This is a genomic window from Brenneria sp. hezel4-2-4 (genome assembly GCF_013155275.1).
In the GTDB taxonomy this organism is placed as follows: Bacteria; Pseudomonadota; Gammaproteobacteria; order Enterobacterales; family Enterobacteriaceae; genus Brenneria.
This window is the reverse complement of the sequence record NZ_JABJXS010000004.1, coordinates 173,014-288,356: the sequence shown is the minus strand read 5'-3', so window position 1 is coordinate 288,356 and position 115,343 is coordinate 173,014. Positions and strand designations below refer to the sequence as shown.

Genomic DNA, 115,343 nt, shown 5'->3' with positions numbered 1-115,343 from the left:
CAGCGGGTTTGTATCGCCAGAGCCATTGCCGGCAAACCTGATTTTATGGTGCTGGATGAAGCGGTCAGCGCGCTGGATGTGACCGTGCAGGTGCAGATCCTTGATTTGCTGTCGGACTTGCGCCGTCAGTTGGGTCTGACCTATCTGTTTATCAGTCACGATCTGACCGCGATTACTTATCTGTGCCAGCGGGTAATTTTTCTTCAGCAGGGCAATATCATTGAACGGGTCGATGATATTGCGACGCTGGGGCAGGTGCGGCACCCTTATGCGCGCAACCTTTTACAGGCGGTGATGGCGTTTTAATGCGCCTCCGCCGGTGAAACCGTCTGGATCAATCCTGCTCTTTGCGGCGCCTCTCTCGCCCTGCCGCCGATCTCGTCGCTGAATATGGCGTAACACACAGCCTTAATGTATAGTGCGATTTTCATACTAAGAATAATCCTAAAAATTCAGCAGGGAACTGACGCCATGAAATTACAAACACGCATCGTTCTGTTATGCGGAACAACATTACTGGGGTTAATTGTACTGTCAGCGGTTGCATTAAACACGCTGTACCAATCTATGATGACGGAGCGTACCGGCCAGCTTTCGACGCTGGTAGAGCTCGCCCATGCCGCCGCACAAAAAGCCTACGATCTTGAAAAGACCGGTCAGTTATCGTCTGAAGCGGCGCAAAGTGAAGCCAAACGCGCCATCAGCAGTTTTCATCAGGGCGATCGCTATTTCTTCGTGCGCGGTTTCACCAATGACATTAATTATGTCCATCCCAACCCCAAACGCGTGGGCATCGTCGATGCCAACGGCGGCAAAGAGGCCGGAGAACGCTATCGTGGAGCGCTGGAGGGCAAGACAATCGGTACGGTGATCGCCAACGGCACGCGTCCGGGAACTCAGGATCCGGTTGAGAAGCTGTATGCCGTTATCAAATTCGAGCCTTGGGACTGGACCATCGGCTATGGCGACTACATTGACGATATTCAGCAGGCTTTCTGGCGTAACGCGGGTATCCTGCTGTCCATCGGCGTCGTATTGCTGCTGATTATTTCGGCGTTGGCATGGAATATGTTGCGTACGCTGTTGCGCCAGTTGGGCGGCGAGCCGCAGTACGCGGTGGATGTGGTCAGGCAAATCGCCGACGGCAATCTGGTGGTCGACGTGCAGACGCGCGCCGGGGACCAGACCAGCATTCTGTATGCTATCCGCATCATGCGCGACAATCTTTCACATCTGGTGAGTCAGGTGCGCGGGAGCACTAACTCAATCGCTACCGCTTCGGCGCAAATCGCTTCCGGCAACGAAGATCTGTCATCGCGCACCGAGTCGCAGGCCAGCGCGCTGGAGCAAACGGCCGCCGCGATGGAGGAATTGACCGCTACCGTTCAGCAGAACGCCGAAAATGCGCGGCATGCCAATGAACTGGCGGTGTCCGCCTCGGATGTGGCCGTACGCGGCGGATCGGTGGTTAAACAGGTGGTCGACACCATGGATTCCATTGATGTTTCTTCACGCAAGATCGTGGATATCACCGGCGTTATCAACGGCATTGCGTTTCAGACCAACATTCTCGCGTTGAACGCGGCGGTGGAAGCGGCCCGTGCCGGCGAACAAGGCCGGGGTTTTGCCGTGGTGGCGAGTGAAGTCCGTACTCTGGCGCAGCGTTCCGCATCGGCGGCGAAAGAGATCAAAAACCTGATTGATGATTCGGTATCCAAAGTCGGCGAAGGCACGGAGCTGGTGAAGCGCGCCGGCGATACCATGAGCGAGATCGTCGAGAGCGTACAGCGGGTGACTGCAATGGTGGGCGAGATCAGCTCGGCCAGCTCAGAACAGAGTTCGGGGATTGAGCAGGTCAACCTGGCGGTATCTCAGATGGATCAGAGCACGGAGCAGAATGCGGCGCTGGTGCAAGAAGCGCTGGCGGCGGCGAAGTCGCTGAGCGATCAGGCTCAGGAACTGTCTCGCACGGTGGATAAGTTCCACGTCAACGAATCCGCCGGCTATCTGCCCGCGTCGGTATAGCCGCGTTGCCGGTTGGCTGATGGCAGGCGTTTGGCGTTCGCCAAACGCCTGCTGAACACCCCTCTGATTGGTCGGCAAGCCAACGTCGGGGGCGGCTGTTATCAAGCGCGTTTCCAACTCGTCAGTCGTCCGGCTAGTTCACCGTCGACAGCAGCAGCCGCGTATAAGGGTGCTGCGGTTGGCTGAATATCTGCTCGACATCGCCGGTTTCCACGATTTCACCGTCTTTCATCACCGCAATGCGGTGGCTCATATGTTGCACCACGCCGAGATCGTGGGAGATAAACAGCATGGAAAGCTGCAACTGACGTTGTAGCGCCACCAGCAGATCCAATACTTGCGCCTGGGTGGTGACGTCCAGCGCGGAAACCGGTTCGTCACAGATCAGCAGGTCTGGCTCGGAGGCCAGCGCTTGGGCGATCGAGACCCGCTGCCGCTGGCCGCCGGAAAGCGCCGTCGGCCGTCGCGACAGCAGATCCGGCGTCAGCCCGACTAACGTCAGCAGCGTCAGGATGCGCTGTTGCCGATCCGCCTGGCTGAGATCGCGGCGTAATCGCAGCGGCTGCCGGAGGATTTGCGCCACGGTAAATTGCGGATCGAACGAGCCGAGCGGATCCTGGGTGATGGTCTGAATACGGGCGCGCAGCGGGCGGCGTTCATGTTCCGGCAAGGCGCTCCAGGGGCGCTCCGCCAGCCGTACCTCGCCGCGATCCGGTTTTTGCAAGGCCAGAATAATTTTCCCCAGCGTGGTTTTTCCCGAGCCGGACTCGCCGACAATACCCAACGTTTCCCCACGTTTCACTTCCAGCGATACCCGGTTGACGGCATCCATACGGCTGCCGTCGGGGCGGGTAAAGGCAACGGATACCTGATCCACGTGCAGAGCGGTGTCGGATAGCGTTTCGCCATGGGAGGCGGCGACCGATGACAAAACGCCGGCAGGAAGATCGTGGAGCGGATTTTCACCCGCCAGCCAGTCGCCGCGCGTTGCCGCGGTCGGGATCGCCGCCAGCAAACGGCGGGTATAAGGATGTTTCGGTGCGGAAAGCACCTGACCGACCGTGCCGGATTCGACCAGCGATCCGTTTTGCATCACCATCACGCGGTCGGCCACCTGCGAGACCACCGCCAGATCGTGAGTGATCAGCAGCACGCCGTGACCGGCCCGCGCCAGTGCGGTAAACACCTTTAGCACCTGCTGCTGTACCGTGGCGTCCAGCGCCGTGGTGGGTTCATCGGCAATCAGCAATTGAGGGCCGCCGGCCAGAGCGGAAGCGATAAGCGCCCGCTGGCGTAAGCCGCCGGAGAGTTCATGCGGATACTGGGCGGCTCGGTTAGCCGGGTCGGGGATCCCTGCCTGCTCCAGCAGCGCCGCGACCCGTCCGGCAATCTCCGTGCGCGGCAGCAAGCGGTGGGTGAGGATCGGTTCGGCCACTTCCTGCCCGATCTTGCGTAACGGATCGAGCGATACCAGCGCATCCTGCAAAATAAAGCCAATCTCGCGGCCGCGGATATGCCGCCAGTCGCGATCGGTCAGGTAACGCAGGTCGCAGCGGCTGCCGTCATGGCGCAGCAGATCGAGGGCCGTGGCGCGAACGTCGGCATGTTCCCCCGCCAGCCCGACCAGCGACCGGGCGGTGACCGATTTCCCTGAGCCTGATTCGCCGACCAGCGCCAGTATTTCACCGGCGTTAACCTGAAAACTGAGGTTTTTTACCGACTCCACCGGCCCTTGTCCGCCGCCGGGGAACGTCACGCTTAGCTCCCGTACGTTCAGCAGCGGTTGTCCGGCGGGCGCGGTAAGGTGATGACTCATGATGCCCCGCCTTTTGCCAGAATGGTTTGTAAACGTCGTCCCAATAGCGTGATGGCGATAACGGAAAGCGCCACCACCGTCGCCGGGAACAGACTGACCCACGGCGCGATATCCAGGAAATTACGGCCGTCGGCCAGTAACGCGCCCCATTCGGCGGTGGGAGGAACCACGCCTAATCCAAGGAAACTCAACGCGGACGCGGACAGCACCGCGTGTCCGACGCCGATAGTGGCGACGATCAGCAACGGTCGCAGCGTGTTGGGAATGATATGCCGTACGACGATGTACAGCGGGCGCTCTCCCAGCGCGATGGCGTGTTCCACGTAACCCGAAAGCCGCACCTGAAGCACCTGCGATCTTACCAGCCGCGCATAGCCCGCAATCCCGGCCAGACCGACCGCCAGCAGCGTGTTTTCCGGGCCTCGCCCCAACACGGCGATCACCAGCAGCGCCAACAGCAGGTCGGGAAAGGCCAGCATGATATCCAGCAGACGCACCAGCGTCTGGCGCACCGGCGTGGGTGCCAGCACCGACAGCGTGCCGAACAGCACGCCGCCCAGACAGGCGATCAACATGGCGCCGACGCCGATGCTCAGCGACAGCGAGGTGCCGTGGATCACCCGGGCAAAGATATCCCGTCCCAGCGTATCGGTGCCGAACCAGTGAGCGCCGCTCGGCGGTTGCAGAACCGCGCCAAGATCCATTTCATCGGCGGCACGGCTGGTAAACAGCGACGGGAAAAATACCGCCAGCACCAGCAGAAAGACCATCGCCGCCGGCAACAGCGTCGCCGGGGAAAGCCAGGGGTTGCGATAGCTCGGGTGACGGCGTGTGCGCGGTAGTATCATAGATTCACTGCTCATGGGCGTTCGCCTTCTTGCGCAAACGGGGATCGACAATCAGGTATAAAGCATCCACCAACAGGTTAATCAACACAAACAGCAGCGCGGACAGCATGACCACGCCGAGCACCAGCGGCATATCGCGGGTTCCAATCGCTTGCAGCGTAATCTGTCCGATGCCGGCGCGTCCGAATACCGTTTCGGTGAGTACCGATCCGCCCAGCACGCTGGCCAGCAGCGTACCGGTCAGCGTTGACGCCGCCAGCGTCGCATGGCGCAGCGCGTGGCGGACTCTAAGCCGGGTTTCGCTGACGCCGCGGGTGCGCACCGTCAGGGCAAACGGCTGGGACAGGGCTTCTTCCAGCCCGTCGCGCAGCACCTGACTGAGAAGCGCCGCAATCGGCAGGCTGAGGGTGATGATCGGCAGCACCAGTGAGATCGGACCGTCATTGCCGGTGACCGGGAACCATTGCAGATGAAAGCTGAAGATGCTCAGCAGAACAATCCCGATCCAGTATACCGGCGTGCTGAGCAGCGTCAGCTCCAGCCAGGAGACCAGACGCCGCAGTTGATGGTAGCGCCCGGCGGTGATCAGCGCGCTGGTAATAGCCAGCGCCAGCGCCAGCGTTAGTCCGCCGAGCGCTAGCGGCAGCGTTTCGCGCATGGCGTCATGGATGACCGACAGCACCGGTTGCCGATATTGGTAGCTGATGCCGAAATCACCCTGCAACGCCTGGGCGCAATAACGCAGGTACTGCATCCACAGCGGCTGGTCGAGGCCGAATTGCCGGGTCAGCGCCGCCCGATAGGCGTCGTCCACCACGTTGTCGCCGCCGCTGAGAATCGCGATGGGATCGCCGGGGATCAGTTTAACGGCGATAAACGTCAATGTGGCCGCGCCCCAGAGCACAGCCAGAATGGTTAACAGACGTTTGCCGATCCCCGCCAGATTAGCGTTTAATCCAGGCATCATAGAAGTTCGGTTTAGCATTGGTCGCCCAGTTTATTCCCTGTACCTGCTTCGACAAACCAAGCTGGTAAGCCGGAATATAGACCGGGAGGACATAGGCTTGATCGATAACTTCATGCTGAATATCGGTATAGAGTTGTTTACGCTCGGCGTCGCCGGCGCCCACCGCTTTTCTCAGCTTTTCATCCAGTGCGCTGATGCGCGTGAAATTGTTGCCGTTAGGCGGCGCATAGGCGGAGTCAAACACCGTGCGCAGGATATCGGGTTCGGCGCGGACGAAAAAGTTGGAGGCGATATCGTATTCATTGGCATTGGTTCGGCTGGTAAACCCGCCGGCATCAACCGGATCGAGTTGCAGATCAAATCCGGCCTGCTTGACTTGATACTGAATCGCCTGGAACAGCGTTACGTCGGCGGCCTCAACGTTTGTCGTGGCATAAACGAACGTGACCGTCAGGCGTTTGCCGTCCTTAAGGCGATAGCCCGCGCTGTCTCTGCTGTTCCAGCCTGCGCTGTCCAGTAGTTGGTTGGCTTTTTGCAAATCAAATCCCCAGCGTGATTTCACCGTGGGATCGTAATAAAGCGTTGCCGGGCCGACAACGTTATCCGCCGCTTTCAGCGTGCCGAAAAAGGAGACTTTCACCGCCGTCGCGGTATCCGCCGCGTTCTGGAACGCCTGGCGAACCTTGACGTCCTGGAAAGGCCCTTTCGTCGTGTTCAGGTAGAGCACGCGGTTGACGCCCGGGTTTTCATAGGTGAGCACGTCCAGACGCGGATTCTTTTTCACCGCGGGGTAATTGGCCGGCGGAACGGCGTCAATCGCCTGAATCTGGCCGCTGGTCAACGCGCCCAACCTGACGGAGGCTTCCGGCAGATATTTAAAGGTAATGCCGTCCAGATAAGCCGGGCCGGTGTGTTTGGCATAACCCGGCCCCCAGTTATAATCCGCGCGTTTGCTCAGCTTGCTGCCGCTGCCTTTGACAAAGGAGTCCAGAATAAACGGCCCGGATCCCACTACCGTATTGCTGGTGTTCGGCGTGTTCTTCAGGTAGGTCGGCGACTGGATGCCCAGATACGGCAGGCTCAGTCCTTGCAACAGCGGTGCGAACGAAGAGGAGTAATGGATCACTACCGTGTAGTCGTCGGGCGTGGTGATCTTGTCGATCGGCCCTAACAGCGATTTGGCATAGCTGGAGGTGGTTTTCGGATCGAGAATGCGCTCAAGATTATATTTCACCGCTTCGGCATCCAGTTTGGTGCCGTCGCTGAAGGTCACATCCTTGCGCAGATGGAAAGTGTATTCGGTATTGTCGTCGTTGATTTCCCAGCGCTCCGCCAGCCAGGGGGTAAAACGGTTGTCCTCCGCCTGGCCGACCAGCGAGTCCACCACGTTGCGGGCGATCAGCGCCGTCACGCCGTAGGCGGTAATGTGCGGATCAATGATGGGGGTGTCGCTGCCCAGCCCGACATTCAGTATGCCGCCCTGAACCGGTTTTTCCGTGTCGTCTGCGCTCCATGCGCTGGGGTTTAGGGTGAAAAGCAGTGAGAAAGCGCCTGCGGTGAGGAGTTTAGCCGTCGGAAATCGGCGTTGCTGATGATTTTTTTCCATTCCCTGAGTCCTTGAAATTTTACATTAGCCCATCTTATGTTGCTGTAAATGTAGGGAGGCGGAGGAACGGTGTAAAAGTACAAAAAATACTTTTTAATGCCAAAAAAGTATATAACGGAAGAAAGCGTGCCTGCCGGAAGTGTGTGGAAAGCAGAGCGATTCAGGCCGGAAGAAAAAACGGCCGCCTGTTGTTGAGGCGGCCGGTGTCGTATGAAGAGATGAAATTAGCGGGTCGCTTCGGAAAGCGGCACTTCAGCATCCGGCGCATGGGTGATGCGGTTGCGCAGGTCGCGGCGCACGATTTCCACCAGCCAGAAGCAGAACATGTGGCCGAACAGTTCAGAGAAATGCTCCGCAAACGGCTGATCCCACGGCGCCGGAACGGTGCCGAACAGCGGCAGCAGGAAAACGTGGAATACGACGTGGAGAACCAGGCCGTAAAACGCACCCTGCCAGAGTTTGATTTTGGGATTGAACTCAGCGACGACGCAATACAGCACGGCAAAAGTAATGGAAAAACCAAAGTGCATGATAAAGCTCATGATTGGTCTTGCGTTGCCATTATACAGGTAGGTAATGTGCGACATTTCATAAGACATGCCGAGCTGTTGTAATAATTCCTGCGGCGGGTTAGTCATGTCTCGCAGCGGCGTTCTTGGCGGAAAAGGAATTTCCCAGCCGAACTTGGCAAGTGCGCAAACGAGGCCGGCAATTATCCCGACGAGCAGCGCTATCAGGATTTTTTCCTTTGTGGTTCGTAACTGCATACTATTCTCCCTAAATAACCTGGTAACAGGTTTAATTCCGTGCAAAATCGCGCGCGGAATCAAATCCAGTCAAACATTTTGTTGTTAAATTAACCACATAACTGATTGAAAGCGATCAAGAACCCATCCACATAGTGCAGTGTTATCTATCGGGGTAGGTTCTTATTCGGCAGGGATAATACACCTATCAATAAATATGATCGATTTTATATTGATAGCAGGAAAAGCGTAATGTGAAAATAATGATGCCGGCTAGAGGAACAATGGTTATTTATTATTTCTAAATGTATATTTATGTAAATCCGTTTTTTTGAAATCAGCGGTTATCAGGCGATTTTATAAATATTATAACGAATTAAAATAATAACTATGCTATGTAAATTAAATAAGTATATGCGCTACGTTATTGCAATGAATAGAACATACTGACGCATCAGCGATCGTTCGGTCGACGTTCTGCGAGCGTAATAGACTCTATCGATCAGACGATAAAATAACCGTGCGTCGGTTCACCTATTTCGAATCACTGATTAAAGTCGGCTAATATTTTGTCAAACAGGTTATTTTGTTCATCCTCTTGGTTCAAAGGAAAAACAGTCATGTCGCAAACCGTTCACAACAATCGCCGCATCGTATTGGCGCAGCGTCCGCATGGCGCGCCTGTGCAGGATAATTTCCGTTTGGAGCAGCAGCCGATTCCAGAGGTAAAAACAGGGGAAGTGCTGCTGCGCACGGTTTTTCTGTCGCTCGATCCTTATATGCGCGGACGCATGAGCGACGCGCCGTCGTATGCCAAACCGGTTGAGCTGGGAGAGGTGATGGTCGGGGCGACCATCAGCAGGGTGGCGGCCTCGAAACACCCGGATTATCACGTCGGTGACTGGGTGCAGGCCTACAGCGGCTGGCAGGACTATGCCGTTTCCGACGGTCGCGGATTAACCAATCTGGGGCCGACGCCCAAAAATCCCTCTTATGCGCTGGGCGTGCTGGGGATGCCGGGCTTCACCGCCTATATGGGGCTGATGGACATCGGCCAACCCAAGGCCGGGGAAACGGTGGTTGTCGCGGCGGCGACAGGGCCGGTCGGGGCGACGGTCGGGCAAATCGGCAAGCTGAAAGGGTGTCGTGTGGTCGGGGTGGCCGGCGGCGAGGAAAAATGCCGCTATGCGCTTGAAACGCTGGGATTCGATACCTGTCTCGATCACCGTGCGGCGGATTTTGCCGAACAGTTGAAAAAAGCTTGCCCGCAGGGGATTGATATCTATTTTGAAAATGTCGGCGGCGCCGTATTTGATGCGGTGTTGCCGCTGCTGAATACCTCTGCGCGTATTCCGGTATGCGGATTGGTTTCCAATTATAACGCGACCGGCTTGCCTGACGGGCCGGATCGCCTGCCGTTGCTGGCGGGCACGATTTTGAAAAAACGTATCCGGATGCAGGGATTCATCGTTTTTGACGACTACGGCCCGCGGTTTGGTGAGTTCTGGCAAGCCGTAGAGCCGTGGGTGGCGCAAGGAAAGATCAAATACCGGGAACAGATCGTTGAAGGATTGGATAACGCTCCCGAGGCGTTTATCGGGCTGTTGCAGGGGCGCAACTTCGGCAAGCTGGTGGTGCGCGTAGGGCCGGATGCGTAAAGCTTTATCCATCGCCCGGTTCGCCCGCGGATGAGCCGGGAAAAACGGTGGAGACGGGAGATCTGAAGGATTCGAGAATTGATTAACACCGCGCAGAGACTTTTCGCTATTATTGCTGGCTGTTTCACCTGCCTATGATGAGTTATGGAACGTTTTATTGAAAATATGATGTACACGTCGCGCTGGTTACTGGCCCCGATTTATCTGGGGTTGTCGCTTGGCCTGCTGGCGCTGATGCTTAAATTTTTCCAGGAAGTCTACCATGTCCTGCCGAATGTTTTTGCCATGGCGGAGTCCGATGTGGTGCTGACATTGCTGTCGCTGATCGATATGACGCTGGTGGGCGGGTTGCTGGTGATGGTGATGCTGTCCGGCTATGAGAACTTTGTGTCGGCATTGGATATCTCCAGCGGCCGGGAGAAGTTGAACTGGCTTGGCAAGATGGACTCCGGCTCACTGAAGAATAAAGTCGCCGCGTCGATCGTGGCGATCTCTTCTATCCATTTATTGCGCGTTTTTATGGATGCGCGCAATATTCCCGACAACAAGCTGATGTGGTATGTGATTATCCACCTGACATTCGTGTTGTCCGCTTTTGTCATGGGCTATCTGGATCGCGTGTCGCGTTACGAGAAAGCCAAGTAGTTACTTTCGCCGCCCGCCGTTTTGTTTGGCGGTGCGGGCTTACCTGCTTTCATCCAGCCAGTCCGGCAGATCGTTCAATCCCATCGCCTGACGCACCAGCGTGGGTTTAATGCCGGGCAGTTTATCCGCCAGCACCAGACCGACATCGCGCAACAGTTTTTTGGCCGGATTCTCGCCGTCAAACAGCTCGCGAAAACCCTGCATGCCGGCGAGCATTACGGCGGCGCTGTGCTTGCGTTTACGCTCGTAGCGCCTGAGATAGAGGTGCCGGCCAATATCTTTGCCCTGTGATTGCAGGCGCTTCAGCTCGGCAATCAGATCCGCCACGTCCATAAAACCGAGGTTGACGCCCTGACCCGCCAGAGGATGAATGGTGTGGGCGGCATCGCCAACCAGCACTAGCCGATGGGCGGCAAAACTCCGGGCGTAGCGCCCGGTCAGGGGAAAGGTTTGGCGTTCGCTTTCCAGTTCGCACAGCCCCAGACGCATATCGAACGCCATCGCCACCTGCTGATTAAATTCGCTTACCGGCAGCGACAGCATGGCCTGCGCCCGATCGGGCGGCAGCGACCAGACGATCGAACTGAGATGCGGATCGCTCAGCGGCAGAAAAGCCAGCATGCCGTCGCCGTGAAACACCTGGCGCGCGACCGAGTGGTGGGGCGACGCGCTGCGGACGGCGGCAACCAGCGCGTGATGGCCGTAATCCCAGAAGGTCAGGGGAATATCCGCATGTTGGCGCAGCCAGGAATGGGCGCCGTCCGCTCCGATAACCAGACGGGCGGTGAGCATGCTCTCGTCCTGTAGGGTGATGAAGGCTTCGTTTTCTCCCCAGGCAACCTGTTTTAAGGCGGCCGGCGTCAGCAACGTGATATCGCTTAACTGGGCGGCGCGTTGCCACAGCGCCTGCTGAATCACCGGGTTTTCGATGATATGCCCGAGGTGCGAAAAGCCAAATTCTTCGCCGCTGAAGCTGATTTTGCCAAAGCTGTCTTTATCCCAGACTTCCATGGCGTTATAGGGGCTGACGCGCTGTGCGGCCAGATTTTCCCACACCCCCAGATGACGCAGCAGGCATTCGCTGGCGGCATTGATGGCGGAGACCCGCAGCGCGTGTTCTGTGCCGGGCGCGCGCGGCGCCGGCGGCTGTTTTTCCAGCACCGCGACCCGCAGACCGCTGCCCTGTAAGCCGCAGGCTAACGCCAGACCCACCATGCCGCCTCCGGCAATAACCACGTCGAATGATTGCATTCAGCTCTCTTCCTGTTGTGTTGATCGGTGAACTTAACGTTCCACCCAGCCCAGCGTGCGGCGGGCAAATGCGTCGCGCAACTGCGGCAAATTATTCATGGCCATCAGACCCAGATTGCGGCCAATCTCCAACGAGGGATAGCGGTTGGCGAACAGCCTGACCAGCCCATCGGTGATCGCCACCGTCGCATGCTGGTCGGGCTGACGGCGCTGTTGGTAGCGGCTGAGTACCGGATAGCTGCCGGGGTCCTGCCGGTTTTTGGCGGCATCCACCACCGTTTCCGCCAGCGACATCACGTCCCGCAGCCCCAGATTAAAGCCCTGTCCGGCAATCGGGTGCAGCGTTTGCGCCGCATTGCCCACCAGCGCAAGACGATGATGGATATGCTCGCTGGCGGTTAGTAAGCGTAAAGGATAGCTGCGGCGTTCGCCAATATGGGTGAAAGCGCCTAAGCGCCAGCCGAACGCCGACTGTAACCGCCGGCGGAATTCGGCCTCACTCCAGCCATCGACCTGCGCTTGCCGGTTTTGCGCATGGCACCAGACCAGCGAACATCGTCCTTTGCTCATCGGCAACAGCGCCAGTGGGCCATGCGGCGTAAAGCGTTCGAACGCTCGGCCCCGATGCGCTTCCGATGTGGTGACGTTGGCGATGACCGCGATCTGATCATAGTCCTGCCGCCGCCATTGGATGCCGCAGGATTGAGCCAGCATGGAGTGCGAGCCGTCGGCGGCGACCAGCAGTTGCCCGGTCAGCGTCGCGCCGTTATCCAGCGTCAAGGTGGCGTCATGCCGAGTGCGGGCAACGGAAACCACGGTGGCCGGACAGTGCAGGCGAACGCCGGGGGCCTGTTGCAGCAGGGCGAATAACCGCTGTCCGGCTTCGTGCAGTTCGATCACCTGTCCCAATGCCGGCACACGATAGTCCGATGCTTGCAGATTCACAAAACCGGCATGACCGCGGTCGCTGACGTGTACGTGAGTTATCGACGTGGCGCAGCTCGCCAGCGCCTGCCAGATACCGACGGTTTCCAACTGCTGACAGGTGCCTTCCGCCAGCGCGATGGCTCTGGCGTCGAACCCCGGGTGCCGACGATCGCCCGGCGACTGCGCTTCAATCAGCTCAACCGGCACTTTTCCTTGCGACAGCGTGGATATCGCCAGCGCCAGCGTCGCGCCGGCCATGCCGCCGCCGACAATCATTACCGTCATTTTCTTGTCCTGATGATGGTTATCCCGCTTTTTTCTAAACGGTTCGCGCCGGCCATCATTGCCCGGCCGCGTTCGCCATTAACGCTTCAATGGCATCGGCGTCTTTCACTACGCCGGACGTCAGGTTTTCGTTGCCGTTTTCGGTGATCAGAATGTCATCTTCAATACGGATACCGATGCCCCGATATTGCTGAGGAACGCTGGCGTCAGGGGCAATGTACAAACCGGGTTCGACCGTGAGCACCATGCCGGGTTCGAGCGGACGGCCGCGATCCGTTGAACCGTAATCGCCAACATCATGCACGTCCAGCCCCAGCCAGTGGCTCAGTCCGTGCATAAAGAACTGACGATGGGCCTGTTCCGCCATCAACTGCTCCACTTCGCCTTTCATGATCCCAAGCCCCACCAGCCCGCTGACCATGACCCGCACCACTTCTTCATTCACTTCACGGATGCTGCGGCCCGGCGCGAACAGTTCCAGCGCCCTGAGTTGAGAACGCAGCACAATGTCGTAGATGGCGCGCTGCGGGGCGGTGAACTTGCCGTTCACCGGAAATGTCCGGGTAATATCCCCCGCGTAGCCGCGATACTCGCACCCGGCGTCAATCAGCACCAGATCGCCGTCGCGCATCTGCGATTCATTTTCGGTGTAGTGCAAAATGCAGGCATTATCGCCGCTGCCGACGATGGTGTTGTACGAGGGGTAGCGCGCGCCGTGACGGGTAAACTCATGGTGAATCTCGCCCTCAAGCTGGTACTCAAACATGCCGGGACGGCATTTCTCCATGGCGCGGATATGGGCCAGCGCGGTGATTTCGCCCGCGCGGCGCATAACGTCGATTTCCGCCTGAGATTTGAATAACCGCATTTCATGCACCCACGGACGCCAGTCCGTCAGCGTCGCGGGGGCGATGAATCCCTGACGGGAACCTTTACGCAGCCTGTCCAGCGCCGTGAACACCAGCCTGTCGGCATAGTCGTACTCGCCCTGGGCGTGGTAAATCACATCCAGACCGTTAAGCAGTAAATGCAACTGCGTGTCGATTTCGCCAAAAGGCAGCGCCCGATCGACGCCCAGTTTCGCCGGGGCGGCTTCCTGTCCGAGACGGCGTCCGAACCAGATTTCGGCGGTGAGATCGCGCACGCGGTTGAAAATCACGCTATGCTGATGTTTTTCATCGCTTTTAACCAGAAGCAACACGGCTTCGGGTTCGTTGAAACCGGTGAAGTACCAAAAGTCGCTGTTCTGACGGTAAGGATAATCACTGTCGGCGTTGCGCGTCGCTTCCGGCGCGGCAAAAATAATCGCCGCACTGGCGGGAGCCATTTTCTCCAGCAGTGTCTGACGACGGCGAAGCAATTCTTGTTGGTTCATCACCTGCTCCTGAAAATATTGCGTACTGTTCGCTATCCCACGGTCTGGTTTGGCGAGGGATTAGTGCAGCGTCGGTTTTTTCTGTTCCGGCGCCGCAATCGGCTGGCTCATAAATTCGTTATGGCACAAAATGGCGGAGACGCGCACATATTCGATCACTTCCTCAAGCGATTGTTCCAGCTCTTCCTGATCTTCATCCTCGTCATAACCGAGCTGGGCAATGTGGCGTAAATCGTCAATCGCTTCTTTCAGCTCGCCCTGTACTTTGTTCAGCTTCGGCTGCACCACGCCCAGACCCAGCAAAAAGTGGTTTACCCAGCCGGCCAACGCATCGGCCCGGTCAAAAACGGTCACCGATTCGCTATTGTCATCCGGCAGGAAAAGCTGAAACATGAAACCCTCATCTTCAAGCGTTTCACGTGTCACCTGATACAGGTGCTGAAGGGGCTGAGACAGCGTCTGCGGGAAGGCCATGCCCTCATTGGTCAGCTCGAATACCAGCGTTCTCCAGCTGTCGTCATGGTTGCCGCCACACAACATCCCGCTGATTAACCCGTGCATTTCCGCCGCGGTCAGCGCGATCTGTTGTTGGTGAAGTAGTGTGTCAAGGGCTGCATAGCCTGGAAACGTATTTTCTATAGACATGCGGATTCGTCATCGTTGGCAGGATTGGTTCGTGATATGCTACCACCAAGCTCTGGGGGTATACCAGAAAGGGCTTGTATCTTATATTTTGGATATATATAGTGACGCCCGCTTTAACTGGCCCGTGTCAGGCAGCGCAGGATTTATTCCAGGCGGGCGCGAAAACGAAATAAGTCAGGAAGGTGGTATGTCTGCACAACCCGTAGATATTCAGATTTTTGGCCGTTCGTTAAGAGTCAATTGTCCGCCGGAACAACAGGAAGCGTTGAATCAGGCTGCGGAAGATCTTAACCAGCGGTTGCAAGATCTTAAAGTTCGCACTAGAGTCACCAACACAGAGCAGCTGGTTTTCATCGCCGCGCTGAATGTGTGCCATGAACTGGCGCAGGAACGGGGTAAGACCCGCGACTATGCCGCCAACATGGAACAGCGGATTCGTATGCTGCAACAGACCATCGAACAGGCGCTGTTGGAGCAGGGGCGCATTACCGATCGTCAGGGCGCTCAGTTTGAGTAACCGCGAGTTTTAACAAAAGTTCGGTGTTTTTACGCGATAAGACGTGATAAGGTTTATCGCGAGTAACGAATAAAATTTCTCTGAGATGTTCGTCAGCGGGTCAGTCCCCTGAGCCGATATTTCAAACCAACAGAATGTAGTGCTCCGCGGTTGGTGAGCATGCTCGGTTCGTCCGAGAAGCCTTAAGACTGCGACGCTATGTTCACCTTGAACCAAGGGTTCAAGGGTTACAGCCTGCGGCGGCATCTCGGAGATTCCCTTTCTTTCATTTGTGATCAATCACGGCGATTACCTTCTCGTATGCAGCCGATTTCATCATCCACGCCATCGCTTTCTTCCGCTCAACTTCGTCAGCAAATCCGTCAGGACGTGCGGCAGCGCCGTCGTCAGCTTAGCGCCGAGCAACAGGCGCAGTTTGCGCAACAGGGCGCCGAGCGGGCCATCAAGCATCCGAAAATCCGGCAGGCCGACAGCGTGGCGGTATTTCTTGCCTTTGACGGCGAGCTGAACACGCAACCGTTGATCGATCTGCTGTGGCGGCAGGGCAAGCGGGTTTACCTGCCGGTATTGCACCCTTTCAGCGCCGGGCATTTGCTGTTTCTGCGTTATGCGCCGGATACGCGGCTGGTGGTCAATCGGCTGAAGATTTTAGAACCCCGGCTGGATGTGCGCCAGGTATTGCCGCTGCAACGGCTGGACGTGCTGTTGACGCCGCTGGTGGCGTTTGACAGCCAGGGGCAACGGCTGGGAATGGGTGGCGGTTTCTATGACCGCACCCTGCGGGACTGGCGGCGGTATGGGCCTTACCCGATTGGTCTGGCCCATGATTGCCAGCACGTAGAGGCGTTGCCTGTTGAGCGCTGGGATATCCCGCTGCCGGAAATCATCACCCCCTCGCGCTACTGGCGGTGGGAGGCGGAAGAGTGATTTTCCACCAGCGCCGGGTGCCTTTCGTGCCCCAACATCTGCTGCACCAGCTCAACGCAGCGCAGAAAACGCGTATCGTAGTCTGATTCCTCGACGTGGACATAGCGGATATCGTTTTCCTCCAGCATGGCCGTCAGCAGATTCTGGAATTCCATGCGTGCCGCTGAACTGCCGAGACTGCGCAATCCGTCGGCCACCCACGGCGTGTTGTTTTCCAGCAGAATAACCAGATCGAAGCGATACTCATCGATCAGCGCCTGCACGAACGGGTGTTCCCGGCCTTCATACTTTTTGCAGAACGCCTGTGTGGTAACAAAATCGGTGTCGATAAACGCCACTTTATTGGCGTATTTCACGGCAAAATCAATGTACTGCGCCTGACCCAGCGCGATTTTATCGTAGTCGGAATATTGCAGCGCCATTTCGTCGCCCCCCAGATGAGAGAACACGTAATCGCGGCCGTATTCCCAGGCGCTGGTGGTATTGAAGATATTCGCCAGCTTGTTGACCAGCGTGGATTTGCCGCTGGACTCGCCGCCGAGGATGGCGACGGTGCGCACAAAGAACGGTTTGACCTCTGTCGGAATGTATTCCCAATAGCGGAAAGGATCATGACGGATCTGCGAACCGCTGATGCTCATAAAGGAACGCTGGGGATCAACCAATACCGTCTCAATACCCAACTGCTCGCGGTACTGCGGGGCATCCTGTTCTTCACTGGTGTACACGAAATTGGGCTCGATGCTTTTCTCGCGCATAAAGGCCTTAATCCCTTTGCTCCACACGTCCCAGCCGTGCGGGTAGGGCTCCATGCCCTGTTCGTTAAAAGCATGGATACGGATATTTTTCTGATACTTGAAGGTTTGCAGCAGCCAGCGCAGCCGATCGCTGACCGTGGGCTGCTGCGACATGGAACTGTTCTCGAACAACAGACGATCGCGTGGTTCGTCGTAGCCCAGAATGACATGCAGTTCGTCCACTTGGCTGCATGCGCGCTGGATCAGATAGATATGGCCGGTATGCAGCGGATAGAATTTGCCGAAGACCACGCCAATCTTTTTTTCGTGTCGTGGGAATTCCAGCCCGAGGAAGCGGTGCAGGGCTTCAAGCTTCTGCGCGCTGGGGCTTTTGATTTTGGCATTCAGCAACTGGCTGAGATAGCCCTTGGTCATCTCTGTCGCATCAGCGACCTGCTGCAACGTGCATCCCTTTTGCCGGATGGCGGATTTCAGATAATCGAATGGCGACATAGTCCGACGCTCCAGTTTAGTGTGCTAAACAAAATAGCACAGAGCGGCGGGCTTTGGACTATTCGTATTTTTTTATTGGATTGTTCCTCTTATTACCACTTTCCCTATGATTGGGTGGTTTATTGAGCTTGCTGAACATTATCCTATTATCGATAATGACGATGATATTGATAAAACCTGGAACAGATTCAGCGCAAAAGCGGAATTGTTTTTCACCGGTATGCACGCGGAAAACTATCATTTGACACATCATCTCATGCCCAGTATTCCGTTCTGGAATTTGAAGAAGGCTCACGAAATAATGATGCAGGACATCGACTATAGAAAAAGAAACCAACGCATGGGCGGCATTTTCCTTTCTGCCAATAACAACGAATCATTGTGGAAAAAGATAATAAAGAACTTGGACGCGGTAAAAAATGACAGGAGCGGAAACCGTGAATACCAATAAGATTGCCGGGATCGTTTACGCGCTGTTAGCCGCTATTTTCAACGGAACCGTGGGCGTTTTGAGCGTCAAACTATTTCAGACAGGACTTTCACCAGCCCAGGTGGCGTTTTACAAATGCCTTATCGGGTTGGCTATCATCTTTGTCATTATCATGAGTTCCGCCAGAAGAGCCGCTCTGTTCCATTTCATAAAGTCACACTGGCATGTGGTGCTGATTTGTTCTTTCTTTGGCTTTTTTATGCTGTATCACTTCGAAACCAGTGCCTATTCGACGACGAACGTAGCCACCGTCGTATTCATGTTGTTTGGTACGGCGACCGTCTTTTCTTTTATGCTTTCGGCAATAGCTGAAAAGCGCTTATTTTCCTGGAAAGAAATCCAGGCCATAACCTTGTCCATCGTCGGACTGTACCTGATTTTTTCCGATGAAAGCGGCATCGAACTCTCTTTCACCGTCGGTCTCATCAATGCCATGCTCGCGGGTATCGGGTATGGTTTATTCCTGTTTCTGTCCAAAAAGCTGAAACTGGGCGCGGGGATGCCGCAGATGTGTACGCTGCTCCTGTTCGGCAGCATCTACCTCTATTTCCCGGTACATTCTTCCTCTTTGGCGGCCTCTGTCACGGTTGAAATGGCCGTCATGCTGCTCCTGCTGGCTATTTTGCCCACTATCGGCGGTTTCTGGTGCACGACCAAAGCGCTGACGCTGACGTCGAGCCAATCGGTGCAATTAATCGAGTTATCCGAGCCGGTTTTTGCCATTCTTTTCAGCGCCATTTTTTTAGGGCAGCTCTCCTCGCCCGTGCAATATATCGGTGGAGCGTTGATTTTCCTTGCCATCCTCCTGCATGAATTTTCCCCCTCACGGTTTTTGCTAAAAAAAGCGCGATACTAAAACCCGGCCAAACGGGATACCCCTTACCAGATTAACGAGTCAGGATGGCGAGTCGATTTATCACTTGATCCCCCCGGCGGAGCCGGGGGATATGGGATTCAGAGGTCGTTCAGGATATCCAGCGCGTCGGTCAGTTTTTTGACGCCGAAAACCTGCATATTGGCGGGCGGTTTTTTCGGCATATTGGCATGGGGAACGATGGCGCGTTTAAAACCATGCTTGGCCGCTTCCGCGATACGTTCCTGTCCGCTGGGCACCGGACGGATCTCCCCCGCCAGCCCGACTTCGCCAAACACCACCAGATCCTGCGGCAACGGGCGATCGCGCAGGCTGGAGACCAGCGACAGCAGCAACGCCAGATCGGCGCTGGTTTCGGTGACTTTGACGCCGCCCACCACGTTAACGAACACGTCCTGATCCGACATCTGCAAGCCGCCGTGACGATGCAGCACCGCCAGTAAAATGGCCAGCCGGTTTTGCTCCAGCCCGACCGCCACCCGGCGCGGGTTGGCCATCATCGATTGATCCACCAGCGCCTGAATCTCCACCAACAGCGGGCGTGTGCCTTCCCACACCACCATCACCGAACTGCCGGCGGTGATCTCATCGCCACGGCTGAGGAAGATGGCGGAAGGGTTGCTGATTTCACGCAGTCCCTGTTCGGTCATGGCAAATACGCCCAGCTCGTTGACGGCGCCAAAGCGGTTTTTATGGCTGCGCAGGGTGCGGAAACGGGAATCGGCATCGCCATCCAGCAACACGGAACAGTCAATACAGTGTTCCAGCACTTTCGGGCCGGCCAGCGAACCATCTTTGGTGACGTGACCGACCATGATAATGGCGACGCCGCGGGTTTTGGCAAAGCGGGTCAGATAGGCGGCGGTTTCACGCACTTGCGCCACACTGCCGGGTGAAGACTGAATATCGGCCAGATGCATCACCTGAATGGAGTCAATCACCATCAGCTTTGGCTGTTCCTGCTCGGCGATCAGGCAAATTTGTTCGATGCTGGTTTCAGACAGCATATTCAGGTTTTGCGCCGGCAAGCCGAGGCGATGGGCGCGCATCGCCACCTGCTGCAATGACTCTTCTCCGGTCACGTACAGGGTTTTCATCTGTTCGGACAGTTTGCACAGCGTTTGCAGCAGCAGGGTGCTTTTACCCGCGCCGGGGTTGCCGCCGATCAGGATCGCGCTGCCCGGCACCACGCCGCCGCCCAATACGCGGTCGAATTCCTGAAAACCGGTGGAGAAACGCGGCAACGCTTCCAGACTGATTTCCGACAGTTTTTGCACCCGGCTGATACCGGCGCTTTCACCGGCATAGCCTGTCAGACGCTCGGAACGTGAAGAGGCCGCCGCCGTCAGACGAACTTCGGTAATGGTGTTCCAGGCATGACAGGCGCTGCACTGTCCCTGCCAGCGCGGATAATCAGCTCCACATTCATTACATACAAAGGCGCGTTTGACTGCTTTTGCCACGGTTGACCTCGGTTGGATTAACGTTCTTCGTGTCTCATGCTGCCGCTGAGGATACACAGTACCCCGGTCAGATCCGCATGGCGGATTATCACGGCGGACTGCTCGTTGACTTTCGGTTTGGCATGATAGGCAATGCCCAAGCCAGCGGCTTTGATCATCAGCAGATCGTTGGCGCCGTCGCCGATGGCGACGGTCTGCTGTGGCGGAATGTCCAGTTTTTCCGCCAGTTCGCGCAGGGTGTTCGCTTTAAATTTCGCATCGATAATCGGGCCGATGACTTCGCCGGTCAGTTTACCGTCCCGCATACCCATTTCGTTGGCGACCGCGGCAACCAGGCCCAGTTCCTCACGCAGATGATCGGCGAAATAGGTAAATCCGCCGGAAGCGATGGCGATGTGCCAACCCGCCTGCTGAAGTTGAGCGACCATGTTGGTTAAGCCAGGCATCAGCGGCAAGGTTTTACGCACCTCATGCAGAATATTGGCGTCGGCGCCTTTTAGCGTGCCTACCCGCTGACGCAGGCTGGCCGCAAAATCCAGTTCGCCGCGCATCGCCCGTTCGGTGACTTCGGCAACCTGCTCGCCGGTTCCCGCCAGTTTGGCGATCTCATCAATGCACTCGATCTGAATCGCCGTGGAATCCATATCCATCACCAGCAGGCCGGGCGCGCGCAGGGTCGGCGCGTTACGCATCGGGCATACGTCCAGGCCCAGTTCATGCGCCAGCTTCTTGGCCCGCGGCGTCAGCGTGCCGGCCAGCCGCACCACCTGATAATCACCCACATTCCAGGCGCTGACAATCACCATTGCGGCCCCCAGTCTGCGCTGGTAGCGGGCAAGTAAATTTTTATCGAGGACGTCGCTGTATAATAACCAGCCGGTGTCGCCGGCGCGGTAATCGAGCGGCATCACTTCATCACCGCTCAGCGATAGCGGCAGTCCCGGCCAACAGTTAATCTCGTTCGGGAGATCACGATAGGTCAGACTATTCGACATGGGGCAGATCCTCTACTGGCGGTAATAATGTGGCCGGGCGCATCCTGTTCGGCGTGTGCATCCGTTTAGCCACAAAACATATCGGTCGGAAAACAGGGCAACAAGCTATCCTATCGTCGACGCTTCTGGCAACATAAAGTATCCAATTTGCGTAAGGATTATCATGGTTCGGGCACGGGTAAAATTTCGCCTACATCGCACAGCCATTGTGCTGATTTGCTTAGCTCTGCTGGTGATACTGATGCAGGGCGCTTCTTATTTTAGTCTGAGTCACCAGATGGCGCGCTCCGAACAGGTGGAAGAGCTGGCGCGCACCTTGACCAGCCAGGTTGCCTACAGCCTCTCTCCGCTGATGGAAAGCGCTGACGATAACAGCCTGAAAATCAATAATATCCTTAAGCAACTTACCGATCATAGCCGTATTCTGGATGCCGGCATTTATCAGCAGGATGGTTCGTTGATCGCCCGCGCCGGCGAGCAGGTTCAGCTCCGGGATCGGCTGGCATTGGATGGCAATCGGGTCGGCAGTTACTTTAACTATCAGTTGGTGCAGCCCATTGAGGGCAAAGACGGTCCGATCGGTTTTCTACGTATTACGCTCGATACGCACGTGCTGGAGACCGAAGCCAAGCAGGTGGACAACACCACCAATATTCTGCGCTTGATGATTCTGCTGTCGCTGGCGATCGGCATCATTCTAACCCGTACCCTGTTGCAGAACCGCCGCACCCGCTGGCAGCAGTCGCCCTATTTGCTGACCGCCAGTACGCCGGTGAAAGAAGATGATGGCGAGGATACGGAGAAGGAAAATCCGGGAAAACCCTGAGGTGAAACATCATGTACGTAGAATAGGCACGAAGACTTCTGGCATGATGATTAATTAAAATTTTACGGCAATTATGAAGAGTAAAGCATTGATGACGAGTCTCTTGCACGCCACCGACCTTACGCTTGCGTACGATAAAAAAATCATCGCCGAAGCATTGAGCGTCACCATTCCGGATAATCAATTCAGTGTGATTATCGGCCCTAATGCCTGCGGTAAATCCACGTTGCTGCGGGCGCTGTGCCGGTTATTGAAACCGCTGGCGGGAGAGGTGCTGCTGGATGGCAAAAACATTCATCATCTCCCCACTAAAGCGCTGGCCCGGCAAATCGGCCTGCTGCCGCAGCATGCCATCGTACCGGATAACATCACGGTGGCTGATCTGGTGGCGCGCGGGCGCTATCCGCATCAGAACCTGTTGAAACCGTGGAGCGCGGCGGATCAGGAAGCGGTAGAGCAGGCGATGCTCGCCACCAACGTCAGTTCACTGGCTGAGCGTAGCGTGGATGAACTATCTGGCGGTCAGCGCCAACGGGTATGGATAGCCATGGTGCTGGCGCAGCAGACCTCGCTGTTGCTGCTGGATGAGCCCACCACCTGGCTGGATATGGCGCATCAGATTGATCTGCTCGATCTGTTTCGCGATCTTCACCAGCAACATGACCGTACGCTGGTGGCGGTGCTGCACGATCTGAATCAGGCCTGTCGTTATGCCGACCATCTGATCGTTATGCAGGCCGGACGGCTTATGGCGCAAGGGAAACCTTCCGAGATCGTCAGCGCCGACCTGATCAGACAGGTGTTCGGCATGCCTTGCGTGATTATTGACGACCCGGTATCTCACACGCCGCTGATTGTGCCGTGTGGACGTTACCACCCGATCCCGGGTGTTGCTATCGCCTGACCGTTGCCGATAAGCCCACATCCCATATGCCTGCTCAGGCATTAAAAAACCAAAATTCCGCCGCTAATTAAAAAAATGCTAATGATAATAAATATCATTAGCATTTTGCATTTTTGCTGTGCTAAGGTTTTTTGGCAAAAAAATAGGGTTACATGGGATGATGTTAACAATATTGCGCAAAGGTTAATTATATGAAAATAAAGCATAAAAAAAGTTTTCATGCCTGCTTGCATATGGGATGGGTACTGGCAATAGTGCACCCAGTTCCGGGCATGGCGGCAGACACAACGGCCGGCTCACAGGGCGACACCATCACAGTGGTCGCCGGAACAACAAATGAATCGCCCACCGCGCCGCTTAAGGGAATGGTGGCGACCACCAGCCAGGCCGGCAGTAAAACCGCAACGCCATTGATAAAAACGCCGCAATCTATTTCCGTTGTCACCCGCGATCAGATGGATGCGCAGGATGTGTCCTCGGTTCCGCAGGCGTTGCGCTATTCCGCCGGGGTGATTTCTGAGTACCGCGGCAGTTCCAACCGTTATGATGAGGTGTTTATTCGCGGATTTTCCTATGTACCGCGATTTTTGGACGGTTTGAGTTTCGGCGGTTCGGCCGGGTCGCAAACCGGAGTGATTGAACCCTGGTTGCTGGAGCGGGTGGAAGTGGTCAGAGGCCCGGCGTCGGTGCTCTACGGCCAGGTCAATCCCGGCGGCCTGGTCAGTATGACCAGCAAACGTCCGACGGCCACCCCGATACGCAAAGTCCAGATCAAAGGCGGCAATAATGAGCTGGCCCAGGGGGCGTTTGACTTTGGCGGCGCATTGAATGATGACAATACCCTGCTGTATCGCCTCAACGGTCTGGCGCGCACCCAGAATAATCAGGTCAAGGATTACAAAGAGACGCGCTACGCGATTGCGCCGTCGCTGACCTGGTATCCCAATATCGATACCCGCTTCACGTTGCTGACCAGTTTCCAGAAAGATCCCGATGCCGGCTACCGCAACTTCCTGCCGTCGGTGGGTACGGTATTCGGCACCGAGCGGGGTTATATTCCCCGTGATTTTAATGTCAGCGATCCGTCCTTTAATCTGTCAGAGCGCGAGCAATCCGCTATTGGCTATGAGTTTGAACATAACTTCGGCGAGATATTTACTTTCAGGCAAAATGCGCGCTACGCCAATATCAATCAGAAATACAAATACTTTGTCTATGCAAACTCCGCCAGTACCTATGTGCTGAACCGACGCGCTCAGGTAGAAGAGCGTGATACCGATGAGTTTGTGCTGGATAATCAGTTACAGGCCCAGTTCGCCACCGGGGCGGTGGATCATCTGGTGTTGACCGGCCTTGACTATAAATGGAATAAGGATCGGCAGAAACTGTGGCGGGGCAGCAGTACCAGCTACCAAATTGATTGGTCCTCTCCCAGCTATGGTATATCAGTGGATGAGAGCACTCTGAGCAAGGCAACGGATGAGTTACAGACGCTGGATCAGTTCGGCGTCTACGCGCAGGATCAAATGGAATGGAATAACTGGAACCTGTTGCTGTCGGGGCGCTACGACTGGACGGAAGTACGCACCAACGACTATCTCGACAGCACTCAGATCCAGCAAAACGATAACAAGTTCACCGGCCGCGCGGCGTTGCTGTATGCCTTCGATAACGGCGTTTCGCCGTATATCAGCTACAGCACGTCGTTCGAACCCAACCTGCAAACCAACCGTGCGCCGGGCGCTGCGCCTTTTGATCCGACCACCGGCAAACAGGTGGAAGTCGGGGTCAAATATCAGCCGCCGGGCTGGAATACCTTGATGAGCCTGTCGCTCTACGATTTGCGCCAGCAGAACGTGTCCACCTATAACAGCAGCCTGGGCTGGTTTGAACAGATCGGCGAAATCCGCAATCAGGGACTGGAGGCGGAAGTGCATTCGGCATTGACCGAATCCATCAACCTGATCGCCTCCTATAGCTATATCGATTCCGAAACCGTCAAAACCACCGTGGCCGGTACGCAAGGTAAAACCCCGGCGCGTATTCCCTCGCATATGGCTTCACTGTGGGGGGAATATAATTTCCACTCCGGCGCGGCGAACGGTCTCGGTCTTGGTCTGGGCGCCAGATATATCGGCACCAGCCAGGGTAACGCCCAGAACACCTTTAAAGTTCCCGCCGCCGACTTATACGATGCGAAAGTCAGCTATGAACTGGGCGGTCTGACGCCATCGCTGAAAGGCGTGTCGGCGCAGATCAATCTGAATAATATGTTCGACAAAAAATATGTCGCCTCGTGTGCTTCCGCCACCGCCTGCTTCTACGGTATCGGGCGTACGGTTACCGCGACGGTGAATTATGAGTGGTAGCGCCTCTCATCACTGAACAGACCATGGCGATCGTTTCGGTCGCCATGGTGGTCAACCCTCTTTTACATCGCTGTTCCGGGTTATCACATCCAAGTTTCAGAGCAACCTGGGAGAACGCGATTAAATCGGCTCACGGCAGAGAGAGTAATTTCAATGAATCACTATGCTGAGCAACCCCCGATTCAATTGATGCTGCATCGGCATGATGCCGGCAGTGAGGCATGGTGGCGTGAATTGAGCGAGGGGGAGATACCGCGGTTGGAAAGACTTCCGACCGGCCATTACCGGGTTACTTTCTTTTGGCGCGATCCGCAAGGCAGCGAGCGCACATCCGTCACTCGCTATGTGTGGATAGATATTAATTGCGTTACCGACCACCATAAAATGTCGCCGGAGTCCATGGAACGTTTGCCGGGCACCGATGTCTGGCACTGGAGCACCATTCTGGCATCGGACTGGCGCGGCAGCTATTCCTTTATCCCCGCCGCCGACCATCAGCGTTTTAACCCGCCTGAGGGAGATAGCCGCAGCCAGCGTCTGGCGCAGCGGGAGTGGTGGTGCAAGACGCTGAACCGGGCGACGCACGATCCCCTCAACCGACACAGTTTCTGGCATGGCAGCCGTGGGCAATCCCTGTCGGGGTTGCATCTGCCCGATGCGCCGCCGCAACCGGCCTGGCGCGACTTTGATCTCGGCCTCGGCCGCCAGCCTCCGGCGGCGCGCTTGCAATCCTATCGCTGGCACAGCCAGCGCCTTGGCAACTCTCGCACCGTCTGGATTTTCACTACCGGTGACGCGCAGCCCGATAAGCGTCCATTGGCGATCCTGCTGGACGGCCAGTTCTGGGCATCCGGTATGCCCATATGGTCGGCGCTGATGAAACAGACGCAATCCGGGCAGTTGCCGCAAGCGGTTTATCTGCTGATCGATGCGATAGATAGCGCGCATCGGAGCAGGGAGTTGACCTGTAACGATCGGTTTTGGCTGGCGCTACAGGAAGAGCTGTTGCCGCAGATCGCCGACATGTGCGCCTATCAGGACGAGGCCGCCACCACCATCGTGGCCGGACAAAGCTATGGGGGGCTGGCGGCGCTGTTCGCCGGACTACACTGGCCGCAACGTTTCGGCTGCGTGCTGAGTCAATCCGGCTCCTTCTGGTGGCCGCGTCAGGATCTGATCCAGGCAACCGAAGCCGCAGACGGTGAATGCTGGTTGATTGAACAAATTAAACAGGGGCTGGGAAGTCGCGACACACTGAAAATCTTTATGGAGGCCGGACGGCGCGAGACGTTGATCCACCGGGTTAATCAACGCCTGTTCGAGGTATTGCGCCATACCCACCACCCTCTGTGTTACAGGGAGTTTACCGGCGGTCACGACGCCCTGTGCTGGCGGGGCGGACTCATTGACGGCCTGACGGCTCTTTGGTCGCCGGATTTCCCGCACTGGCAGGCCAACTCACCGGCGGGGCCAATCACCCCTATCAGACAGGAACCCTAACATGGAACAGCAAATACAAAATCCGTTCGATGATGAACGTTATTCTTTCCTGGTGCTAATGAATGATGAGGAGCAGTACAGCTTATGGCCGGATTTCAAGGCGATTCCGCCAGGCTGGCGAACCGTGCTGGGCCCCTTGCCGCGCGCGGAGTGCGTCGCCTGGCTTGAGGCCCACTGGACCGATATGCGGCCCGCCGGTCTGCGCAATGCGCAACAAGCCTCATAATTCACCAAGCCAGGAGATTTTAGCTCATGACCGATACATCCCTATCCCCGGATACCAGCACCGCGTTGCAAGTGTTGCCGATGGTGGCTGCGCAGCCTGGTATCTGGTTCGCCGATCAACTCTCGCCCTGGTCGAATACCTTCGCGGTGGCCCACTATGTCGACATCAACGGTGAACTGACGCCGGACCGTATGCTCGACGCGATCCGGCAGGGGCTGATGGAGGCCGATACCGTCAGGGCGCGTTTTGCCGAGCGGGATGGCGGGGTGGTGCAAATCCTGCCGGGGGCGGGGGACGACGGTAATTTACCCCATCCCGAATACATCGATCTCAGCCATGAGGCGGATGCGCCCGCCGCGGCGCTGGCAATGATGCGTCAGGATTTGGCCGGTAATCTGCGGGCCGGCGGCGATGAGGTACTGTACCGGCATATCCTGTTCCGCCTCAGCACCGCTCCGGCACGCTGGTTCTGGTATCAGCGTTATCATCATCTGATGGTCGACGGTTTCAGTTTTACCGCGCTGACCCGCAGGATTGCGCATATCTATCATGCTCTCTGTGACGGCGTTTCCGCCGGCCCGTCGCCGTTTACGCCTTTTTCCGCCGTGGTGCGGGAATATCTTGACGAGCGGCATGTCGCCGCCTGCGCGCGCGACAAAATTTTCTGGCTGGACAAATGTCGACAGTTGCCGCCGCCGGTCAGCCTCGCGGCGCAGCCGCTGTCCGATAGTCGCCCTTCACCGCATGTGTTGCGTTATTCGCTGCGTCTGGATGCCGACGATTTTGCGCAACTGACGGCACCCTCGCTGACCACGCGGCTAAGCGTCATGGAAATCGCCCTGGCCCTGACGGCGGTCTGGGTGGGGCGTCTGGGCGGCAGAACGGCCTATACGGCGGGATTCACCTTTATGCGCCGGATGGGGTCGCAAGCATTAAACGCCATCGGCCCGGTAGTGAATGTCCTGCCGGTGCCGATCTATGCCGATCCCGACGCGACGTTGTATGAGGTGGCGCGCGTCGTGGCGGCGGAGCTTAAGGCGGTACGGCGTCATCAGGCCTACGATGGCGAACAACTGTTGCGCGATCTCGGCCGTATCGGCGAAAGCCAGGGGATGATGGGCCCGACCTTTAATATCAAATTATTCGATTATCAGCTTGAGTTCCACGGCGTTAAGGCCATCACGCACCCGTTGGCATCGGGGCCGGTAAGCGACCTTGAGATCGACCTGTATATTGACGAGAACGGCGCGCTCAGCGTGGAGCTGTTGGCAAACCAGGCGCGTTACCAGCAGCAGCAACTGGCGGATTACGCCGCCTGTTTACCGCTGTTGCTGCGCCAGTTCGCCGGCAATGCCTCGTTAGCGGTCGGCGAAGCCAGCCTGCTGGATGAGACGGCGCGAGACCGGCTCTCTCGCTGGAGCGACGGCGGCGTAACCCGCTGCATTGAGCATGAAACCTCGGTGCTGGATGCCTTTCTGCGGCAATGCGCGCAGCAGCCGGAGGCGGTCGCTCTGCGTTGGAAAGACGAAAACATCAGCTATCGTCAACTGCGGCAACGGGCCTCGCGGTTGGCGCGTAGGTTGCTTGATGGAAAGCCGCAGTCTCCGGTGGCTATTCTACTGCCGCGCGGCCCCGAATGCGTGGTGGCGATGCTGGCGGTGATGATGGCCGGTCAGGTGATCATGGTATTGGATGCGGATTCTCCGCCGGAGCGGTTGGCGATGACGATCGCCGAGAGCCAGCCAGAGCGGTTGATAACTATTGAGGCCTGGCGTTCGCGCTTTGCCGCTTGTGCGACGATCCCCACGCTGTGCCTGGACAGCGAGTGTCTGACGGCAGTCAGAGATCTGCCGCCGGACGATGCCGAACGTGGGTTTTCGCTGCGCGGGGATCATCTGGCTTATATCATCTATACCTCAGGATCCACCGGTCGGCCGAAAGGGGTGATGAATACGCATGGCGCGCTGCTCAATCTGCTCAACGTCCACCGGGCCGGCGCGTTTGCGGCGGCGGCGAAGAGGTTGTCCGACCGGGGAGAGACCCGGCGATTGCATACCGGGCACAGCGCCGCCTGGGTGTTTGACGCCAGTTGGGATCCGCTGCTGGGGATGCTCGACGGCCAGATAATGGATCTGTTTGATGATGATACCCGCCGCGATGCGCTGGCGCTGGTAACGGCGATCCAACGTCAGCGCACCGACATTATTGAAGTGACGCCGTTGATGCTGACACAGATGCTGGCCGCGGGATTATTCGCGTCGGGCAGGCATCAGCCGCTGATGATCCTGCTGGGCGGCGAGGCGGTATCCCCTGCGCTGTGGCAGCAACTCAGGCAGCATCCGCAGGTGGCGGCGCGCAACTATTATGGCCCGACGGAGTGTACGGTCGACAGCGTGATTGCCGATCCGGCGGACGCCGCGGAGCCGGTCATCGGCCGGCCGGTGTCCGGCATGTGCGTCTGGGTGCTGGATGCCCGATTGCAGCCGACGCCGGTTGGCGCTATCGGTGAGCTTTATCTGGGCGGCGCCGGACTGGCGCGCGGTTATCTTGGCAGAGCGGGGTTGACCGCCGCGCGGTTTGTCGCCTCGCCGTTCGGCCAGGGCGAACGACTCTATCGTACCGGCGATCTGGTACGCTGGCGCGCTGACGGTCAGCTTGATTTCGTCGGCCGTATCGACCATCAGGTTAAGATCCGTGGCTATCGAATTGAACTGGGCGAGGTGGAAAACGCGCTCTCGGCGCTGCCGGAGGTGGAAAGCGCCGCGGTGGTAACCCGCGAAACGGCGGGACGTTTTCAACTGGCGGCCTACTGCGCGGTGGGCGAGGCGTTGGCGGCGGAGCCGGAACGGGTCAGCGAGCGACTCTATGCCCGGCTGCGAGAGCGTATCCCGGAATACATGCTGCCCAGTCAACTGGTCGTGCTGCCGCAGTTGCCGATCACCAGCAGCGGCAAAATTGATCGCCGCGCATTGCCGCAGCCCGAAGCGAAGCGATTACCACGGCGACGGCCGCAAAATGCCCGTGAGCGACTGTTGTGCGATGCCATCGCCGCGGTATTGCGTCTGGAGGCTTTTTACGCCGATGAGGATTTCTTTTTACAGGGCGGCGACAGTATTTCGGCCATGATGTTGGCTAATGCCCTGCGACAGGCCGGTTATCAGTTGTCGGCAAGGGACATTTTCTCCCTGCGCACTCCGCTGGCGATGGCGCCCGCCATGAGCGCCTGGCACGATGACGACACGCCCCCGACGTTGCCGCTGCTGACCGACGACAAGGCGCTGATGGCGCGCGTCGGCGCTAAATACGGCCCGGTCAGTTGGGTCTTGCCGACCTTACCGTTACAGCAGGGATTGTTGTTCCATGCCCAACTGGGAGACGGCAGCGGCAATTATAACGCTTTGAGTCGCTTTGATTTTGACGGGGCGCTGACGGCGGCGCGGATAAAGGCGGCGCTGAACAGCATGCTGGATCGTCACCCGCAGCTCAACGCATGCTTTGATACCACGCTGTGCGACGCGCCATTGCAAATTTTGCCCCGGCGGTCTACGGATAACCGCTGGCCGTGGCGCCAGCACGATCTGCGCGGCATGGACGAGCGGGAGCAACAGCGGCACCTGCAACGGATCGAACAGGAGGAACTGGATCGCGATCTGCTGATTGACGGCAGTGATGCGCCGCTGGTAAGGGCGGTGCTGGTGCAATTTTCCTCACGGCGTTCAACCCTGTTGATCGTCGCGCATCATCTGGTGGCCGATGGTTGGTCTTCCGCCATTATGTTGCGCGAACTGCTGTTTGTGTTTGGCGGTATGACGGCTTCCCTGCCGACGCCGCAGGCGGATTACGCCGCGGTGATCGCCCGATTGACGTCGCGCGACAAAGGGCCGGCGCAAGCCGCCTGGCGCGAAACGCTGACGGACGTCGCGCCCTGCGTGCTGTTCGGCGACGCTCCGTCTACGCAAGGCGCGATGCGCCGCTTGCCGGTAACGTTGGAGCCGGAATTGCAACGCGGTCTGGAATCACTGCGCCTGCGCTGGGGGCTGACGCTAAATACGCTGCTACAGGGAATTTGGGCGACCCTGCTGGGCGCCGTCAGCGGCCGCGACGACGTGGTGTTCGGCACGCCGGTATCCGGGCGCTTTGCCGGGCCGGCGGGGACCGGCGATCACATTGGCCTGTTTAGTAATACGGTGCCGGTCCGCATTCGCTTACAGCCTCATCGCGCCCTGCTGGAACAACTGGTGCAAATACAACCGAAGCAGGTTGATCTCCTGGCCCATGACAATTTGGGCCTGGGCGAGATCCAACAACTGGCCGGAGGCGAAGCCCTGTTCGATACCCTGCTGGTGGTGGAGAACTATCCGGATGAAGGCGAGTTGCTCCATCGTCCTTTCGGCGAGGTGCGCTGCACCAGCATGTGTAATCGCGGTTATACGCACTACCCGCTGACGCTGATGGCCGTTCCCGGCGATACACTGTCGCTGCACCTGGAGTATCGCGCAGGTCAGGTGGATGCCGACGCGATGGCGCTGCGCCTGCAACTGCTGTTCCGACAACTGGTCGCTGCGCCTGAGCGGCCGCTGGCGGCGCTGTCGCTGTTGAGCGAGTCGGAGCAGGCAATGCTGCGCCACGCCAATCAAACCGGGCATGAGGTCATGCCGGATACCTTGAGCGGGCTGCTGGCGCGTCAGGCTGTTCGCTCGCCGCAAGCCGTTGCGCTGGTGGATGAAACACACTCGCTGAGTTATGCCGAGGTGCGTGAACAGGTGGAACGGCTCGCACAGCGTCTGGCGGCCGCCGGGGTGATCCCCGGCGACACCGTGGCGGTCGCGCTGCCGCGTTCGATATTTCTGTCGCTGGCATTAATGGCGGTGGTTGAAGCCGGCGCAGCGTATCTGCCGCTGGATACCGGCTATCCCGACGAGCGCCTGCAACTGATGATTGACGATGCGCAACCGCGGCTGATTATCACCGACGCAACGCAACGCGGGCGTTTCGCCGCATCGGGACAGATCTTTTCTTATGGGAGCCTGCTGACGGCCGATCGCGACCTGCCGCCGTGCCGTCAGGCGCCGTCTCCCCATCATCCCGCCTACATTATTTACACTTCCGGTTCCACCAGCCGGCCGAAGGGCGTGGTGATTGCCCACAACGCTATCGTCAATCGCCTGTTGTGGATGCAGCATCAATTCCCGCTGGGCGCGGACGACGTGGTGTTGCAAAAAACGCCGTGCAGTTTCGACGTATCGGTATGGGAATTTTTCTGGCCGCTGATGGTCGGCGCGACGCTGGTGATGGCGCCGCCGGAAGCCCATCGCGATCCGGCGGCGTTAATGGCGCTGACGGAAAAGCACCGCATCACCACCATGCATTTCGTTCCCTCGATGCTGGCGGCTTTTGTCGACGCGCTGGACGACGAGAATGCCGTGCGGACATGCGCGACGCTGCGGCGGGTGTTCTGTAGCGGCGAAGCGCTTTCGACCGAGCTTTCCCGCGTCTGGGAAAGGATGACCGGCGTACCGTTATATAATCTTTACGGCCCGACCGAAGCGGCGGTCGATGTCAGTTGGCACGATGCTTATAGTCAGGCGCTGTCGGCGGTGAGCGGCGTCAGCGTGCCCATCGGTCGGCCGGTATGGAATACCGGGCTGCGTATTCTCGACCCCTGGTTACGGCCGGTGCCGCCAGGCGTCGCCGGCGAGCTTTACCTGACCGGCGAGCAACTGGCGCAGGGGTATCTGCATCGACGGGAACTGACCGCCAGTCGTTTTGTCGCCGATCCGGGGGCGGTTGGCAAGCGTATGTACTGTACCGGTGATGTGGCGCGTTGGTTGCCGGGCGGCGAGGTGGAGTATCTCGGCCGCCGGGACGATCAGTTGAAAATACGTGGACAGCGCATCGAGCCGGGTGAGATTGAATCTGCGCTGGCGGCCCTGCCGGGCGTGCATCAGGCGGCGGTGCAGGCCAGAATACTGGGCCAACGCGGATCGACGGCCGGGGCGGATGCCCGTCAGTTAGTCGGTTATGTCGTGCCCGAAGCGGCGGCGCAACTGGATGGCGAGGCCCTGCGCGCCGCGCTGGCCTTACAATTGCCCGCGCATATGGTGCCGGTCGCGGTGGTGATCCTGCCTTCTCTGCCCCTGAGCGCCAACGGTAAGCTTGATCGCAAAGCGCTGCCGTTGCCCGAGGAGAGCGGAGGCCGGCGAGGACGTCCGCCGCGTCCGGGGCTGGAGACGCAACTGGCCGGGCTGTTCGCCCGTTTGCTGGAGCGGGACGATGTGAATGCCACCGATGACTTTTTCGCGTTGGGCGGTCATTCTCTGCTGGCGATGCGGTTGGCGGCGGAACTGCGCCGCGAACTGGATAAACCGGTTTCCGTCGGTCAACTGATGGTGGCGTCGAGCGTGGAAAAGCTGGCGCAGTTGCTTGACGGCGAGCGGGCCGGCGAGGAGATGCGGCGTGCCGGATTCGATCAGGTGCTGCCGTTGCGATCCGGAGAAGGACACCCGCTGTTCTGTATTCACCCCGCTTCCGGATTTGCCTGGCAGTTCAGCGTACTGCCTCGTTATTTGGCGTCGCGTTGGGCGGTTATTGGCTTACAGTCGCCGCGTCCGGAGGGGCCGATTGCCCGTTGCGCCACCATGGACGAGGTCTGCGAACACCATCTGGTCAATCTGCGACGAGTGCAGCCGCATGGGCCTTATCATCTGATGGGGTATTCGCTGGGCGGCACCGTGGCTCAGGGCATTGCCGCCCGCTTACAGGCTCAGGGAGAGACGGTGGCTTTTCTCGGCCTGCTGGATACCTATCCCCCGGAAACCCAGGATTGGACGGCATCAATGGACGAAAAAGCCAGACAGGAGGTCGACAATGAGCGCGACTTGTTTATGGCCGCCAGCGCGGAGACGGTGGATCTTGCCCTTGAGCGGCAAAAGCGGAGTATGTTTGATGATATTGAGGCCAATTACGCTGACTCGGTGCGTTTGCTGTCGCAGACCCGGACCGCCCGCTATCAGGGGGAGGCCACGCTGTTTGTCGCCAAAGGCTCGCTTCCGGAAGGGATGGATGTGCAGGCCGTCTGGGCTCCCTATGTGCGGCGATTACGGGTGTTTGAGCTGGATTGTTGCCATATCGACATTATCTCACCGGCTTCACTGGCCAGACTGGGGCCGCTGATCGATAAGGTTCTGTCCGGATTGTAAATTGCCGGTCTGTCGGGCGGCGGACCAGGATCGCCGCCCGGCGCGAAGTGCATAAGTGCATGAGGCTTGCCGGGATATTCAGCGGGATTCCCGCGTCAGCAATACCAGCAGGTAGACGCCGCCGATACAAACCGTAACGACGCCGACCGGCAACTGATTCGGCGAGAATAGACGCTGCGCCAGAAAATCGGCCGCCAACAATAAAAAGGCGCCGGTCAGCGCGGCCGCCGGCAGAGAGGGGGTGTCTCCGCCGCTTAAACGGCGAGCGATCTGCGGCGCGCACAGGGATATAAACGATATAGGGCCGGCGGCCGCGGTCACCGCCGAGGTCAGCGCCACGCCGATCACCATCAACAGCAGCCGCGAGCTCTCCACCGGTACGCCCAGCGCCCGGGCGGTATCGTCGCCCATTTCCATGAGCGTCATACGCCGGGTCAGCAATAACGACAGGGTAAAGGCCGTGGCGATAAATAGCAGGGCGGGCAGCCCTTTGCTCCAGGTAATGCCGTTAAGCGAACCCGCGCCCCAAAGCGCGGCGGACATGGCCGACTCCAGCGACGCCGAGATGATAAGCCAGGTATTGACGGAGTAGAGTAGCGCGCTGATGGCAATGCCGATGATAATCAGACGAAAGCCCTGAATTCCGTGACGCCATGTCAATAGCCAGACCAGCGCCGAGGAGAGAATCCCCCCCGCCAGGGCGCCGCCCGCAATACTGAATTCGCCGCCGTTAAACAGGATTATCGCCATCAGCGCACCGGTATAGGCGCCGGAGTTGAACCCGATAATGTCCGGACTGCCGAGCGAATTACGCAGCAGCGACTGGAAGATGGCGCCGCTGACGCCAAGCGCAGCGCCGAAGATCAGCGCCATGACCACGCGAGGCAAACGCCACTGAACCACAATGGTGACGATGTTGGCGGGGGCGTCGCCCCATAAAGCCCGAAGTATCTGCTCGATGCTGAGCGGCATGGTGCCTGAAACCAGTGCCAGTATCGCCAGCATCAGGCACAGCGTCGCCATGATACCGCAATATCCGCGCCGACGCCGGGTGTTCTGAGCCAATCCGATCTGCATCACCCGTTTTTCCCTCCATGACGGCGGACCAGAGCAATCAGTACCGGGGAGCCGATAAAGGCGGTAACAATGGAAACGCGTAATTCTCCGGGCACAATAACCCGGCCGACCATATCGGAAATCAACAGCAGGCCCGGCGTCAGCAGCAGTACCCAGGGCAGGATCTTCCTCTGATCCGGACCGACTAGCCGACGGGCGATATGCGGCACCATCAGACCGATAAACGCAATCGGCCCCACCGCGGCGGTAGCGGCGCCGCATAACAGCGTGATGGCGATCAGGCCTAGCACCTGAATGACGGTGGTACGCGTGCCCAGCGCCTGCGCGATGTCATGCCCCATGTCCAGCACATTAAGGGAGCGAGCCAGTAACAAAGCCAGCGCCAACCCGGCCAGCACCGGCGCCGCGATCACTTTTATAATGTGCATGCTGCGGATATCCAGCGTACCGGCTTCCCAGAAACGAACATGGTCATAGACCAGCGGATCCATCAGCGAGATAGCGGAGGTCATTCCCGCCAGCACGGCGCCGAGCGCCACCCCGGCCAGGGTTAAACGAACCGGGCTGGACTTTCCCCGGGCCTGGAAAGCGATTAGCCATACCCCGATGCTGGATAATAGCGCGCCGCTGAAGGCGAACCACAGGTACTGTTCAGGCAGCGTTGCGCCGAAAAACGCGATACCGATTACCACCGCGAAGCTGGCGCCGGCATTTATACCTAAAATACCCGGGTCGGCCAGCGGATTGCGGGTCAGCGCCTGGATCAGCGCCCCGGATACGCCGAGCGCGGCGCCAGCCAGCAAACCGGCCAGCGTGCGCGGTATGCGGGCATCAAGGATAATCGTGCTGTCGGGATGGGAATGATCGCCGCTCAATATGTTGATGACGCTGGCAACGGAAATATATTTGGCGCCGACGAATAAACTGAGCAGACAGCACAGCATCAATAACAGACTGACGATGAGTAAGCCGTACAGCGGATGGCCGGTTATCATTCCCTTTGATGAGGGGCGCAGCAGATCGGCGTTATCCATCGGTGGAACTGGCGTCTTATTGGAATGCATATGCAAATGATTATAATTATCAATATAATTTGATATTGATTATAATAACATGCCTTTATCGCGAACAAAACGCTGGCGTCGATGAGGTTAGTTTTATCGACGCAATCGCAATGTACAACCGCCGGAAAAATGCCATGGACAGACCCTCCATTTTACTCAATTTCAGTTTACTCAAAGAGAATCGCGATTTCCGGGCGCTGTTTTGCGCGCGTTTTATCTCCGTTTTGGCGCTGGGTATGCTGACCGTGGCGGTTCCGGTGCAGATCCAGCAGATGACCGGTTCGACGCTTCAGGTCGGTCTGGCGGTCGTTCTGGCCGGGGGCGGCATGTTTATCGGCCTGTTGTTGGGCGGCGTTATGGCGGACAGATACAACCGCCGTCGCCTTATCCTGTTTGCCCGCGCCACCTGCGGCGCCGGATTCGCCGGTTTATTCCTGAATACGCTGGCGCCGGAACCGTCGTTGATCCTGCTCTGGTTGCTTGCCGTATGGGATGGTTTTTTCGGCGCGGTCGGCATGACGGCATTGATGGCGGCCACCCCGGCGCTGGTCGGGCGCGAAAACCTCGCCTCGGCGGGAGCCATCAGTATGCTGACGGTACGCTTCGGCGCGGTGGTGTCTCCCGCCATCGGGGGAATGGTTATCGCCTGGGGCGATGTGGGCTGGAATTACGCTTTAGCCGCCGTCGGAACCTGGGTAACGCTGATCCCGCTCATTCGCTTGCCGTCGATGCCGCCGCCGCAGCAGCCGAAGGAGCATCCCGGGCGCGCGCTGCTGGCGGGCGTGGTTTTTTTAAAACAGAATCGGGTTATCGGCGCCATCGTGCTGATGGGGACGCTGGTCAGCCTGACCAGCGCCGTCCGGGTGCTGTTTCCCGCACTGGCTATCCGTTGGCAGATTGACGCTTTACATTTGGGACTGATGTATTCGGCGATACCGCTGGGGGCGGCGCTGGGGGCGTTTACCAGCGGCCGGGTGGCGCAAACCCCCCGGCCCGGCAGACTGATGATCTTTACCGCCGTGGCGGGATTTTTAGTCCTTAGCCTGTTCAGCCTGATGCCGTATTTTGTGCTATCGCTGTGCTGTCTGGCGATCTACGGCTATCTCAGCGCGATCAATTCGTTGTTGCAATTTACCCTGGTGCAGAGTCTGACGCCAAATGCGTTATTGGGGCGCGTCAATGGCCTGTGGACGGCGCAGGCCGTGACCGGGGATGCGTTTGGCGCGCTGTTGCTGGGCACCATGGGAACCCAACTGCTGCCGCAAACCTCCGGCCTGCTGTTCGGTCTCGGCGCCGCGCTGGCCGGCGTGGCGCTGGCCGCACTGTCGGCCTCGCTGCGTCGGCTTGAAAACCTCAACCCGCCGCAGCCGGCATCATCGGCGGGAAATTAATGCGTGCCAAAGTATTTTTCCAGCCGATCCAGCATATTGCTGGCGCTGTAGTAGTCCAGACGAAAGGTATCGTTGCCCATGGCATAAACCTGTCTGTCCCTGACCGCCGGTAAATGGGCGACAAACGGGTTGGCGAGCAGTGGCTCGATGCTCTCTTCATCTGTGGAAAACAGCAGGTAGGTATTGCCGTTCAGCCCGTCTGCCATCTTCTCGCCGGACAATTGCACCAGATCCTTACGCATGCCCATGCTGTGGTTTCCTCGTACCGCATCAGGTACGGCGGCCAGCTCGAAACCCAACTGTTTAAGCAACTGGCCCTGCGCCGAGTCGATAGTCCATAAATTGGCGCCCTTGCCGTCTTCCCGCCAGACAAAAGCGCTGACCGGCTGCGGAGGCAACTGCAAACGTTGCTTCACGGCGTTCAGCCGGTCGTCGAATTTCGCGATCACCGCCCGGGCCTGCTCTTCGCGTCCGGTGGCGTAGCCCAATTGAGAGGCCAGTTCCTGCCAGCTTTTATCATCATAGTTAACCACCAGTACCGGCGCGATAGCGCTAAGCTGTTGACGCAGCGCCAGGGCGGAATCGCCTCCCGTGGCGGCGACCACAATCAGATCCGGCGCTTCGTTGGCTATCGCTTCGGCATTAGGCTTGGTTTCATAGGTTTTTTTTACCTTACGTTCGAGGGCGACGTCACCCCACTGGCGCAGGAATCCCTGACTGTCGGAAACGCGGGAGCCCGGGCTGGTGGCGGAACTGGCGATGACCGGCGCGTCAATCGCCAATAGGGTGCCGGTAACGGTGACGCTGGTGGAGACGATGCGCTGCGGCGGCGCCTTGAGCGTGAGCGTGCCGTCAAGGGTCTGAATCTGTCGCGGCCAACCTTCGATAGCCGCATTGTCCGGTTTCGTTGCCGCGCCGGTTTCGGTTTTTCCGTCGCAGGCGCTCAGCATTAACGCCAACACCGGCAGCAACGCATAGCGCCAGCCCGAGAAATAAAATACCGCTCTCATCACCTAAACCTCTTATCGCTTAAACATAAAATTGGGGGACGTGAAGCTCGTTTTCCTACTGTTGACAATGCGAAAGCATCGTCATAAGTTGTTACGCAAATCTATTAATGATAATAGTTATCATAATCGTTATCATTATGAATTATACCGGAGGTTGCGAGTGTACCGTTTGATTAGGGACAATGTCACGCAAGAGGAGAACCGTGGCTGGCAGCCAGATTCAGGGTTCTTTTTCAGTTCTCCCTTCCGTAGCCTGTATACACAAGGTCGTTTTATGGCGTTGACGACGCCCGCCGGCGATGGCTTTGATACCGGCGGCGTCTTTCAGCGCACGCTGCAACAGGCGTTTGCGCGCGCCAGGGCGGCGGGCATCGCCGAACCGGTGGTGGTTGGCGCCATCCCCTTTGATGCGTCCCGTCCGTCGGCGCTGTTTATTCCCCGGCAAAGCCACTGGTTTTGTCGCGCCGGCCTAACCATGCCGGTACTCAACGATTGTCCTTCATTACCGGATATGGTGACAACCCAGCCACGGCCAAACCGGGATATTTTTATCGATTTGGCGAGTCAGGCCGTGAGGGCGACGCGGGAGGGAAAATTAACCAAGGTCGTGCTCTCGCGCCTGCTGGATATCGAACTCAGCGCGCCGGTCGATCATCGGGTGCTGTTGGCGCGTCTGCTGGCTCGCGAACCCGACGCCTATCATTTTTACGTTCCCCTGGACGATGGCGCGCTGCTGGGCGCCAGCCCTGAGCTATTGTTACGCAAGTCGGGCCGTGATCTGCACTCCACGCCGCTGGCCGGATCGGCGGCGCGCGCCAACATTCCGCCAGCCGATCGGCGCGCCGGACAACAATTGCTGGATTCGGCAAAGGATGGTTATGAGCATCGGGTGGTGATTAACGAAATGCGCCGGGTGTTGACCTCCCGCTGTCGCCAATTGCACATCCCCGAGACGCCGCAATTGCTCTCCACCGCCACGCTATGGCATCTGGCGACCGCCATCAGCGGCGAAACGGCGACTGATGCCGACAACGCCTTGTCGCTGGCCTGTTTACTTCATCCTACGCCCGCGTTGTGCGGTTATCCCACCGACACTGCGCGGCGGTTAATCGCCGATCTTGAGCCGTTCGAACGCGGGCTGTTCGGCGGCATCGTCGGTTGGTGCGATGCGCAGGGTAACGGTGAATGGGTGGTCACTATCCGCTGCGGCGAAGTGCGTGAAAACCGGGTGCGATTGTTTGCCGGCGCCGGCATTGTGCCGGATTCGCAGCCGGTTTCCGAATGGAACGAAACCGGCGTGAAGCTGAGCACCATGCTGCATGCCTTTGGAATAACCGATCACCGGGAGTGTGTCGCATGATGATCGAATTCAACCGCTGGCCCGCGGCGCTGGAACGGCGCTACCGTGAGCGCGGCTATTGGATTGACCGGCCGCTGGACGATATCCTCAGCCGTCACCGGGATAATGACGCGCCGGCGCTGATCGACGGCGAGCGCCGCTTCAGCTACCGCGAGCTAAACCAGCATGTCGACCGGCTGGCTGGCGCACTGACGCGTCGCGGCGTACGGCGCGGACAAACGGCGCTGGTGCAGTTGGGCAATATCGCCGAATTTTACCTGACCTATTTCGCCTTGCTGCGTATTGGCGTGGTGCCGGTGAATGCGCTGTTCAATCATCAGCGCAGCGAATTGAGCGCCTATGCGCAACAGATAACCCCGGCGCTGCTGATCGCCGATCGCCGTCATGACCTGTTTCATGACGATAGGTTTATTGATGCGTTACGTCAGGTCACCCCTTCTTTACAACTGGCGATCCTGCGTGGCGATGAAAACCCCGACCGCGATTTAAACCATCTGCTTCAGGAAACGGGGAACGATGAAGCTTCCTCGCCGACGCCGCCGGATGAAGTGGCGTTTTTTCAACTGTCCGGCGGCAGTACCGGCACGCCGAAACTGATCCCCCGCACCCATAACGATTACTACTACAGTATTCGCGCCAGCGTGGAAATTTGTCATTTTGACGCCGATACTCGTTATCTGTGCGCCTTACCGGCCGCTCATAATTATCCGTTAAGTTCGCCGGGCGCACTGGGCGTATTTTATGCCGGGGGAACGGTGGTGATGGCCGCCGATCCCAGCGCCGACCACTGTTTTCCGCTGATTGAACGGCATCGGGTTAACGTGACGGCGCTGGTGCCGCCTGCGGTAACGCTGTGGCTGGAAGCCGTTTCTCTGCTCGGTCAGCGTAACGCGTTGCAAAGCCTGACGTTATTACAGGTCGGCGGGGCACGGCTGAGCGAGGCGCTGGCTCGCCGCATCCCCGCCGAACTGGGATGCCGACTGCAACAGGTTTTCGGCATGGCGGAAGGGCTGGTGAACTATACCCGCCTTGATGACGATGACAGCGTCATCTTCACCACCCAGGGGCGTCCGATCAGCCCGGACGACGAAGTCTGGGTGGCCGATGCCGAAGGGCATCCCCAGCCCTGTGGGCAGGCCGGGCGGCTGATGACCCGCGGTCCCTACACCTTTCGCGGTTATTACCGCAGTCCGCATCATAACCAACAGGTGTTTGATGAGCAGGGCTTCTACTGCTCCGGCGATGTGGTGATCCAACACCAGGACGGCCACCTACAGGTGGTGGGGCGGGAGAAAGATCAGATTAACCGCGGGGGCGAAAAGATTGCCGCCGAAGAGATCGAAAATCTGCTGTTACGCCACCCGCAGGTGATTAACGCCGCGCTGGTCGCCATCCCCGATCCGCTGATGGGGGAAAAAAGCTGCGCTTTCGTCGTTTGCCGGGAAGCGATCAAATCCGTGGCGCTGCGCCGTCACCTGCGCGAACAGGGCATTGCCGATTATAAATTACCGGATCGTTTTACCAGCCTGCCGGCGTTACCGGAAACACCGGTCGGAAAAGTCGATAAACAACGGTTGCGCGAGATGGCGCAACAGCTTACGCAACCGTTGCAGGAGAGTCACTGATGAGTATTCCCAAACTGAATAGCTATCCTCTGCCGTCGGCGGCGTCCCTGCCTGACAACAAAGTGAGCTGGCCGTTGGAAACGCCGCGCGCGGCGTTGTTAATCCACGATATGCAGCACTATTTTCTTAATTTCTGGGGGGAAAACAGTCCGCTGACCGCCCGGCTTATCGAAAATATTGTTCGTCTGAAGGATTTCTGTCGTCAGCACGCTATTCCGGTGTTCTACACCGCGCAGCCGAACAACCAGAGCGCGGCCGACAGGGCATTGTTGAACGATATGTGGGGGCCGGGGCTGAACAACTATCCCGAGCAGCAGAAAATCACTGATGCGCTGACGCCCGACAGCGGCGATACCGTGCTGGTAAAATGGCGCTACAGCGCGTTTCTGCGCACCGACCTGGAGCAGCGACTGCGCGATGCCGGACGTAACCAGCTGATTATCTGCGGGATTTATGCCCACATCGGCTGTCTGACCACCGCCAATGACGCCTTTATGCGCGATATCAAACCGTTTATGGTAGCTGACGCGCTGGCCGATTTCTCGCTGGACGAGCACATGATGGCCCTGCGCTATAGCGCCGGCCGCTGCGGGCGGGTGGTCACCACCGGCCAGTTGATCGCTTCTGCGCCCTCGGCGGCGGAATACAGTCACGCCAGCCTGCGGGCGGAGCTGCTGCCGTTTCTGGACGACGACTGTGGTGAGGTGGGCGATGACGAAAACCTGCTGGATTACGGACTGGACTCCGTGCGCATCATGTCGCTGGTGAGCCGCTGGCGTCAGCAGGGCCACGAGGTGGATTTCGTCACGTTGGTAAAAACCCCGACCATCAACCACTGGATCTCGCTGCTGACGGCCGTACAGCGGGAGGAAGCATGAGCAGCCAACTTGATTTCACCGGGAAGCAGGTATGGGTAACCGGCGCAGGCCGCGGCATCGGTTACGAAACGGCTTGTCGTTTCGTACAGGCCGGGGCCGAGGTGGTGGGGTTCGATCGGGCGTTCTCCGACGGCGCGCCGCCTTTTACCCCTTGCCTGCTGGATATCAGCGATGCCGACGCCGTGGCGGCGCGTTGCGCCGAACGGCTATCGCAAACGCCGCGGTTGGATGTGCTGGTCAACGGGGCCGGCATTTTGCGGATGGGGGCGGCGGAAACGCTCAGTCAGCAGGACTGGCAGGATTGTCTGGCGGTCAACGCGGGCGGGGCATTCAACCTGTTTCAGGCGACGATCCCGCAGTTTCAGCGTCAGCGCGGCGGGGCGATTGTTACGGTGGCCTCCAATGCCGCGCATGTTCCCCGGGTGGGCATGGCCGCCTACTGCGCCTCGAAAGCGGCGCTGCGCAGCCTGTGTCTGACGGTGGGGCTGGAGCTGGCGCCCTACGGCGTGCGCTGTAATGTGATCTCGCCAGGCTCGACGGATACGCCGATGCAACGCACCCTGTGGCACGCTCCAGAGTCGGAGCGGCAAACCATCGCCGGTTTTCCCGAACAATTCAAACTGGGCATTCCGCTGGGGAAAATCGCCCGTCCGCAGGAGATTGCCGACGCCATTTTATTTATGGCCTCCGATCTGGCCGGTCATATTACGCTACAGGATATCGTCATTGATGGCGGCGCCACGCTGGGCGCCTGAGCATCGCCATCGATAAAGCCGGTAAAAGATTCCGTTATTCATCGGTGCCAGGCAGGTTGAGCGCCTGCCTGGCATATGACCGGTGATATCCGCCGCTTTCAGTCACTGATTGTGTATAACCGTTAAATCAGGGAAAATACCCGGCTTACTCTCTTTTATTTCCGCTTTGCCTGACGCTGACATCGAGGTGATTTGATGCTGACGCCGGGTGGCTAACAGAAGAAACCTGAAAATCATGTCTCCAAGTGAATACGCCCGCGAAGTCTCGAAAAGAAGAACTTTCGCCATCATTTCCCACCCCGATGCCGGTAAAACCACAATTACCGAAAAAGTATTACTGTTCGGACAGGCGATCCAGACCGCCGGTACGGTAAAAGGGCGGGGTTCGAGCCAGCATGCGAAATCCGACTGGATGGAGATGGAAAAACAGCGCGGTATCTCCATTACCACATCCGTTATGCAGTTTCCCTATCATGACTGTCTGGTCAATTTGCTTGATACCCCGGGGCATGAGGACTTCTCTGAGGATACCTACCGCACCCTGACGGCGGTGGACTGCTGCCTGATGGTGATTGACGCGGCGAAAGGGGTCGAAGATCGTACCCGTAAGCTGATGGACGTGACTCGTCTGCGTGATACGCCGATCCTGACTTTCATGAACAAACTCGACCGTGACATCCGCGATCCGATGGAAGTGCTGGATGAAGTGGAAAACGAGCTGAAAATCGCCTGCGCGCCTATCACCTGGCCTATTGGCTGCGGCAAGCTGTTCAAAGGCGTTTATCACCTCTATAAAGACGAAACCTATCTTTATCAGTCCGGTAAAGGTCATACGATCCAGGAAGTCCGCATCATCAAAGGATTGGATAACCCGGATCTGGACGTGGCGATTGGCGAAGATCTGGCGATGCAACTGCGTGAAGAACTTGAGCTGGTTAAAGGGGCGTCGCACGAGTTTGAACTGGAGGCGTTTCTGTCCGGCGATCTGACTCCGGTGTTTTTCGGTACGGCGCTGGGTAACTTTGGCGTCGACCATATGCTGGACGGCCTGGTTGACTGGGCGCCGGCGCCGATGCCGCGTAAAACCGATACGCGCGAAGTGGTCGCCGACGAACAGAAATTCACCGGTTTCGTATTTAAAATCCAGGCCAATATGGATCCGAAACACCGCGACCGGGTGGCGTTTATGCGCGTGGTGTCCGGTAAATATGAGAAAGGCATGAAGCTGCGTCAGGTGCGTACCGGCAAAGATGTGGTGATTTCCGATGCGCTGACTTTTATGGCCGGCGACCGTTCGCACGTCGAAGAGGCCTATGCGGGAGATATCATCGGGTTGCATAACCACGGCACCATCCAGATTGGGGATACCTTTACCCAGGGTGAAGAGATGAAGTTCACCGGTATTCCCAACTTCGCCCCGGAAATGTTCCGCCGCATCCGTCTGCGCGATCCGTTGAAGCAAAAACAATTGCTGAAGGGGTTGGTGCAGCTTTCGGAAGAGGGCGCGGTACAGGTATTCCGTCCGTTGACCAACAACGATCTTATCGTCGGCGCTGTGGGCGTGTTGCAGTTTGACGTGGTGGTCGCGCGGCTGAAGACCGAATACAACGTGGAAGCTATCTACGAATCGGTTAATGTTTCCACCGCGCGCTGGGTCGAATGCGGCGATGTGAAAAAGTTTGAAGAGTTCAAACGCAAGAACGAACAGCATCTGGCGTTGGATGGCGGCGACAATCTGGCTTATGTCGCCCCGACCATGGTCAACCTGAACCTGACGCGGGAACGTTACCCTGAAGTCATGTTCCATAAAACGCGCGAACATTAATCCGAGCTGTATAAGTAATCAGCGTTTTGTGTGAAATTTAAGCGCCCGCTCGAATAGCGATAAATGCGGTTCGATTCGGGCGTTTTGTTTATATTTTTTATTATTTATCAACTAATTAGTCATATATTGCCCGAGGTTATGGCGGAAAAACCCGCCACAGACAAATCTGAATTGCCGCCGGTTCCCGTTCTTTTCTCTTTATCGTCCTGTGATTTCCTTTTCCGTGGTCTATAGTTAACAACGTGTTAAGTGTTTCTAGTTTGTTTACCTGTTAACGCAATTTTAGCTAGTTCTTTATATTGCATTTTTTCCTATTTTAGGAACTGTACTCTGTTTATTTTGGTTTAGATGACGTTAATGACGGGTGCATTTAATCAACGACATGAGGTTACGGCAATATTTTGAATGGCATTGGCAATCACTCTGCGTTAATGCAGCCCGCATCGCTATGTGTCGGGCACATAAAAACATAAAGGAAGATATTGATGAAAAAGACCAAACTCACACAATCATTGATCGCCGTCGCTCTGGGTTCGATTCTGGTCGGCGGTAATGCGCTGGCAGACGATACGTTTGGGCAAAAAGTACAACGTATCGCCAACACTACAGGTGAAAAAGTGGATAGCTCCGCCAATAAAGCGTCAGGTTACATGAGTGACAGCGCAACCACGGCAAAGGTGAAAAGCGCCTTGCTGGAAGATAAAACCATCACCAGCGGCGATATCTCCGTTGAGACCACTAATGGCGTCGTCACCCTGAGCGGATTCGTCGGCAGCCAGGCGCTGGCCACTCGCGCGGTAGACATCGCGACGAAAATCGAGGGTGTGCAGTCGGTGAGCGACAAACTCCAGGTTAAGGATAATACCTCGCAGTCTGTCGGCGCTTATGCGGGTGATGCCATGACCACCAGTTCGATTAAGGCCAAATTGCTGGCGGACGATATTGTTCCTTCGCGTAAGGTGAAGGTTGAGACGCATGAAGGCGTCGTGCTGTTGAGCGGTGAAGTTGATAACCAGGCTCAGTCAGCGCGTGCTGAAAGTATCGCCAAAGCCGTTGACGGCGTAAAAAGCGTCAAAAACGACTTAACGATTAAGTCATAACCGTTAATTTTAAATATATAAACCGGGTTATCCGCCAGAGCGGATAACCCGTTATGACCTGAACCTGCAAAACAAGGCATTACCACCTGGATACGCAATCAGGATGCATTATCAGTGTCAGGACGATCGCCATGATTTTTAATTTTTTTGGTAAGGAGAGCATATGTTTCGTTGGGGTATTATCTTTTTAGTTATCGCTCTGATCGCTGCGGCATTAGGTTTTGGTGGTCTGGCGGGTACGGCGGCAGGTGCGGCTAAAATCGTCTTCGTTGTCGGGATTATTTTGTTCCTGGTAAGTTTGTTTATGGGTCGCAAACGGCCCTAGATAAGCGTATAAATTATTAGAAGAGGATGAAGACAGGGCAGCCATGCCATATGGCTGTCATATTTATTTGACACCCTGTTTGAGGTATTTGCTGAACTCGATGTTTTATCAGGAGGTCTATGATGAATAGTGATATAGCAGTTGGCAAATGGAAACAGTGGAAAGGGAATTTCTGGGCGATGTGGGCCGAATGGTTTGACAGCGACTGCGCCTGGCTGGAGGCGAATAACGGTTATTTATCCGGGATACTCCAGGAAGATTACGGAAAACAGCATGATAAGCTCTCCTCGGAAAAGAAAGTTTTACACTGAGGGGCGTCCAGATTGGAAATGCGTCTTTCCGTTGCCCGTTTTCGGGCCTCGGCGACGGGGTTGATTCGGCACGTTCATTACCCCGGTCAAGCCTATGACGATTGAAAACCGGCTGGCAGAAAATACCGCCGCCCGGCATACCTTTATTGATACTCACTGCCATTTCGACTTCCCGCTGTTCGGCGAGAATGAACTGGCAAGCCTGCGTCTGGCCTCGGAAGCAGGTATCGAGCGAATTATTATCCCCGCCGTCGAATCCTGTCGCTTTGAGCGAGTGCTCTCGCTGGCGCGCCGCCACTCATCTCTCTATGCGGCTCTTGGGTTGCACCCGCTGTATATTTCCCATCATCGTGATGCCGATCTCGAACTATTGGCGGCGCAGCTGCGTCAAAAGCCCGCCAAGATGGTCGCCGTGGGAGAAATCGGGCTGGATCTTTATATGCAAGAGCCGCAGTTTGAGCGGCAATATCACCTGCTTGAGGCTCAACTCAGGTTGGCGAAGCAGTATGATCTGCCGGTCATTCTGCACTCGCGCCGCAGCCACGATCGACTGGCGCAATTGTTGCGTCGTGTTGAGGTGCCGCGTACCGGCGTGATCCACGGCTTCGCCGGAAGCCTGGAACAGGCGCAGGCATTCGTTCGCTTAGGTTATTATATCGGCGTGGGCGGAACGATTACCTATCCTCGCGCCAACAAAAGCCGTCAGGCGATCGCCCGTTTACCGCTCAGTTGCTTGTTGCTGGAAACCGACGCGCCGGATATGCCCGTTTATGGCTATCAGGGGGAGCCAAATCGCCCTGAGCGGGTAACGGCGGTTTTTCAGTCGCTTTGCCAACTGCGGCCTGAACCCGCCGCGGATATCGCAACGGCGGTATATCGCAATACGCTCAGACTGTTCGGATTGCCGCAGTACGGGTAGACCACAATTGGCGTTTAAAAGCCGTTTTCCATGAAGTTCCCTCCAAAATAGCCATTGTTTTTTCATATAATGGCAATGAAATTGTGATGCAGATCACTATTATGTGTTTTCAACCATTCGATGTTGTATATATTTGTGACATAAGTTGGCTACGGCTCAAAGCGTGCCTTTATAATCGGCTCGGCTGATAAGTCACCTGTCTCCTGCTTTGTCGGGTGATCGGCTTCTCATTTTTATAACGACTGATGGTTATCACAACGGGTTGTTAGCAAAAAATTATCGTTATCTCGCGCTAAAGGGAACTTCACATGCAACTCTTCATGAGTCTCATCGGCATGGCGGCACTTGTATTATTTGCCGTCCTGATTTCCAGCAATCGCAAGGCCATCAGGCTACGCACGGTATTGGGCGCTTTCCTGATTCAGATCGGTATTGGCGCATTGGTGTTATATGTTCCGTTAGGACGCAAAGTGCTGGGGGGCATGACGGAAGGTGTGGCCAATATCATTTCTTATGGTAATCAGGGCGTCTCTTTTATGTTCGGCGGCTTGGTTTCCGACCAAATGTTTGAAGTCTTCGGCGGCGGCGGTTTTGTTTTTGCGCTTCGCGTGCTGCCAATTATCGTTTTCTTTTCATCACTCATCGCCGTGCTCTATTACATGGGCGTTATGCAGTGGGTGATTCGCTTGCTTGGCGGCGGCTTGCAGAAACTGCTGGGCACGTCGCGCACGGAATCGCTTTCCGCCACCGCGAATATTTTCGTCGGTCAGACAGAAGCGCCGCTGGTGGTGCGCCCGTATATCGCCGGTATGACGCAGTCGGAATTATTTGCCGTTATGTGTGGCGGTCTGGCCTCTATCGCCGGTTCGGTCATGGCCGGTTATGCGCAGATGGGCGTGCCGCTGGAATACCTGATCGCGGCCTCCTTTATGGCGGCTCCCGGCGGGCTGTTGTTTGCCAAGCTGATGGTGCCTGAAACGGAAAGCACCCATGACCGGGAGGAGATGTCCGGCTTTGTCGATGAAAACGATCGGCCCGCCAACGTGATTGATGCGGCGGCCAGCGGCGCGGCTTCCGGTATGCAACTGGCGCTGAACGTGGGCGCGATGCTGCTGGCGTTTATCGCGCTGATCGCATTGCTTAACGGTATTCTGGGCGGCGTGGGCGGTTGGTTTAACTATCCGCAGTTGTCGCTGGAATTGATTTTAGGCTGGATCTTTTCGCCAGTGGCGTTTTTGATCGGCGTTCCCTGGAATGAAGCGACTATCGCCGGATCGTTTATTGGTCAAAAGCTGATCGTCAATGAGTTTGTGGCCTATATGAATTTTAGCGGGTATTTGAAAGCCGACGAGGTGGTGGCGGCCGCTGGTTTACAGGTGTTGTCCGATCATACCAAGGCCATTATTTCGTTCGCACTTTGTGGGTTTGCTAACTTGTCATCGATAGCTATCCTTATTGGAGGACTGGGCAGTATGGCGCCGACGCGGCGTCAGGATATTGCCAGGTTTGGTTTGAAAGCCGTCACCGCGGGTACGCTTTCAAACCTGATGAGCGCCAGCATCGCCGGGTTCTTTTTAGCGCTGTAATGGTTCTTGGTTGAGTGATAATGGGTGGGAGCCGCCCATTATATTTATTGAAGGCTGAGGTGCTGGATTGCCCTGAAAGTGATTTCTCCTTCAAGAGTAAAGTAACATGCTTGCTGCTTTTATTAATGATGTTGAATGGATAACGTTCCCGCAGGCAATGGATGGCGCCATGTACCCTGGTTTTAGCGCCCGCTGTCATTTCCATTTGTCCGCCTACTCCGACGTGTTGTTTACCGAGGCTGAGATTCCGTTTTCCGATGCGCTTGAACGTTCCGTGCCGAAACGTCGTGCCGAGTTTCTGGCAGGCCGCTGTTTGGCCAGACAGGTGGTGCGTAAACTGGGGATTGTCGATTTCGTCCTGCACAGCGGCGAGGATCGATCTCCGCAATGGCCTGAAAATATCGCCGGTTCCTTGAGCCATAATGCGGATAGCGTATTGTGCGCAGCACATATCCGCAGTACGGATCTTTCCTGCGTCGGCGTCGATATCGAGACTTTTCTGTCTGCTGAACGCGCGCAGGCGTTGTGGCCCGGTATTGTGGATGAAGAGGAATATCAGTGGCTGAACGCGCAGAATGATGAATTCCGCTGTTTATTGACGCTTAGCTTTTCCGCCAAAGAGAGTTTATTTAAGGCGTTGTATCCGCAGGTTAAACGCTATTTCGATTTTCTGGATGCCAGAATGGTCGCGTTGGACAGCGCCAGACAGACTTTTGAACTGGAACTACAGACTGATTTAACGCCAATGTTCCATGCGGGCCGCCGCTTTCGGGGGACTTTCCTGAAAAGGTCGTATGATATTGCAACCTTTCTCTGTTGTTAACCAACCGGCCCGCTAATACGCGGGCCGGTTGTCGCCCGTCAATGCCGCGTGCGAAGCGGAAATCGTCGTCAGCGGCTTAGGGGAGCGGCCGTTCACACCAGTGCGGATACCCACCATACGCGCCCGATAACGGCCAGTTCACCGTTGATAATTTGTTCTTTAGTGACAACCTCGTCTTCATAGGCCGAGTTGTAAGAACGCACGATGATACTTCCGTCGGGCCGTTTGATCAGCGCTTTTACGCGTTGCAACTCACCCATGCGAATGGCATACATTTTGCCGTCTCGGATCTGTCTGTCCGACAGGTTGACGGCGACTTTGTCGCCGTCCGACAGCTTGGGTTCCATACTGTCGCCCATGACGGTAACCACGCGGGTATCTTCCACCCGGATACCCAGCCGCCTTAAAGTATGAGAACGAAAGGGGAGTGCATAAACTTCATCTTCATCAATATCATACGCGCCCCCTCCGGCTGATAGCCTGACGCCTAACAATGGAACCTCCACAAATTCGTCATCATCGTTATCAATGCTTTCCCACTCGGTGACATGCAGGCGGGAAACCTTGAAATTGCTGCTTTCTGGCTTCGGCTGACCAATGCCACTAAGTAACCAGTCTAATGAGTAGCCGGTTTTTTCATTGATGGCCTGGGCGGATTCGCGACTCAGCGTTCCGCGTTTTAACCAGTTGTTTACTGTTTGAGGTGACGTACCCACAATCTTTGCCAAATCCTTTTGCTTCATTCCCTCTTCGCGCATCAGATGGCGCAGGCGTTCGGTTAGCTCTGTCATTTTTACCAACTTAAAAAATAAACACTGTGTTGATTTATTCGTTGTATTGTTGATTGGCGTTGACTATAGTCTGCTTTACGGATGATAAAATCAACAAAAAAATGACTGAATTTTGACTAGGTGGCTGACAAAGCACATAGACAGAATGGCCGCCAGCCGCGGTTATTCACCAGGATTTAACAGTAAGATCGAAAGGAAAGACTCTATGGAACGTAAATCGACAATACGTCCGTTGCGAGCACGGTCCGGGTACTTGAACCGGCCACAAACAGGATTGCCCCCTCTTTGGCGATTATGGGGGGCGTGGGGGAGAAGCGTCATCCGAATAGGGCCAGACTGTGGTTATCTAACCTCGGATTATCAACACGGTTTCGGGCGCTTAAGCGATGTAGCGTCTCAGCTTGTTATACGGAGATACTACAATGAAGATTGAACATGCGCTTAGCCTGTGCGGCCCCAAATCGGCCTCGTCGATGTTTACATGCCGGGAAGCGTCGCCCACGTATGTTTATCGGCCCCAAAGCGGCAACAGACCCATAAGTCAGGCCAGAAAAGGAAGCGTTTCTTCCGCGGGCGCGCGGGACAGCTATAGCGATATCCTGCTGGCCCTCGGAGTCGTCCAGTCACGCGAGGCATTGGGGCTTAGCCTTATCTTTGCCAAGTACAACAAAGATCCTGATGAAAGAAACAAAGCGATAGCGGGGATCGCCCGTTTTGGCCTGAAACAGGCGCCGGCGCGGGTGGGAAAGGCAGCCGGCCGGCAGATGGCGAACTGCATCGTGCTGATGGCGAAAATGGCCGTGGAGGAATACAGCCGGACGGCGGACGATCCGCAAAACCGCTGCCGTTGCAAAGGCCGGGGCAAAGTGACGGATCTCGCCGCCTCTCGCGCGGCGGGTGAGACGATAGAGAAAGTTTGTCCCCGCTGCGGCGGCAGCGGTATGAAGCCGGTAAAGTCGGTCTCGGTATATAAAGTGATTAAAACGTTGGTGCCTGATTTAACGCAGCGCACATGGTCACGAAACTGGAAGGTATTTTATGATTCTCTTATTGCCCAGTGTTATCAGGAATCTACGGCCGCTGAAAGACTATTTTCCCTGATTACATCATCGCAACAATAAAGCGCAGAAAATAAAATTCACTTTTTTTTAAATTAAGGCTTGCACTCTTGTCCGAAACTGGTTAGATTTATTCCCATGATGGAGATGTAGTGATTGAGCCATCGGAAAACAGATATATTACAAAGCCTGCTGATTGCAGGCTTTTTTTATTTTAGCCCCGGATAACCCCGGGGCTTTTTTTATGCATTATTTATGAACGGTGACTTTGATAAGAATTTTCTTATTTGTTTAATCCATATTGGGGAAGAGTAAATATGCAAAGTAATGTCTTCAGTTGGGCAGGCATTTATGAATTAATACATGCCTGGTGGCGCGGAGATGTCCCCACAGGGGGAGTATTGCTGTCTATTTTTATAGCGATACTGCGCGTTGCGTACACCGGCGGAGGCTGGCAGCGTATGCTGCTGGAAGGCGCGCTGTGTGGGGCATTGACGCTGACTGCTGTTGCATCTCTGGAGTATTATTCGCTGCCTAAAACATTGACGCCGGCGTTGGGCGGCATGATTGGTTTTATCGGCGTCGAGCAGATTCGTCGCGGTATATTGAGATTGTTCAATGAACGAACGGAAAATGAAAAAAACACTAAGAAATAAACTCATCAGGTAATGTCTTACTTGATGAGTTATTTTCTTATAGCTCGGGTTGTTATCTTTTAAAAAAGGAGGTGTATGAAAACATTTATCTGAAGCAATATTGTCTGAAATACATTTGTTTTTTTGTTGAGTCCAATAGTGAATTTATTCTGCTTTTTCAGCGGAAGGGTTTTTTGCGCCCGTCATTATATGGACATTATCCGTTATAAAGAAAGACGTCGCCAGAATATCAAACCTGATGTTTTGGTTTTATTTTATTTTTATCAAGAGAGAAATATTATGAATCAACTTAATCAATTGAATCAAGGTAAGAAAGCCGCTCTTAAAAGTATTCAACCGCATAAGCCGACTATTTGGTCGCGGGCAGATGCGCTGAAAGTCAATGAATACGATCCGACCACAACCCAGCCGCTGGTCAGCGGCGATTTCCCGGTCATGAGCGATGACGTGTTTATCTGGGATACCATGCCGCTGCGCGATATTGACGGCAATATCGCCTCGGTCAACGGCTGGTCGGTTATTTTCACCCTGACCGCCGATCGTAACCCGACCGCGCCGGAGTATCAGGACGAACAGGGCAATTATGACATTACCCTCGACTGGAACGACCGTCACGGCCGGGCAAAAATGTACTTCTGGTATTCACGCACCGGTAAAGACTGGATCCTGGGCGGCCGCGTCATGGAAGAAGGCGTTTCACCGACGACGCGCGAATGGGCGGGTACGCCGGTTCTGCTGAACGATCGCGGTGAAATAGATCTTTACTACACTGCGGTGACGCCGGGCGCGACCATCGTAAAAGTGCGCGGACGTGTGGTGACCACAGAAAACGGCGTGGAAATGGTGGGCTTTAAAAAGGTGAAAATCCTGTTTGAAGCCGATGGCAAAATGTACCAGACCGAAAGCCAGAACCCTTACTGGGCCTTCCGCGATCCTTGCCCGTTCCGTGATCCGAAAAGCGGCAAACTGTATATGCTGTTTGAAGGCAACGTTGCGGGCGAGCGCGGTTCCCATGTGGTTGGAAAAGAGGAACTGGGCGATGTGCCTCCTGGCTATGAAGATGCTGGCAATTCCCACTATCAGACCGGCTGCGTAGGTATTGCGGTGTGCCGTGATGAGGATGGGGATGATTGGGAACTGCTGCCGCCGCTGATCACGGCGGTTGGCGTAAATGACCAGACCGAGCGTCCGCACTTTGTTTTCCAGGATGGAAAATACTACCTGTTCACCATCAGCCATAAGTTTACCTATGGCGACGGCCTCACTGGGCCTGACGGCGTGTACGGTTTTGTCAGTGAAAACCTGTTCGGGCCTTATGTTCCGTTGAACGGCTCCGGGCTGGTTCTGGGCAATCCGCCTTCACAGCCTTACCAGACCTACTCGCACTATGTTATGCCTAACGGGTTGGTGACATCCTTCATTGATTCCGTACCAACGGGTGAAGATACCTATCGCATCGGGGGCACCGAAGCGCCGACGGTATCGATCAAACTGAAAGGCGAACAGACCTTCGTGCTGGAAGAGTATGACTATGGCTATATCCCCCCAATGATTGATGTTGAGGTGAGATAATCGCTGCCGGGGAGCCGCTGCGGCGGCTCCTTTTTTATAAAGAGTCCGGTACCCGGAAAGCCAACTGGCTGGTTTCTTTGCAGGGACTATGCCCGGAGCCGGGAGATAGTCAGTTGTCTATTACGTTGACATTCACCACAAGCCCCATCCCCGCCTGTTATCAAGCTTCATCACTCTTCCTCAGGTTTATAAGCATGCTACCGTTCCGCTTACATCCCCCTAAGTCGTTAATTTGACCCTACATGAAACAACCAGCAGGATAATTGAAAGCAGAGTAACAAAAATAAATGCGCCAATCAGAGAGAAAAGATGCGCGACGAAACCAATTATCGCGGGACCCATTAATATCCCTGAATAGCCCAGCGTAGAAACCGCGGCGACAGCTAACGCATCAGGCATATCTTTTTGCTGCCCTGACGCGGTAAACAGCATCGGGGCAATATTCGCAACCCCCATGCCAATCAGCAGAAATGCCAAAGCGGTCAGTAATAACGCATTGCTCGCGATAAGCACTATAAATCCTGATGTGGCCAGGATTGCGCTACCAATAAAGATCCTCTTGGCTCCCAGCATCGCAATCGCTTTGTCCCCCAGAAACCGCCCTAACGTCATGGTGATGGCAAAGAGTGTATATCCCAGCCCCGCCTGATGGATATCGATGTTGTGCTGGCTGATTAACAGGATCCCGCTCCAGTCCAGCATGGAACCTTCCATCACATATGCGATGCAGCACAGCAGCCCCAGCACAACTACCACTCCCTTTGGCAACACAAAAAAAGGCGTCTCGCGGCGTTCTGCCTTATCCATGAGGCCAGACCAGGCAAACAACATGATTAATCCTAATAGAACAATCACTATCATCACGACATGCAGCGGCGATATTCCCCCGGCCAGTAGTGCGCTGACCGCCGCGGCGCCGGCTATTCCACCAAGACTGAAAAGTGCATGAAATCCGGACATGATCGGTCTTTGGGCATATTTTTCGGTAATCACGGCATGAATGTTGACCACAACATCCATGGCGCCGATGCCTGCGCCAAAGAGAAAAAGCGCCAGCGCCAGCGGGATAATATCCTCCAATTTCACTAACGCCGGCAGCGTAGCTAAAACTAACAGCAGCGCCAGCGTAAAAACGCGCCGACAGCCGAAGCGGACAGCCAACATGCCGGATAAAGGCATCATCAATAGCGACCCAAGACCAAAAGCTAACAGGATAGCGCCCATAATGCCGTTATCCACCTGAAGACGCTCTTTGGTTAGGGGGATAAGCGGGGCCCAGCTTGCCAGGCTGAATCCGGCGATGAAAAAAGCTTTGCGCGTTGCTGCAATCGGTTTTTTGGTCAGGGAGATAGCGTCTTTTTCAGTCACAACGACATCCTTATACCCCCCACGCGGACATGGGGGGGTAGCTGTCAGGAAACTACATTTAGTTGAGAGAACTCAGCGATATCGCCCAGACTGGCAATTACCGCGGAGGCCTGCCGATAGTGCTGCTGGTCAGAGAGCGCATGAGGCCATGCATAAATCTGCGCGATACCAGCCTGATTCGCAGCAGAGATCCCCAGGTCGGTATCTTCAATCACCACCGTATTTTTCGGCGCCGCGTGGAGTCGTTCAAGCATCTCCAGATAAGGGTCAGGGAACGGCTTGGTGCGCGCTATATCGTCTCCCCCTATCACTTGAACTGGCTCGTCCAGCTCAAGAAGCGCCAGGTTGGCAAGGCATAGGTGGCGTGGGGCGGTAGAGACAAAACCAAAGGCGATGCCCCGCTGTTGCAGCTTGTAGATAAGATCCTTCACGCCTGGACGCAAGGAGTGCGGAGCAAGCAGCTCTTTATAGGTATCGATCACCCGAGAGACAATACCGGGCTGATCGGAAGCGGCTATGCCGATAAAACTCAGCGTATCCTCCAGACTCAGTCCAATAAGCTGCTGTGGCGTATAATGCTGTATCTGCTCCGGAATCAGCGTCTGCAACACGTCAAAGTGCAGCTTTTCGCTATCAACAATGACTCCGTCGATATCAAAAATCACGGACAGAGATGTCATATTCACTCCGTTAATCAATATTCGCCAAACGTATCAACACCTTACAATTTGGAACCTCAAGCGGCGCCATTGTCTTGTTGGCTATATCGCAGCCGACCAGTCTGAAAGCACGCTGATAATCAGCGAAGGCAATTTCATGGCTTATCAGACGCTCGGCCGGAACTTCCCCATCACGGATCATGGCGTAGGCGCGTTCAAAGCTGTTATTCAGCGAATCGATCGAACCGATGATCGACAGACTCTTATCGGCAATTTTCAGTACGTCCAGGGTGGCGTGCTTATCCTTTAACGCCACGTTCAATAACTTGCCGCCGGGAGCGAGATGCTCGAATATCAATTCGGTCAACTGACCCGTCGTATCCACCACGAGGTCGATCTGACTGTTCCGGGATCCGTATTCCTGTTCCAGGGCTTGCTCAAAATCATCATAAATACGCGATGAAGGCGGTAGGCTATCGCTGGCAAACTGATACCGATGAGGATTTTTTTCAACCATAAAAGCCTCGACCCCCCGTTGGTGCAGCACCCACAAATAGAGCATCCCCATCGGGCCTGCGCCGGCAACGGCCGCTCGAATATTGGTATGGGTTATCGCCAGTTTATCCACGCCGGTGATGGTGCAGCTTAAAGGTTCTGTCAGCGCGGCCTCCCGCATGGTGACGTGATCATCCAACTTGCGTAAAAAAGCTTCCTTAGCACGATACTGATTTGCGAAAGCACCGTCATAAGACACACCCGCTTCAGTGCCCATTTTCTTTTCACAATGGTTTGGATTGCCGGTTTGGCACATGCGGCATTGCTTACAGGAATACGTAGGATTGATAACCACTCTGTCACCCGGCTTAAACCGGGTGACGCCGTTACCCACTTTAGCCACTACGCCGCTGGCTTCATGACCAATAGTTACGCCACTTTGCGCGACCGGATAATCGCCGCTAATAATGCCTACGTCAGTTCCACAAATTCCACATACGGCGATATCAACAATAACATCATCCGCCTCGGAACACGTCGGTTCCGGTGTTTCAGTAATATCAACCTGCCATGTCTGATAATATTTAAGCGCCTGCATTACACTGCCTCCGTTTGGGAAATAGATAAGCTTTGCATTTCGTTAAAAGTACTGTCCAATTTGGTGAGAATTTCCTGCAAATGTTCTCGGGTGCAAATCAGAGGCGGACGAACTTTTAGCGCTTTACCTTTCCCATATCGAGCACCACGAATAATCAATCTATGCTTGGCCGCAATCGCAATAGCTTGCGTTGCATATTCAGGGCTGGGAGTATCAAACCCGTACATATATCCCACACCCCGTACGCCACTGATGTCTGCATATTTTTCCTGTAGCGACAGCAATCCGCTACGCAAAAATTTTTCACCATTCACGACATTGTCAAGAATCCCTTCTTCTTCAAGAATATCGACAGTTTCATTTAGGGCGACAAGTGATAAAGGATTAGCGCCAGAGGTGCTTGAATGTTCGAATGACTCAAGTACGTCCAGTTCTTTTCGCATCAGGACGCCGCCGGTCGGAATGCCTATTCCCCCCGCCCCTTTGGCAAATACGATAATATCTGGTTCAAGTGCCTTGGCATAACCGGCTGAGGCAAAAAAGGTGCCTGTTCTTCCAAAACCCGTCTGCACCTCGTCGGCGATAAGAATAATGCCGTTTCTATTGCAGAACTCACGCACAGTACGATAAAAGCTCTCGGAAAGGACGATATTCCCGCCATTACCCAGTATCGGTTCAACGATTAAGCAGGCAATGTTTTCATTTGACCCGTACTGATAAATATCCTGGATATCGGGGTAATATTCTTGTTGATGCGTCTCTTCAGAATTTGACATAACGCTTGCAGGGACGGGAATTTTTAGAGAGCCGTCAATATTTACGTGAAAATGTTTAATACGAAATGCATTCCCCGAAATCTGAGCCGTCGCCAGAGATTGACCGTGATGAGCCAAAAAAAGCGAAATGACGCCTGAGCGTCCAGTGTACTTCTGCGCCATACGGATAGCGCACTCAACGGCACCAGAGCCGCTGACATCACGCAACCAGATACGATCAATATTTTCAGGAGTATGTTTTATGAGTTTCTTAAGTATGCACTGTGATATTTCACGGGTATAAGCAGAGCTTAAGTGAGCACAGCGATCAATTTGCGCTTTAAGTTTATCCGCTATCCTTTTGTTGGTATAGCCGAATTGTAGATTAAATGTACCTGAAGCGGCATCAATATATTTGATATCGTCAACCTGCAAATAGGGACCATCGCCTTTATAGCGAGATATCATACTTTCAAATCTATCATTCATAATATATACCATTTTTCAATTGAAGCTTGTAGAGATGTTTTCCAGTATGTAAACTCGTCTTTTAATATTTGATGATGGTAAAAACTCACCAAATATTAAGAGTATTCGTGTTAGCTACCTTGATGGCACAAATGAAAGATGCTTAACCAAATTAAATATAATAAAAGATATTGTTTTTTTACGTGCGATTATATAGATGCCATTTAATTACAGGCCTAGCGATGATTGACATCTTTTAAATGGATGCACATGAAAATCAGGACGATCGACGCGTGTCGTGTATCCTAACAATGTTACGTTGTGACACGGTATAATAATTAATTGAATTCATAATCTCTCACTTGTAAAGTGGTTAAAACCTTGAATGTGAATTATTTCTAATAACGCTCATCATTAATTTAGCAATATTTATGCACTTTAAAAACGGTTATTTCTATAGTCATAAATAGTGTGGTAAATAAATTCCATCTTGATTATATAAATAGTAAGTTTGAGTTTTTAATTATTTTTAATTACATTAAACAATATAATCCAATAAATGGCATCGTCAACAGAGATTAAAAACATTCAAGAAATATTAATAGCGAACTTATTAATTGATGTAATCATCAACCAAATAAGATGCAAACGACCTATCCTATTGTTATTCGTTATATTGTCTTAATATTTATAAGTGTGAATGCAGCATAATGACAAGGATGAAATCGCCCGACTCATTTATTAAATTAATTAAAATTTCTTAAAAAAAGCCATTTCGTTGAGGTTAGGTTGAAAAATAAAACATAGGCGTACCTCGCCCTGGGGATGGACACACTATCCGGGCATTGTTTTTTACAGATAGTTAGCGCGTCTTCCCTGACTTCCTGGGATATCATCGACAATGGAAACGTCGTTCGTACTGGATGCACTGGAGCAGGCGCTGTGGGCGACGCCCCACCGCCATATCCCGCCAGCGGAAGCAGAAAAGGCATATTATGCTTCCCTGGGAAATAAGGAACCGGCAGCCTGAGTTCCCGGATTTAACATTCTCCAGGAAAGCTGGGGCGGTTCAGTTTGCTGATTGATAATAAATCCGGCGCGTCAACAATACTCGTCTCAGACGAACAAGCACGTGATTGAGACGGACGTCCGCTGGATTTAGGCTGTCTGGCGTTTGTATTCGCGGAGAAGGTTTCCCGTCAGGATGATTTGTCCGGTGCCGGCCATTGAATGCCGACGCTTTTCATCCCTTTGGCCACATCCATTTCGGGGTGCGCGATGACGATATCCCGGTAGGAAGGTCCGCCGATGATGACTGGTTTGAACTGAGTCAGGAAGGCGGTGACCTCTTCGCGAATGTCGTCCGGTACGTTGAAATCGTCATAGCACTCGTCGATACACTCAAACACGGCGATCCAGTGCTCTTCGGTCAGCCCCATACCGCGATGTGCGGTCACCATGTCTCGGCCCCGATATTTGGTGTTGCCGCCCCATTTTTCACAGAGGAAATCGACGAAGTTGATATGTTCCTTCATAAACGTCGATTCGGACATATGGCTCCAGATATGGCCGATGGTGGGGTGCGTCATGGTTTTTCTCAACACGGCGCCGGCGAACACGTAAATGGCATCATAACCCCCGAGGCGTACATAGAGGGAGGCGTTTTGTTCCATAGCAGGTTGCTGTTCGTTCATCGTTCATTATCTCCGTTTCGGATGTGTTTTATGGTTGTGGCGCGTCCCTGCATTGCTTCTCGCTGGCCTTCCTGGCTCAGGCTTGTGGCTCAGAACACGTTCATTACACGCAGACTCTCACCTGCACGGCCGACAAACATCGGAAAAGGCTACTGATAATCATCGTGAACCCGACGGGAAAGTGTTCGGGGACATTTGAGATGTTTGTCTATTGCTGATTCCATAGGAACTCCCTGGCAACAGTTTTAGGTGAAAGTACATTCATGACTGATACTAAGGCGAAATCTGCGCAATACATTGCTGTGGCGGACAATCTCTTGGCTGAAAAGGACATTGTGTAGGCAATGGCCCGTAACCCTCTCTATTGAACATCTTTTAAACTTAAATTTGATATGTTGGATTAATGATTCTTGAGATCATCAGAAACGACGTTATTTCTAATTTATGGATTACATTGGTATTTTTGATGTACTTTTGAGATGTCGTCATGAACTATTTGAGATAACTAAACATCATGGCTCAATTTAATCACTTTGAACTCGGCCTTCTGAACCCTGACTTTGATTCCCCTTTGATCGATGCGCTGACGGAACTAACAATATTGAAGCTACGATGGAGTTCATCGACGAATACCTGAACAATGGTGATGACATAACGGAATATTTTATCCTCGAGCTGCATAGTCTGGCGGTTGCCGGGCTGCAACAGGAAGGCGATAAAACTCCCGGTGCATATCGGCAACATAACGTCAGTATTGCTCAGTCTGACCATTTGCCGCCGGATCACATTCGCGTTCCTGACTATATGGCGGAACTTGCGGCATTTATTAACCGGGCCGATAAGCCAAAATATGATCTGATGAAGATTGCGCTGGTGCATCACCGCTTTGGCTGGAGACATCCATTTGGCAACGGTAATGGCAGAACGGTCAGACTGCTGACCTATGCATTATTGATTAGTATGGTTTTAATGTTGAGGCCGGTGGTCGGGTTCTTAATCCGACAGCGGTATTCTGTAACGATCGCGAACGCTATTACGCTATGCTTTCATTAGCCGATAAAGGAACTGAGCAAGGCTTAGAAGAATGGTGCCTATACGTGCTTTCGGGGATCTCATCTTGGCAAGTTAATCGACCGGGGACTGCTTCAGCCAGTGGAAGAAGGGGCTCGTAGCTATACCGCGAAGTTTTCAAATTCGTATCTGATTCGTGGGGGTGATTAGGGTTTTGCGGGAAGAAGGGTTTATTCCTGATTTGTGATTTCAGTGTTTAACTTTTTCGCTACATTCAGTGGGTTTAATTGGCGCAAGAACATCGCGAGCGGTTTTCAGTAGACCTTGGCAGACGTAGGGAAGGAGATAACTTGTTGACGTTAAAATGCAAAACGGATGTCAGTAGACATCCGTTTCTAAATGAGTGGTGCCCGGACTCGGAATCGAACCAAGGACACGAGGATTTTCAATCCTCTGCTCTACCGACTGAGCTATCCGGGCAACGGGGCGCATTAAACCGTATTGCCTGCGCGTCGTCAACGGGTTTATGCGCTAAAGCGCGGAAAACACTGCTGACTGCCGACTTTTCAGCCAAAGCACAAGCCGCGCATCACGCATTGTTGCCGATATCAGGTCAATGCGCCATTCTTGCGACATAATGAAAAGCGCAATACGTCTTCAGCCAGCCGCTGGGCTGTCTCTATGCTGGATATCTGACGCTTTACCAACAGTCTGCTCAGGCATCCTTCCAAAATAAGTTCCATCTGCTGCGCCACCATTTCCGGATCGTCCGTCTCCAACGCTTCCAGTAAATCGCGAGTATAGCGGTAAGAGGCCAGTTTTTGCTGTTCCGCAATCTGATGAATCGGATGAGTAATATCAGGAAAGAAGCTACAGGCGGCGATAAACAGGCAGCCGGGATAACGGCCCTGTTTTACCGAGTCATACAGAACCTGATATCGCGCCAGAAGTTTTTGCTCAATACTTTTCGCCTCGTCCAACAGCAGTTGCCGCCGCCAGGTATCCACCTGTTGGCCGTGATAGCGCAGGCTGTCATAAAGCAGGGCTTCGCGATCGGGCCAAAAAGGCTGTAACTCTGTTACCGATAGATCCAGTTTTTGCGCCAGCATCTCCAGAGTGGTCATGGCGAAACCGTGCTGCTCTAGCAGAGTGAGTGCATGTTCAAGAACTTCTTCCCGTTGCATGGGTTCTCCTTCAGAAGAGCGGTTATCAGATAAGAAGTGTCGTTTAAGGGACGAACTTCTGCAAATGCGCCCGAAATCTTTCCGCATCCATAAAGCCGGTCACGCGTGAGCCGGGGATCTCTTTCCCGTGCGCATCAAAAAATAAAATCGTCGGCAGCCCCAAAACCTGTAATTTTTTCAGCAGCGCATTTTGCTCCGCGCGGTTTGCGGTAACATCCGCCTGTAATAACCGCATGCGCGATAAATGACGTTGCACGTTACCGTCGCTGAACGTGTATTTTTCAAACTCTTTACAGGCAACGCACCAGTCAGCGTAAAGATCGAGCATGACGGGTTGATGGCTTTCCGTCAGCGCATTTTCCAGCCCGACAATCGTGGTTACCGGCATAAAATCCAAAGCGGAGGACGAATGTCGCTGTTCTGAACCCAGGGGAGGGAATACCCAGTCCTGTAAAGGGCGAGCGGCGATTAACGATCCCGCCAACAGCAATAACTGCACGCCGCGTATCCAGCCTTTATGGCTGCGCAAACTCAGCGTGAACGCCCAGCCGAAGAACGCGACGGCAAGCAGACTCCATAGCCGCATCCCCCAACTTTCACCCAGTATGCGCTCAAGAAGAAAGACGGGCAGTGCCAGAATGACGAAACCGAACGCTTCTTTGACGTATTGCATCCACGGGCCGCTACGCGGCAACAGGCGATTGCCGAACAAAGCGATCAGGATCAGAGGCAGCCCCATACCTGACGCGTACAGATACAGCGAGCCGCCGCCGGCCAGCAGATTACCGCTCTGGGCGATATAGAGCAGGATCGCGCTGAGCGGCGCGGTGGTGCAGGGGGAGCAAATTAACCCAGCCAGCGCGCCCATGCCGAACACGCCCGTCAGCGATCCTCCCTGTTGGCGATTGCTCCATTCAGTCAGCCGGGTTTGCATGGAAGAAGGCAGTTGCAACGTGTACAGACCAAACATCGACAGCGCCAGCGCGATGAACAGCACCGACAGGCCGATCAACACATAAGGATGTTGCAGCGCGGCCTGAAAACGCAGCCCGGCGGCGGCGACAATCAACCCCAGCAGCGTGTAGGTCAGCGCCATTCCCTGAACATAGGTCATGGCGAGCAGGAAAGTTCGGCGAAGCGTAAGTTGTTCTTTTCTGCCGAGCACCAGCGCGGAGATCAGCGGATACATCGGCAGTACGCAAGGGGTAAAGGCGACGCCGATACCCATTAACAACGCCCACCAGGGAGAGAAAGGCAATGGCGTTTCCCGCGGTGGTTGAGAGGGGCGCGCGCCGCCGTCAGATGCCGGTAAAATCTGGCTTATGGGGATAACCCGCGTTTCCGGCGGATAACAGAAACCCGCATCGGCGCAACCCTGATAGGTGACCTGAACCGTTGCGGCGTTATCCGCCCGAATCAGCGGAATATTCAGCGCGAGCTGGTGTTTAAAGATGAATACCTCACCGAAAAACGCATCCTGATGACTGAGGCCGGCAGGAACATCAAGCTGGCCGATAACCGCCCGGTTTCCTTCAATCTTGATCTGCTGCCGATACAGATAATAGCCCGGCTGGATATCCCAGCGGACAACCAGTTGGTTATCCCGCTGCTGGAAATCAAAGGCGAAAGCCCGATCGACAGGCAAAAACTGCGCAGGCGCGTTTTGCGTAAACGGCGCCGCCGCCGTGATCGTGGCGCCAAATGTCGCCCAAATCAGGAAAATCAGCGTAAAGATGCGTTGAGCCATGTCAGATAATCGCTATCGCCACCCAATACCGGCAACACCAGCAGTTCCGGCGTCTGATAGGGATGGCGTTGTTTCAGATGAGCCAGCAAAGCCTGTTGATGTGACGTGTCGCTTTTGATCAGCATTTGTATTTCTGATTGCCGCTCAAGCTTGCCTTCCCAGTGATAAAACGAGCGGGCGCCGGGCAAGAGGGTGACGCAGGCGGCGAGCCGTTCTTCCAACAGCGATGCGGCAAGCCGTTGTGCGCAAGACTCGTCAGGCGCGGTGCAGAGTATGACGACGGCATCGCAGGCAGGGCGGTCGGACATCGTGGCCTCGGTTTCAGGTGAACGTGCGGACACTATACCTTGCTTTGTGACGTGAGGGGAATGGTGCGGATCGACGCGTCCGGCCGATCCGCCCAAGGGTTACAACAGAATATTGCCGAGGATAAACCCGAATATCACTGACAGCGAAATGGCCAGTACGCCCGGTATCAGGAAGGAGTGGTTAAACACATATTTTCCGATGCGGGTTGAGCCGGTATCATCCATTTCAACGGCGGCCAGCAGCGTCGGATAGGTCGGCAATACAAACAGCGCGGAAACCGCCGCAAACGATGCGACCGCGGTAACCGGCGATACGCCGAGCAACAACGCTGCGGGCATCAGCGCTTTTGCCGTCGCCGCCTGCGAATAAAGCAGGGTGGCAGCAAAGAACAGCACCACCGCAAGCATCCACGGATAGTTTTGCAACAATCCGCCGGCGGTTGCCTGAATATCGGAAATATGGGCCTTAACAAAGGTATCGCCCAGCCAGGCGACGCCCATGACGCAAATACATGCGCTCATGCCGGATTTAAACGTGCTGGCGGAGAGGATCCGTGTCGTATCTACCTTGCAGGTGATGCAAATCAGCGTGGCGACCGTCAGCATAAATACCACAATCGCTTCGTTACGCGGTAAAACCGGGTTCTGAATCAAGCCGACCGTATCGCTGATGGCGGTGGCGTACAGCACTACGGCGACGATGCCAAACAGGAACAACGCCACGGAACGTCTGGCGCCGGGTTTCACCTCCAGCTTGCTGGCGCCGCGCAGCACGGTTTCGCCTTTTTTCAGGCGTTCCTGATACACTTCGTCATGTTCGAGCTCTTTGCCCAGAAAGTTGCTCACGATAGCGGTCAACAGTACGGCCGTCAGCGTGGTGGGGATGCAAATCCCCAGCAGCATCAGATAGCTGACGCCCACGGGTTCCAGGATGCCCGCCACGAACACCACCGCCGCTGAAATGGGGGAAGCGGTGATGGCAATTTGTGACGCCACGACGGCGATCGACAAAGGCCGGGAAGGGCGAATCCCCTGCTCTTTGGCGACTTCGGCGATAACGGGCAGGGTAGAGAAGGCGGTGTGGCCGGTTCCCGCCAGGATCGTCATGAAATAGGTTACCAGCGGAGCCAGAAAGGTCACGTACTTGGGCTGGCGACGCAGTAGTTTCTCAGCCAGGCCGACCAGATAATCCATCCCGCCGGCGACCTGCATGGCGGCAATCGCCGCGATAACCGCCATGATGATTTCAATCACATCAAAGGGAATAACGCCGGGTTTTATCTGTAACCCGAGGGTAAGTACCAACACGCCCAGACCGCCGGCAAAGCCAATACCGATGCCTCCGAGTCTCGCTCCCAGGTATATGGCGAGCAGAACGATAAGAAGTTCCAGGGTAAGCATAAAGATGCTCCTTTACTATTTGAATGTAATGTATTTGGTATAAGATTTTCTTATAGTTATACAAAGCATAAAACAAAGGCACGCAGCTTTTTAGAACAGGCGTGCCTGATGGGACTATCAGATTACGATTTTAGGGTTGTTCACTCTCGTCGGTGTAGCGTTTGGCTTTATATTCCGGGTGCATCAGGTTCTGAATAGAGAAAATATCATCCAGTTCGGCCTCCGTCAGCAGACCGCGTTCCAAGACAACTTCACGAACGCTTTTGCCGGTTTCCGCACAGATCTTGCCGATGATATCACCGTTATGGTGGCCGATGAACGGGTTAAGATACGTGACGATGCCGATAGAGTTAAAGACATAAGCTTCGCAGACTTCTTTATTGGCGGTAATGCCGTTAACGCATTTTTCCAGCAGGTTGTAGCAGGCGCTGGTTAGAATATGGGTTGACTCGAACATCGCCTGGCCGATGACCGGTTCCATCACGTTGAGCTGAAGCTGCCCTGCTTCGGAAGCCATGGTGACGCAGGTATCGTTGCCGATGACTTTAAAGCACACCTGATTGACCACTTCCGGCACCACCGGGTTGACTTTGGCCGGCATGATGGAAGAACCGGCTTGCAACTGCGGCAGGTTGATTTCGTTAAGACCGGCGCGCGGCCCGGAAGAGAGCAAACGCAGGTCGTTACAGATTTTCGACATTTTCACCGCCAGCCGCTTCAGCGCGCTGTGCACCATCACGTAAGCGCCGCAGTCAGAGGTGGCTTCAATCAGATCTTCCGCCGGGACGCACGGCAGGCCGCTGACTTCCGCCAGGCGCTGTACCGCCAGTTGCTGGTAACCATCCGGCGTGTTTAGACGGGTGCCGATAGCCGTCGCCCCCAGGTTAACTTCCAATAACAATTCAGCGGTGCGCAGCAGATTTTTGTTTTCTTCTTTCAGTAACACATTGAAAGCATGGAACTCCTGACCTAAAGTCATCGGAACCGCATCCTGCAACTGGGTTCGTCCCATTTTCAATACGCTTTCAAATTCTTTGGCTTTACGCTCGAAACCGTCGCCAAGTTGGGTCAGCGCATCAACCAATTTCAGAATGGCGGCATAAACGGCGATACGGAACCCGGTCGGGTAGGCGTCGTTAGTCGATTGGCACTTGTTCAGATGATCGTTCGGATTCAGGTACTGGTATTCGCCTTTGCGGTGCCCCATTAATTCCAGGCCGATGTTGGCTAACACCTCGTTGGTATTCATGTTTACCGAGGTGCCGGCGCCGCCCTGATAAACATCAATCGGAAATTGATCCATGCATTTGCCGTTGTTCAATACCTCATCACAGGCCTGGATGATGACATCGGCAATTTTACGGGGGATAGTTTGCAATTCTTTATTCGCCAGAGCGGCCGCCTTTTTGACCATCACCATGCCGCGCACAAACTCCGGGATATCGCTTATCCTGCTATTGCTGATATAAAAATTTTCGACAGCCCGTAACGTGTGAACGCCATAATACGCATCGGCGGGAACTTCTTTGCTACCTAACAGGTCTTCTTCAATACGAATGTTGTCTGACATGAGAGCCTTCTCTTATTCTGCTGCTGACTAGAACTTGTGTAAACTAATTGTATTACCAGAGGCAACAGTCGCAGAATGTTTAACCATAACTGCATCCGTTGTCATGATGATATTCTGTACGGCGAAAAAAAATCGTAGCCTGGATCACTATCTGATCTTTCCCTTATGTTCAGATAAATGAACTGTGATAGTCATCACGCGCGACTATTTTCGGATAATAAATGGTGCCGGCATAGCTTGAAAATAGCCGGTCGCGCTACCATCTCAGTATAATGTGCAGAGCAGTGATGCCTGGTCATATTTGTTTTCAATAACATAATTTGTTTACAACAATTGCGTTTGTTTTTAACAGCATGCGTTTTCAAAAACAGGAGAATCAGGTGCGCTGGTTGCCGTTACTATTAATCTTTCTTTTTGCCTACGTAGAGATATCGCTGTTCATTCAGGTGGCGGAGGTGCTCGGCGTGGCGATGACCCTGTTGTTGGTGGTCTTCACGTCTTGTGTCGGCGTGTCGCTGGTGCGTAACCAGGGCATGAAAACCATTGTCCAGATGCAGCAGAAAATGGCGTCGGGTGAAAGTCCGGCGGCGGAGATGGTGAAAAGCGTGTCGCTGGTGCTGGCGGGTTTTCTGCTGCTGATCCCGGGATTCTTTACGGATTTCCTCGGGTTGCTGCTCCTGTTGCCGCCGGTACAGAAGCGTTTAACGCTGAAACTGATGCCGCATTTACACATTTGGCGTTCCGGTCCCGGCGCTTCTTCCGACGGTAATACGTTCGAGGGCGAGTATCAGCGCAAAGACGGCGGCCATAGAAATATTGAGCATCGGGATGAAAAAGACGATCGCTGAACCCTGATCGAACAGCAAAATAAGCCGGTAATATTGTATTGATATTGCTGGCTTTTTATTTTCATTAGCACAAAAAAGCATCATCTGATGCAAAAAAAGTAAATTTCTTCCCTTGAAGGGATGAGAAACGCCCCCACTTAGAACACCACAAGGCCGGATATGAGGGCATATCTGGTGTTCATCCTAAAACTGATATGGACTTTCTCAAAGGAGAGCTATCAATGAAAATTCGTCCATTGCATGACCGCGTGATCGTCAAGCGCAAAGAAGTAGAATCCAAATCTGCTGGCGGCATCGTTCTGACCGGCTCCGCCGCAGGTAAATCTACCCGTGGCGAAGTTCTGGCCATCGGCCATGGGCGCATCCTGGAAAACGGCGAAGTGAAGCCGCTGGATGTGAAAGTAGGCGATATCGTCATTTTCAATGATGGCTATGGCGTGAAGGCGGAGAAGATCGATAACGAAGAAGTGTTGATCATGTCTGAAAGCGACATTCTGGCAATTGTTGAAGCGTAATAATTGCGCGTAATCATCTGAACTGAACGAATTTAAGGGAAATACACCAATGGCAGCTAAAGACGTAAAATTCGGTAATGACGCTCGCGTAAAAATGCTGCGCGGCGTAAACGTACTGGCCGATGCAGTGAAAGTTACCCTGGGTCCTAAAGGCCGTAACGTTGTATTGGATAAATCCTTCGGCGCTCCCACCATTACTAAAGACGGCGTGTCCGTTGCGCGTGAAATCGAGCTGGAAGACAAGTTCGAAAACATGGGCGCACAGATGGTGAAAGAAGTCGCCTCCAAAGCGAATGACGCAGCGGGCGACGGCACCACCACGGCCACCGTACTGGCTCAGTCCATCATCACTGAAGGCCTGAAAGCCGTAGCCGCGGGCATGAACCCGATGGATTTGAAACGCGGTATCGATAAAGCCGTTATCGCCGCGGTTGAAGAATTGAAAAAACAATCTGTCCCTTGTTCTGATTTCAAAGCTATCGCACAGGTTGGCACCATCTCCGCAAACTCCGACGAAACCGTGGGTAAACTGATTGCGGAAGCGATGGAAAAAGTCGGCAAAGAAGGTGTTATCACCGTTGAAGAAGGCACCGGTCTGCAAGACGAGCTGGACGTTGTTGAAGGTATGCAGTTCGATCGCGGTTACCTGTCCCCTTACTTCATCAACAAACCGGAAACCGGTTCTGTTGAGCTGGAAAGCCCGTTCATCCTGCTGGCTGACAAAAAGATCTCCAATATCCGCGAAATGCTGCCGGTGCTGGAAGCCGTTGCCAAAGCCGGTAAACCCCTGCTGATCATCGCCGAAGACGTTGAAGGCGAAGCGTTGGCGACGCTGGTGGTCAACACCATGCGCGGCATCGTGAAAGTGGCGGCGGTTAAAGCGCCGGGCTTCGGCGATCGTCGTAAAGCCATGCTGCAAGATATCGCCACCCTGACTGCGGGTACGGTGATTTCTGAAGAGATCGGTCTGGAGCTGGAAAAAGCGACGCTGGAAGATCTGGGTCAGGCCAAACGCGTGGTGATCAACAAAGACACCACCACCATCATTGATGGCGTGGGCGACGAAGGCGCAATCCAGGGCCGTGTGACCCAGATTCGTCAGCAGATTGAAGATGCGACGTCTGACTACGACAAAGAAAAACTGCAAGAGCGTGTGGCTAAACTGGCTGGCGGCGTAGCCGTTATCAAGGTTGGCGCGGCGACTGAAGTTGAAATGAAAGAGAAGAAAGCCCGCGTTGAAGATGCGCTGCACGCGACCCGCGCGGCAGTGGAAGAAGGCGTGGTTGCCGGCGGCGGCGTTGCGCTGATTCGCGCCGCTTCCTCCATCTCGGCTTCCGGCCTGAAAGGCGATAACGAAGACCAGAACGTGGGTATCAAAGTTGCGCTGCGCGCAATGGAATCTCCGCTGCGTCAGATCGTAATTAACGCCGGTGAAGAAGCTTCCGTGATTGCCAATACCGTCAAAGGCGGTGAAGGCAGCTACGGCTATAACGCTTACACGGAAGAATACGGCGATATGATCGGCATGGGTATCCTGGATCCAACCAAAGTAACCCGTTCCGCTCTGCAATACGCCGCGTCTATCGCTGGTCTGATGATTACCACCGAATGCATGGTTACCGATCTGCCGAAAGAAGATAAGGTGGATTTAGGCGCCGCCGGCGGTATGGGCGGCATGGGTGGTATGGGCGGCATGATGTGATGAGCCGCGATCGTCATTCTGACGATCGCCGCATCCTGTGCATACCGGCGTAATGCAGGTATTCCATAGTACCTTGTAATCTCAAGTATTTTGTAATCTCAGCCGATGACCAAAGAATAAACGTTCTTGTCATCGGCTTTTTTCATCTGATAAACAGCTTACCGTTTCACTCCGCTTTTTTGTGCCCCGCATCTTTTTTTTCCGGACAACGGCATGGAACTTTTTGGCATAAATCTCCACTCATCGAAATTGTATTCACGGCCGACGCTGCGGTTCAGGCGCAGTTGCGAAAGCCGTTCACCTATGACGTCGCTCCGTATCCGCTGATGTATCGGCAGGTCATCAGCCAATAATCAATAAGGAAATCCATCGTGCGTATCACTTCCGTACCCCATATTCAGTCTCCGGTCGGATACAGCGGCGAATCGGCGCAGGCGGGTGGTTCTTCTCTGCGGGGAAGCCATCAGGCGGCCGGTAGTAGCAGCGCGGCGTCGGGCGCATCACCGGCGGCATTGGAACAACCTTCTGATCTACGGCACGCGCTTGCCGGGACAACGGCGTTTAATCGCTTGGAACAGATACCAAAGCATCAAGGTTTGCTCTCGTCGTCGCTCCACTGTTTTACTATTCCGCCGGAAGTTCCGCTACACGGGCCGGGGTTTGGGCGTTTTATGGCGAATGTCGCCGCCGATGTCGCAGGAGTGGCCCGTGATATGAACATCCCGAAAAGCGCGGCGGCAGAAACGATGCGCCAGGCTATCGTAGATGGCGAGTTTGGCGGTAGAGCCAGGGCGGAAAACAAAGCGCGCATGATGCTGGCGCTCTATTCGATCAGAGAAATGGAAGAGGCGAAAGGCGAGCTGCAATCCGTGATGTCCGAACATCCGGTGTTCAGGATGGTGGATATCAAAAACATTTGGCGAATGCTGCTTGATGGCAAGGCGCACGACGATGGAAAACATCAGGGTTTGCGTTTTGACAATGAGCCGGGATATATGGCCGGTATGTATCGCGGATTAACACAGGTGTTGCGCAATGATTTGCAGCGTGATGACCGCGTATCGCCGGAAACGATGTTGGCGCAACTTCATGATAAAGCCATCGGCGGCGTAGTGGACATTAACAGTGTGAAATTGCTTACTGAAGAGCTGAAAATAAGCGATGAACCCCACACAAGCAGTTTATTGGTGAGCCTCGGGCGTGAAACCAGCCGGAACGATAGCGCCGAATCAGATGATGATTATAGTAATATTTTGAGTTTTATGGAAAAAGGTTACCGTTCTCAAGCAGTTTCCTTCGTTCTCCTTAAAAATGATAACCTGACTAAGGAGGGCTTTAATGAACTTAAGCAGCGTTATACAGGGAATGAGCCATTTCCGTTTATGCTGTTTTCATCGGCAACCGGAGAGGATGTGAATCCTCAAACCCGGTTTGGCGGAATTAGCTGGATAAGTCTTAACAGCTTGTCGCCAGCAATACTCCCAGAAGAACTGCATCCGGCGGCGTACGCCCAAACGCAGATAAGCCATTATCGTCAGAATATCGGCCAGATAAGCGATGAAAAAGGAAAGTTGACCGAAATTGCCAGGCTATGCCAGACGTTGGAACAGGCGCATTGTTTTACTGATGGCAACGCGCGAACGCTCGGTTTTCTCTTCGTGAATCAGTTATTGCTGGAAAATAAGCTCAGTCCGTCGGTGATTTATGATCCTAACCGTTTTGACGGTTTTTCCCATCAGCAACTGGTGGCGGAAATCCAGAAAGGGCAGCGGCTTTTTGAACGGCTTTAACCCGTCCGCGCGGGCGTTTACCGCGCCTGTTATCTGAACCGCGCCGAAAAATCTCTCACCTCTGGCCGCGCTTGGCGTCGGTCGGCACATCCTGATCGTATAAAAAGCCCCCCTTATAGTTAACCACACGTTCAGAACGTGTTATCGGAGTGCGATTCTGCGCTACAATATGAGACGTTTACTTTATTTACAAATCAACCCCGAGTGGAGTAGGGATAATGTCTGATGATGCGCCAATTTCCCTGCGTGCTCTTGAATGGTTTACCGAAAAGCCCGCAATAATTCCTGCGCACATCGAGGACTGGCTGATGGAAACCGATTCAATGACGCAGCGCCTTGATGGCTATTGCGCTCAACTGACGGTGACTATCCGCAATGAACGTTTTCTCTCTCCTGAGGCGTTGACCGATGAACGCGCGCACCTGCCCGTCAGTGAGCGTTATTGGCTGCGTGAGGTTGTGTTGTATGGCGACGGGCGTCCCTGGTTATTCGGCCGCACCCTGATCCCCCAACAAACGCTGGATGGCGCAGGCGCGGCGCTGACGAAAATCGGTAATGTGCCGCTGGGGCGTTATCTGTTTCAACACGATGCCCTGACGCGTGACTATATCCGCATCGGCTGCGGTGAGAGTCTGTGGGCGCGTCGTTCCCGTTTGTGCCTTTCTGGTCATCCTTTGTTGTTGACCGAGCTTTTTTTACCTGAGGCACCGCTTTATTTTTCGGATAGCCGTGAAGGCTAGCCGGTAATTGAGGAGATCAGTCCGTTGGAAAGAAGTGTAACAGCGGGGAAATGGCTGGCTTACTGTCGGTTGATGCGTATTGATAAGCCGATAGGTTCTCTGCTGCTGCTGTGGCCGACCTTATGGGCATTATGGCTGGCAGGGCGAGGAGCGCCGGAACCGTGGATATTGTTTGTTTTCGTCGCGGGCGTCTTTTTGATGCGGGCGGCGGGGTGCGTCATCAATGATTACGCCGATCGGCATTTTGACGGACACGTAAAGCGCACGGCTTCGCGTCCGCTGCCCAGCGGGATGGTCAGCGAGCAATCGGCCAAAGTATTGTTTGTGGTGTTGGTTCTGCTGGCGTTTGGTCTGGTCCTGACGTTGAATAAAATGACCATCTGGCTTTCCGTCGCCGGGCTGGCGTTGGCATGGGTCTATCCGTTTATGAAGCGTGTCAGCCACTTGCCCCAGCTTGTTCTGGGGGCGGCTTTCGGCTGGTCGATACCCATGGCCTATGCGGCGGTGAGCGAGGCATTGCCGCTAACCTGCTGGATGATGTTTCTGGCTTATGTCTGCTGGACGGTGGCCTACGACACGCAATACGCCATGGTGGATCGGGATGACGATCTCAAGATCGGCATCAAATCCACCGCCATCTTGTTCGGGCGTTTTGATACGTTGATTATCGGCCTGCTGCAAGCGGGCGTTTTGCTGCTGCTGGCGGTACTGGGCTACATGTCATCGTTAGGCCCGGTATTCTACGTGTCGCTGTTGGTTGCCGCCGGGCTGTTTGCGTACCAGCAAACGTTGATTGCCGGGCGCGAGCGGGATGCCTGTTTCCGGGCATTCAGAAATAACAACTATGTTGGAATGGTGCTGTTTGCCGGTGTGCTGTTCAGCCTATAAGCCGATGAAATAAAGACCGGCGGCGAAAGATATCGCCGCCGGTCTTTTTCAAGCTCTACTCTTGCGAGGGAACGTCTGCTGCTTTCAGCGTTTCTTTTTCAGCCACCGCAGGCGAGCTGGCGCTTTCAATCGTCAGCCTGACCTCCGGGGTGATCAGGTCGGCCAGAATGTTATATATCTCCAGGATATTTCCCCGCGCCGCCTCGCTGGTATCCGAGATGTAGCCTTCGCTGCGTAACGTGGCCACCAGGGTTGAAAATACGGCTTTGTCAAAGAACTCCGGCGCGTTAATGCCGTGCAGCACCGATAGCCGTTGCGCCATATTTCGGCTCTCTTTTTCCAGCGTCCCGCGATTGATCCCCGGATTTGCGCCCAGCAACGACAGCGTAATGGCATAGCGTTGCAGCGTCTCACGTACGCCGGCCGCCAGCAGCTGTAGCGTGCGGATACGCGCCGGGTTGATAAGCAAGTTACCTTCTTTGGCGCACAGTAGCTGCTGCCGCGTCAGTTCTTCGGTCAGCGTGGATAACACGTCCGGCAGTTGCTCTTTGGTGTAATACAGAAACAGTTCCGCCTGAAGCAGGGGATAAAGCAGCGTAATCTGCCGCACCAGTTCGTGCAGGGTAATACGCCGATGATGGATCACTATGCTGGCAATAAGTGAAGGCAGTATCAGCAGATGCTGAATGTTATTGCGGTAATAGGTCATCAGCACGGCCTGTTCCCGCGGCAGAATAATGATGTCGCCGATATTGTCTTTCTCGACTTCAAATTTATTCATCCCCAGCGCGTGTTCCAGCAATTCATCAGGCGTCTTTTTCGGCGCGGTGATGTCTTTATGGTAAGGCACGTTGCGCAGCAGTTGCAGGTAACAATCCAACTGTTCGCACATTTGTTCGCGGGTCAAAGAACGCTGACGCGAGGCCAGCAATGCCGTCGAACAGAGATTCATGGCGTTCGCCGCCGCGGAATTGTTGATGCGCACCATGATATCCGTCGCGATATCCTGCACGGTCGGCGTGAGCCAGCTTGGGCGCTGGGCTTCAATCGGGTCGATGGCGTCACGCCATTGCGGCACATGCTGATTCAGATAGGCGGTCAGCGGCAGCGGTTCCCCGAAGTTCACATAGCCTTGTCCCAGGTTACGCAACTTACGCAGGCCGCGCACCATCTGCATAAAGCCTTCTTTTTCTTTCGTCGCGCCGCGCAGCTCTTTGGCATAAGTCCCGACTTCCATGACGTGCTCATAACCGACATAAATCGGCACCAGCGTAATCGGGCGCGTACCGCCGCGCAGCATGGCCTGAATGGTCATCGCCAGCGTACCGGTTTTCGGCTCCAGCAAACGGCCGGTACGTGAGCGGCCGCCTTCCATGAAGTATTCGACGGAATAGCCGCGGGAAAATAGCTCGCCCAGGTATTCGCGAAAAATGGTGGAATAGAGTTTATTGCCTTTGAACGTGCGGCGGATGAAGAAGGCCCCCAGACGTCGGAAGATCGGGCCGGCAGGCCAGAAATTCAGGTTGATCCCGGCGGCGATGTGCGGCGGCACCAGCCCCTGATGATAGAGCACATAGGAAAGCAGAAGATAATCCATATGGCTGCGATGGCAGGGAACATAGACGATTTCGTGCCCGTCCTGCGCCAGTTGGCGTACACGTTCGGCATTGTGAACGTTGATGCCCTGGTAGAGGCGGTTCCATGTCCAGCTCAATACGCGGTCTGACAGGCGCACGGCTTCATAGGAGAAATCGGCGGCGATCTCTTCCATTAGGGCAATCGCGTTTTGCTGCGCTTTCTCATGCGATATTTTTTTGCTGCGTGCTTCGTCGTCAACGGCTTTTTTGATCGCTTTCGAATCCAGCAGCTTATTAAACAACTCCTGACGTACCGGCAGTCGCGGACCGACTGCGGCCAGACGTTGACGCGAGAAGTGCATGCGTGCGACGCGGGCGAGCTTGTGCGCGATGGTTTTATCCGTGCCGTGTTCAGTTGCCATATAGCGTAATGACACCGGGCTGGAAAAACGCACGAAACTGTCGCGACCAAGCCACAGTACGGCAAAGAACTTCTCAATGCCGTTGAGCAGACGCAAATGAGGCGTCGCCTGATGTTGCCCTTCACGACCGGGAGAACGTCCGAACATCACCGATACCGGCACCATTTGCACGTCAAGATCGGGATTGGCGCTATGCAAGTCCAGATAGTCGTGAAATAGCTTGACGGATTTTTGTTTCGGAACGTAATAGCGGAAGACGCGCGGGCCGTCATTGATAAAGACATGACTGGGCAACTGCGTTCCGCCGATATCTACCGGCTGTAGTGGATCCGGCAGACCTAACGCCTGACATTTTGTTCTTAGTGTCAGTAAATCTGCCTGAGAATTGTAAGGCAACACATAGAGAACCGGGCGCGAGGGATCTAACCCCAACTCAGCCACGGGATCTATGGGGATGACTTTACTTTTCACTAACAGTTTGAGTGGGAAATTCAATAAGTTATAGTAAATTTTACGCCAACCTGACATAACAACTTGAAGCCTCTTGTTAGCAATGCGTCGCAAGGATACCAGAAACTGCGCCGGAGATCTGTTGTGATGAGACAACGGTTAAGCGTTAAAATGCGGTCGATCGCTTATAAATAATGGTGAATGGAGGAATAAAACAATGGGGCTGACCCGGATAATCAAGGCAATGGGCTATTCTCTGCAAGGATTAAAGCAGGCATGGCTGCATGAGGCGGCGTTCCGTCAGGAAACCGGGTTGACCATTATTGCCACGATTATCGCTTGCCTACTGCCCGTGACGCTGGTCGAGAAATTACTCCTGATCGCCGTCGTGGTATTGATTATGCTGTTTGAACTGGCGAACAGCGCGATTGAAGCGGTGGTCGATCGTATTGGTACTGAACGGCATGAGTTATCCGGTCGGGCAAAGGACATCGGTTCGGCCGCGGTGTTTGTCGCCATACTGTTGGCGGCTGTCGTCTGGGGCAGTATTCTTTGGCAAAATTTTGCCTGAAGGATTGCATAACTTAATAAAAACCGGCGCTTTACGCACATCCCGGTTCCCAATTGGCAATGACCTGTATATACTCACAGCGAAACTGTATAAACAACCAGGGGGCGGAATGAAAGCATTAACAGCCAGACAGCAGCAGGTTTATGACCTGATCCGCGATCATATTGCGCACACCGGTATGCCGCCAACACGTGCGGAAATCGCCCAGCAGCTAGGATTTCGTTCGCCGAACGCTGCCGAGGAGCATTTAAAAGCCTTGGCGCGTAAAGGCGTCATTGAAATTGTATCCGGCGCATCGCGCGGTATTCGCTTGCTGATGGAAGAAGAGGCTGGCATTCCGTTGATTGGTCGCGTCGCGGCAGGTGAGCCGCTTTTGGCGCAGCAGCACATTGAGTGTCATTACCAGGTCGATCCGTCAATGTTCAAGCCGAGTGCCGATTTCCTTCTACGCGTGAGCGGCATGTCGATGAAAGATATCGGCATTATGGATGGGGATTTGCTGGCCGTCCATAAAACGCAAGATGTCCGTAACGGGCAGGTTGTCGTGGCGCGCATTGAAGATGAAGTGACAGTAAAACGACTAAAAAAACAAGGCAATACCATTCATCTTCTGGCTGAAAACGATGAATTTTCACCTATCGTCGTCGATCTGCGCGAGCAGAATTTCTCTATTGAAGGTCTGGCCGTCGGCGTGATCCGCAATGGCGACTGGAGCTGATTGCCGTCTTTTGCAACGGCGGCGCTGACGCGTCTTCTCTATCGCTTCGATTCCGGGGCGATATTGCTTATCCCTTATATGCGCAAACGCCCCGATGCAACAGATCGCGCGGGGAAAATGAGGTATGTCGTGGAAGCCTGAAAACGCGGCGGAAGGATCTCATCATAGCGCGATATGAAAACGTAGGTTTCGTCCGGCAATTTCTTGTATGGTGTAGCGGGAGAATAAACCTCTTTATAATCACACCTGCATTAAGTGGAATTAGCCTATGTCGAAAAATTATGTCATTACCGTAAAAGATACGGAACAGCCTGAGAATGAAATCTCATTTCAGTTCACCTCGCATGATGATCTCATCAAAGTCATTTCTTTGTCCGATGGTAAAACAGCGCTTCCCGAAGAGCATATTTATCCATTTTTAATCGGTATGAAATTGTTTGGCGAGGTCGTCATGCTTAACAGGAAAGACGAGATGTTCAAAAAAATACATCCGGCTTTAAAAGAGTTTATTGGTGATTTTAAGAAGAGTATAAAAAACAGCCAGTAAACCAAATTCTGGCGGGGCACGGCGAACGTGCCCGATTCGCTGTTAAACAGGTCGGGCTAGCGCTTTTTGATTGGCACCGTATGGTCGTGATCGCAATGATCCGGCTGTTTGCACAAGGCGACTTCCTGACAACTCTCACAGAATCCATGTGCTTCAATAACGCTGTGGTGCAAGGTAAACCCGGACTGTTGCGCCAAATCACGCAGCGTTTCTTCCACGCCTTCAGTCTGCCGTTCGGTCACCTGACCGCAACGATCGCAGATAAATAGCGCGGAGGTGTGACTGTGACTGTCGATATGATGGCAAAGCACATAGCTATTGTTTGACTCCACCCGGTGAATAAACCCCTGCTCCAGAAGAAAATCCAGCGCGCGGTATACCGTCGGCGGCTTGGCTTGCGGTTCGGATATCCGTAATAGATCAAGCAGGTCGTAAGCGCTGATAGCGCCGGCCTGTTGCATCATCAGGCGTAACACTTCCAGCCGCTGCGGCGTCAGCCGTACGCCACGGTGCTGACAAATCTGTTCAGCCTGGGCAAGTAGTTTGTCCTGATTGGTTGAATCCATCGCCGTATAACCCTGACGCGTTGAGAACAATAGGGATATCTTACCACGACTGAAAGAAAACGCAGAACCCGCGGCATTCACCGGCAGATATTGGCCAAGAGAGGTTAAACCACCAGATCGATCAGCAAGGCGCGCAGCGGTGTTGCAGCCTGCATGGTCAACTCGGTTTCCTGCTGGATAAAGGCGCCGTCGCCGCAGTACAGCGTCTCGCCACGATGTTGATGACCGCTACTAACGGCCATTGAGCCATGGATCAACTGAAGATAAGCCTGATTGCCGTTCAGTTTAATGGCCTGTTGCGCATTTTTTTGCAGTTCCAGATGATGGATCCATACCTGCTGGCGGAGCTGCATGCTGCTTTGTTCCCCTTCTGGCGAAGCCAGTAAACTGTGGCCGCTTTTATTCAGCGTCAACCGTTGCAGCGGACTGTTTTCGCGCGTCGGGCAGGCATTCAGCCAAAGCTGCATGCGCGTCAGCGGCTTAGCGGGGCTGATGTTATGCTCGCTGTAGCTGACATTGGGCTGCGTTGCGAGCAATAGAGCATCACCTTCTTTGGCCTGGACATGGAGGCCGTCGCTGCCGCGGTACTCCACTTCACCCTGAAGGATGATATTTAAAATATCCACGCGCGGATAAGTACGGGGCTGAAATGAAGACCCTGGCGTCAGCACTTCCTGATTTAGCACCCGCAATGATGCATACCCCAGCAGCTGTGGGTCGAAATAATGGCCGAAAGAAAAAGTATAGCGTGCCTGTAGCCAGCCATAGTCAGCTTGACCGCATTGTTCTGCCGCTCTTCTTATGATCATGGTAGTTTGACCTGGATAATTATTTCTGAAACCAATAGTAATTGTGTGGACGCTGGATTGTTAGCTAGTTAATCTGGTGGGTATATTCAAAATTCCTGAATGAGTACCAAAATGGCTAAAGAACGGGCATTGACGCTGGAAGCTTTAAGAGTCATGGATGCGATCGATCGTCGGGGAAGTTTTGCCGCCGCGGCGGACGAGTTGGGGCGGGTGCCTTCCGCGCTCAGCTATACCATGCAAAAGCTGGAAGAAGAGTTGGATGTCGTGCTGTTTGATCGTTCCGGGCACCGTACCAAATTCACCAATGTGGGACGGATGCTGCTGGAGCGCGGGCGTATTTTACTGGAAGCGGCGGATAAGATTACCACGGACGCGGAAGCGCTGGCCCGCGGCTGGGAAACGCATCTGACGATTGTGGTTGAAGGGCTGATCCCCACTGAAAAACTGTTTCCGCTGATCGATAAACTGGCGCTGAAGGCCAATACGCAGGTTTCTTTGCTGACCGAAATTCTGGCGGGCGCCTGGGAGCGTCTGGAGCAAGGGCGGGCGGATATCGTGATTGCGCCGGATATGCACTTCCGGGCGTCTTCTGAAGTAAACAGCCGCAAGCTTTATACGATGAATAACATCTACGTGGCCAGCCCGGATCATCCTATTCATCAGGAGTCGGAGCCGCTTTCTGAAGTTACCCGCTTGAAATACCGCGGGATTGCCGTTGCCGATACCGCCCGTGAGCGCCCGGTGCTAACCGTCCAACTGCTGGATAAGCAACCGCGGCTGACCGTGACGTCTCTTGATGATAAACGGCGGGCGCTGCTGGCCGGACTGGGGGTGGCGACCATGCCTTATCCGATGGTGGCGCAGGATATCGCCGAAGGCCGGTTACGTGTCGTCAGCCCTGAATATTCGATAGAAAGTCAGATTATCATGGCCTGGCGACGGGACAGTATGGGGGAGGCTAAATCCTGGTTTTTACGGGAAATTCCCAGATTGCTGAATCAGGCCTGAGTTGTGGGGCGCTGATTCGCAATAAGGTGCGACCCGCACACCTTATTGCCTGATCAGCCTTAGCGGGTGAATTGCGCGTCTCGTCCGTGCGGGCTATTCAGATCCTGCTCCGGCCCCAGCGATATTATCCCGTGTGGATTGATGGTGCCGTGACTCCGGTAATAGTGGTGACGGATGTGCGCCATATTCACCGTCTCCGCGATACCGGGCATCTGATAGATATCGCGTAAGAAACCGAACAGATTCGGGTAATCGCTCAGGCGGTATTTATCGCACTTGAAATGGGTGTGGTAGACCGGATCAAAGCGTATCAGCGTTGTCCACAGCCGCAGGTCTGCTTCCGTCAGCTGCGAACCCGTCAGGTAACGTTGCCGTTCAAGGCGGGATTCCAGCCGGGACAGGGCGGCGAAAACCTCGCTCGCCGCTTCATCATACGCAGACTGGCTGGTGGCAAAACCGGCTTTATAGACGCCGTTGTTCACTTTGTCATAGATCCAGCCGTTCAGTTCATCAATCTGCGAGCGTAGCGCGGCCGGGTAATAATCACCTTCCCTGGCGCCAACTCGATCGAACGCGCTGTTGAACATGCGGATGATATCGGCGGACTCGTTGCTGACGATAGTGTGTTGCTGCGTATCCCACAGCACCGGCACTGTAACCCGGCCGCTGTAATCCGGTCGGGCATGGAGATAGAGCTGATAAAGAAATTCGTGCTGATAAAGGGAATCGCCTGTCGCATCAGGGAAATTCGTATCGAATGTCCAGCCGTGATCCAGCATTAACGGATGAACGACAGAAATAGGAATATGTGTTTCCAGCCCTTTTAGCTGGCGCATTAACAGGGTGCGGTGCGCCCAGGGGCAGGCAAGCGAAACATACAAATGGTAGCGTCCCGACTGTGCCGGAAACCCGCCGTCGCCAGTAATCCCCGGTTTTCCGTCTGCGGTAATCCAGTTCCGGAATGCGGATTCTGAACGCTTGAAATGGCCGCCGGTAGATTTGGTTTCATACCAGGTATCATGCCATACGCCATCAACCAGTTGTCCCATAAATCCTCCCGTTAATGAAACCATGCGGAACGACGACAAGCGCTGTATGGCGGTACTTGTCGTCGTTCTTTTTAATTACTCAGTGTAGTACAGACAAGAAGATTCTCTGCTTTACCACTTTTTATTCAGCAGGCGGTCGATGCTGAATGCGCCCGGACCGGTGACGGCCAGTAAAATGAAGCCACCGGCGATAGTCAGGTTTTTCAGGAACATGACTTGGTTTACGCCTTCAGCAAAATTGGTGTGGAAAAGGAGCGCAGTCAGCAGCGTAAAGCCGGCGATAAATATCGCAACCGTGCGGGTCAACAGGCCGAACAGGATTGCCAGACCGCCGCCCAGTTCCAACAGAATGGTCAGCGGCAGCAGAAAGGTCGGAACGCCCATGGCCTGCATATATTGTTGCGTACCGGCATAGGCGTCACCCAGTTTTCCATAACCTGCGACGATAAATAGCAGTGGCATTAAAATACGCGCAGCCAACAGAACGGTACTTTCTAAATTTTTCATCATATCTCCAATCAATTTTTTATAAAACTTACTTACCCGTTGTGTTTTGGTGACCGGCTCGATATGGGATATCGCTCTTGTCATCAACTTATGGCCAGATAGTATAGTGACCCCGCATGGCACGCCAGCGAGTATAATTGTTTGTTTATTTCAGAAAAATTGATGTTCTATCCAAATCGTGCGTATGCGATGCCGGTGGCATGTGTCGTCTGGCAACCGCAATACGTATTGTAGGAGGAGGGGAAAGCTAGCGCAGAGAAAAGGTTTTGCGGAAAAGCCTGACGGTTCCCCAAAGCCCAATTGCGCGACGCCCCCAGCGAATCATGCGGCTTGGGTGGCGTATGCCATAAAGGGCGATGAAGCCGGAGCCAATAACCCAGTATTTGCGCCATTGCATCAGGTTTTGCCAGTAACGGTCACAGGTGGCGGTTGATTCCAGCCACTGTTTTTTACCCGCGGATAAATCCAGCCTTTGCTGCTGGATTTTACGTAAAAGCTGCATTTTTTCTTTGTCGCGCGGCTGATGACTCATGTTGATTCATCCTCCAGCAGTTTCCGATCGGTCGCCAGCTCTTTGCGGGTTGCCTTGAGCAGGGTAGATCGCCGTACTTTCAGCAGCGTCCAAATCCCGCCAATGACCGCCAGGCCAAGCAAAGTTGCGGTAAGACAGCCCAGCGCAAACAGACGATGCTGCGGCTCGACTCCCCAGATGATCAAGGCAATCAGACTCATCAGACCAAATGCGGCGAAAAGCAGCGTCAACCCGGCCATAATCAGTAACTGAATCAGGTTGGCTTTCTCTTCTTCCAGCTCAATGACCGCCAGACGCAGGCGCGTTTCCACCATACCGACAATAATGGTGATGATGCGCTGAGCCGACGCTATAGCCCCGCTGGCGGGGCCTTGTCGTTGTTTATCAGTCATAATTGAAACTTAACGACGGGAAAGCAGAACACCGAGCACAACGCCAACGGCGGCGCCGATACCAACGCCGGTCCACGGATTCTCACGGACATAATCGTCTGCACATCCCACCGCTTCCCGTGTCTGGGAGGCGATACGTTCACCCGTATCACTCAGGCGAGAGCGGGTTTCTTTTAACGCTGACTCTGCTTTGCTGCGCAGTTTATCCAATTCGGCTTTGGATTTATCACCGGAATTGCTTAATACTTCTTCCAATGTATCTGCCAGTGATTTTAATTCGGCGCGTAAAAATTCAGCATTTTGATCTTTAGCCATATTAATAACCCTTATTGTTGCCATGAACCTGGAGTTTTAACTATAGCCTAAGTTTCAATTTATGCCCGTTAAACTGCGTGCGGATAATTCTGATAACTTATTGTAAATTTTAATAATTTACATATTGGTTATAAATTGAACGATGAATTGCCGGGGAAAGAAAATAATTTGCATCGGCGGGCGTTGTTCGAGATGTTTATTTTCTTTCCAGCGCTTGCAGTTCCTGTTGTTTTTCGGCCAGTTTCTTCTCATGTTTAAGGATTTTTTGCGTATCGCCGCGTTGCTGGCTTTCATTCAGTTCACGTTGGCGTTCAGCGACTTCCGCGCGTTTTTCCGCGATTTTTTGCTGACGCTCAGCGGCCAGTCCGGCATCGGTGCAATTTGCTTTAACCTCTGCCAGTGCGCGTTGCAATCCCTGGACACGATGTTGATTGCCGTGTTGACGGGCATGATCGATCTGGCTTTGAATATCCTGCTCTTTTTGTAAACAACCGCCCTGCATATTCCCGGTCTGAGCCAGTGAACTGCCAGAGAACGCCAATAAGATAGCGCCGATTAAATGATGTATTTTCAAATTCTTATCCTAAATTAGATTGTTTTTGCGTCAGCTTTTGCTGCCAGAATGATGCCGGTTTAGTCGTTTGTTGCGCCGTGATGTTTACTTTAGGCAATGAGACACGCAACACTTCTCTGGCTTCAATACTCTGCTCTGGTGAAACCAGACGCACGATAAGGCTGTCCTGCGCGGGCGTGATACTTTTTATCGCAATGCCATGCTCATTTAATTGCTGATAAATATAGAAGCCGTCAGGCAGCGCCGCACCGTGATGGAGCGGCTTGATATGCAACATGGCCTCATCCGGAGAACGATGCGGCGTCAGCGTCAGCGCCAGGATGGGCAGCGTCACCAGCAACAGTATGCGCCATATTTTTTTCGGGTAGTACCGGCGGAGTGGCACCGTTAATTTCCTTTCTCTGCGTTAGTGGTACGCTTTTTACGCCAAAGTACGAATAATGATCCGAACAGGCCGAGAAACAGCAGCGCCAGCGGCAACATCATCAGGAAAAACATCAGTTCGTCTTCATATTTCAAAAACACCGGAGTTTTTCCCAACGCGAAACCGAGTGAAACCAGAATCAGCACCCATAACAGCGCACTCATCCAATTAAAGAACTGGAAGCGGGCATTGTCCAGGCCCGACAGGCCGGCGATCGTGGGCAACAGAGTACGAACAAAAGCCAGAAAGCGCCCGATTAACAGCGCTGAAAGACCGTGACGATGGAAAAGCTGATGTGCGCGCTGGTGGTAGTGTGCGGGCAGATGCGACAGCCAGCTTTGTACTATTCGCGTATTGCCCAGCCATTTTCCCTGGATGTAACTGACCCAACATCCCAGACTGGCGGCGGTTGTCAGCAAAACGATGGTAAAGGGGAAATTCATGGTGCCTTTGGCAACCAGAACGCCAACCAGAATGAGTAGGCTATCGCCCGGCAAAAATGCGGCGGGCAGTAAACCATTTTCCAAAAAGAGGATCAAAAACAGCAATATGTAGATGGTCCAAACCAGTTTTGGGTCGGCCAAAACGTCGAAATCCTGATGCCAGAGTGCATTTAACAGTTCTTTAATTATATCCATCCGGTATTCCTAATACTGCTGCATTTCATTTAACCCGTGGCGCTATAAACGCTTCTGGTCATGATAGGGGTGAATACGGTTCACCAGGCGGCACATTCCAATTTTTTTCTTTATAGTTTATCAGAAGGTGATGTCTGTTTTGCGCCAGACTGATGATAACGCTGATTCCTGGGGTTGACTCATGTTTTCTGAGTGCGCAATCTGAATCTCCGGCAGAGAAACATCTTGAGTTAGGAATTGTCTGCCACTGACGCGTTTTACGCTTGAAACTGTGAATTAAGCGCCAAAAAACACGTTAACTGTAACAAAATAGGCGTTCCTGAAACAGAAAAATATCACAGCAACCGGGTTGATTTAAGGCATGTTATGGGGGAAACGTTGATCTTTCTGCCATATTTTACACTCACTGACAGAAATCGACGCTTTTTGACTTTTTGCCCTCGCTTCAGAGACCGAGGGCAACGGCGGTATGACGTGAAATCAGTGCTTATTGCTATGGCTCTGATCCAGATGGACGACCGGGTTTTCCGCAAACATATAGCGATCCACATTAAATTCAAAATCGTCGGTGGTGGCGCGAAACAGCATTTGTTTAGTGTTTTCCAGATGTTGCCACATGGCGAGTTTGGCGGCATGAGGATCTTTACGCATCAGCGCCTTGAGTATCTGGTCGTGCTCTTCGCACCAGCTTTCGATCGACTTGTCATCAATGTGTTCATGCAGTTTCCGCCAGTAGGGGTTGTGTATGCGCTGGCTCCACATTTTCTCGACGATGGTCGCCATCGCTGAGTTTTGGGTGGCCAGGGCGACCTGCACATGGAATTTCAGATCCCATTGTGAATCGCGGAAGCGATCTTCCTGCCGGGCATGTTCCTGAATCTCCATTAGTTGTACGATATCCTGGCGGGTAACCTGCGTCGCCGCAAATTCGGCGATATTGCTTTCAATCAACTGACGGGCCTGAAGGAGTTCAAACGGGCCGGCGGTGACGAATTCGGCATGCTCGCCAGGGGGCAACCGGTGTTTCTGCTGGTTGGAAATGACATGAATACCCGAGCCTTTACGGACTTCCACATAGCCTTCCACTTCCAGCATAATGATGGCTTCACGCACCACGGTGCGGCTGACGTTCATTTCTTCTGCGATATAGCGCTCCGCAGGCAACTTTTCGCCTACGCGGTAAACACCGCTCTCAATACGCTGCTTTAATTCTGCGGCTAGCTGCCGGTATAGACGTCGGGGTTCTGTGAATTCCATGATGCCTGCTCTTGGATAGATAACGATCCGTGTGCCACGTCAAAGCCTGAAGCACTATCTTGTTAATTGCCGGATGATGATTTGTTATACCACTTAATGCCATCAGCAGCCAATGCGGCGATCACAATTATTAGGTAATCCCGGTATCTGGCGGCTGTTTATCAGATTTTGCGATCGTGAGCGCACTAATGATCGCGGATATCCAACATAATTGGTGTGACATCTTTAAGCGAGCAGCCAATTTGGCGCACAAATGGCACGGTGAGGAAGAAAAACATGCCCCAGTTTCTCAGTGAGGACTTTCTGCTAGATAGCGCATTTTCCCGGCGGTTGTATTATGAATATGCCGCCGATCAGCCAATATTTGATTACCATTGCCATTTGCCGCCGGAGCAGATAGCCGAAAATTATCGGTTTGAAAACCTGTATGACATCTGGTTAAAAGGCGATCACTACAAGTGGCGCGCGATGCGAACTAACGGTGTGCCTGAGCGTCTTTGTACCGGGGACGCCGGGGATTGGGAAAAATTTGCCGCCTGGGCGGCAACCGTTCCTCATACTATCGGTAATCCGCTGTATCACTGGACGCATCTTGAACTGCGTCGTCCGTTTGGCATCACCGATACGCTGTTGTCCCCTGCAACCGCAAAAGCGATCTGGGATCGTGGTAATGCGCTGTTGGAGCGTGATGAATTCACCGCCCGTGGCATCATGCGGCAGATGAATGTGAAAATGGTGGGCACCACTGACGATCCGGTCGACGATCTGCGTCACCACAAAACCATCGCCCAGGACGACGGCTTCCCGATCAAAGTATTGCCGAGCTGGCGTCCGGACAAGGCGTTCAATATTGAACTGGAGACCTTTAGCGATTACATGGCGAAACTGGGCGCGGTGTCCGACATCGATATCCGTCGTTTCAGCGATCTGCAAGCGGCGCTAAGCAAACGTCTGGATCATTTCGCCGCTCACGGTTGTAAAGTCTCCGATCACGCGCTGGATGTCGTGCTGTTCGCTGAAGCGGATGAGACAACGCTGGATGACATTCTGGCTCGCCGGCTGTCCGGGGAAACCTTGAGCGAACACCAAGTGGCGCAGTTCAAAACCGCCGTGCTGGTATGGCTGGGAGCGGAATATGCGCGTCGCGGCTGGGTGCAGCAATATCATATTGGCGCGCTGCGCAACAACAACCGGCGCCAGTTCAAACTACTGGGGCCGGATGTCGGTTTTGATTCCATCAACGATCGTCCTTTGGCGCAGGCGCTTTCCTGCCTGCTCAGCAAACAGAATGAAGAAAATCTGCTGCCGAAAACCATCCTGTACTGCCTGAACCCGCGTGATAACGAAGTGATCGGCACGATGGCGGGCAACTTCCAGGGAGAAGGCATGCCGGGCAAAATGCAGTTTGGTTCAGGCTGGTGGTTCAATGATCAGAAAGACGGCATGCAGCGCCAAATGACCCAGCTTGCGCAGCTTGGCCTATTAAGCCGCTTTATCGGCATGCTGACGGACAGCCGCAGCTTCCTATCTTACACCCGCCATGAATATTTCCGCCGCATTCTGTGCCAGATGATCGGGCGTTGGGTCGAGGAGGGCGAGGCGCCCGCCGACCTTCCTTTGCTGGGCGAAATGGTGAAAAACATCTGTTTTGATAACGCCAAAAACTACTTTGCCATTGAGCTTTAACATCGTGGGCGAGGCCCGTATGGCGCCTCGCCGGTTATTGTCCGTTTTAGGCAAGGATGACGCTGGTTTGAGATCATTCATGCCCTGAATGCGATCGCTGCCCTGAGGTAATCTGCAAATGCAAACGTTGAATCGTGATAATTTTCCCGGTCGTCAGCATCCGGATCGGGTCATTCAATTTGGTGAAGGTAATTTCCTGCGCGCCTTTATCGATTGGCAGTTGGATTTGTTGAATGAACATACCGATCTGGATGCCGGTATCGTGGTGATTCGTCCGATAGACAGCGGCTTCCCGCCCGCGCTGGATACGCAGGACGGTTTGTACACTACGTTTATCCGTGGTTTGAATGAACAAGGCGAAGCCGTGCGGGAAGCTCGTCTGATCCGCTCGGTAAACCGTGAAATAAACGTGTACCGCCAGTTTGACGACTATCTGGCGCTGGCGCGGGATGCGAATATTCGTTTTGTTTTTTCCAATACCACGGAAGCCGGCATCAGTTACCAGGCCGACGATCGGCTGACCGATACGCCGCCCGCCAGCTTTCCGGCCAAACTCACCCGGCTGCTGTATGAACGTTTTTGTCATTTTGAGGGGGCGGCTGATACCGGCTGGGTACTGCTGCCCTGCGAACTGATTGACTACAACGGCGAGGCATTGAAAACGCTGGTGTTGCGCTATGCACAACAGTGGAGGCTGTCGCCGGCATTTGTTGGCTGGCTAAATGAACACAATACTTTTTGTTCCACGCTGGTGGACAGAATCGTCACCGGTTATCCGCACGCTGAGGTTGACGAATTACAACAAGAATTAGGCTATCAGGATAGGTTCCTCGACACCGCTGAATACTTCTATCTGTTTGTTATTCAGGGGCCGCAGTGGCTGGCGGAAGCATTACGTCTGAACAAGCTGGCGCTGAATGTACGCATCGTTGACGACATCAAACCGTACAAAGAACGCAAAGTGGCGATTCTGAATGGCGCGCATACGGCGCTGGTGCCGGTGGCGTTTCTGGCGGGCCTGAATACCGTTGGGGAAGCGATGGATGATGCCCGGATCGGCAAATTTGTGGAAAAAACCATCGCGGAAGAGATCGTACCGGTGCTCGATTTGCCTCTCGACGAATTGACGTCATTTGCTCAGGCGGTATTAAGCCGGTTCCGCAATCCCTTTATCCAGCACCAACTGCTGTCTATTGCCTTGAACGGCATGACTAAATTCCGTACCCGCATTTTGCCGCAGCTGCTGGCCTACCATGAATGCCACGGCGAGCTGCCCGCGCGTCTGACATTCGCGCTGGCGGCGTTGATCGCATTCTACCGCGGCGAGCGCGACGGTGAAAACTACCCGTTGCAGGATGATGCGCACTGGCTGGAGCGCTATTCCACGCTTTGGCGCGGCGTGAAAGACGACAGCGTCAGCCTGGCTGAGTTGGTGAATGCCGTATTAAGCGATGCTGAGCACTGGGAACAGGATTTAACGCAGGTTCCGGGGCTGGCGGCGCAGGTCACGCGGCAGTTGCAAACCATCGTTGAGCGCGGCATGCGAGCGGCGGTGGACGGTTATTGCTAACGGCAAAAAGGGTTATCCATGCAAAGTATTATAAAAATTCATCCGCTGGACAATGTGGCCGTCGCGCTGCGTGATTTGCAACCGGGGGAAACGGCGTCGGTGGATAATCATTCGGCGACGCTTCTGCAACCTGTCGCGCGCGGGCATAAGTTTGCGTTGCAAGCCATCGCTGCGGGAGAAATGATCACCAAGTACGGCCTGCCGATCGGTCATGCTCTGGCGGCTATTGCGCCTGGCGAATATATTCATTCCCAGAACGCGAAGACCAACCTGAGCGATGTGGATGAGTATCAGTACCAGCCTGAATTTATCGATCTGCCGCCGCAAATGGCCGATCGCGAGGTGCGGATTTATCGTCGTAAAAACGGCGATGTCGGTATCCGTAACGAATTATGGATCCTGCCGACGGTGGGCTGCGTCAATGGTATCGCCCGCCAGATCCAGCAACGTTTTCTGAAAGAAACCCAGGATGCGGCAGGCATTGACGGCGTTTATCTGTTCAGCCACCCATTCGGCTGTTCTCAGTTGGGGCAGGATCATGAGAATACGCGCACCATGCTGCAAAATATGGTGCGTCATCCGAATGCCGGCGCGGTGCTGGTGATCGGCCTGGGGTGTGAGAATAATCAGGTCGATGTCTTTCGCACCACGCTGGGCGAATACGATGCTGAGCGAGTCGCGTTTATGATCTGCCAGCAGCAGGACGATGAGGTGGAAGCCGGGCTGGAGCAGCTACATGCGCTTTATCAGGTGATGCGTCATGATAAGCGTGAGCCGGGCAAGCTCAGCGAACTGAAATTGGGTCTGGAATGCGGCGGGTCTGACGGCTTGTCGGGTATTACCGCCAACCCGCTATTGGGGCGTTTCTCCGATTATCTGATCGCCAATGGCGGCACCACGGTGCTGACCGAAGTCCCGGAAATGTTCGGCGCCGAGCGGATCCTGATGAGTCGTTGTCGTGATCAAAGCACGTTTGAAAAAACGGTGCGCATGGTTAATGACTTCAAACAGTATTTCATCGCCCACGATCAGCCGATTTATGAAAATCCCTCGCCTGGCAACAAGGCGGGCGGCATCACCACGCTGGAAGAAAAGTCGCTCGGCTGCACGCAAAAAGCCGGACAAAGCAAGGTAGTTGATGTATTGAGATATGGTGAGCGCTTACATACCCCGGGGCTTAACCTGCTCAGCGCGCCGGGCAATGATGCGGTAGCCACCAGCGCGTTGGCGGGGGCCGGTTGTCATATGGTGCTGTTCAGCACCGGACGCGGCACCCCTTACGGCGGGTTTGTGCCAACCGTGAAGCTGGCGACCAACAGTGAACTGGCGCAGAAAAAGCCGCACTGGATCGATTTTGATGCCGGCCGTCTGATCCACGGCATGCCGATGGATGAACTGCTGGCGCAGTTTATTGATCTTATCGTCGAGATAGCCGATGGCAAACCGGCTAAAAATGAAGTCAATGACTTCCGCGAGTTGGCGATATTTAAAAGCGGCGTGACGTTGTAAAACGAAAATATTCCATTTAAAATAAAACGGCATTTCATTTGGTTGGACGCCGTTTTGCTTTTTCTTCCGCCGCAAATTTTGCCGAGGCCGGGATCATGACACATTATTGGTTTGCCCAGTCGGTGGGCGTGCTGGCCTTTCTGGTCGGCATTACCATGTTCTTTAACCGTGACGAAAATAAATTCAAAATACAGCTTTCGGTATACAGCGCCGTCATCGGGTTACACTTTTTTCTAATGGGGGCGAATGCGGCGGGAGTCAGCGCCGTACTCAACTCGACGCGTACTCTGATTTCGCTGAAGACGCATAATATTGCCGTGATGTTTGTGTTTATTGTCCTGACGCTGGCGTTTGGCCTCTCCAACCTGAAACATGCTATCGAGCTATTGCCGATACTGGGAACCGTCGCCAGCACCTGGGCGCTGTTCCGTACTTCCGGTTTAACCATGCGCTGTATCATGTGGTGCTCCACGGCCTGTTGGGTTATACACAATATCTGGCTGGGTTCGATCGGCGGTTCGCTGATTGAGGGCAGTTTTCTGCTGATGAATGGTTTTAATATCATTCGCTTCCGAAGGATGCAGAAACGCGGCATCGATCCGTTTAAGGTAGAGAGGAAAGCCGGATAAAAAAAGTCCCTGCCTGGGCAGGGACGACCGAATAAAGCAGATAGGGCGCCGTAAGGTTTACAGCATATTCAGACGTTCCTGTTCCGCCAGTTTCGCATCCTCAGCCTGACAAACCGCCGCGATAAAGATCACGTCCGTCGAGGAGTTTACCGCTGTTTCCGCGGAATCCTGCAACACGCCGATGATAAAACCAACGGCCACGACCTGCATGGCGATATCGTTTGAGATACCGAACATGCTGCAAGCCAGCGGGATCAACAGCAGCGAACCACCGGCGACGCCGGATGCGCCGCATGCGCAGAGCGATGCCACTATGCTGAGCAATAGCGCGGTGGGCAGATCGACGGGGATGCCCAGGGTGTGGACGGCCGCCAGCGTCAGCACGGTGATGGTAATGGCCGCGCCCGCCATGTTAATGGTGGCTCCCAGCGGAATGGCGACGGAATAGGTGTCTTCATCCAGATTCAGCTTGCGGCACAGCTCCATGTTCACCGGAATATTGGCGGCGGAGCTACGGGTGAAAAAGGCGGTGACGCCGCTTTCACGCAGGCAACGGAGGACTAATGGATAAGGATTGCTGCGGGTTTTCCAGTAAACGATCAGCGGATTGACACCCAGCGCCACCAGCAGCATCCCGCCGATCAACACCATAAGCAGGTGAGCATAACCCCACAGCGCGCCAAAGCCGGTTTCGGCCAGCGTGGCGGCAACCAGACCGAAAATCCCCAGCGGGGCGAAACGGATGACCACGCGGACGATAAAGGTTACCGCATTGGACGCGTCGGTAATCAGGGCTTTCGTGCTCTGCGAACCGTGGCGGAACGCTATCCCCAAGCCGACGGCCCACACCAGAATACCGATGTAGTTCGCATTCAGCAGCGCATGGATCGGGTTGGCGATGATACTCATCAACAGCCCCTCCAGCACTTCCACAATCCCCGAAGGCGGCGTGATGTCTTCCGCCTGTGCGCTGAGCGCCAGAGTGGAAGGGAACAGCATACTTAGCACCACGGCAATCAGCGCGGCCGAGAATGTCCCGATCAGATAAAGCACCAGCACCGGCCGGATATTGGTTTTCTGCCCCTGCTGATGGTTGGCGATGGACGCCATAACCAGCACCAGCACCAGGAGCGGCGCAACGGCTTTCAGGGCGCCGACGAACAACGTGCCTAATAAACCCGCGGCAAGAGCGGCCGGCGTTGAAACCGATGCCAGAATAATCCCGGCGACCAGCCCCAGCAGTATCTGCTGAACCAGGCTACCGCGAGTAATGTACTGTAAAAAACGTGACTGTTGATTTTCCATAGTATTGACGGCGTGGCCGTTTCCGTTGAGTGATTGTGTTTTACGGCTGTGAAACCTCTGATGTCCGTGACGCCGGATTTCTTTCTATTCCGTAACTAAATGTGTTTGCGCGTATCAGTATATGAAAAAATGATAATAGGAGAAGAGGCAGTGACGGATTTTCTGCTGTGGGTCGGATTTTCTTAATAGCGGGTAGCGCCGTACAGAAGGATTTCCGTACGGCGGGAGCGAGAGAAGCGGGGCGGTTATTGCGCTATACGGCGGTTGACCCAAACGTTGACCAGCATGGTAATGACCAGAATACCGGCAACGACGCCCAACGAAATGGCGATAGGAATATGGAACACGTCGATCAGCAGCATTTTGATACCGATGAAAATCAGGATGACGGCCAGCCCGTATTTCAGCAGGGAGAAGCGTTCCGCCACGCCCGCCAACAGGAAGTACATGGCGCGCAGACCCAGAATGGCGAACAGGTTGGAGGTTAATACGATAAAGGGATCGGTGGTCACGGCGAAGATGGCCGGAATACTGTCAACGGCAAAAATCACGTCGCTGATCTCAACCAGTATCAGCACCAGAAACAGCGGCGTGGCGAACAGAATACCGTTGCGACGAATAAAAAACTTATCGTTCTCAATATTGTCCGTCATGCGCAGATGCCCGCGCAGCCAGCGTACCATCGGTTTGTCGCCGATGGCGTTGTCATCTTCTTTCGCCAGCGCCATTTTGATGCCGGTAAATAGCAAAAACGCGCCGAATACGTACAACAACCATTGGAACTGCGTCACCAGCCAGCTACCGCCGAACACCATCAGGGTTCTCAACACGATAGCGCCCAGTACGCCATAAATCAGCACCCGGCGCTGATATTGCGGCGGAACGGAGAAATAGCTGAAAAGCATCAGCCAGACAAACACGTTATCGACGGCCAGGGCTTTTTCAATCAGATAGCCGGTGAGGAAGGCCAGCGACTGCGTATTGGCGGCTTCACGCCCCAGCGTACCGTCCAGATACCACCAGAACCCGGCGTTGAACAGCAGGGAGAGCGTCACCCAGACAATCGACCACGCGGCCGCTTGTTTGAATGTCATTACCGTCGATCCTTTGCGTCCCTGATAGAGCAGGTCGATGGCCAGCATAACGATAACAATGACAGCAAAGCTGCCCCATAACCACGGCGTACCAATGGTATGCATAGCAATATCCTTAAATGAAAACAAAAACGGCCAACATCGGAAGACGCTGGCCGCTCATCATCAAAGCCGCAAATGCACCTCGCCTTCCGGCAAGGTCTCACTTACAACATTAATGCAGTAATCTGATTAAGGTTGCCCGGTAACCGGATGCGCTACGCACCGTAATGACGATTAACCGGCGGAAAAGTTACTCCCCTTTGCTTCACAGAAGATAGGTGAAAACTTGATCTGGGTCAAATAAATATTGACCCGGCTATCTCATGCCCTTAACCAACAACGTGACCACCACGATAACAGTGATCTGGTTTAGTCCGCTTTGTCCGATGTCGCAACATCCGCGGGAAAGATAACCCCGGTTTGGCGACGAATTTCCGTTAACAGGCCCGCCACCGCGCGTGATCGCGCCAGTTCGGCATGATCGATATCATTATTCGCCACCCGCGTCGCAAAGGCTTCCGCCTCATACAGCATACTGTTGATATGCTGCGGCTGGCTGAGATCCAGCGGTTTCCCATCACGTGGAATAAACGTTACCCGCTGGCATTGGGACAGCTTTTCAATCACCAGAGAACCTTCTTCTCCCTGAATTTCACTGGCAATAACCGAGTTGCTGACTTTGGAGTGAATGATGACGACGTCGAAATCGCCGTAATGCATCACGATGCTGCCATGTGCGTCAACGCCGCTCTCCAGCAATGTCGCGCTGGCCTGTACCGTCGCCGGCATACCCCATTGCGCCACCGCAAAGGCCAGGCAATAGTAGCCAATGTCCATGACAGAACCGTTCGAAAATGCCGGGTTGAACGTATTCGGATTTTCGCCGGCCAGATACTTCGGATAACGTGAAGAATACTGACAGTAGTTCAACAGCACTTTACGCAATTTGCCGACTTTGGGCAGCGCCTGCCGTACCACGCTGAAATTCGGCAGGCTGGCGGTCTTAAAAGCCTCGAACAGCACCACCTGATGCGCGTTGGCGCAGGCGATCATCTGTTCGACTTCATACAGGTTGGAAGCCAATGGCTTCTCACAGATGACATGTTTGCCATGGCTCAGAAAGAGCAGCGACTGTTCACAGTGCAGCGAATTAGGGCTGGCGATATAAACGGCGTCAATCAGATCGGATTCGGCCATGGCTTCCAGAGAACTGAACAGCGTATCAACCAGATAGTCCGCCTGATATTGCTGCGCTTTCTCCGGGGTTCGCGCATAGATTGCAGTCAACTTCATTTTACCGGTTTCGTGCGCGGCATCGACAAACTGACGGGAGATCCAACTTGTTCCTACAATAGCAAAGCGAATCATAAAGGCACGGTATCCTGCTGACATCGATGATGGAGGTTCAGATTATCATGGCGAAATAACGAGACAACATTACTGTTAAAGTACAGGTAAAGACGTCATTTGCCTGTCTGCCTGAGAAAAGCATTTACTGCCGGGCCATTTTAAGGGATAAACAGCGCAAATTTTGTGATTCAGGAGGGACGAATGAGCCAACTCGAACTGGAAACACGTAATCTGACGCTGGCGCGTTATCCTCAGGTAGCGGATAACGCGGCGCTCCAGGCGTGGGAGGCGGCGGATGAGTTCCTGCTGCGTGAGCTTGCCGTGATGGAAATCGCGCCCGGGCCGTGTCTGATTTTTAACGATGCATTCGGGGCGTTAGCCTGCGGATTGCAGACGCGGTCGCCGGTCAGCGTCAGCGACTCTTACATGAGCCAGTTGGCCACGCGGCATAATCTTGAACTGAACGGTTTTGCTGCGGACGCGGTGGAGCTGCTGGATAGTCTTGCCGACTTGCCTGCCGCGCCGGCTCTGGTGGTGATAAAAATCCCTAAAACCACGGCGTTGCTGGAACACCAACTGCGGATGCTGCGCAATGTGGTTACGCCGCAAACCCGCATTATCGCCGGCGCCAAAGCCCGTGATATCCATACCTCAACATTGCAACTGTTCGAGCGTATCCTGGGGCCGACAAAAACCTCATTGGCCTGGAAGAAAGCGCGCCTGATCCATTGTGAGGTCGCGGATATAAAAGTAAGTGAGCAGCCACTAACCAATCAGTGGGCGCTTGAAGAGTACGGCTATCGCATCCATAACTACGCGAACGTTTTTTCGCGTGGCGGACTGGACATCGGCGCCCGTTTCTTTATGCAACATTTACCCCGGCAGTTGGACGGTAAGATTATTGATTTAGGCTGCGGCAATGGCGTCATTGGGCTGGCCGCGTTATCCGCCAATCCGACTGCGCCGGTCAGTTTCTTTGATGAATCCTATATGGCGATCGCTTCCAGCCGGATGAATGTTGAGATTAACCGCCCGCAGGATCGGGATCGCTGTGGTTTTGCGGTTAATCATGGCCTGTCCGGCGTGGGGCGTGACAGCCTACAGGCCGTGTTGTGTAATCCGCCGTTCCATCAGCAACAGGCCGTTACCGATAATATCGCCTGGCAAATGTTCCTCGATTCCCGCCGCTGCCTGCAAGTCGGCGGCGAGTTACGTATTGTGGGTAATCGCCATCTGGATTATTTCCACAAGCTGAAACGTCTGTTCGGCAACGCTGAAGTCATCGCCAGCAACGCCAAGTTCGTGGTGCTGCGGGCGGTGAAAACAGCCGCGGCAAAGTAAAATCCGTTCAGATGCTTAATGCCAGCCGGGTGGCTTGCGCTATTGCCCGGCGGGCGTCCAGTTCCTGAGCGACATCCGCGCCGCCAATCAGATGAACGCGGTAACCCGCGGCCAGCAGAGGGGAGTAAAGCTCGCGGCAGGGTTCCTGACCGGCGCAGATAATGACGTTATCCACGGGCAGGCAGCGCATTTGCTTTTGGTGCGCAATGTGCAATCCATCGTCGTCAATACGCTGGTAGCTAACGCCATCCAGCATGGTCACGCCATGGCGGAGTAAATTGGCCCGATGGATCCAGCCGGTGGTTCTACCTAATCCTTCGCCCGGTTTGCCGGTTTTACGCTGTAATAAGGTGATCTCACGGCGATGCTGGGTCGTCGCGGGTTTATTTCGCAGCAGGCCGCCTCGTTGCCGTAACTGGCGATCGATTCCCCATTGTTCATAGAAGTCGGCATCCGCTGGCTGGCTGAGGTAGTGAGCGGTATCAAAACCGATACCGCCGGCGCCGACGATCGCCACGCGCCGCCCGACCGGCTTTTTGTCGCGTAACACATCCAGGTAACTTAACACCCGGGGGTGTTCAATGCCTTCAATCGCCGGAATGCGCGGCACAATACCGCAGGCAAGGATCACTTCATCAAAACCAGCCAGATCTTCAACGGCGGCGCGCTTACCCAGCTTTACTGTCACGCCCTGTAACGCCAATTGCCGACGGTAATAGCGCAACGTTTGGTTAAATTCATCCTTACCGGGGATTTGCCGCGCCAGATTGAACTGGCCGCCGATTTGCGCGGCGGATTCAAACAGCGTGACTTGATGGCCGCGTCCGGCGGCATTGACGGCGAACGCCATACCGGCAGAGCCTGCGCCCACGACGGCAAGACGTTTCGGCGCGGGCGCGGGGGTGATTGGCATAACGGTTTCGTGACAGGCGCGCGGATTTACCAGACAGGAGCTGACTTTGCCGGCGAAGATCTGATCCAGACAGGCCTGATTGCAACCGATGCAGGTATTGATTTCATCGGCCCGTCCGTCGGCGGCCTTGTTCACCAGTTCCGCATCAGCCAGAAACGGGCGCGCCATCGAAATCATATCGGCGCAGCCTTCGGCCAGCAGTTGCTCTGCCACCTCAGGATCGTTGATTCGATTAGTGGCAATCAACGGAATGCTGACTTTCCCCATTAATCGCCTGGTTACCCAGCCAAAGGCGCCGCGCGGAACCAGGGTGGCGATGGTGGGGATGCGGGCCTCATGCCAGCCAATTCCGCTATTAATCAAAGTGGCGCCGGCTTCCTCGATGGCCTGCGCCAATTGTTCGATTTCTTGCCAGCTCGATCCGTCTTCCACCAGATCGAGCATCGACAATCGATAAATGATGATGAACCTGCATCCGGTTATTTGGCGCACGGCGCGGACGATCTCAACGGCGAAACGACTGCGGCGTTGAAAATCGCCGCCCCATTCGTCGTCCCGGTGATTGGTATGCGCGACAAGGAACTGGTTAATCAGATAGCCTTCCGAGCCCATAATTTCTACGCCATCGTAACCGGCCTGCTGCGCCAGCGCGGCGCAATGCGCAAAATCTTGGATCGTGCGTTGTATCTCTTGCCGGCGCATTGCCCGCGGGACAAACGGGCTGATGGGAGCCTGTAGCGCGGAAGGCGCCAGCGGTTCCGGTTGGTAGCTGTAGCGGCCGGCGTGGAGAATTTGCAGGGCGATTTTGCTTCCCGCCGCATGAACCGCCTGCGTCACCGCCTGATGGTGGGCAAGCTGTGATTCATCGTGCAGCGTAGCCCCGCCTTTTACCACCGCGCCTTTGGCGTTAGGCGCGATACCGCCGGTGACAATCAGGCCTACGCCGCCTTGTGCGCGTTCGCGGTAGAAAGCGGTCAACCTGGCTGTGCCATCGGGGTGTTCTTCCAGACCGGTATGCATTGACCCCATGACGATCCGGTTCTTTAGCGTAGTGAATCCCAGATCGAGTGGAGAAAACAGATTGGGGTAGATCGTCATGGTTATCTCCGACAAACGGGATGGGGAAAGAGCTTAACTGGTCTGATGAGTTAACGTCATAAATTTAGCTGCATTTGGATGAGTTGTGAAATTTATGTTTATTTATTGTGATTAATATCATTATCACCAGCAGGGAAAAACGCGCGAATGGATAATGAACGGTCAGATTGTTTGTTGTTAAGGCGCTGTGTCATTATAATTCGCAGGATCATCAGGCGAAGGAATCTCTAATGTGGGTTGAAGAGTTGGCGACACGGCTGGATGGCGCGTTTCAGGAATTGGAGCGCAGCGTTCAGCAGCAACAGCAGATTTGGCGCAGCGATTATCAGCAGCTACAACAGCAGCTGGCGCAGGCCAAACAGCGCGAAGCGCAACTTTGCGAGCAGATTGAGCAGCTTGTCGCCCGGTTGAACGCGATGGATAGCTCACCGGCGCGCAATCCGCTGCTGCAAAAAATCCAAATCATCAGCGCGCATATCGACGCGTTGGCGAAAGACGCGTCAGATTTTGTCCGCTCGCTACCCTGATCGGCTATCGGACATGACGGGTTATATGTGAAACAATCCGCGACTTCACGCAACGCTTAACGCAATTCTATCGATTCCTTACACATTTCACTCGTATTATTCATATTTGCCGCAAATGTGCCTTTATTACTTGCACACATTTACCGTTGCTCTAATTAACTGAAACAGTCAGGCCTATACTCTTTCTCGACAGCACGACAATGGTCGTCAATGCATTAAACCTGAGAGAAGGATAAATTATGCGTAAATTAACAGCACTTCTGGTTGCTTCTTCTTTGGCGCTGGGAACGGCAGGCATCGCTCATGCTACCGATGCGCCAAAAGGTCACCCCGAAGTAAGAATGGCAAAAGACGGGAAAGGGCCACGCGGCGACATGCACCATGAGATGATGTTTAAAGGGCTGAACCTGACCGAAGCTCAAAAACAGCAGGTGAAAGAGATTATGAAGGCATCTCATGACAATATGCGTAAGTCCATGCAGGATGAACGCCGTGAAATGCATAGTCTGATTGCCACCGACACGTTTGATGCGGCAAAGGTCCAGGCGCAGTTGGATAAAGCTGATGCCGCCCGCAAGGCGCAAGCGCTGAACAGGCTGGAAACCCAGAATAAGATTTATAACATTCTGACGCCTGAGCAGAAGAAACAGTACAACGATAATTTTGAAAAACGTCTGACTCAACCGCCAAAACCTGACGCTAAACCCGCGCCGGCTGAGTAAGCAAACGTACTCCCCTTAAGACCGTCGGATTTATCCATCGCTGATTTTCATCACCGCGGTGGATAGGTCCGGCGGTTTTCCTTATTTGACGCTTTCTTCTTGACCTTCCCCTTAGGGGAAGGCCTATCTTTTAGACAGGTATTCCAATTGGTCTGAGAGAGGTGATGATGAAAAGCATGAATTTACTGATTATCGGTAGCCTGGTGGCGCCCTTGTACGCATTCGCGGCCGACGGCGCGCATAGCGGCCATCATGCCGAGAATGCAACCGAGTCACAGCAGGCCTATATGCAGGGTATGGATCGGATGCATAGCCAGATGCAGGAAGGGATACAGTCCAGCGATCCTGACGTTGCGTTCGCCAAGGGGATGATCGCTCATCATCAGGGAGCGATTGATATGGCCAAAACGGAGTTGCAATACGGCAAAGATCCCGAGCTTCGCAAACTGGCGGAAGAGATTATCAGCGCTCAGCAGCCGGAAATCGATCAGATGCAGGCATGGCTTAACAAGCATGGGAAGAAGTGATTGCGAGCGGTTAATCAATATTGGTTGAAGCATTAGTGATTGAGCGGCTAAGCCATTAAAAAAACGCCCCACAGTGAGACGGGGCGATAAGTCATACCAAGCGAATCTGCAACTTCTTACCGACAGCGGCAGCGTATTTTTTAGGGGCGCGTAGCATGTACATTTGTAGCCGACGCTAAACCGCTTTCCAATCGGGTTATCGCCGTAGCTTTGGTTCCCTTACGCTTTGCGACTTGTGCCTGAGTCAATCCTGCGTTTTTACGTGCTTGCAGCAATTCATCCAGCAGGGAAAACTCAGCCTCAAGATTGTCATATTCGGCTTTGATCTCAGGGGCTGCCAGCATCCTTTTGATCATTTCGTCGTGAGTCATGACGTTCTTTTTACCAGTTATTCTTTACCTCCTTCATTCTGGCTTCGGCTTTTTAGCGATCGCGGGCGGGCGTTTTCTGTGTCTTCTTCACGAAGCTGTGCAGCATCATGATGCGGCTGGCTGCTGAGCGACTTACTCTTCTGGAACAATGCTCGATAATACTAGATGGTTTTTCATCTGGTTACCAGATTAATACCCTGGATCAGCAAAAAATGATCGTGCAGATTAATTATATTTTTTGCCTTAATTCAAGTTCATTGCTATTTCGCTATTAATAGCAGAATAGCTATATGAGCATGACCAGTTAACTTAAAACAGGAGGTCAGATGTTGGGGGAAAATATATTCCCTTCAGGGAAACTATTATCTTCATTGCCAGGGGTCGTGAAAGAGGTCAGAGATTTGACTCTAGCGCCAGAACCAATGATTGATAGGGCAGGATCGTCTACCGGGGTGGGGTCAGTCCACTTCAGTATAATTATTCTGAGGTTCATCAGGTGCGGAACTCATCGTGGTGCGATTCAGACGCCGGATAGATTTAAGTAAGCCAATGATATCGTCGAAAATCAGTGTTGCAAAAACGGGAGTGACCATAGATTCGATATCCAAACTGACCCCTGTAAACGCTAGTCAGGGACAACCAAAAGGGCGACAAATGCCGCCCCTTTTTAGTTAATTTTTTACATCTTCATCGCTTACACCAAGCATATCAAGATCAACAACTCTAACTATCTGCTTCGTGCGTTTATCTCTCAGAATAATTTGTGAGTGAGAATAAAAGCCTATATTGATGGTCTCAGTTGATACAACCGAATTACTTATATTAGTCTCGCTCATCATCCTGGATAAAACGCCCCGCCAGAAATGATGGCCGTTATGAGGCGGGTTGTAGTTTGCCGCTGCATGCCCTTGAAGGGATGCGATATATTCAACTTGAATTCGCATCGTTCCACGGGTAGCAACTAATTCCGCAGTTACTGCTTGCCCCGGCCCTAACGGTATCGTCACGCCAGATTGCATACCTAATGTTACAGACGTTGAGCGGGAGCCTCCAACCCCCCATTCTTGTGTATAAGAAATAGAGCTATTCCCGGTAACGCCAGTCCCTAAGAAGTTAATTCCATATTCAACAGAATGCCCAACCGTTAATGCACCACCTGTACTCCAGGTTGAGGTCACTGTATTCTCTACAGTTTGAGAGATACTGGCGTCAAAGGTTCCAGCAACTGAACTATTGTTAATAAAATCTTGTGTTAACACGATTTCCGGGCGTGATGTCTGGCTTAGAACTCGGATATTTCTGGGACGCAGTGTTCGTTGTACTTGTTGCCAATTAAATCTATCATATAAATCGCCCCACGGCGTGGGGCTTCGCAAGAAAGCATCGTTAGGCCAGCGCCCAAGAGTTATTTCAAATGCACGTTTTAATTGGTTGTCATTCAATTGAAATGTATTACGTTCCGTATCACTAATGATGTTTCTAACAACACCTACAGCACTGGTAGAAATTGAACTTTGTTCTCCAGATGTTGTTACATTAATCCTTATCGACATATATTCTTTTGCTCCATGAGTGTTTTAGTTTAAATGCTGAATTAATAATAATAGACAAGTTTTCAATTTCACGCCCCCTCATTTCTTTACCAAAAATTACTGTTCTATAATAATTCATGGATGATGCATCTAATTAGTAGAACATATACTTTTCGATGAAGGAGCCGATGACTTTTTCGTGGACCTCGATGGAGCGTGAGAAGCAAATCGTTTTGCGTGCCAGACGTTTGATTCGGGTACGGAGTGTCAGATTATTACGCTCAATCCGTTGCGTAAAAATCTTTCCTTTCAGGTGCTTCTCCTTCGGCACTTCTCTGGCATAACTTCCCCAGTCGTCGCTGGTTATCATAGTAACATCAGGTGACCATCCATCTTGCTGAATTCACCTGCATAGCAGATACCTGTGCCAGTTGCGGTTACGTTTATATCGCTATTTATCCTCAAGCTTCAGCAACCCAGTAACGGCCTCACTCTTCTTCTTTTATCAGGACTTAACCCATGCGCATTTCATCAGTACCGGCCACGGTGCCGGTTTCGTCACGCCTGTCGCCTGTGCAAGGCTTAACGTATCTGCTGGAGTACCATTACGGTCTCACGCTCAACGACACGCCCTTCCATAACGACGCAGCCATTCAGGAACATATTGAAGCGGGAATAACACTTGCCGATGCAGTGAATTTCCTGGTGGAACGTTATGAACTGGTACGCACTGATCGTAAGGGTTTCAGTTGGCAGGAGCAGACGCCATTCCTGATTTTTATCTCCGCACTTTCCACTCTTTTTATTCATCGCATAATGCGTCTTGCCACTCCCGGCAGGTGTGTTTGCTTTTATGGATGTTGAAATCCGGCATGATGGCCTTGATGGATGCTGAGGCCCGTGACCAGTGGCATAAGAACCTGGAGGAGGGAGACCTCCCTGCAATCAGCTTGGCGAATATACTCACTACGTTTGAGCAGCTACATCTGAACAAAATGGATGTCTTTGAGCGTGGCATCATCAACATATTCAAAGGGCTGTCGTGGGATTACAAAACCAATAGCCCATGCAGCTTCGGCAAAAAGATCATCGTCAACAATCTGGTGACGCATAACCGCTGGGGCTTTAGCTTAAACTGGGGCTGGCGGCGGGATCAACTGGCGGACCTGGAAAGAATGCTGTTTCTGCTTGATGGCAAACCGATTCCCGACAACCGTGGCGATGTTACTATCCGATTGATGGATCATATTCGGGACAACCCTTCGAAGGATGTTTACGAAGATGAGTTTTTTAGCATTCGTTACTTTCAGAAGGGAACTGCGCACATCACTTTTAAACGGGGCGACCTGACAGAAAAGATGAATGATATCGTAGTGAAGCACTATCCGGGGATGCTGGCAGCGAGATGAAGAGGGCAGGGAGGCAATTCCTTACCTGATCCATTACCTGACCCAATTCATATAAAACGAAAAAGGAGTCAGACGATTTCTCATCTAACTCCTTGAAATGCTGGTGGCCCCTGTTGGGTTTGAACCAACGACCAATCGATTATGAGTCGACTGCTCTAACCACTGAGCTAAGGGGCCGGACGGGCGACGATTATACGGTAATGTGCAGGGGAAGGTCTATAGTTGGTCGGCTGGATGGCTGTTTTCTATGCAAGATAGCTTGTTGTTATTATTGTCAGATTTTGCGATAACAGCGGAAAACATAGCGTAAAGAGGCAGTATGATCGCGGATATTCTGGCAACAAATCTTCAGGTTGTTTTCTGTGGCATCAATCCGGGATTATCGACGGCCCATCATGGCTACCATTTTGCCAATCCCAGTAACCGCTTCTGGAAGGTGATTTATCAGGCCGGGTTTACCGAACGTTTGCTCATGCCACAGGAGGAGGAGCATTTGTTGGATACCGGATGCGGGATCACCATGCTGGTGGAGCGGCCGACGACAGAAGCGACCGAACTGGCGCGCAATGAACTCTTGCAGGGCGGTGAAGCCATTGTTGAAAAGATGAGGCGTTATCAGCCGCAGGCTCTTGCGGTGCTGGGAAAGCAGGCGTTCAGTCAGGCGTTTGGTGTTAATAAGGTCGCATGGGGACGTCAGGCGTTGACGATTGGCGAAACTCAGGTGTGGGTACTGCCCAATCCCAGCGGGCTGAACCGCGCTACGCTGGCGTCGCTGGTCGCGTCTTATCAGGCGTTGTATCAGGCATTACACGCCAGCCGATAAGCGCTGGGCAAAAGGCTGCGACAAAAAATAACCCCGGGAGACCGGGGTTATTTTCAGAGACGACAATCTGGATATCGGTTAATCATCCAGGAAGCTGCGCAGCACTTCTGAACGGCTTGGGTGGCGCAGTTTACGCAACGCTTTCGCTTCGATCTGACGAATACGTTCACGGGTGACATCAAACTGCTTGCCGACTTCTTCCAGCGTATGGTCGGTATTCATGTCGATACCGAAACGCATACGCAGCACTTTCGCTTCACGCGCGGTCAGACCGGCCAATACGTCGTGCGTTGCCGAACGCAGGCTTTCCGATGTGGCGGAATCCAGCGGCAGCTCCAGCGTGGTGTCTTCGATAAAGTCACCCAGATGCGAATCTTCGTCATCACCAATCGGGGTTTCCATCGAAATCGGCTCTTTGGCGATCTTCAGCACTTTACGGATCTTGTCTTCCGGCATCAGCATACGTTCAGCCAGCTCTTCCGGCGTCGGCTCACGTCCCATTTCCTGTAGCATCTGGCGCGATATACGGTTGAGTTTGTTGATGGTCTCAATCATATGTACCGGAATACGGATAGTGCGCGCCTGATCGGCGATCGAGCGGGTAATAGCCTGACGGATCCACCAGGTCGCATAGGTTGAGAACTTATAACCACGGCGATATTCAAACTTGTCCACCGCTTTCATCAGGCCGATGTTGCCTTCCTGAATCAGGTCGAGGAACTGCAAGCCGCGGTTGGTATATTTCTTGGCGATGGAAATAACCAGACGTAAGTTTGCTTCAACCATCTCTTTTTTGGCGCGGCGGGCTTTCGCCTCGCCGATCGACATACGACGGTTGATGTCTTTAACCTGCTCAATGGTTAAACCGGTCTCTTCTTCGATCTGATGCAACTTCTGTAAGCTGCGTTTGACGTCATCTTCTACGTCATGCAGTTTTTCAGACCACGGTTTAGCCATCGCAATGGCTGCGCTAAACCAGGAGTCATTGGTCTCGTTGCCGGCGAACAGGGTGACGAAGTTTTTCTTCGGCATTTTGCACTGTTCGATGCACAGTTTCATGATCAGACGTTCCTGAGTACGAACGCGGTCCATCATGGAGCGCATGCTGCTGACCAGGAAATCAAACTGTTTGGGCACCAGGCGGAATTGCTTAAAGACTTCAGACAGATTCAGAATTTCTTGTGCCGATTTTGCATGACTGCGACCGTGGGTCTTGATGACCTGACGCGTCGTTTCATATTGCTCACGCAATTCAGTAAATTTCTGACGGGCCAGTTCCGGATCGATGCTGTTATCGTCATCGCTGTCGTCATCTTCTTCTTCCTCGTCATCGTCGTCATCCATCTCCTCGCTGGAAAGCTCAGAGCCAACGTGCGTCGCGGTTGGCGCAATGTCTTCTTCCGCGTTGGGATCGACAAATCCGGTGATCAGATCGGATAAGCGGCTTTCGCCGGCTTCAACACGATCGTACTGTTCCAGCAGATAGGTAATCGCTTCCGGGTACTCTGCGACAGAACATTGAACCTGATTGATACCGTCTTCAATACGTTTGGCGATATCGATCTCGCCTTCACGCGTCAGCAATTCGACGGTACCCATTTCACGCATGTACATACGAACCGGATCGGTGGTACGACCGATTTCCGATTCAACGCTGGATAACACTTGAGCAGCAGCCTCTGCCGCATCTTCGTCTGCGTCATTGGTATTTTCTGCCAGCAACAGATCATCCGCATCCGGCGCTTCTTCCATCACCTGGATGCCCATGTCATTAATCATCTGGATGATGTCTTCGATCTGGTCGGAGTCGATGATATCTTCCGGCAGATGGTCATTGACCTCAGCATAGGTCAGGTAGCCTTGCTCCTTACCACGGGTGACAAGTAGCTTTAGCTGTGACTGCGGGTTTTGCTCCATAAGACGGTATCCACACTTCAGAGTATTTGGGTTGGTGTCGGTCGGCGTAATATGCCAACAATAGCATTAGGGCATTTTTTCTTATCGCCGCGGACCCCGTAGCGGCTCTTTGCAGGGCTCGACCCTGCTATTTATCGGCAATTAAGCCGCAATAATCAGTTTTTTCTGGTTAAGGCCAGTTGCAACGACCAAAGCTCTTTTCTTTCTTTGGCGTTAAGCCCGTGCGTTCTCTCACGGGCGATTAATGTTTCCTGACGTTGTTTCAACAGTTGATCGTAGAGTTCCGCCAGGCTTATTCTGAACTTATCGTCCAGCTCATCTTCTTCGATCATATGGTTCCAGGAAGCCATGGTTTCAAGTTGCTTCCGGTATTTGCTGTCTCTATATTTCTCAAGCAGCAGACCCATATTCATTCCGGGGCTGGCGTTGCAGGTTTTAACCAGATCCTGAAACAGGGACAGGCCAGCCACTTTGCTCTCTTCTATGTCTTCCAGCGCCAGTTCGGGAACTTCCGCTGAAAGTCTTGGGTTCTGAACTAATAGCCCTATAAGTATACGCATAGTTGTGACTTTTAGCTGCGGAGGCTGATAGGGCTGAGCATGTTCAGCCACTTTGGGCAACAGCCTGTCTAACTGGCTGTCATCCAGGATACCCAGCTTATTGCCCAACTGCTGGCGTAAATATAAGCGTAACGTTTCACCTGGCACCTGACCAATCAAGGGCAGCGCCAACGTGCTGAGCTTCGTGCGTCCATCAGGAGAACTCATGTCCACCTGCTGTTGCAGCGTTTCAAACATAAACTGCGACAGTGGCAAAGCCTGCTCCATTCGCTGTTCGAAAAGGGCTTTGCCTTCTTTGCGCACCAGCGTGTCGGGATCTTCGCCATCCGGCAGAAACATAAAGCGTAACTGACGGCCGTCATTTAAATAGGGTAGCGCGGTTTCCAGCGCCCGCCATGCCGCTTCCCGCCCGGCCCGGTCGCCGTCGTAACAGCAGACGACCTGATCGGTGGCGCGAAAGAGTAACTGAATATGATCGGCTGTGGTGGAGGTTCCCAGCGACGCAACCGCATAATCAATACCAAACTGCGCCAGGGCGACGACATCCATATACCCTTCAACCACCAGCAACCGCTTCAGTTCCGGATGGTTTTGCTGCGCTTCATACAGGCCATAGAGCTGGCGGCCTTTATGGAAAATTTCCGTTTCCGGCGAGTTCAGATACTTCGGCACGCCATCGCCTAATACCCGTCCGCCAAATGCGATGACCCGCCCCCGCTTATCCCGGATAGGGAACATCACGCGTTCACGGAAACGATCGTAAGTACGGCCCTGATCGTTAGTCACCAACATGCCGGCATCGTTCAATGTGCTGCGATCGTCATTATTGCGTCCGAAACGCTTTAAGGCGTTATCCCAGCCGGCCGGCGCGAAACCAATCGCAAAATGACTAATTACTTCGGCGCTCAATCCTCGCTGTTGCAAGTACTGCAACGCGGGAGCGCCGACAGGCTGGCTTAGCGTTTGCTGATAGAACGAACTCAGTTGCCCCATCAGTTCATACAGGCTTTGCCGCTGATGACGCTCAAACTGGGTTGGCCCGGTGCCGGTTTCATACGGCACTTCAAGACCATAGATGGTGGCTAATTCTTCAATGCTTTCAACGAATTCGAGACGATCGTAATTCATTAAAAAGTCAATGGCGTTACCGTGTGCGCCACAGCCAAAACAATGGTAGAACTGCTTGTCGCCGTTTACGGTGAACGAGGGAGTTTTTTCGTGGTGAAACGGACAGCACGCATGGTGATTCTTGCCCTGCTTTTTCAGTTTGACGCGCGCGTCAATAAGATCGACGATGTCGGTGCGAGCCAGCAGGTCATTAATAAATACGCGTGGAATTCGTCCAGCCATAAGCCCCTGTTAACGATAGCTTATAAACGACAACAAGCCGCGCATTCCTTGCGGAAATGCACGGCCTTCGTATGCAACTACTAAGTCTGCGGATTAATCACGCGGTGGAGGAAGCCCTCCTGAAAATTAATACAGACGAGTGCGGCGTGCGTTTTCTCGAGCCAACTTCTTCGCGTGGCGTTTTACCGCGGATGCTTTAGCGCGTTTACGTTCAGTTGTCGGTTTTTCATAAAACTCACGACGACGAACTTCGGCCAGAACACCTGCTTTTTCGCAGGAACGCTTGAAGCGACGCAAAGCTACGTCGAACGGCTCGTTTTCACGTACTTTAATTACCGGCATGTGCCTCTCACCTTAATAAATTCGGTTTGCCGCTGGCCTTGTGCCAGCCTTTTCAAAATGGTGCGGAATTCTACTGCAAACAGGGCGTCCTTGTAAAGGGCTGGGCGATCATAAAACGCTCAGCGCACCGTCAGCGCAGAAACCGGGGGGCTTATGGTAGACTATCTGCCGTATGAAGCAAGCTGCATCGTCGGGATGCTTGCACCGTAATATAAAGTAGGAACAGCAATGCGCGTATTGGGTATCGAAACATCCTGTGATGAAACCGGCGTGGCCATCTATGACACTCAGGCCGGTTTACTCGCTAATCAGTTGTACAGCCAGGTAAAACTCCATGCGGATTATGGCGGCGTCGTTCCCGAACTGGCTTCACGCGATCACGTCCGTAAAACGGTGCCGTTGATCCAGGCGGCGCTGCGCGAAGCGGATTTGAAAGCCGGTGATATTGACGGCGTGGCCTATACTGCCGGCCCCGGACTGGTGGGGGCGCTGTTGGTCGGGGCGACGATAGGCCGCTCGCTGGCGTTTGCCTGGAATGTTCCGGCGGTCGCGGTGCATCATATGGAAGGGCACCTGCTGGCGCCGATGCTGGAAGACAATCCGCCTGAATTTCCTTTTGTGGCGTTGCTGGTTTCCGGCGGTCATACGCAGCTAATCAGCGTCACCGGCATCGGCGAGTATCGGCTGCTTGGCGAGTCAATCGATGATGCCGCGGGCGAGGCGTTTGATAAAACGGCAAAATTGCTGGGGCTGGATTACCCGGGCGGGCCGATGCTGTCAAAAATGGCTCAGGCCGGCGACGCCGCGCGTTTTACGTTCCCGCGTCCGATGACCGATCGCCCCGGGCTGGATTTCAGTTTCTCCGGTTTAAAAACCTTCGCGGCCAATACGATCCGCAATAACGATGATGATGCACAAACCCGGGCGGACATTGCCCGAGCTTTCGAGGATGCGGTGGTGGATACGCTGGCGATAAAATGCCGTCGTGCGCTGGATGAAACCGGCTTCAAAAGGCTGGTGATAGCCGGGGGCGTGAGCGCCAACCGTACGCTGCGTCAGCGTCTGGGCGAGATGATGACAAAACGGGGCGGGGCGGTATTTTATGCCCGGCCGGAGTTTTGCACGGATAATGGCGCCATGATCGCTTACGCGGGAACGGTTCGCCTGCAACAGGGAGAACGGCGGGAACTCGGCATCACGGTGCGACCGCGCTGGCCGCTGGCTGAATTGCCGGCCATTTAAGCCGAATCATCCATAGCCCGCGTCGCTGGCGACATCGCGGCTTTCATCAACATCATCAAGGCGCGGGCGATGTTGTTACGGCTGTTCGGCTACAGTTCCTGCTCGAACAGCACCAAAATAGCCTCGTAAAGCTGTTTGACGCTGAACCCTCTGGCTGGGGTGGTGAAGATGGTGTCATCGCCCGCGATGGTGCCGAGAATCCCTTCTGATTTACCCAACGAGTCGAGCAAACGCGCGATCAACTGCGCTGCGCCCGGGCTGGTATGGATAACCACTACGGCATCATTAAAGTCGACGTCCAGCACCAGATTCTTGAGTGGGCTGGTGGTGGTGGGAACGCCAAGCTCGGCGGGCAGACAGTAAACCATTTCCATTTTGGCGTTACGTGTCCGTACCGCACCAAATTTAGTCAGCATGCGTGAGACTTTGGACTGATTGATGTTTTCAAATCCGTCATCTTGCAAAGCTTGAACGATCTCACTTTGAGAGCTGAACTTTTCTTCTTTCAGCAGCGCTTTGAACGCCTTAACTAAGTCTTCCTGTTTTGTCGTGTTACGCATTCTGCACCGGATTCATAGGGTTATTTGTGTCGTTATTATGCAGATAAGTGAATTTTTATGCAATCATAATGCGTATAATAGCGCCGTTCATCCGTTATGATCCGGATGAATAAAAAAATAAAAATTCCGCCAAGCCGGCGAGTCTGAAAACTGTGTTGCAGGTCACATAAAAGTGAACCAAATGTTATCAGAATGATGTTGTTTGCAGACCGACGATCGGTGTAATGTAGTCCCCTAGTTGACTGGCCATAAATGTGCGCCGCATTTTTAACTCAAAAGCCCATTAACTTTACTTACCTTTCAAATTATTAGCCGTTTTTGATTTATTATTAGAGACATAGGATATTTTCAGTCTTTAAGCGCTATCCGTTGACGGTAAGTAAATGCGCTTCATTTTTTCTTCTAGTGTTAATTCTATAATTATATGAATTCACAAAATTTTTGTACTTTACGATAATAAGGAGTTTAGGATGAAAGTTGCAGTTCTTGGTGCAGCAGGCGGTATTGGTCAGGCCCTTGCGCTCCTCCTCAAAACCCAGCTTCCTTCAGGTTCGGAATTATCGCTTTATGACATTGCTCCGGTAACCCCGGGCGTTGCGGTTGATCTGAGCCATATTCCTACCGCAGTCAAAATCAAAGGCTATAGCGGCGAAGACGCGACCCCGGCGCTGGTTGGCGCCGACATCGTGTTGATATCTGCTGGCGTGGCCCGTAAGCCGGGTATGGACCGTTCAGATTTATTCAATGTAAATGCCGGGATTGTGCGCAATCTGGTTGAGCAAATCGCCAGTACCTGCCCCAAAGCCTGCATTGGCATCATCACCAACCCGGTGAATACGACAGTGGCTATCGCCGCCGAAGTGTTGAAAAAAGCGGGCGTTTACGACAGAAACAAACTGTTCGGCGTCACCACGCTGGATATCATCCGTTCTAATACGTTTGTGGCTGAACTGAAAGGCAAACAACCGCAGGACATCAATGTTCCTGTTATCGGCGGCCATTCCGGCGTGACGATTCTGCCTTTGCTGTCGCAAATCCCCGGCGTAAGCTTCAGCGAGCAGGAAGCCGCCGACCTGACAAAGCGCATCCAGAATGCCGGTACCGAAGTTGTGGAAGCGAAAGCCGGCGGCGGATCGGCGACCTTGTCGATGGGGCAGGCAGCTGCCCGATTCGGCCTGTCTCTGGTTCGTGCCTTGCAGGGTGAAAGCAACGTTGTTGAATGCGCCTATGTAGAAAGCGACGGCAAATATGCCCGTTTCTTTGCTCAGCCTGTGCTGTTGGGTAAAGAGGGTATTGTTGAACGTAAAGACATTGGTACGTTAAGCGCGTTTGAGCAAGCGTCGCTCACGAATATGTTGGATACGCTAAATCAGGATATCGAACTGGGCGAGTCTTTCATAAAAGGCTAATGAACGCTGCGATTTCGTCATCATGAGTCTACAAGCCGGAGAGTGTCTCTCCGGCTTTTGTCTTTACTGGGGGCGAATCAGTTTCTTTCTGTCAATAAGCTCGTTGGTTTCCGGATCATAATAACGACTTGGCCAGATTTCTGATGGGTGGATCCCCAACGCATCAGCTATCAACCACTCTCCTTTAGGCCAGGGGCGCGTCAACGCATTAGCCAGTGTTGATGAACTTAATCCGGCAGCACGTGATACCGCAGCCAGCGTTGTGCCTTTTTTGCGCAAGGCGGCAATGATATCAGCGGGATGCCAGTCATGTTTCCTTAAAGTCATAATCCTTCCCTTATTGCTATAAGACGACTGTGTATTAGTGGTATAAATAACGAATGTGAGTTATATGCCAGGCTAACGTGATACTATTATTTGGAAATAATATAGCATTAATTTTCTAAAAGATTCTCAATTAATTTCCAAATAAATTGGTTTTTGTTAGGCATGGCACTATCAGGATGAAAGGCTATGAAAAAAGAGTGGTTTGCTACCAGCGAGCTGGTTGGTGTCGGCGGCCTCCCGAAATCAAGACAGGGATTGAATAAACGCGCTCGTGAAGATGGATGGGAAAAGCGCCGTCGTAAAGGCGTTCAGGGGAGAGGTGTGGAGTATTCGATTCATAGTCTTCCCGATACGGTAAAAAAATCCTTATTACTCGAAAGCGATTCCCCGGCATATTCCGTAAAACAGCCCGCCACGCTGGCCGTTTGGTTGCAGATATATTATCAACTCTCTGAAAAAGAAAGAGACGAGCTGATTGGCTATATTTTGAGAGTCGGCGTCTCCGCCACGCTGAGCCAGCTGGGCGTGTCTACTGAGAACGCCGATCCAGATAGGATCGCCGAGTAAATGCCGGCCTTCTATTGCCATCTGTTCAGATGGCGATACGCCTTATTCCTCTGTTTTTACTCTTTCCTGATGATTCATATGGAATGCCTGCGATGGCGCGCCGTTTACAGCTTTAGTGATACCAATAACGCGTGAACGTTAGATGTTTAGGTAATTATAGTCTATTATATGGAAACTTTTGGGGCGCGCGACCGGCGTTGCCTCAGGAATAAACAAGGAGTAGTGAGTATGGACAAAGAGTGGTTTGCGACTAATGAACTGATTGGCGTGGGCGGGCTGCCTAAAACTCCGCAGGGATTAAACAAACGGGCCCGCGAGGACGGTTGGGAGAGAAGGCGGCGCAAAGGTGTTCAAGGGCGCGGCGTTGAGTATTCCATCCGCAGTTTGCCTGATGAGGTGAAAGATTCGCTGTTGCTGAAAGAAAGCGAGGTGCTGGAGTATCAGGCAAAAAAAGAACCCGCATTGCTGGCGTCATGGATTCATATTTTTCATCAGCTTTCGGAAAGCGAACAATCCCGGTTGATTAATTTTATTTTGCGTGAAGGCACCTTAGCTATGCTGTCTCGTCTGGATGATGTCGCCGATGACCAGACAGCATAATTGCTAATCACCACAAGGCGACGTTGTCAGAAATCACGTTGCACTGCCAGGTGAGCTAGCCCCTCAAGCGCAATGCGGAAGGGGGTTTCCGATAACGATTGCAGCGCTGCAATCGCTTTATCCGCCTCTTCCTCTGCGCGCAGACGGGTATAGTCGAGTGAACCGCACTGCTGCATGGCCGCAAGTACGGGATCAAGCAGGTGGCGTCCGTTGCCGTTTTCAATCGCCTGGCGAATCATGGCGCTTTGTTCCGCATTGCCGTTATGCATCGCATGCAGCAAAGGCAAGGTCGGTTTGCCTTCATTAAGGTCATCGCCGGTATTTTTACCCAGCGTTTTGCCGTCAGCGTTATAATCCAGTAAATCATCAATTAGCTGAAACGCCGTGCCCAGATAGCGGCCGTAATCCTGCAATGCTTTTTCCTGTTCCGGCGTCGCACCGGCTAGAATCGCCGATGATTGGGCGGCAGCCTCGAACAATCGTGCGGTTTTACTGTAAATGACCCGCATATAGCTTTCTTCGGTGATATTGGGATCGTTGCAGTTCATCAACTGTAGTACTTCGCCTTCGGCTATCACGTTGACGGCTTCGGACATCAGCGCCAGTACGCGCAGCGACTCCAGGCTGGTCATCATTTGAAACGCGCGGGTATAGATAAAGTCGCCGACCAGTACGCTGGCCGCATTGCCAAAAGCTGCATTTGCCGTCGCTTTGCCGCGGCGCATGTCGGACTCATCCACAACGTCATCGTGCAGTAAGGTGGCGGTGTGGATGAACTCGATCAATGCCGCCACGGTAATATGCTTATGACCGTCATAGGCGAGCGCGCGGGCGGCGAGCACGGCAATCATCGGTCTGATACGTTTGCCGCCGCCGCTGATGATATAGTGGCCGAGTTGATTAATGAGTACGACATCCGAGTTCAGTTGCTCAAGAATGACTTCATTAACGGCGGTCATGTCCTGAGTGGTTAACGCTGTGATTTGCTCTAGATTCATTGTTTGTGCCAGCTAATATCTTCAACATCGCCGTAAGATTGCTGTTTCATATCGGCATATGAGGGAACTTGTTGAGTAGATTGTACTGGAAAAATGAGAGAGATAAACGGCAGTTAATACGTTGTATTCTTTTTCTTCACAACGTTTGATTCTGCACTTGTCATCCTCAGTATTTTTGCGTAGAATTCGCGCCCTATTGTGAATATTTATAGTGCGCTCTGGATAATCATACGTTGAGTGCGCGGAAAGCGGAGTTTTTTATGTACGCAGTTTTCCAAAGTGGTGGTAAACAACACCGAGTAAGCGAAGGTCAAACCGTTCGCTTGGAAAAGCTGGACATCGCAACTGGTGAAGCTATTGAGTTTGATCAGGTTCTGATGGTTGCCAATGGTGAAGAAATCAAAATCGGCGTTCCTTTCGTCGATGGCGGTAAGATCAAAGCTGAAGTTGTTGCTCACGGTCGCGG

The 115,343-nt window shown here is 53.9% G+C and carries 104 protein-coding genes, 2 tRNA genes, 1 other RNA gene and 5 pseudogenes (2 of these 112 only partly in view); 59 read left to right on the top strand and 53 right to left on the bottom strand.

Features of this window, described 5'->3' with window-relative positions; genetic code table 11:
* Together HOY33_RS11055 and HOY33_RS11050 are read left to right on the top strand one after the other, a co-directional pair.
* Window positions 1-306, top strand: the final stretch of a protein-coding gene (locus tag HOY33_RS11055; protein WP_172290264.1) for an ABC transporter ATP-binding protein. 474 nt of this gene lie to the left of the window's left edge; the window shows 306 of its 780 coding nt (coding positions 475-780); its start codon lies beyond the left edge, outside the window; the stop codon is at window positions 304-306.
* A gap of 165 nt (window positions 307-471) precedes the next feature.
* On the top strand, window positions 472-2,025 hold the full coding sequence (locus HOY33_RS11050) for a methyl-accepting chemotaxis protein (protein ID WP_172290263.1): 1,554 nt from the start codon (window positions 472-474) through the stop codon (window positions 2,023-2,025).
* 133 nt (window positions 2,026-2,158) lie between these two features.
* On the opposite strand, the gene HOY33_RS11045 is transcribed toward HOY33_RS11050, so the two are convergent.
* From HOY33_RS11045 to HOY33_RS11025, 5 genes are all read right to left on the bottom strand, one after another.
* Window positions 2,159-3,841 carry an ABC transporter ATP-binding protein gene (locus HOY33_RS11045; protein WP_172290262.1) on the bottom strand — a complete coding sequence of 561 codons (1,683 nt, stop codon included), beginning with the start codon at window positions 3,839-3,841 and terminating at the stop codon, window positions 2,159-2,161.
* Window positions 3,838-4,704 (bottom strand): ABC transporter permease, encoded by an 867-nt coding sequence (locus tag HOY33_RS11040; protein ID WP_172290261.1) that lies wholly within the window; start codon window positions 4,702-4,704, stop codon window positions 3,838-3,840. Before HOY33_RS11040 ends, HOY33_RS11045 begins: the two co-directional genes overlap by 4 nt.
* Window positions 4,694-5,656 carry an ABC transporter permease gene (locus HOY33_RS11035; RefSeq protein WP_172290260.1) on the bottom strand — a complete coding sequence of 321 codons (963 nt, stop codon included), beginning with the start codon at window positions 5,654-5,656 and terminating at the stop codon, window positions 4,694-4,696. The genes HOY33_RS11040 and HOY33_RS11035 overlap by 11 nt, the downstream gene beginning before the upstream one ends.
* Window positions 5,634-7,262 (bottom strand): ABC transporter substrate-binding protein, encoded by a 1,629-nt coding sequence (locus tag HOY33_RS11030; protein WP_172290259.1) that lies wholly within the window; start codon window positions 7,260-7,262, stop codon window positions 5,634-5,636. Before HOY33_RS11030 ends, HOY33_RS11035 begins: the two co-directional genes overlap by 23 nt.
* 224 nt (window positions 7,263-7,486) lie before the next feature.
* Window positions 7,487-8,029, bottom strand: a complete 543-nt coding sequence (locus tag HOY33_RS11025; RefSeq protein ID WP_172290258.1) for a DUF1440 domain-containing protein — start codon at window positions 8,027-8,029, stop codon at window positions 7,487-7,489.
* A 599-nt stretch (window positions 8,030-8,628) separates the two neighbouring features.
* Between HOY33_RS11025 and HOY33_RS11020 the strand changes: the two genes are divergently transcribed.
* Window positions 8,629-9,666, top strand: coding sequence for an NADP-dependent oxidoreductase (locus tag HOY33_RS11020; protein ID WP_172290257.1), 1,038 nt, complete (start codon window positions 8,629-8,631; stop codon window positions 9,664-9,666).
* 144 nt (window positions 9,667-9,810) lie between these two features.
* Window positions 9,811-10,311 (top strand): TIGR00645 family protein, encoded by a 501-nt coding sequence (locus HOY33_RS11015; protein WP_172290256.1) that lies wholly within the window; start codon window positions 9,811-9,813, stop codon window positions 10,309-10,311.
* 39 nt (window positions 10,312-10,350) lie between these two features.
* Here HOY33_RS11015 and ubiI read toward each other — a convergent pair whose 3' ends face one another.
* The 4 genes from ubiI to HOY33_RS10995 are packed head-to-tail and all read right to left on the bottom strand — an operon-like array spanning window position 10,351 to window position 14,794.
* The gene (gene ubiI, locus HOY33_RS11010; protein ID WP_172290255.1) at window positions 10,351-11,562 is read right to left on the bottom strand and encodes an FAD-dependent 2-octaprenylphenol hydroxylase; all 1,212 of its coding nucleotides are present in this window, start codon (window positions 11,560-11,562) and stop codon (window positions 10,351-10,353) included.
* A gap of 33 nt (window positions 11,563-11,595) precedes the next feature.
* Entirely contained in the window at window positions 11,596-12,774 is a 1,179-nt protein-coding gene (ubiH, locus tag HOY33_RS11005; protein WP_172290254.1) for a 2-octaprenyl-6-methoxyphenyl hydroxylase, read from the bottom strand.
* A gap of 55 nt (window positions 12,775-12,829) precedes the next feature.
* Window positions 12,830-14,149, bottom strand: coding sequence for a Xaa-Pro aminopeptidase (gene pepP, locus HOY33_RS11000; RefSeq protein ID WP_172290253.1), 1,320 nt, complete (start codon window positions 14,147-14,149; stop codon window positions 12,830-12,832).
* Between the two features lie 60 nt (window positions 14,150-14,209).
* Window positions 14,210-14,794, bottom strand: coding sequence for a YecA family protein (locus HOY33_RS10995; protein WP_172290252.1), 585 nt, complete (start codon window positions 14,792-14,794; stop codon window positions 14,210-14,212).
* A 187-nt stretch (window positions 14,795-14,981) separates the two neighbouring features.
* On the opposite strand from HOY33_RS10995, the gene zapA reads away from it, so the two are divergent.
* From zapA to HOY33_RS10980, 3 genes are all read left to right on the top strand, one after another.
* Entirely contained in the window at window positions 14,982-15,311 is a 330-nt protein-coding gene (gene zapA, locus HOY33_RS10990; RefSeq protein ID WP_048639681.1) for a cell division protein ZapA, read from the top strand.
* Between the two features lie 74 nt (window positions 15,312-15,385).
* A non-coding RNA gene (gene ssrS, locus HOY33_RS10985) (6S RNA) lies at window positions 15,386-15,569 on the top strand.
* Window positions 15,570-15,611: 42 nt separating this feature from the next.
* Window positions 15,612-16,238: a 5-formyltetrahydrofolate cyclo-ligase gene (locus tag HOY33_RS10980; protein ID WP_172290251.1), complete on the top strand. Its 627-nt coding sequence runs from the start codon at window positions 15,612-15,614 to the stop codon at window positions 16,236-16,238.
* Here the strand turns inward: HOY33_RS10980 and nadR are convergent.
* Window positions 16,211-17,488: a multifunctional transcriptional regulator/nicotinamide-nucleotide adenylyltransferase/ribosylnicotinamide kinase NadR gene (gene nadR / locus HOY33_RS10975; protein ID WP_172290250.1), complete on the bottom strand. Its 1,278-nt coding sequence runs from the start codon at window positions 17,486-17,488 to the stop codon at window positions 16,211-16,213. The two genes, HOY33_RS10980 and nadR, sit on opposite strands and share 28 nt — an antisense overlap.
* Window positions 17,489-17,555: 67 nt before the next feature.
* Between nadR and HOY33_RS10970 the strand changes: the two are divergent.
* A pseudogene (locus HOY33_RS10970) lies at window positions 17,556-17,939 on the top strand (fatty acid desaturase); the annotation flags it as partial.
* Window positions 17,926-18,834, top strand: coding sequence for a DMT family transporter (locus HOY33_RS10965; protein ID WP_172290249.1), 909 nt, complete (start codon window positions 17,926-17,928; stop codon window positions 18,832-18,834). The pseudogene HOY33_RS10970 and the gene HOY33_RS10965, both read left to right, overlap by 14 nt.
* A gap of 98 nt (window positions 18,835-18,932) precedes the next feature.
* Here the strand turns inward: HOY33_RS10965 and radA are convergent, their stop codons facing one another.
* Window positions 18,933-20,315: a DNA repair protein RadA gene (radA, locus tag HOY33_RS10960; protein ID WP_172290248.1), complete on the bottom strand. Its 1,383-nt coding sequence runs from the start codon at window positions 20,313-20,315 to the stop codon at window positions 18,933-18,935.
* 17 nt (window positions 20,316-20,332) lie between these two features.
* Window positions 20,333-21,310, bottom strand: a complete 978-nt coding sequence (serB, locus tag HOY33_RS10955; RefSeq protein WP_172290247.1) for a phosphoserine phosphatase — start codon at window positions 21,308-21,310, stop codon at window positions 20,333-20,335.
* 163 nt (window positions 21,311-21,473) lie between these two features.
* Between serB and HOY33_RS10950 the strand changes: the two genes are divergently transcribed.
* The 6 genes from HOY33_RS10950 to HOY33_RS10925 all read left to right on the top strand — a co-directional run bounded on the left by HOY33_RS10950 (window position 21,474) and on the right by HOY33_RS10925 (window position 34,334).
* Window positions 21,474-22,136 (top strand): YtjB family periplasmic protein, encoded by a 663-nt coding sequence (locus HOY33_RS10950; protein WP_172290246.1) that lies wholly within the window; start codon window positions 21,474-21,476, stop codon window positions 22,134-22,136.
* A 91-nt stretch (window positions 22,137-22,227) separates the two neighbouring features.
* Window positions 22,228-23,040 carry an ABC transporter ATP-binding protein gene (locus HOY33_RS10945; protein ID WP_172290245.1) on the top strand — a complete coding sequence of 271 codons (813 nt, stop codon included), beginning with the start codon at window positions 22,228-22,230 and terminating at the stop codon, window positions 23,038-23,040.
* 272 nt (window positions 23,041-23,312) lie between these two features.
* Complete coding sequence (locus HOY33_RS10940; RefSeq protein WP_253906963.1) at window positions 23,313-25,409, top strand: TonB-dependent siderophore receptor; 2,097 nt, start codon at window positions 23,313-23,315, stop codon at window positions 25,407-25,409.
* 153 nt (window positions 25,410-25,562) lie between these two features.
* A complete protein-coding gene (fes, locus tag HOY33_RS10935; protein ID WP_172290244.1) occupies window positions 25,563-26,909 on the top strand; it encodes an enterochelin esterase in 1,347 nt (448 codons plus the stop codon).
* Window position 26,910: 1 nt separating this feature from the next.
* Window positions 26,911-27,135 carry an MbtH family protein gene (locus HOY33_RS10930; protein ID WP_172290243.1) on the top strand — a complete coding sequence of 75 codons (225 nt, stop codon included), beginning with the start codon at window positions 26,911-26,913 and terminating at the stop codon, window positions 27,133-27,135.
* 26 nt (window positions 27,136-27,161) lie between these two features.
* The gene (locus tag HOY33_RS10925; RefSeq protein WP_172290242.1) at window positions 27,162-34,334 is read left to right on the top strand and encodes a non-ribosomal peptide synthetase; all 7,173 of its coding nucleotides are present in this window, start codon (window positions 27,162-27,164) and stop codon (window positions 34,332-34,334) included.
* A gap of 78 nt (window positions 34,335-34,412) precedes the next feature.
* Here the strand turns inward: HOY33_RS10925 and fepG are convergent, their stop codons facing one another.
* Window positions 34,413-35,411: an iron-enterobactin ABC transporter permease gene (gene fepG, locus HOY33_RS10920; protein WP_172290422.1), complete on the bottom strand. Its 999-nt coding sequence runs from the start codon at window positions 35,409-35,411 to the stop codon at window positions 34,413-34,415.
* Window positions 35,411-36,406, bottom strand: a complete 996-nt coding sequence (fepD, locus tag HOY33_RS10915) for a Fe(3+)-siderophore ABC transporter permease (protein WP_172290423.1) — start codon at window positions 36,404-36,406, stop codon at window positions 35,411-35,413. The genes fepG and fepD overlap by 1 nt, the downstream gene beginning before the upstream one ends.
* 203 nt (window positions 36,407-36,609) lie before the next feature.
* On the opposite strand from fepD, the gene entS reads away from it, so the two are divergent.
* Window positions 36,610-37,866 (top strand): enterobactin transporter EntS, encoded by a 1,257-nt coding sequence (entS, locus tag HOY33_RS10910; protein WP_172290241.1) that lies wholly within the window; start codon window positions 36,610-36,612, stop codon window positions 37,864-37,866.
* Here entS and fepB read toward each other — a convergent pair.
* The gene (fepB, locus tag HOY33_RS10905) at window positions 37,863-38,876 is read right to left on the bottom strand and encodes a Fe2+-enterobactin ABC transporter substrate-binding protein (RefSeq protein ID WP_172290240.1); all 1,014 of its coding nucleotides are present in this window, start codon (window positions 38,874-38,876) and stop codon (window positions 37,863-37,865) included. The genes entS and fepB overlap by 4 nt on opposite strands.
* 169 nt (window positions 38,877-39,045) lie before the next feature.
* Here fepB and HOY33_RS10900 point away from each other — a divergent pair, with 169 nt between their 5' ends.
* The 11 genes from HOY33_RS10900 to HOY33_RS10850 all read left to right on the top strand — a co-directional run bounded on the left by HOY33_RS10900 (window position 39,046) and on the right by HOY33_RS10850 (window position 50,383).
* A complete protein-coding gene (locus HOY33_RS10900) occupies window positions 39,046-40,236 on the top strand; it encodes an isochorismate synthase (protein ID WP_253906961.1) in 1,191 nt (396 codons plus the stop codon).
* Window positions 40,233-41,861 (top strand): (2,3-dihydroxybenzoyl)adenylate synthase, encoded by a 1,629-nt coding sequence (locus HOY33_RS10895; RefSeq protein ID WP_172290238.1) that lies wholly within the window; start codon window positions 40,233-40,235, stop codon window positions 41,859-41,861. Before HOY33_RS10900 ends, HOY33_RS10895 begins: the two co-directional genes overlap by 4 nt.
* Window positions 41,861-42,739 carry an isochorismatase gene (locus HOY33_RS10890; protein ID WP_172290237.1) on the top strand — a complete coding sequence of 293 codons (879 nt, stop codon included), beginning with the start codon at window positions 41,861-41,863 and terminating at the stop codon, window positions 42,737-42,739. The genes HOY33_RS10895 and HOY33_RS10890 overlap by 1 nt, the downstream gene beginning before the upstream one ends.
* Complete coding sequence (gene dhbA / locus HOY33_RS10885) at window positions 42,736-43,494, top strand: 2,3-dihydro-2,3-dihydroxybenzoate dehydrogenase (protein WP_172290236.1); 759 nt, start codon at window positions 42,736-42,738, stop codon at window positions 43,492-43,494. The genes HOY33_RS10890 and dhbA overlap by 4 nt, the downstream gene beginning before the upstream one ends.
* Window positions 43,495-43,729: 235 nt before the next feature.
* Window positions 43,730-45,319 (top strand): peptide chain release factor 3, encoded by a 1,590-nt coding sequence (gene prfC / locus HOY33_RS10880; RefSeq protein ID WP_172290235.1) that lies wholly within the window; start codon window positions 43,730-43,732, stop codon window positions 45,317-45,319.
* 485 nt (window positions 45,320-45,804) lie between these two features.
* Window positions 45,805-46,419: a molecular chaperone OsmY gene (gene osmY, locus HOY33_RS10875; RefSeq protein ID WP_172290234.1), complete on the top strand. Its 615-nt coding sequence runs from the start codon at window positions 45,805-45,807 to the stop codon at window positions 46,417-46,419.
* 163 nt (window positions 46,420-46,582) lie between these two features.
* Complete coding sequence (locus HOY33_RS10870; RefSeq protein ID WP_000490275.1) at window positions 46,583-46,744, top strand: DUF1328 domain-containing protein; 162 nt, start codon at window positions 46,583-46,585, stop codon at window positions 46,742-46,744.
* Between the two features lie 122 nt (window positions 46,745-46,866).
* A complete protein-coding gene (locus HOY33_RS10865) occupies window positions 46,867-47,055 on the top strand; it encodes a stress-response protein (protein WP_172290233.1) in 189 nt (62 codons plus the stop codon).
* Between the two features lie 94 nt (window positions 47,056-47,149).
* Complete coding sequence (locus HOY33_RS10860; RefSeq protein ID WP_172290232.1) at window positions 47,150-47,974, top strand: TatD family hydrolase; 825 nt, start codon at window positions 47,150-47,152, stop codon at window positions 47,972-47,974.
* Window positions 47,975-48,282: 308 nt separating this feature from the next.
* Window positions 48,283-49,560: a NupC/NupG family nucleoside CNT transporter gene (locus tag HOY33_RS10855; protein WP_233356395.1), complete on the top strand. Its 1,278-nt coding sequence runs from the start codon at window positions 48,283-48,285 to the stop codon at window positions 49,558-49,560.
* A gap of 106 nt (window positions 49,561-49,666) precedes the next feature.
* Entirely contained in the window at window positions 49,667-50,383 is a 717-nt protein-coding gene (locus HOY33_RS10850) for a 4'-phosphopantetheinyl transferase (protein ID WP_172290231.1), read from the top strand.
* Window positions 50,384-50,475: 92 nt separating this feature from the next.
* Here HOY33_RS10850 and HOY33_RS10845 read toward each other — a convergent pair whose 3' ends face one another.
* Window positions 50,476-51,174, bottom strand: coding sequence for a helix-turn-helix transcriptional regulator (locus HOY33_RS10845; protein ID WP_172290230.1), 699 nt, complete (start codon window positions 51,172-51,174; stop codon window positions 50,476-50,478).
* A gap of 422 nt (window positions 51,175-51,596) precedes the next feature.
* On the opposite strand from HOY33_RS10845, the gene HOY33_RS10840 reads away from it, so the two are divergent.
* The 3 genes from HOY33_RS10840 (at window position 51,597) to HOY33_RS10830 (ending at window position 54,460) form a co-directional block, all read left to right on the top strand.
* Window positions 51,597-52,295 carry an antitermination protein gene (locus HOY33_RS10840; RefSeq protein WP_172290229.1) on the top strand — a complete coding sequence of 233 codons (699 nt, stop codon included), beginning with the start codon at window positions 51,597-51,599 and terminating at the stop codon, window positions 52,293-52,295.
* Window positions 52,296-52,549: 254 nt separating this feature from the next.
* Window positions 52,550-52,888 carry a phage holin, lambda family gene (locus tag HOY33_RS10835; RefSeq protein WP_172290228.1) on the top strand — a complete coding sequence of 113 codons (339 nt, stop codon included), beginning with the start codon at window positions 52,550-52,552 and terminating at the stop codon, window positions 52,886-52,888.
* Between the two features lie 279 nt (window positions 52,889-53,167).
* Window positions 53,168-54,460 carry a glycoside hydrolase family 68 protein gene (locus HOY33_RS10830; protein WP_233356394.1) on the top strand — a complete coding sequence of 431 codons (1,293 nt, stop codon included), beginning with the start codon at window positions 53,168-53,170 and terminating at the stop codon, window positions 54,458-54,460.
* 219 nt (window positions 54,461-54,679) lie between these two features.
* On the opposite strand, the gene HOY33_RS10825 is transcribed toward HOY33_RS10830, so the two are convergent.
* From HOY33_RS10825 to HOY33_RS10810, 4 genes are read right to left on the bottom strand one after another with little or no spacing between them, the layout of a single operon-like run.
* Window positions 54,680-55,828 carry an MFS transporter gene (locus tag HOY33_RS10825; protein ID WP_172290227.1) on the bottom strand — a complete coding sequence of 383 codons (1,149 nt, stop codon included), beginning with the start codon at window positions 55,826-55,828 and terminating at the stop codon, window positions 54,680-54,682.
* A 44-nt stretch (window positions 55,829-55,872) separates the two neighbouring features.
* Window positions 55,873-56,514, bottom strand: coding sequence for an HAD family phosphatase (locus HOY33_RS10820; RefSeq protein WP_172290226.1), 642 nt, complete (start codon window positions 56,512-56,514; stop codon window positions 55,873-55,875).
* Window positions 56,515-56,518: 4 nt separating this feature from the next.
* Window positions 56,519-57,580 (bottom strand): zinc-binding dehydrogenase, encoded by a 1,062-nt coding sequence (locus HOY33_RS10815; RefSeq protein ID WP_172290225.1) that lies wholly within the window; start codon window positions 57,578-57,580, stop codon window positions 56,519-56,521.
* The gene (locus HOY33_RS10810) at window positions 57,580-58,824 is read right to left on the bottom strand and encodes an aspartate aminotransferase family protein (RefSeq protein ID WP_172290224.1); all 1,245 of its coding nucleotides are present in this window, start codon (window positions 58,822-58,824) and stop codon (window positions 57,580-57,582) included. The genes HOY33_RS10815 and HOY33_RS10810 overlap by 1 nt, the downstream gene beginning before the upstream one ends.
* Before the next feature lie 880 nt (window positions 58,825-59,704).
* Between HOY33_RS10810 and HOY33_RS20745 the strand changes: the two genes are divergently transcribed.
* Window positions 59,705-59,833: a hypothetical protein gene (locus HOY33_RS20745; RefSeq protein WP_256380226.1), complete on the top strand. Its 129-nt coding sequence runs from the start codon at window positions 59,705-59,707 to the stop codon at window positions 59,831-59,833.
* 169 nt (window positions 59,834-60,002) lie between these two features.
* Here the strand turns inward: HOY33_RS20745 and HOY33_RS10805 are convergent, their stop codons facing one another.
* Window positions 60,003-60,497, bottom strand: a complete 495-nt coding sequence (locus HOY33_RS10805) for a group 1 truncated hemoglobin (protein WP_172290223.1) — start codon at window positions 60,495-60,497, stop codon at window positions 60,003-60,005.
* Window positions 60,498-61,011: 514 nt separating this feature from the next.
* On the opposite strand from HOY33_RS10805, the pseudogene HOY33_RS10800 reads away from it, so the two are divergent.
* Window positions 61,012-61,755, top strand: a pseudogene (locus HOY33_RS10800) (Fic family protein).
* A gap of 157 nt (window positions 61,756-61,912) precedes the next feature.
* Here the strand turns inward: HOY33_RS10800 and HOY33_RS10795 are convergent.
* From HOY33_RS10795 to aspA, 6 genes are all read right to left on the bottom strand, one after another.
* Window positions 61,913-61,988: transfer RNA gene (locus HOY33_RS10795), tRNA-Phe, on the bottom strand.
* A 128-nt stretch (window positions 61,989-62,116) separates the two neighbouring features.
* Window positions 62,117-62,692, bottom strand: a complete 576-nt coding sequence (locus HOY33_RS10790) for a transcriptional regulator (protein ID WP_172290222.1) — start codon at window positions 62,690-62,692, stop codon at window positions 62,117-62,119.
* 43 nt (window positions 62,693-62,735) lie between these two features.
* The gene (locus tag HOY33_RS10785; RefSeq protein ID WP_172290221.1) at window positions 62,736-64,439 is read right to left on the bottom strand and encodes a protein-disulfide reductase DsbD; all 1,704 of its coding nucleotides are present in this window, start codon (window positions 64,437-64,439) and stop codon (window positions 62,736-62,738) included.
* A complete protein-coding gene (gene cutA / locus HOY33_RS10780; protein WP_172290220.1) occupies window positions 64,415-64,747 on the bottom strand; it encodes a divalent cation tolerance protein CutA in 333 nt (110 codons plus the stop codon). The genes HOY33_RS10785 and cutA overlap by 25 nt, the downstream gene beginning before the upstream one ends.
* Before the next feature lie 99 nt (window positions 64,748-64,846).
* A complete protein-coding gene (locus tag HOY33_RS10775; protein ID WP_172290219.1) occupies window positions 64,847-66,148 on the bottom strand; it encodes an anaerobic C4-dicarboxylate transporter in 1,302 nt (433 codons plus the stop codon).
* A 130-nt stretch (window positions 66,149-66,278) separates the two neighbouring features.
* Window positions 66,279-67,718 carry an aspartate ammonia-lyase gene (aspA, locus tag HOY33_RS10770; protein WP_172290218.1) on the bottom strand — a complete coding sequence of 480 codons (1,440 nt, stop codon included), beginning with the start codon at window positions 67,716-67,718 and terminating at the stop codon, window positions 66,279-66,281.
* A 380-nt stretch (window positions 67,719-68,098) separates the two neighbouring features.
* Here aspA and HOY33_RS10765 point away from each other — a divergent pair, with 380 nt between their 5' ends.
* The 6 genes from HOY33_RS10765 (at window position 68,099) to ubiA (ending at window position 74,201) form a co-directional block, all read left to right on the top strand.
* Window positions 68,099-68,566 carry an FxsA family protein gene (locus HOY33_RS10765; RefSeq protein ID WP_172290217.1) on the top strand — a complete coding sequence of 156 codons (468 nt, stop codon included), beginning with the start codon at window positions 68,099-68,101 and terminating at the stop codon, window positions 68,564-68,566.
* A gap of 221 nt (window positions 68,567-68,787) precedes the next feature.
* Window positions 68,788-69,081, top strand: coding sequence for a co-chaperone GroES (locus tag HOY33_RS10760; protein WP_048636335.1), 294 nt, complete (start codon window positions 68,788-68,790; stop codon window positions 69,079-69,081).
* Between the two features lie 49 nt (window positions 69,082-69,130).
* Window positions 69,131-70,783, top strand: a complete 1,653-nt coding sequence (gene groL, locus HOY33_RS10755; protein ID WP_172290216.1) for a chaperonin GroEL — start codon at window positions 69,131-69,133, stop codon at window positions 70,781-70,783.
* Window positions 70,784-71,592: 809 nt separating this feature from the next.
* On the top strand, window positions 71,593-72,573 hold the full coding sequence (locus HOY33_RS10750; RefSeq protein ID WP_172290215.1) for a Fic family protein: 981 nt from the start codon (window positions 71,593-71,595) through the stop codon (window positions 72,571-72,573).
* A 218-nt stretch (window positions 72,574-72,791) separates the two neighbouring features.
* Complete coding sequence (gene ubiC / locus HOY33_RS10745; protein ID WP_172290214.1) at window positions 72,792-73,313, top strand: chorismate lyase; 522 nt, start codon at window positions 72,792-72,794, stop codon at window positions 73,311-73,313.
* A 24-nt stretch (window positions 73,314-73,337) separates the two neighbouring features.
* Window positions 73,338-74,201, top strand: coding sequence for a 4-hydroxybenzoate octaprenyltransferase (gene ubiA / locus HOY33_RS10740; RefSeq protein ID WP_172290213.1), 864 nt, complete (start codon window positions 73,338-73,340; stop codon window positions 74,199-74,201).
* A 55-nt stretch (window positions 74,202-74,256) separates the two neighbouring features.
* Here ubiA and plsB read toward each other — a convergent pair whose 3' ends face one another.
* Window positions 74,257-76,728 (bottom strand): glycerol-3-phosphate 1-O-acyltransferase PlsB, encoded by a 2,472-nt coding sequence (gene plsB, locus HOY33_RS10735; RefSeq protein ID WP_172290212.1) that lies wholly within the window; start codon window positions 76,726-76,728, stop codon window positions 74,257-74,259.
* Window positions 76,729-76,867: 139 nt separating this feature from the next.
* Between plsB and HOY33_RS10730 the strand changes: the two genes are divergently transcribed.
* The 3 genes from HOY33_RS10730 to HOY33_RS10720 all read left to right on the top strand — a co-directional run bounded on the left by HOY33_RS10730 (window position 76,868) and on the right by HOY33_RS10720 (window position 78,486).
* Window positions 76,868-77,221 (top strand): diacylglycerol kinase, encoded by a 354-nt coding sequence (locus HOY33_RS10730; protein ID WP_172290211.1) that lies wholly within the window; start codon window positions 76,868-76,870, stop codon window positions 77,219-77,221.
* Between the two features lie 109 nt (window positions 77,222-77,330).
* Window positions 77,331-77,939 (top strand): transcriptional repressor LexA, encoded by a 609-nt coding sequence (gene lexA / locus HOY33_RS10725; protein WP_172290210.1) that lies wholly within the window; start codon window positions 77,331-77,333, stop codon window positions 77,937-77,939.
* Between the two features lie 268 nt (window positions 77,940-78,207).
* Window positions 78,208-78,486 carry a DUF3861 family protein gene (locus HOY33_RS10720; RefSeq protein ID WP_172290209.1) on the top strand — a complete coding sequence of 93 codons (279 nt, stop codon included), beginning with the start codon at window positions 78,208-78,210 and terminating at the stop codon, window positions 78,484-78,486.
* A gap of 56 nt (window positions 78,487-78,542) precedes the next feature.
* Here HOY33_RS10720 and zur read toward each other — a convergent pair whose 3' ends face one another.
* Window positions 78,543-79,052, bottom strand: a complete 510-nt coding sequence (gene zur, locus HOY33_RS10715; protein ID WP_172290208.1) for a zinc uptake transcriptional repressor Zur — start codon at window positions 79,050-79,052, stop codon at window positions 78,543-78,545.
* A 104-nt stretch (window positions 79,053-79,156) separates the two neighbouring features.
* Window positions 79,157-79,861, bottom strand: a complete 705-nt coding sequence (locus HOY33_RS10710; protein WP_172290207.1) for a pirin family protein — start codon at window positions 79,859-79,861, stop codon at window positions 79,157-79,159.
* A gap of 111 nt (window positions 79,862-79,972) precedes the next feature.
* On the opposite strand from HOY33_RS10710, the gene HOY33_RS10705 reads away from it, so the two are divergent.
* The gene (locus tag HOY33_RS10705) at window positions 79,973-80,869 is read left to right on the top strand and encodes a LysR family transcriptional regulator (protein WP_172290206.1); all 897 of its coding nucleotides are present in this window, start codon (window positions 79,973-79,975) and stop codon (window positions 80,867-80,869) included.
* A gap of 59 nt (window positions 80,870-80,928) precedes the next feature.
* Here the strand turns inward: HOY33_RS10705 and HOY33_RS10700 are convergent, their stop codons facing one another.
* The 9 genes from HOY33_RS10700 to exuR all read right to left on the bottom strand — a co-directional run bounded on the left by HOY33_RS10700 (window position 80,929) and on the right by exuR (window position 86,557).
* Window positions 80,929-81,918: a glutathione S-transferase family protein gene (locus tag HOY33_RS10700; protein ID WP_172290205.1), complete on the bottom strand. Its 990-nt coding sequence runs from the start codon at window positions 81,916-81,918 to the stop codon at window positions 80,929-80,931.
* 111 nt (window positions 81,919-82,029) lie between these two features.
* Window positions 82,030-82,425, bottom strand: a complete 396-nt coding sequence (locus tag HOY33_RS10695) for a DoxX family protein (protein ID WP_172290204.1) — start codon at window positions 82,423-82,425, stop codon at window positions 82,030-82,032.
* A 247-nt stretch (window positions 82,426-82,672) separates the two neighbouring features.
* Window positions 82,673-82,957, bottom strand: coding sequence for a YqjK-like family protein (locus tag HOY33_RS10690; RefSeq protein ID WP_172290203.1), 285 nt, complete (start codon window positions 82,955-82,957; stop codon window positions 82,673-82,675).
* On the bottom strand, window positions 82,954-83,349 hold the full coding sequence (locus tag HOY33_RS10685) for a phage holin family protein (RefSeq protein WP_172290202.1): 396 nt from the start codon (window positions 83,347-83,349) through the stop codon (window positions 82,954-82,956). The genes HOY33_RS10690 and HOY33_RS10685 overlap by 4 nt, the downstream gene beginning before the upstream one ends.
* A gap of 9 nt (window positions 83,350-83,358) precedes the next feature.
* The gene (locus HOY33_RS10680; RefSeq protein ID WP_172290201.1) at window positions 83,359-83,664 is read right to left on the bottom strand and encodes a YqjD family protein; all 306 of its coding nucleotides are present in this window, start codon (window positions 83,662-83,664) and stop codon (window positions 83,359-83,361) included.
* A 196-nt stretch (window positions 83,665-83,860) separates the two neighbouring features.
* On the bottom strand, window positions 83,861-84,238 hold the full coding sequence (locus HOY33_RS10675; protein WP_172290200.1) for a DUF1090 domain-containing protein: 378 nt from the start codon (window positions 84,236-84,238) through the stop codon (window positions 83,861-83,863).
* A 4-nt stretch (window positions 84,239-84,242) separates the two neighbouring features.
* The gene (gene mzrA, locus HOY33_RS10670) at window positions 84,243-84,623 is read right to left on the bottom strand and encodes an EnvZ/OmpR regulon moderator MzrA (RefSeq protein ID WP_172290199.1); all 381 of its coding nucleotides are present in this window, start codon (window positions 84,621-84,623) and stop codon (window positions 84,243-84,245) included.
* Window positions 84,624-84,625: 2 nt separating this feature from the next.
* Window positions 84,626-85,300 (bottom strand): DedA family protein, encoded by a 675-nt coding sequence (locus HOY33_RS10665; protein ID WP_172290198.1) that lies wholly within the window; start codon window positions 85,298-85,300, stop codon window positions 84,626-84,628.
* A gap of 480 nt (window positions 85,301-85,780) precedes the next feature.
* The gene (exuR, locus tag HOY33_RS10660; protein ID WP_172290197.1) at window positions 85,781-86,557 is read right to left on the bottom strand and encodes a transcriptional regulator ExuR; all 777 of its coding nucleotides are present in this window, start codon (window positions 86,555-86,557) and stop codon (window positions 85,781-85,783) included.
* A gap of 276 nt (window positions 86,558-86,833) precedes the next feature.
* Here exuR and uxaC point away from each other — a divergent pair, with 276 nt between their 5' ends.
* The 4 genes from uxaC to HOY33_RS10640 all read left to right on the top strand — a co-directional run bounded on the left by uxaC (window position 86,834) and on the right by HOY33_RS10640 (window position 91,951).
* Window positions 86,834-88,243 carry a glucuronate isomerase gene (gene uxaC / locus HOY33_RS10655; protein ID WP_172290196.1) on the top strand — a complete coding sequence of 470 codons (1,410 nt, stop codon included), beginning with the start codon at window positions 86,834-86,836 and terminating at the stop codon, window positions 88,241-88,243.
* Between the two features lie 118 nt (window positions 88,244-88,361).
* Complete coding sequence (locus HOY33_RS10650; protein ID WP_172290195.1) at window positions 88,362-89,813, top strand: tagaturonate reductase; 1,452 nt, start codon at window positions 88,362-88,364, stop codon at window positions 89,811-89,813.
* Window positions 89,814-89,831: 18 nt separating this feature from the next.
* Window positions 89,832-91,322: a UxaA family hydrolase gene (locus tag HOY33_RS10645; protein WP_172290194.1), complete on the top strand. Its 1,491-nt coding sequence runs from the start codon at window positions 89,832-89,834 to the stop codon at window positions 91,320-91,322.
* 95 nt (window positions 91,323-91,417) lie between these two features.
* Complete coding sequence (locus HOY33_RS10640) at window positions 91,418-91,951, top strand: YgjV family protein (RefSeq protein WP_172290193.1); 534 nt, start codon at window positions 91,418-91,420, stop codon at window positions 91,949-91,951.
* Window positions 91,952-92,008: 57 nt separating this feature from the next.
* Here the strand turns inward: HOY33_RS10640 and sstT are convergent, their stop codons facing one another.
* The 3 genes from sstT to HOY33_RS10625 form a co-directional block, all read right to left on the bottom strand.
* A complete protein-coding gene (gene sstT, locus HOY33_RS10635; protein WP_172290192.1) occupies window positions 92,009-93,256 on the bottom strand; it encodes a serine/threonine transporter SstT in 1,248 nt (415 codons plus the stop codon).
* Between the two features lie 245 nt (window positions 93,257-93,501).
* On the bottom strand, window positions 93,502-94,455 hold the full coding sequence (locus tag HOY33_RS10630) for a TerC family protein (protein ID WP_172290191.1): 954 nt from the start codon (window positions 94,453-94,455) through the stop codon (window positions 93,502-93,504).
* A 306-nt stretch (window positions 94,456-94,761) separates the two neighbouring features.
* The gene (locus HOY33_RS10625; RefSeq protein WP_172290190.1) at window positions 94,762-95,760 is read right to left on the bottom strand and encodes a Gfo/Idh/MocA family protein; all 999 of its coding nucleotides are present in this window, start codon (window positions 95,758-95,760) and stop codon (window positions 94,762-94,764) included.
* 183 nt (window positions 95,761-95,943) lie between these two features.
* Here HOY33_RS10625 and rlmG point away from each other — a divergent pair, with 183 nt between their 5' ends.
* A complete protein-coding gene (rlmG, locus tag HOY33_RS10620) occupies window positions 95,944-97,083 on the top strand; it encodes a 23S rRNA (guanine(1835)-N(2))-methyltransferase RlmG (protein ID WP_172290189.1) in 1,140 nt (379 codons plus the stop codon).
* A 7-nt stretch (window positions 97,084-97,090) separates the two neighbouring features.
* Here the strand turns inward: rlmG and HOY33_RS10615 are convergent, their stop codons facing one another.
* The gene (locus HOY33_RS10615; RefSeq protein ID WP_172290188.1) at window positions 97,091-99,094 is read right to left on the bottom strand and encodes an NADPH-dependent 2,4-dienoyl-CoA reductase; all 2,004 of its coding nucleotides are present in this window, start codon (window positions 99,092-99,094) and stop codon (window positions 97,091-97,093) included.
* Between the two features lie 230 nt (window positions 99,095-99,324).
* Here HOY33_RS10615 and HOY33_RS10610 point away from each other — a divergent pair, with 230 nt between their 5' ends.
* From HOY33_RS10610 to HOY33_RS10600, 3 genes are all read left to right on the top strand, one after another.
* On the top strand, window positions 99,325-99,621 hold the full coding sequence (locus HOY33_RS10610; RefSeq protein ID WP_172290187.1) for a hypothetical protein: 297 nt from the start codon (window positions 99,325-99,327) through the stop codon (window positions 99,619-99,621).
* Between the two features lie 239 nt (window positions 99,622-99,860).
* The gene (spy, locus tag HOY33_RS10605; protein WP_172290186.1) at window positions 99,861-100,343 is read left to right on the top strand and encodes an ATP-independent periplasmic protein-refolding chaperone Spy; all 483 of its coding nucleotides are present in this window, start codon (window positions 99,861-99,863) and stop codon (window positions 100,341-100,343) included.
* Between the two features lie 167 nt (window positions 100,344-100,510).
* On the top strand, window positions 100,511-100,870 hold the full coding sequence (locus HOY33_RS10600) for a DUF305 domain-containing protein (RefSeq protein WP_172290419.1): 360 nt from the start codon (window positions 100,511-100,513) through the stop codon (window positions 100,868-100,870).
* 140 nt (window positions 100,871-101,010) lie between these two features.
* Here HOY33_RS10600 and HOY33_RS10595 read toward each other — a convergent pair whose 3' ends face one another.
* The 3 genes and pseudogenes from HOY33_RS10595 to HOY33_RS10585 form a co-directional block, all read right to left on the bottom strand.
* Window positions 101,011-101,241 (bottom strand): helix-turn-helix domain-containing protein, encoded by a 231-nt coding sequence (locus tag HOY33_RS10595; protein ID WP_233356412.1) that lies wholly within the window; start codon window positions 101,239-101,241, stop codon window positions 101,011-101,013.
* A gap of 671 nt (window positions 101,242-101,912) precedes the next feature.
* Entirely contained in the window at window positions 101,913-102,794 is an 882-nt protein-coding gene (locus HOY33_RS10590; RefSeq protein ID WP_172290185.1) for an MspA family porin, read from the bottom strand.
* A gap of 133 nt (window positions 102,795-102,927) precedes the next feature.
* A pseudogene (locus HOY33_RS10585) lies at window positions 102,928-103,149 on the bottom strand (IS1 family transposase); the annotation flags it as partial.
* Here HOY33_RS10585 and HOY33_RS10580 point away from each other — a divergent pair.
* The 3 genes and pseudogenes from HOY33_RS10580 to HOY33_RS10570 all read left to right on the top strand — a co-directional run.
* Window positions 103,149-103,256, top strand: a pseudogene (locus tag HOY33_RS10580) (type IV toxin-antitoxin system YeeU family antitoxin); the annotation flags it as partial. The pseudogenes HOY33_RS10585 and HOY33_RS10580 sit on opposite strands and share 1 nt — an antisense overlap.
* A gap of 36 nt (window positions 103,257-103,292) precedes the next feature.
* Window positions 103,293-103,637: a TA system toxin CbtA family protein gene (locus tag HOY33_RS10575; protein ID WP_172290183.1), complete on the top strand. Its 345-nt coding sequence runs from the start codon at window positions 103,293-103,295 to the stop codon at window positions 103,635-103,637.
* Window positions 103,631-104,182 (top strand): annotated as a pseudogene (locus HOY33_RS10570) (DUF4942 domain-containing protein); the annotation flags it as partial. The gene HOY33_RS10575 and the pseudogene HOY33_RS10570, both read left to right, overlap by 7 nt.
* Before the next feature lie 101 nt (window positions 104,183-104,283).
* On the opposite strand, the gene HOY33_RS10565 reads toward HOY33_RS10570, so the two are convergent.
* A tRNA-Ile gene (locus HOY33_RS10565) sits at window positions 104,284-104,359 on the bottom strand.
* A gap of 142 nt (window positions 104,360-104,501) precedes the next feature.
* Between HOY33_RS10565 and mug the strand changes: the two genes are divergently transcribed.
* Entirely contained in the window at window positions 104,502-105,005 is a 504-nt protein-coding gene (gene mug, locus HOY33_RS10560) for a G/U mismatch-specific DNA glycosylase (protein WP_172290182.1), read from the top strand.
* A gap of 78 nt (window positions 105,006-105,083) precedes the next feature.
* On the opposite strand, the gene rpoD is transcribed toward mug, so the two are convergent.
* From rpoD to rpsU, 3 genes are all read right to left on the bottom strand, one after another.
* Entirely contained in the window at window positions 105,084-106,922 is a 1,839-nt protein-coding gene (gene rpoD, locus HOY33_RS10555; protein ID WP_172290181.1) for an RNA polymerase sigma factor RpoD, read from the bottom strand.
* Window positions 106,923-107,077: 155 nt separating this feature from the next.
* Window positions 107,078-108,832, bottom strand: coding sequence for a DNA primase (gene dnaG / locus HOY33_RS10550; protein WP_172290180.1), 1,755 nt, complete (start codon window positions 108,830-108,832; stop codon window positions 107,078-107,080).
* A 126-nt stretch (window positions 108,833-108,958) separates the two neighbouring features.
* On the bottom strand, window positions 108,959-109,174 hold the full coding sequence (gene rpsU, locus HOY33_RS10545; RefSeq protein ID WP_001144069.1) for a 30S ribosomal protein S21: 216 nt from the start codon (window positions 109,172-109,174) through the stop codon (window positions 108,959-108,961).
* Between the two features lie 228 nt (window positions 109,175-109,402).
* On the opposite strand from rpsU, the gene tsaD reads away from it, so the two are divergent.
* On the top strand, window positions 109,403-110,416 hold the full coding sequence (gene tsaD, locus HOY33_RS10540) for a tRNA (adenosine(37)-N6)-threonylcarbamoyltransferase complex transferase subunit TsaD (protein WP_172290179.1): 1,014 nt from the start codon (window positions 109,403-109,405) through the stop codon (window positions 110,414-110,416).
* A gap of 89 nt (window positions 110,417-110,505) precedes the next feature.
* On the opposite strand, the gene argR is transcribed toward tsaD, so the two are convergent.
* The gene (argR, locus tag HOY33_RS10535) at window positions 110,506-110,976 is read right to left on the bottom strand and encodes a transcriptional regulator ArgR (protein ID WP_172290178.1); all 471 of its coding nucleotides are present in this window, start codon (window positions 110,974-110,976) and stop codon (window positions 110,506-110,508) included.
* Between the two features lie 470 nt (window positions 110,977-111,446).
* On the opposite strand from argR, the gene mdh reads away from it, so the two are divergent.
* Entirely contained in the window at window positions 111,447-112,385 is a 939-nt protein-coding gene (mdh, locus tag HOY33_RS10530; RefSeq protein ID WP_172290177.1) for a malate dehydrogenase, read from the top strand.
* 63 nt (window positions 112,386-112,448) lie between these two features.
* Here the strand turns inward: mdh and HOY33_RS10525 are convergent, their stop codons facing one another.
* On the bottom strand, window positions 112,449-112,712 hold the full coding sequence (locus tag HOY33_RS10525) for a helix-turn-helix transcriptional regulator (RefSeq protein WP_172290176.1): 264 nt from the start codon (window positions 112,710-112,712) through the stop codon (window positions 112,449-112,451).
* Between the two features lie 186 nt (window positions 112,713-112,898).
* Between HOY33_RS10525 and HOY33_RS10520 the strand changes: the two genes are divergently transcribed.
* Both HOY33_RS10520 and HOY33_RS10515 read left to right on the top strand, forming a co-directional pair.
* Window positions 112,899-113,279 (top strand): DNA-binding protein, encoded by a 381-nt coding sequence (locus HOY33_RS10520; protein WP_172290175.1) that lies wholly within the window; start codon window positions 112,899-112,901, stop codon window positions 113,277-113,279.
* A gap of 228 nt (window positions 113,280-113,507) precedes the next feature.
* Entirely contained in the window at window positions 113,508-113,879 is a 372-nt protein-coding gene (locus HOY33_RS10515; protein ID WP_172290174.1) for a DNA-binding protein, read from the top strand.
* Window positions 113,880-113,905: 26 nt separating this feature from the next.
* Here HOY33_RS10515 and ispB read toward each other — a convergent pair whose 3' ends face one another.
* A complete protein-coding gene (ispB, locus tag HOY33_RS10510) occupies window positions 113,906-114,877 on the bottom strand; it encodes an octaprenyl diphosphate synthase (RefSeq protein WP_172290173.1) in 972 nt (323 codons plus the stop codon).
* A gap of 260 nt (window positions 114,878-115,137) precedes the next feature.
* On the opposite strand from ispB, the gene rplU reads away from it, so the two are divergent.
* On the top strand, window positions 115,138-115,343 hold the 5' portion of the coding sequence (rplU, locus tag HOY33_RS10505) for a 50S ribosomal protein L21 (RefSeq protein ID WP_009114476.1). It continues 106 nt past the right edge of the window; 206 of the gene's 312 nt are visible here — the first part of the coding sequence; the start codon lies at window positions 115,138-115,140; its stop codon lies off the right edge, out of view.

Coding starts and splice junctions, on each gene's coding strand:
- uxaC (WP_172290196.1), top strand. CDS start 86,834: ATGCCCCAGTTTCTCAGTGAGGACTTTCTGCTAGATAGCGCATTTTCC.
- rpoD (WP_172290181.1), bottom strand. CDS start 106,922: ATGGAGCAAAACCCGCAGTCACAGCTAAAGCTACTTGTCACCCGTGGT.
- dhbA (WP_172290236.1), top strand. CDS start 42,736: ATGAGCAGCCAACTTGATTTCACCGGGAAGCAGGTATGGGTAACCGGC.
- HOY33_RS10595 (WP_233356412.1), bottom strand. CDS start 101,241: ATGACTCACGACGAAATGATCAAAAGGATGCTGGCAGCCCCTGAGATC.
- HOY33_RS10945 (WP_172290245.1), top strand. CDS start 22,228: ATGACGAGTCTCTTGCACGCCACCGACCTTACGCTTGCGTACGATAAA.
- HOY33_RS10845 (WP_172290230.1), bottom strand. CDS start 51,174: ATGACAGAGCTAACCGAACGCCTGCGCCATCTGATGCGCGAAGAGGGA.
- ubiH (WP_172290254.1), bottom strand. CDS start 12,774: ATGACGGTAATGATTGTCGGCGGCGGCATGGCCGGCGCGACGCTGGCG.
- HOY33_RS10690 (WP_172290203.1), bottom strand. CDS start 82,957: ATGAGTCATCAGCCGCGCGACAAAGAAAAAATGCAGCTTTTACGTAAA.
- HOY33_RS10870 (WP_000490275.1), top strand. CDS start 46,583: ATGTTTCGTTGGGGTATTATCTTTTTAGTTATCGCTCTGATCGCTGCG.
- cutA (WP_172290220.1), bottom strand. CDS start 64,747: ATGTCCGACCGCCCTGCCTGCGATGCCGTCGTCATACTCTGCACCGCG.
- HOY33_RS10600 (WP_172290419.1), top strand. CDS start 100,511: ATGAAAAGCATGAATTTACTGATTATCGGTAGCCTGGTGGCGCCCTTG.
- HOY33_RS10950 (WP_172290246.1), top strand. CDS start 21,474: ATGGTTCGGGCACGGGTAAAATTTCGCCTACATCGCACAGCCATTGTG.
- HOY33_RS10615 (WP_172290188.1), bottom strand. CDS start 99,094: ATGACGATCTACCCCAATCTGTTTTCTCCACTCGATCTGGGATTCACT.
- HOY33_RS10930 (WP_172290243.1), top strand. CDS start 26,911: ATGGAACAGCAAATACAAAATCCGTTCGATGATGAACGTTATTCTTTC.
- HOY33_RS10855 (WP_233356395.1), top strand. CDS start 48,283: ATGCAACTCTTCATGAGTCTCATCGGCATGGCGGCACTTGTATTATTT.
- HOY33_RS10775 (WP_172290219.1), bottom strand. CDS start 66,148: ATGCTTACCCTGGAACTTCTTATCGTTCTGCTCGCCATATACCTGGGA.
- HOY33_RS10860 (WP_172290232.1), top strand. CDS start 47,150: ATGACGATTGAAAACCGGCTGGCAGAAAATACCGCCGCCCGGCATACC.
- HOY33_RS10695 (WP_172290204.1), bottom strand. CDS start 82,425: ATGAAAAATTTAGAAAGTACCGTTCTGTTGGCTGCGCGTATTTTAATG.
- HOY33_RS10630 (WP_172290191.1), bottom strand. CDS start 94,455: ATGCATACCATTGGTACGCCGTGGTTATGGGGCAGCTTTGCTGTCATT.
- HOY33_RS10700 (WP_172290205.1), bottom strand. CDS start 81,918: ATGGGACAACTGGTTGATGGCGTATGGCATGATACCTGGTATGAAACC.
- mug (WP_172290182.1), top strand. CDS start 104,502: ATGATCGCGGATATTCTGGCAACAAATCTTCAGGTTGTTTTCTGTGGC.
- HOY33_RS10890 (WP_172290237.1), top strand. CDS start 41,861: ATGAGTATTCCCAAACTGAATAGCTATCCTCTGCCGTCGGCGGCGTCC.
- groL (WP_172290216.1), top strand. CDS start 69,131: ATGGCAGCTAAAGACGTAAAATTCGGTAATGACGCTCGCGTAAAAATG.
- plsB (WP_172290212.1), bottom strand. CDS start 76,728: ATGTCAGGTTGGCGTAAAATTTACTATAACTTATTGAATTTCCCACTC.
- HOY33_RS10840 (WP_172290229.1), top strand. CDS start 51,597: ATGAAGATTGAACATGCGCTTAGCCTGTGCGGCCCCAAATCGGCCTCG.
- sstT (WP_172290192.1), bottom strand. CDS start 93,256: ATGGAAAATCAACAGTCACGTTTTTTACAGTACATTACTCGCGGTAGC.
- HOY33_RS10680 (WP_172290201.1), bottom strand. CDS start 83,664: ATGGCTAAAGATCAAAATGCTGAATTTTTACGCGCCGAATTAAAATCA.
- ubiI (WP_172290255.1), bottom strand. CDS start 11,562: ATGCAATCATTCGACGTGGTTATTGCCGGAGGCGGCATGGTGGGTCTG.
- ubiC (WP_172290214.1), top strand. CDS start 72,792: ATGTCTGATGATGCGCCAATTTCCCTGCGTGCTCTTGAATGGTTTACC.
- HOY33_RS10665 (WP_172290198.1), bottom strand. CDS start 85,300: ATGGATATAATTAAAGAACTGTTAAATGCACTCTGGCATCAGGATTTC.
- HOY33_RS10515 (WP_172290174.1), top strand. CDS start 113,508: ATGGACAAAGAGTGGTTTGCGACTAATGAACTGATTGGCGTGGGCGGG.
- HOY33_RS10575 (WP_172290183.1), top strand. CDS start 103,293: ATGCGCATTTCATCAGTACCGGCCACGGTGCCGGTTTCGTCACGCCTG.
- HOY33_RS10720 (WP_172290209.1), top strand. CDS start 78,208: ATGTCGAAAAATTATGTCATTACCGTAAAAGATACGGAACAGCCTGAG.
- HOY33_RS11035 (WP_172290260.1), bottom strand. CDS start 5,656: ATGATGCCTGGATTAAACGCTAATCTGGCGGGGATCGGCAAACGTCTG.
- dnaG (WP_172290180.1), bottom strand. CDS start 108,832: ATGGCTGGACGAATTCCACGCGTATTTATTAATGACCTGCTGGCTCGC.
- fepB (WP_172290240.1), bottom strand. CDS start 38,876: ATGAGAGCGGTATTTTATTTCTCGGGCTGGCGCTATGCGTTGCTGCCG.
- serB (WP_172290247.1), bottom strand. CDS start 21,310: ATGTCGAATAGTCTGACCTATCGTGATCTCCCGAACGAGATTAACTGT.
- exuR (WP_172290197.1), bottom strand. CDS start 86,557: ATGGAATTCACAGAACCCCGACGTCTATACCGGCAGCTAGCCGCAGAA.
- HOY33_RS10805 (WP_172290223.1), bottom strand. CDS start 60,497: ATGAACGAACAGCAACCTGCTATGGAACAAAACGCCTCCCTCTATGTA.
- lexA (WP_172290210.1), top strand. CDS start 77,331: ATGAAAGCATTAACAGCCAGACAGCAGCAGGTTTATGACCTGATCCGC.
- rpsU (WP_001144069.1), bottom strand. CDS start 109,174: ATGCCGGTAATTAAAGTACGTGAAAACGAGCCGTTCGACGTAGCTTTG.
- aspA (WP_172290218.1), bottom strand. CDS start 67,718: ATGTCAGACAACATTCGTATTGAAGAAGACCTGTTAGGTAGCAAAGAA.
- HOY33_RS10940 (WP_253906963.1), top strand. CDS start 23,313: ATGGCGGCAGACACAACGGCCGGCTCACAGGGCGACACCATCACAGTG.
- HOY33_RS10850 (WP_172290231.1), top strand. CDS start 49,667: ATGCTTGCTGCTTTTATTAATGATGTTGAATGGATAACGTTCCCGCAG.
- spy (WP_172290186.1), top strand. CDS start 99,861: ATGCGTAAATTAACAGCACTTCTGGTTGCTTCTTCTTTGGCGCTGGGA.
- HOY33_RS10790 (WP_172290222.1), bottom strand. CDS start 62,692: ATGCAACGGGAAGAAGTTCTTGAACATGCACTCACTCTGCTAGAGCAG.
- HOY33_RS11025 (WP_172290258.1), bottom strand. CDS start 8,029: ATGCAGTTACGAACCACAAAGGAAAAAATCCTGATAGCGCTGCTCGTC.
- HOY33_RS11015 (WP_172290256.1), top strand. CDS start 9,811: ATGGAACGTTTTATTGAAAATATGATGTACACGTCGCGCTGGTTACTG.
- prfC (WP_172290235.1), top strand. CDS start 43,730: ATGTCTCCAAGTGAATACGCCCGCGAAGTCTCGAAAAGAAGAACTTTC.
- HOY33_RS10980 (WP_172290251.1), top strand. CDS start 15,612: ATGCAGCCGATTTCATCATCCACGCCATCGCTTTCTTCCGCTCAACTT.
- HOY33_RS10785 (WP_172290221.1), bottom strand. CDS start 64,439: ATGGCTCAACGCATCTTTACGCTGATTTTCCTGATTTGGGCGACATTT.
- HOY33_RS11020 (WP_172290257.1), top strand. CDS start 8,629: ATGTCGCAAACCGTTCACAACAATCGCCGCATCGTATTGGCGCAGCGT.
- HOY33_RS10590 (WP_172290185.1), bottom strand. CDS start 102,794: ATGTCGATAAGGATTAATGTAACAACATCTGGAGAACAAAGTTCAATT.
- HOY33_RS10865 (WP_172290233.1), top strand. CDS start 46,867: ATGAATAGTGATATAGCAGTTGGCAAATGGAAACAGTGGAAAGGGAAT.
- zur (WP_172290208.1), bottom strand. CDS start 79,052: ATGGATTCAACCAATCAGGACAAACTACTTGCCCAGGCTGAACAGATT.
- HOY33_RS11050 (WP_172290263.1), top strand. CDS start 472: ATGAAATTACAAACACGCATCGTTCTGTTATGCGGAACAACATTACTG.
- HOY33_RS10730 (WP_172290211.1), top strand. CDS start 76,868: ATGGGGCTGACCCGGATAATCAAGGCAATGGGCTATTCTCTGCAAGGA.
- fes (WP_172290244.1), top strand. CDS start 25,563: ATGAATCACTATGCTGAGCAACCCCCGATTCAATTGATGCTGCATCGG.
- HOY33_RS10610 (WP_172290187.1), top strand. CDS start 99,325: ATGTGGGTTGAAGAGTTGGCGACACGGCTGGATGGCGCGTTTCAGGAA.
- HOY33_RS10710 (WP_172290207.1), bottom strand. CDS start 79,861: ATGATCATAAGAAGAGCGGCAGAACAATGCGGTCAAGCTGACTATGGC.
- HOY33_RS11030 (WP_172290259.1), bottom strand. CDS start 7,262: ATGGAAAAAAATCATCAGCAACGCCGATTTCCGACGGCTAAACTCCTC.
- mdh (WP_172290177.1), top strand. CDS start 111,447: ATGAAAGTTGCAGTTCTTGGTGCAGCAGGCGGTATTGGTCAGGCCCTT.
- HOY33_RS10650 (WP_172290195.1), top strand. CDS start 88,362: ATGCAAACGTTGAATCGTGATAATTTTCCCGGTCGTCAGCATCCGGAT.
- HOY33_RS10750 (WP_172290215.1), top strand. CDS start 71,593: ATGATGCTGGCGCTCTATTCGATCAGAGAAATGGAAGAGGCGAAAGGC.
- HOY33_RS10810 (WP_172290224.1), bottom strand. CDS start 58,824: ATGAATGATAGATTTGAAAGTATGATATCTCGCTATAAAGGCGATGGT.
- HOY33_RS10645 (WP_172290194.1), top strand. CDS start 89,832: ATGCAAAGTATTATAAAAATTCATCCGCTGGACAATGTGGCCGTCGCG.
- pepP (WP_172290253.1), bottom strand. CDS start 14,149: ATGAACCAACAAGAATTGCTTCGCCGTCGTCAGACACTGCTGGAGAAA.
- HOY33_RS10525 (WP_172290176.1), bottom strand. CDS start 112,712: ATGACTTTAAGGAAACATGACTGGCATCCCGCTGATATCATTGCCGCC.
- argR (WP_172290178.1), bottom strand. CDS start 110,976: ATGCGTAACACGACAAAACAGGAAGACTTAGTTAAGGCGTTCAAAGCG.
- HOY33_RS11045 (WP_172290262.1), bottom strand. CDS start 3,841: ATGAGTCATCACCTTACCGCGCCCGCCGGACAACCGCTGCTGAACGTA.
- HOY33_RS10640 (WP_172290193.1), top strand. CDS start 91,418: ATGACACATTATTGGTTTGCCCAGTCGGTGGGCGTGCTGGCCTTTCTG.
- HOY33_RS10895 (WP_172290238.1), top strand. CDS start 40,233: ATGATGATCGAATTCAACCGCTGGCCCGCGGCGCTGGAACGGCGCTAC.
- ispB (WP_172290173.1), bottom strand. CDS start 114,877: ATGAATCTAGAGCAAATCACAGCGTTAACCACTCAGGACATGACCGCC.
- HOY33_RS10835 (WP_172290228.1), top strand. CDS start 52,550: ATGCAAAGTAATGTCTTCAGTTGGGCAGGCATTTATGAATTAATACAT.
- HOY33_RS10705 (WP_172290206.1), top strand. CDS start 79,973: ATGGCTAAAGAACGGGCATTGACGCTGGAAGCTTTAAGAGTCATGGAT.
- fepD (WP_172290423.1), bottom strand. CDS start 36,406: ATGATAACCGGCCATCCGCTGTACGGCTTACTCATCGTCAGTCTGTTA.
- HOY33_RS10625 (WP_172290190.1), bottom strand. CDS start 95,760: ATGATTCGCTTTGCTATTGTAGGAACAAGTTGGATCTCCCGTCAGTTT.
- HOY33_RS10815 (WP_172290225.1), bottom strand. CDS start 57,580: ATGCAGGCGCTTAAATATTATCAGACATGGCAGGTTGATATTACTGAA.
- HOY33_RS10925 (WP_172290242.1), top strand. CDS start 27,162: ATGACCGATACATCCCTATCCCCGGATACCAGCACCGCGTTGCAAGTG.
- nadR (WP_172290250.1), bottom strand. CDS start 17,488: ATGTCGCCATTCGATTATCTGAAATCCGCCATCCGGCAAAAGGGATGC.
- HOY33_RS10830 (WP_233356394.1), top strand. CDS start 53,168: ATGAATCAACTTAATCAATTGAATCAAGGTAAGAAAGCCGCTCTTAAA.
- HOY33_RS10995 (WP_172290252.1), bottom strand. CDS start 14,794: ATGTCTATAGAAAATACGTTTCCAGGCTATGCAGCCCTTGACACACTA.
- HOY33_RS10685 (WP_172290202.1), bottom strand. CDS start 83,349: ATGACTGATAAACAACGACAAGGCCCCGCCAGCGGGGCTATAGCGTCG.
- HOY33_RS10760 (WP_048636335.1), top strand. CDS start 68,788: ATGAAAATTCGTCCATTGCATGACCGCGTGATCGTCAAGCGCAAAGAA.
- HOY33_RS11040 (WP_172290261.1), bottom strand. CDS start 4,704: ATGAGCAGTGAATCTATGATACTACCGCGCACACGCCGTCACCCGAGC.
- HOY33_RS20745 (WP_256380226.1), top strand. CDS start 59,705: ATGGAAACGTCGTTCGTACTGGATGCACTGGAGCAGGCGCTGTGGGCG.
- rlmG (WP_172290189.1), top strand. CDS start 95,944: ATGAGCCAACTCGAACTGGAAACACGTAATCTGACGCTGGCGCGTTAT.
- fepG (WP_172290422.1), bottom strand. CDS start 35,411: ATGCAGATCGGATTGGCTCAGAACACCCGGCGTCGGCGCGGATATTGC.
- osmY (WP_172290234.1), top strand. CDS start 45,805: ATGAAAAAGACCAAACTCACACAATCATTGATCGCCGTCGCTCTGGGT.
- zapA (WP_048639681.1), top strand. CDS start 14,982: ATGTCTGCACAACCCGTAGATATTCAGATTTTTGGCCGTTCGTTAAGA.
- HOY33_RS10520 (WP_172290175.1), top strand. CDS start 112,899: ATGAAAAAAGAGTGGTTTGCTACCAGCGAGCTGGTTGGTGTCGGCGGC.
- tsaD (WP_172290179.1), top strand. CDS start 109,403: ATGCGCGTATTGGGTATCGAAACATCCTGTGATGAAACCGGCGTGGCC.
- entS (WP_172290241.1), top strand. CDS start 36,610: ATGGACAGACCCTCCATTTTACTCAATTTCAGTTTACTCAAAGAGAAT.